123 protein-coding genes, 1 other RNA gene, 1 pseudogene, 5 riboswitches and 1 other annotated feature (1 of these 131 running past the window's edge) are annotated in these 115,343 nt (G+C 41.4%); of the genes and pseudogenes, 26 read left to right on the forward strand and 99 right to left on the reverse strand.

Annotated elements, in window-relative coordinates:
• Positions 1-547 precede the first annotated feature (547 nt).
• From leuS to ABID56_RS08410, 6 genes are all read right to left on the reverse strand, one after another.
• Entirely contained in the window at positions 548-2,962 is a 2,415-nt protein-coding gene (gene leuS, locus ABID56_RS08385) for a leucine--tRNA ligase (protein WP_354220167.1), read from the reverse strand.
• A gap of 104 nt (positions 2,963-3,066) precedes the next feature.
• Positions 3,067-3,279, reverse strand: a binding site (T-box leader).
• A gap of 58 nt (positions 3,280-3,337) precedes the next feature.
• Positions 3,338-3,667: an STAS domain-containing protein gene (locus tag ABID56_RS08390; protein ID WP_354220168.1), complete on the reverse strand. Its 330-nt coding sequence runs from the start codon at positions 3,665-3,667 to the stop codon at positions 3,338-3,340.
• Between the two features lie 15 nt (positions 3,668-3,682).
• A complete protein-coding gene (locus tag ABID56_RS08395; protein WP_354220169.1) occupies positions 3,683-5,785 on the reverse strand; it encodes a flagellar assembly protein A in 2,103 nt (700 codons plus the stop codon).
• Positions 5,782-6,633: a PP2C family protein-serine/threonine phosphatase gene (locus ABID56_RS08400; RefSeq protein WP_354220170.1), complete on the reverse strand. Its 852-nt coding sequence runs from the start codon at positions 6,631-6,633 to the stop codon at positions 5,782-5,784. Before ABID56_RS08400 ends, ABID56_RS08395 begins: the two co-directional genes overlap by 4 nt.
• 112 nt (positions 6,634-6,745) lie before the next feature.
• Positions 6,746-6,967: a hypothetical protein gene (locus tag ABID56_RS08405; RefSeq protein WP_354220171.1), complete on the reverse strand. Its 222-nt coding sequence runs from the start codon at positions 6,965-6,967 to the stop codon at positions 6,746-6,748.
• Positions 6,968-7,331: 364 nt separating this feature from the next.
• Positions 7,332-8,234: an ATP-binding protein gene (locus ABID56_RS08410; RefSeq protein ID WP_354220172.1), complete on the reverse strand. Its 903-nt coding sequence runs from the start codon at positions 8,232-8,234 to the stop codon at positions 7,332-7,334.
• 177 nt (positions 8,235-8,411) lie between these two features.
• On the opposite strand from ABID56_RS08410, the gene mnmM reads away from it, so the two are divergent.
• Positions 8,412-8,975: a tRNA 5-(aminomethyl)-2-thiouridylate-methyltransferase MnmM gene (gene mnmM, locus ABID56_RS08415; RefSeq protein ID WP_354220173.1), complete on the forward strand. Its 564-nt coding sequence runs from the start codon at positions 8,412-8,414 to the stop codon at positions 8,973-8,975.
• 29 nt (positions 8,976-9,004) lie between these two features.
• On the opposite strand, the gene ABID56_RS08420 is transcribed toward mnmM, so the two are convergent.
• Together ABID56_RS08420 and ABID56_RS08425 are read right to left on the reverse strand one after the other, a co-directional pair.
• Positions 9,005-10,072 carry a tetraprenyl-beta-curcumene synthase family protein gene (locus ABID56_RS08420; RefSeq protein WP_354220174.1) on the reverse strand — a complete coding sequence of 356 codons (1,068 nt, stop codon included), beginning with the start codon at positions 10,070-10,072 and terminating at the stop codon, positions 9,005-9,007.
• A 10-nt stretch (positions 10,073-10,082) separates the two neighbouring features.
• Entirely contained in the window at positions 10,083-10,868 is a 786-nt protein-coding gene (locus ABID56_RS08425; protein ID WP_354220175.1) for an alpha/beta hydrolase, read from the reverse strand.
• 74 nt (positions 10,869-10,942) lie between these two features.
• Between ABID56_RS08425 and ABID56_RS08430 the strand changes: the two genes are divergently transcribed.
• On the forward strand, positions 10,943-11,467 hold the full coding sequence (locus tag ABID56_RS08430) for a gamma carbonic anhydrase (RefSeq protein ID WP_354220176.1): 525 nt from the start codon (positions 10,943-10,945) through the stop codon (positions 11,465-11,467).
• A 49-nt stretch (positions 11,468-11,516) separates the two neighbouring features.
• On the opposite strand, the gene metK is transcribed toward ABID56_RS08430, so the two are convergent.
• Positions 11,517-12,713: a methionine adenosyltransferase gene (metK, locus tag ABID56_RS08435; RefSeq protein WP_354220177.1), complete on the reverse strand. Its 1,197-nt coding sequence runs from the start codon at positions 12,711-12,713 to the stop codon at positions 11,517-11,519.
• Between the two features lie 204 nt (positions 12,714-12,917).
• A riboswitch (SAM riboswitch) is annotated at positions 12,918-13,022 on the reverse strand.
• A 197-nt stretch (positions 13,023-13,219) separates the two neighbouring features.
• Here metK and pckA point away from each other — a divergent pair.
• Positions 13,220-14,815, forward strand: a complete 1,596-nt coding sequence (pckA, locus tag ABID56_RS08440) for a phosphoenolpyruvate carboxykinase (ATP) (RefSeq protein WP_354220179.1) — start codon at positions 13,220-13,222, stop codon at positions 14,813-14,815.
• A 50-nt stretch (positions 14,816-14,865) separates the two neighbouring features.
• Here the strand turns inward: pckA and ytkD are convergent, their stop codons facing one another.
• From ytkD to ABID56_RS08485, 9 genes are all read right to left on the reverse strand, one after another.
• Positions 14,866-15,339 (reverse strand): RNA deprotection pyrophosphohydrolase, encoded by a 474-nt coding sequence (gene ytkD, locus ABID56_RS08445; RefSeq protein ID WP_354220180.1) that lies wholly within the window; start codon positions 15,337-15,339, stop codon positions 14,866-14,868.
• Between the two features lie 27 nt (positions 15,340-15,366).
• Positions 15,367-15,930 (reverse strand): hypothetical protein, encoded by a 564-nt coding sequence (locus ABID56_RS08450; RefSeq protein ID WP_354220181.1) that lies wholly within the window; start codon positions 15,928-15,930, stop codon positions 15,367-15,369.
• A 250-nt stretch (positions 15,931-16,180) separates the two neighbouring features.
• Entirely contained in the window at positions 16,181-16,513 is a 333-nt protein-coding gene (locus ABID56_RS08455; RefSeq protein WP_354220182.1) for a hydrolase, read from the reverse strand.
• A 98-nt stretch (positions 16,514-16,611) separates the two neighbouring features.
• The gene (gene menC / locus ABID56_RS08460; protein ID WP_354220183.1) at positions 16,612-17,730 is read right to left on the reverse strand and encodes an o-succinylbenzoate synthase; all 1,119 of its coding nucleotides are present in this window, start codon (positions 17,728-17,730) and stop codon (positions 16,612-16,614) included.
• A 4-nt stretch (positions 17,731-17,734) separates the two neighbouring features.
• On the reverse strand, positions 17,735-19,183 hold the full coding sequence (locus tag ABID56_RS08465; protein WP_354220184.1) for an o-succinylbenzoate--CoA ligase: 1,449 nt from the start codon (positions 19,181-19,183) through the stop codon (positions 17,735-17,737).
• Positions 19,184-19,414: 231 nt separating this feature from the next.
• Positions 19,415-20,233 carry a 1,4-dihydroxy-2-naphthoyl-CoA synthase gene (menB, locus tag ABID56_RS08470; protein ID WP_354220185.1) on the reverse strand — a complete coding sequence of 273 codons (819 nt, stop codon included), beginning with the start codon at positions 20,231-20,233 and terminating at the stop codon, positions 19,415-19,417.
• Positions 20,234-20,245: 12 nt separating this feature from the next.
• Positions 20,246-21,052, reverse strand: coding sequence for a 2-succinyl-6-hydroxy-2,4-cyclohexadiene-1-carboxylate synthase (menH, locus tag ABID56_RS08475; protein ID WP_354220186.1), 807 nt, complete (start codon positions 21,050-21,052; stop codon positions 20,246-20,248).
• A complete protein-coding gene (menD, locus tag ABID56_RS08480) occupies positions 21,030-22,772 on the reverse strand; it encodes a 2-succinyl-5-enolpyruvyl-6-hydroxy-3-cyclohexene-1-carboxylic-acid synthase (protein ID WP_354220187.1) in 1,743 nt (580 codons plus the stop codon). The genes menH and menD overlap by 23 nt, the downstream gene beginning before the upstream one ends.
• Positions 22,756-24,159 (reverse strand): isochorismate synthase, encoded by a 1,404-nt coding sequence (locus ABID56_RS08485; RefSeq protein WP_354220188.1) that lies wholly within the window; start codon positions 24,157-24,159, stop codon positions 22,756-22,758. The genes menD and ABID56_RS08485 overlap by 17 nt, the downstream gene beginning before the upstream one ends.
• A gap of 171 nt (positions 24,160-24,330) precedes the next feature.
• Between ABID56_RS08485 and ABID56_RS08490 the strand changes: the two genes are divergently transcribed.
• Genes ABID56_RS08490 through ABID56_RS08505 form a run of 4 tightly spaced genes read left to right on the forward strand, consistent with a single transcriptional unit; the run spans position 24,331 to position 27,134 of the window.
• Positions 24,331-25,269 carry a 1,4-dihydroxy-2-naphthoate polyprenyltransferase gene (locus ABID56_RS08490; RefSeq protein ID WP_354220189.1) on the forward strand — a complete coding sequence of 313 codons (939 nt, stop codon included), beginning with the start codon at positions 24,331-24,333 and terminating at the stop codon, positions 25,267-25,269.
• A gap of 50 nt (positions 25,270-25,319) precedes the next feature.
• The gene (locus tag ABID56_RS08495) at positions 25,320-25,709 is read left to right on the forward strand and encodes a hotdog fold thioesterase (RefSeq protein WP_354220190.1); all 390 of its coding nucleotides are present in this window, start codon (positions 25,320-25,322) and stop codon (positions 25,707-25,709) included.
• A 9-nt stretch (positions 25,710-25,718) separates the two neighbouring features.
• On the forward strand, positions 25,719-26,078 hold the full coding sequence (locus ABID56_RS08500) for a TraR/DksA C4-type zinc finger protein (RefSeq protein WP_354220191.1): 360 nt from the start codon (positions 25,719-25,721) through the stop codon (positions 26,076-26,078).
• 51 nt (positions 26,079-26,129) lie between these two features.
• Complete coding sequence (locus tag ABID56_RS08505) at positions 26,130-27,134, forward strand: potassium channel family protein (protein ID WP_354220192.1); 1,005 nt, start codon at positions 26,130-26,132, stop codon at positions 27,132-27,134.
• On the opposite strand, the gene ABID56_RS08510 is transcribed toward ABID56_RS08505, so the two are convergent.
• From ABID56_RS08510 to yugI, 3 genes are all read right to left on the reverse strand, one after another.
• Positions 27,123-27,530, reverse strand: a complete 408-nt coding sequence (locus ABID56_RS08510) for a YugN family protein (protein ID WP_354220193.1) — start codon at positions 27,528-27,530, stop codon at positions 27,123-27,125. The two genes, ABID56_RS08505 and ABID56_RS08510, sit on opposite strands and share 12 nt — an antisense overlap.
• A gap of 104 nt (positions 27,531-27,634) precedes the next feature.
• Positions 27,635-28,798, reverse strand: coding sequence for an iron-containing alcohol dehydrogenase (locus ABID56_RS08515; RefSeq protein ID WP_354220194.1), 1,164 nt, complete (start codon positions 28,796-28,798; stop codon positions 27,635-27,637).
• 136 nt (positions 28,799-28,934) lie between these two features.
• A complete protein-coding gene (yugI, locus tag ABID56_RS08520; RefSeq protein ID WP_354220195.1) occupies positions 28,935-29,315 on the reverse strand; it encodes a S1 domain-containing post-transcriptional regulator GSP13 in 381 nt (126 codons plus the stop codon).
• Positions 29,316-29,601: 286 nt separating this feature from the next.
• Between yugI and ABID56_RS08525 the strand changes: the two genes are divergently transcribed.
• Positions 29,602-30,762: a MalY/PatB family protein gene (locus ABID56_RS08525; protein ID WP_354220196.1), complete on the forward strand. Its 1,161-nt coding sequence runs from the start codon at positions 29,602-29,604 to the stop codon at positions 30,760-30,762.
• A 47-nt stretch (positions 30,763-30,809) separates the two neighbouring features.
• Here ABID56_RS08525 and ABID56_RS08530 read toward each other — a convergent pair whose 3' ends face one another.
• The 7 genes from ABID56_RS08530 to ABID56_RS08560 all read right to left on the reverse strand — a co-directional run bounded on the left by ABID56_RS08530 (position 30,810) and on the right by ABID56_RS08560 (position 35,928).
• A complete protein-coding gene (locus ABID56_RS08530) occupies positions 30,810-31,379 on the reverse strand; it encodes a superoxide dismutase family protein (protein WP_354220200.1) in 570 nt (189 codons plus the stop codon).
• A 50-nt stretch (positions 31,380-31,429) separates the two neighbouring features.
• Complete coding sequence (locus ABID56_RS08535) at positions 31,430-31,675, reverse strand: hypothetical protein (protein ID WP_354220202.1); 246 nt, start codon at positions 31,673-31,675, stop codon at positions 31,430-31,432.
• Between the two features lie 45 nt (positions 31,676-31,720).
• The gene (gene ribH / locus ABID56_RS08540) at positions 31,721-32,188 is read right to left on the reverse strand and encodes a 6,7-dimethyl-8-ribityllumazine synthase (protein WP_354220204.1); all 468 of its coding nucleotides are present in this window, start codon (positions 32,186-32,188) and stop codon (positions 31,721-31,723) included.
• Positions 32,189-32,206: 18 nt separating this feature from the next.
• Positions 32,207-33,394, reverse strand: a complete 1,188-nt coding sequence (locus ABID56_RS08545; RefSeq protein WP_354220206.1) for a bifunctional 3,4-dihydroxy-2-butanone-4-phosphate synthase/GTP cyclohydrolase II — start codon at positions 33,392-33,394, stop codon at positions 32,207-32,209.
• 10 nt (positions 33,395-33,404) lie between these two features.
• Positions 33,405-34,058 carry a riboflavin synthase gene (gene ribE, locus ABID56_RS08550; RefSeq protein ID WP_354220208.1) on the reverse strand — a complete coding sequence of 218 codons (654 nt, stop codon included), beginning with the start codon at positions 34,056-34,058 and terminating at the stop codon, positions 33,405-33,407.
• Positions 34,058-35,161 (reverse strand): bifunctional diaminohydroxyphosphoribosylaminopyrimidine deaminase/5-amino-6-(5-phosphoribosylamino)uracil reductase RibD, encoded by a 1,104-nt coding sequence (ribD, locus tag ABID56_RS08555; protein ID WP_354220210.1) that lies wholly within the window; start codon positions 35,159-35,161, stop codon positions 34,058-34,060. Before ribD ends, ribE begins: the two co-directional genes overlap by 1 nt.
• Before the next feature lie 39 nt (positions 35,162-35,200).
• Positions 35,201-35,336: riboswitch (FMN riboswitch) on the reverse strand.
• A 217-nt stretch (positions 35,337-35,553) separates the two neighbouring features.
• Positions 35,554-35,928 carry a hypothetical protein gene (locus tag ABID56_RS08560; protein WP_354220212.1) on the reverse strand — a complete coding sequence of 125 codons (375 nt, stop codon included), beginning with the start codon at positions 35,926-35,928 and terminating at the stop codon, positions 35,554-35,556.
• A 115-nt stretch (positions 35,929-36,043) separates the two neighbouring features.
• Between ABID56_RS08560 and ABID56_RS08565 the strand changes: the two genes are divergently transcribed.
• The 3 genes from ABID56_RS08565 to ABID56_RS08575 all read left to right on the forward strand — a co-directional run bounded on the left by ABID56_RS08565 (position 36,044) and on the right by ABID56_RS08575 (position 38,589).
• Positions 36,044-36,850 (forward strand): VLRF1 family aeRF1-type release factor, encoded by an 807-nt coding sequence (locus ABID56_RS08565; RefSeq protein ID WP_354220214.1) that lies wholly within the window; start codon positions 36,044-36,046, stop codon positions 36,848-36,850.
• Between the two features lie 291 nt (positions 36,851-37,141).
• The gene (gene deoD, locus ABID56_RS08570; protein ID WP_354220216.1) at positions 37,142-37,852 is read left to right on the forward strand and encodes a purine-nucleoside phosphorylase; all 711 of its coding nucleotides are present in this window, start codon (positions 37,142-37,144) and stop codon (positions 37,850-37,852) included.
• 134 nt (positions 37,853-37,986) lie between these two features.
• A complete protein-coding gene (locus ABID56_RS08575) occupies positions 37,987-38,589 on the forward strand; it encodes a biotin transporter BioY (RefSeq protein WP_354220218.1) in 603 nt (200 codons plus the stop codon).
• A gap of 43 nt (positions 38,590-38,632) precedes the next feature.
• Here ABID56_RS08575 and ABID56_RS08580 read toward each other — a convergent pair whose 3' ends face one another.
• Positions 38,633-40,111 (reverse strand): leucyl aminopeptidase, encoded by a 1,479-nt coding sequence (locus tag ABID56_RS08580; RefSeq protein ID WP_354220220.1) that lies wholly within the window; start codon positions 40,109-40,111, stop codon positions 38,633-38,635.
• A 137-nt stretch (positions 40,112-40,248) separates the two neighbouring features.
• Here ABID56_RS08580 and ABID56_RS08585 point away from each other — a divergent pair, with 137 nt between their 5' ends.
• Positions 40,249-40,725, forward strand: coding sequence for a divergent PAP2 family protein (locus tag ABID56_RS08585; protein ID WP_354220401.1), 477 nt, complete (start codon positions 40,249-40,251; stop codon positions 40,723-40,725).
• 28 nt (positions 40,726-40,753) lie between these two features.
• On the opposite strand, the gene ABID56_RS08590 is transcribed toward ABID56_RS08585, so the two are convergent.
• The 3 genes from ABID56_RS08590 to ABID56_RS08600 all read right to left on the reverse strand — a co-directional run bounded on the left by ABID56_RS08590 (position 40,754) and on the right by ABID56_RS08600 (position 43,240).
• A complete protein-coding gene (locus tag ABID56_RS08590) occupies positions 40,754-41,335 on the reverse strand; it encodes a 3D domain-containing protein (RefSeq protein WP_354220222.1) in 582 nt (193 codons plus the stop codon).
• A gap of 119 nt (positions 41,336-41,454) precedes the next feature.
• The gene (locus ABID56_RS08595) at positions 41,455-41,772 is read right to left on the reverse strand and encodes a YuiB family protein (RefSeq protein WP_354220224.1); all 318 of its coding nucleotides are present in this window, start codon (positions 41,770-41,772) and stop codon (positions 41,455-41,457) included.
• 247 nt (positions 41,773-42,019) lie between these two features.
• Complete coding sequence (locus ABID56_RS08600; protein WP_354220226.1) at positions 42,020-43,240, reverse strand: NAD(P)/FAD-dependent oxidoreductase; 1,221 nt, start codon at positions 43,238-43,240, stop codon at positions 42,020-42,022.
• A 295-nt stretch (positions 43,241-43,535) separates the two neighbouring features.
• Between ABID56_RS08600 and ABID56_RS08605 the strand changes: the two genes are divergently transcribed.
• Positions 43,536-44,522 carry an NAD(P)/FAD-dependent oxidoreductase gene (locus ABID56_RS08605; RefSeq protein ID WP_354220228.1) on the forward strand — a complete coding sequence of 329 codons (987 nt, stop codon included), beginning with the start codon at positions 43,536-43,538 and terminating at the stop codon, positions 44,520-44,522.
• Positions 44,523-44,567: 45 nt separating this feature from the next.
• On the opposite strand, the pseudogene ABID56_RS08610 reads toward ABID56_RS08605, so the two are convergent.
• From ABID56_RS08610 to ABID56_RS08670, 13 genes and pseudogenes are all read right to left on the reverse strand, one after another.
• Positions 44,568-44,666: pseudogene (locus ABID56_RS08610) on the reverse strand (HesB/IscA family protein); the annotation flags it as partial.
• Positions 44,667-44,883: 217 nt separating this feature from the next.
• Positions 44,884-45,411 carry a phBC6A51 family helix-turn-helix protein gene (locus ABID56_RS08615; RefSeq protein WP_354220230.1) on the reverse strand — a complete coding sequence of 176 codons (528 nt, stop codon included), beginning with the start codon at positions 45,409-45,411 and terminating at the stop codon, positions 44,884-44,886.
• 29 nt (positions 45,412-45,440) lie between these two features.
• Entirely contained in the window at positions 45,441-47,213 is a 1,773-nt protein-coding gene (locus ABID56_RS08620; protein WP_354220232.1) for a hypothetical protein, read from the reverse strand.
• Positions 47,214-47,413: 200 nt separating this feature from the next.
• On the reverse strand, positions 47,414-48,016 hold the full coding sequence (locus tag ABID56_RS08625; RefSeq protein WP_354220234.1) for a hypothetical protein: 603 nt from the start codon (positions 48,014-48,016) through the stop codon (positions 47,414-47,416).
• Complete coding sequence (locus ABID56_RS08630; protein WP_354220236.1) at positions 48,003-48,224, reverse strand: hypothetical protein; 222 nt, start codon at positions 48,222-48,224, stop codon at positions 48,003-48,005. The genes ABID56_RS08625 and ABID56_RS08630 overlap by 14 nt, the downstream gene beginning before the upstream one ends.
• On the reverse strand, positions 48,224-48,478 hold the full coding sequence (locus ABID56_RS08635; protein WP_354220238.1) for a hypothetical protein: 255 nt from the start codon (positions 48,476-48,478) through the stop codon (positions 48,224-48,226). Before ABID56_RS08635 ends, ABID56_RS08630 begins: the two co-directional genes overlap by 1 nt.
• A 438-nt stretch (positions 48,479-48,916) precedes the next feature.
• Positions 48,917-49,246, reverse strand: coding sequence for a hypothetical protein (locus ABID56_RS08640; RefSeq protein WP_354220240.1), 330 nt, complete (start codon positions 49,244-49,246; stop codon positions 48,917-48,919).
• A gap of 46 nt (positions 49,247-49,292) precedes the next feature.
• Entirely contained in the window at positions 49,293-49,520 is a 228-nt protein-coding gene (locus ABID56_RS08645; RefSeq protein ID WP_354220242.1) for a helix-turn-helix transcriptional regulator, read from the reverse strand.
• Positions 49,521-49,585: 65 nt separating this feature from the next.
• Positions 49,586-50,278, reverse strand: coding sequence for a hypothetical protein (locus ABID56_RS08650; RefSeq protein WP_354220244.1), 693 nt, complete (start codon positions 50,276-50,278; stop codon positions 49,586-49,588).
• Positions 50,278-52,170 (reverse strand): hypothetical protein, encoded by a 1,893-nt coding sequence (locus tag ABID56_RS08655; RefSeq protein WP_354220246.1) that lies wholly within the window; start codon positions 52,168-52,170, stop codon positions 50,278-50,280. The genes ABID56_RS08650 and ABID56_RS08655 overlap by 1 nt, the downstream gene beginning before the upstream one ends.
• A 44-nt stretch (positions 52,171-52,214) precedes the next feature.
• On the reverse strand, positions 52,215-52,421 hold the full coding sequence (locus tag ABID56_RS08660) for a hypothetical protein (RefSeq protein ID WP_354220248.1): 207 nt from the start codon (positions 52,419-52,421) through the stop codon (positions 52,215-52,217).
• 551 nt (positions 52,422-52,972) lie between these two features.
• On the reverse strand, positions 52,973-53,254 hold the full coding sequence (locus ABID56_RS08665; RefSeq protein ID WP_354220250.1) for a hypothetical protein: 282 nt from the start codon (positions 53,252-53,254) through the stop codon (positions 52,973-52,975).
• Positions 53,247-53,780: a tyrosine-type recombinase/integrase gene (locus tag ABID56_RS08670; RefSeq protein WP_354220252.1), complete on the reverse strand. Its 534-nt coding sequence runs from the start codon at positions 53,778-53,780 to the stop codon at positions 53,247-53,249. Before ABID56_RS08670 ends, ABID56_RS08665 begins: the two co-directional genes overlap by 8 nt.
• 148 nt (positions 53,781-53,928) lie before the next feature.
• Here ABID56_RS08670 and ABID56_RS08675 point away from each other — a divergent pair, with 148 nt between their 5' ends.
• The 3 genes from ABID56_RS08675 to ABID56_RS08685 all read left to right on the forward strand — a co-directional run bounded on the left by ABID56_RS08675 (position 53,929) and on the right by ABID56_RS08685 (position 56,251).
• A complete protein-coding gene (locus tag ABID56_RS08675; RefSeq protein WP_354220254.1) occupies positions 53,929-54,168 on the forward strand; it encodes a helix-turn-helix domain-containing protein in 240 nt (79 codons plus the stop codon).
• A 539-nt stretch (positions 54,169-54,707) separates the two neighbouring features.
• Positions 54,708-55,280 carry a recombinase family protein gene (locus ABID56_RS08680; protein WP_354220256.1) on the forward strand — a complete coding sequence of 191 codons (573 nt, stop codon included), beginning with the start codon at positions 54,708-54,710 and terminating at the stop codon, positions 55,278-55,280.
• Positions 55,281-55,933: 653 nt separating this feature from the next.
• Positions 55,934-56,251, forward strand: a complete 318-nt coding sequence (locus tag ABID56_RS08685) for a DUF3102 domain-containing protein (protein ID WP_354220403.1) — start codon at positions 55,934-55,936, stop codon at positions 56,249-56,251.
• Positions 56,252-56,281: 30 nt separating this feature from the next.
• On the opposite strand, the gene ABID56_RS08690 is transcribed toward ABID56_RS08685, so the two are convergent.
• The 7 genes from ABID56_RS08690 to ABID56_RS08720 all read right to left on the reverse strand — a co-directional run bounded on the left by ABID56_RS08690 (position 56,282) and on the right by ABID56_RS08720 (position 60,634).
• Positions 56,282-56,437: a hypothetical protein gene (locus ABID56_RS08690; RefSeq protein WP_354220258.1), complete on the reverse strand. Its 156-nt coding sequence runs from the start codon at positions 56,435-56,437 to the stop codon at positions 56,282-56,284.
• A complete protein-coding gene (locus ABID56_RS08695) occupies positions 56,434-57,318 on the reverse strand; it encodes a MarR family transcriptional regulator (RefSeq protein ID WP_354220260.1) in 885 nt (294 codons plus the stop codon). The genes ABID56_RS08690 and ABID56_RS08695 overlap by 4 nt, the downstream gene beginning before the upstream one ends.
• Positions 57,319-57,459: 141 nt before the next feature.
• Positions 57,460-58,491: a tyrosine-type recombinase/integrase gene (locus ABID56_RS08700; protein WP_354220262.1), complete on the reverse strand. Its 1,032-nt coding sequence runs from the start codon at positions 58,489-58,491 to the stop codon at positions 57,460-57,462.
• A 233-nt stretch (positions 58,492-58,724) separates the two neighbouring features.
• Positions 58,725-59,081, reverse strand: coding sequence for a HesB/IscA family protein (locus tag ABID56_RS08705; RefSeq protein WP_354220264.1), 357 nt, complete (start codon positions 59,079-59,081; stop codon positions 58,725-58,727).
• A 46-nt stretch (positions 59,082-59,127) separates the two neighbouring features.
• Entirely contained in the window at positions 59,128-60,003 is an 876-nt protein-coding gene (gene dapF / locus ABID56_RS08710; protein WP_354220266.1) for a diaminopimelate epimerase, read from the reverse strand.
• Positions 60,004-60,020: 17 nt separating this feature from the next.
• On the reverse strand, positions 60,021-60,257 hold the full coding sequence (locus tag ABID56_RS08715) for a YuzB family protein (RefSeq protein WP_354220268.1): 237 nt from the start codon (positions 60,255-60,257) through the stop codon (positions 60,021-60,023).
• A 50-nt stretch (positions 60,258-60,307) separates the two neighbouring features.
• Positions 60,308-60,634 (reverse strand): YuzD family protein, encoded by a 327-nt coding sequence (locus ABID56_RS08720; RefSeq protein ID WP_354220270.1) that lies wholly within the window; start codon positions 60,632-60,634, stop codon positions 60,308-60,310.
• A 178-nt stretch (positions 60,635-60,812) separates the two neighbouring features.
• On the opposite strand from ABID56_RS08720, the gene ABID56_RS08725 reads away from it, so the two are divergent.
• Positions 60,813-61,034: a NifU family protein gene (locus ABID56_RS08725; protein ID WP_354220272.1), complete on the forward strand. Its 222-nt coding sequence runs from the start codon at positions 60,813-60,815 to the stop codon at positions 61,032-61,034.
• 52 nt (positions 61,035-61,086) lie between these two features.
• Here ABID56_RS08725 and ABID56_RS08730 read toward each other — a convergent pair whose 3' ends face one another.
• From ABID56_RS08730 to ABID56_RS08740, 3 genes are read right to left on the reverse strand one after another with little or no spacing between them, the layout of a single operon-like run.
• Entirely contained in the window at positions 61,087-62,055 is a 969-nt protein-coding gene (locus ABID56_RS08730) for a 2-hydroxyacid dehydrogenase (protein ID WP_354220274.1), read from the reverse strand.
• 27 nt (positions 62,056-62,082) lie between these two features.
• Entirely contained in the window at positions 62,083-62,850 is a 768-nt protein-coding gene (locus tag ABID56_RS08735) for a TIGR01457 family HAD-type hydrolase (RefSeq protein WP_354220276.1), read from the reverse strand.
• A 1-nt stretch (position 62,851) separates the two neighbouring features.
• On the reverse strand, positions 62,852-63,301 hold the full coding sequence (locus ABID56_RS08740; RefSeq protein ID WP_354220278.1) for a DUF86 domain-containing protein: 450 nt from the start codon (positions 63,299-63,301) through the stop codon (positions 62,852-62,854).
• 123 nt (positions 63,302-63,424) lie between these two features.
• Here ABID56_RS08740 and ABID56_RS08745 point away from each other — a divergent pair, with 123 nt between their 5' ends.
• A complete protein-coding gene (locus ABID56_RS08745; RefSeq protein ID WP_354220280.1) occupies positions 63,425-63,697 on the forward strand; it encodes a cytosolic protein in 273 nt (90 codons plus the stop codon).
• 37 nt (positions 63,698-63,734) lie between these two features.
• Here the strand turns inward: ABID56_RS08745 and ABID56_RS08750 are convergent, their stop codons facing one another.
• Positions 63,735-64,010, reverse strand: a complete 276-nt coding sequence (locus ABID56_RS08750) for a YutD family protein (protein WP_377946474.1) — start codon at positions 64,008-64,010, stop codon at positions 63,735-63,737.
• A gap of 112 nt (positions 64,011-64,122) precedes the next feature.
• On the opposite strand from ABID56_RS08750, the gene ABID56_RS08755 reads away from it, so the two are divergent.
• The gene (locus ABID56_RS08755; protein ID WP_354220284.1) at positions 64,123-65,070 is read left to right on the forward strand and encodes a M23 family metallopeptidase; all 948 of its coding nucleotides are present in this window, start codon (positions 64,123-64,125) and stop codon (positions 65,068-65,070) included.
• Positions 65,071-65,128: 58 nt separating this feature from the next.
• Here ABID56_RS08755 and ABID56_RS08760 read toward each other — a convergent pair whose 3' ends face one another.
• From ABID56_RS08760 to ABID56_RS08785, 6 genes are all read right to left on the reverse strand, one after another.
• Positions 65,129-66,511 carry a sodium-dependent transporter gene (locus ABID56_RS08760; protein WP_354220286.1) on the reverse strand — a complete coding sequence of 461 codons (1,383 nt, stop codon included), beginning with the start codon at positions 66,509-66,511 and terminating at the stop codon, positions 65,129-65,131.
• 299 nt (positions 66,512-66,810) lie between these two features.
• Positions 66,811-68,343 carry a Na+/H+ antiporter NhaC family protein gene (locus ABID56_RS08765; protein ID WP_354220288.1) on the reverse strand — a complete coding sequence of 511 codons (1,533 nt, stop codon included), beginning with the start codon at positions 68,341-68,343 and terminating at the stop codon, positions 66,811-66,813.
• Between the two features lie 142 nt (positions 68,344-68,485).
• Positions 68,486-68,654: riboswitch (Lysine riboswitch) on the reverse strand.
• A gap of 52 nt (positions 68,655-68,706) precedes the next feature.
• Positions 68,707-69,495 (reverse strand): sporulation protein YunB, encoded by a 789-nt coding sequence (gene yunB / locus ABID56_RS08770; RefSeq protein ID WP_354220290.1) that lies wholly within the window; start codon positions 69,493-69,495, stop codon positions 68,707-68,709.
• 58 nt (positions 69,496-69,553) lie between these two features.
• Positions 69,554-69,865 carry a YunC family protein gene (locus ABID56_RS08775; RefSeq protein ID WP_354220292.1) on the reverse strand — a complete coding sequence of 104 codons (312 nt, stop codon included), beginning with the start codon at positions 69,863-69,865 and terminating at the stop codon, positions 69,554-69,556.
• Between the two features lie 62 nt (positions 69,866-69,927).
• Positions 69,928-71,304: a bifunctional metallophosphatase/5'-nucleotidase gene (locus ABID56_RS08780; RefSeq protein WP_354220294.1), complete on the reverse strand. Its 1,377-nt coding sequence runs from the start codon at positions 71,302-71,304 to the stop codon at positions 69,928-69,930.
• An 88-nt stretch (positions 71,305-71,392) separates the two neighbouring features.
• Complete coding sequence (locus tag ABID56_RS08785; protein ID WP_354220296.1) at positions 71,393-72,223, reverse strand: sulfite exporter TauE/SafE family protein; 831 nt, start codon at positions 72,221-72,223, stop codon at positions 71,393-71,395.
• A gap of 164 nt (positions 72,224-72,387) precedes the next feature.
• On the opposite strand from ABID56_RS08785, the gene ABID56_RS08790 reads away from it, so the two are divergent.
• Positions 72,388-73,404 carry an aromatic acid exporter family protein gene (locus tag ABID56_RS08790; RefSeq protein ID WP_354220298.1) on the forward strand — a complete coding sequence of 339 codons (1,017 nt, stop codon included), beginning with the start codon at positions 72,388-72,390 and terminating at the stop codon, positions 73,402-73,404.
• A 43-nt stretch (positions 73,405-73,447) separates the two neighbouring features.
• Here the strand turns inward: ABID56_RS08790 and sufB are convergent, their stop codons facing one another.
• The 9 genes from sufB to ABID56_RS08835 all read right to left on the reverse strand — a co-directional run bounded on the left by sufB (position 73,448) and on the right by ABID56_RS08835 (position 82,669).
• A complete protein-coding gene (gene sufB, locus ABID56_RS08795; protein WP_354220300.1) occupies positions 73,448-74,845 on the reverse strand; it encodes a Fe-S cluster assembly protein SufB in 1,398 nt (465 codons plus the stop codon).
• A 44-nt stretch (positions 74,846-74,889) separates the two neighbouring features.
• On the reverse strand, positions 74,890-75,339 hold the full coding sequence (sufU, locus tag ABID56_RS08800; RefSeq protein ID WP_354220302.1) for a Fe-S cluster assembly sulfur transfer protein SufU: 450 nt from the start codon (positions 75,337-75,339) through the stop codon (positions 74,890-74,892).
• Positions 75,329-76,552, reverse strand: a complete 1,224-nt coding sequence (locus tag ABID56_RS08805) for a cysteine desulfurase (protein ID WP_354220304.1) — start codon at positions 76,550-76,552, stop codon at positions 75,329-75,331. Before ABID56_RS08805 ends, sufU begins: the two co-directional genes overlap by 11 nt.
• Entirely contained in the window at positions 76,552-77,859 is a 1,308-nt protein-coding gene (sufD, locus tag ABID56_RS08810; protein WP_354220306.1) for a Fe-S cluster assembly protein SufD, read from the reverse strand. Before sufD ends, ABID56_RS08805 begins: the two co-directional genes overlap by 1 nt.
• A gap of 19 nt (positions 77,860-77,878) precedes the next feature.
• Positions 77,879-78,664 carry a Fe-S cluster assembly ATPase SufC gene (sufC, locus tag ABID56_RS08815; protein WP_354220308.1) on the reverse strand — a complete coding sequence of 262 codons (786 nt, stop codon included), beginning with the start codon at positions 78,662-78,664 and terminating at the stop codon, positions 77,879-77,881.
• 1,021 nt (positions 78,665-79,685) lie between these two features.
• A complete protein-coding gene (locus ABID56_RS08820; protein WP_354220310.1) occupies positions 79,686-79,826 on the reverse strand; it encodes a YuzK family famiily protein in 141 nt (46 codons plus the stop codon).
• A 235-nt stretch (positions 79,827-80,061) separates the two neighbouring features.
• Complete coding sequence (locus ABID56_RS08825; protein ID WP_354220312.1) at positions 80,062-80,922, reverse strand: MetQ/NlpA family ABC transporter substrate-binding protein; 861 nt, start codon at positions 80,920-80,922, stop codon at positions 80,062-80,064.
• 60 nt (positions 80,923-80,982) lie between these two features.
• Entirely contained in the window at positions 80,983-81,651 is a 669-nt protein-coding gene (locus ABID56_RS08830; RefSeq protein WP_354220314.1) for a methionine ABC transporter permease, read from the reverse strand.
• Positions 81,641-82,669: a methionine ABC transporter ATP-binding protein gene (locus ABID56_RS08835; RefSeq protein ID WP_354220317.1), complete on the reverse strand. Its 1,029-nt coding sequence runs from the start codon at positions 82,667-82,669 to the stop codon at positions 81,641-81,643. Before ABID56_RS08835 ends, ABID56_RS08830 begins: the two co-directional genes overlap by 11 nt.
• Positions 82,670-82,772: 103 nt before the next feature.
• A riboswitch (SAM riboswitch) is annotated at positions 82,773-82,878 on the reverse strand.
• Positions 82,879-82,967: 89 nt separating this feature from the next.
• A riboswitch (SAM riboswitch) is annotated at positions 82,968-83,076 on the reverse strand.
• Between the two features lie 96 nt (positions 83,077-83,172).
• On the opposite strand from ABID56_RS08835, the gene ABID56_RS08840 reads away from it, so the two are divergent.
• Complete coding sequence (locus ABID56_RS08840; protein ID WP_354220319.1) at positions 83,173-83,601, forward strand: TlpA family protein disulfide reductase; 429 nt, start codon at positions 83,173-83,175, stop codon at positions 83,599-83,601.
• Positions 83,602-84,178: 577 nt separating this feature from the next.
• Here the strand turns inward: ABID56_RS08840 and ABID56_RS08845 are convergent.
• The 10 genes from ABID56_RS08845 to ABID56_RS08890 all read right to left on the reverse strand — a co-directional run bounded on the left by ABID56_RS08845 (position 84,179) and on the right by ABID56_RS08890 (position 93,314).
• Positions 84,179-84,511 (reverse strand): thioredoxin family protein, encoded by a 333-nt coding sequence (locus tag ABID56_RS08845; protein ID WP_354220321.1) that lies wholly within the window; start codon positions 84,509-84,511, stop codon positions 84,179-84,181.
• A 1-nt stretch (position 84,512) separates the two neighbouring features.
• A complete protein-coding gene (locus ABID56_RS08850; RefSeq protein WP_354220323.1) occupies positions 84,513-84,872 on the reverse strand; it encodes a toprim domain-containing protein in 360 nt (119 codons plus the stop codon).
• A 77-nt stretch (positions 84,873-84,949) separates the two neighbouring features.
• Complete coding sequence (gene gcvH, locus ABID56_RS08855; RefSeq protein WP_354220325.1) at positions 84,950-85,333, reverse strand: glycine cleavage system protein GcvH; 384 nt, start codon at positions 85,331-85,333, stop codon at positions 84,950-84,952.
• A gap of 69 nt (positions 85,334-85,402) precedes the next feature.
• Positions 85,403-85,762 carry an arsenate reductase family protein gene (locus tag ABID56_RS08860; protein WP_354220327.1) on the reverse strand — a complete coding sequence of 120 codons (360 nt, stop codon included), beginning with the start codon at positions 85,760-85,762 and terminating at the stop codon, positions 85,403-85,405.
• 106 nt (positions 85,763-85,868) lie between these two features.
• On the reverse strand, positions 85,869-87,647 hold the full coding sequence (locus ABID56_RS08865; RefSeq protein WP_354220329.1) for an acyl-CoA dehydrogenase FadE: 1,779 nt from the start codon (positions 87,645-87,647) through the stop codon (positions 85,869-85,871).
• A gap of 24 nt (positions 87,648-87,671) precedes the next feature.
• A complete protein-coding gene (locus ABID56_RS08870) occupies positions 87,672-88,847 on the reverse strand; it encodes an acetyl-CoA C-acetyltransferase (RefSeq protein ID WP_354220331.1) in 1,176 nt (391 codons plus the stop codon).
• 34 nt (positions 88,848-88,881) lie between these two features.
• On the reverse strand, positions 88,882-91,266 hold the full coding sequence (locus ABID56_RS08875; protein ID WP_354220333.1) for a 3-hydroxyacyl-CoA dehydrogenase/enoyl-CoA hydratase family protein: 2,385 nt from the start codon (positions 91,264-91,266) through the stop codon (positions 88,882-88,884).
• Positions 91,267-91,450: 184 nt separating this feature from the next.
• Positions 91,451-92,368 (reverse strand): proline dehydrogenase family protein, encoded by a 918-nt coding sequence (locus ABID56_RS08880; RefSeq protein ID WP_354220335.1) that lies wholly within the window; start codon positions 92,366-92,368, stop codon positions 91,451-91,453.
• Positions 92,369-92,636: 268 nt separating this feature from the next.
• Complete coding sequence (gene copZ / locus ABID56_RS08885; protein WP_354220337.1) at positions 92,637-92,843, reverse strand: copper chaperone CopZ; 207 nt, start codon at positions 92,841-92,843, stop codon at positions 92,637-92,639.
• Positions 92,844-92,927: 84 nt separating this feature from the next.
• Positions 92,928-93,314: a DUF302 domain-containing protein gene (locus ABID56_RS08890; protein ID WP_354220339.1), complete on the reverse strand. Its 387-nt coding sequence runs from the start codon at positions 93,312-93,314 to the stop codon at positions 92,928-92,930.
• A gap of 155 nt (positions 93,315-93,469) precedes the next feature.
• Here ABID56_RS08890 and ABID56_RS08895 point away from each other — a divergent pair, with 155 nt between their 5' ends.
• The 4 genes from ABID56_RS08895 to ABID56_RS08910 are packed head-to-tail and all read left to right on the forward strand — an operon-like array spanning position 93,470 to position 96,534.
• The gene (locus ABID56_RS08895) at positions 93,470-94,471 is read left to right on the forward strand and encodes a metal ABC transporter solute-binding protein, Zn/Mn family (RefSeq protein WP_354220341.1); all 1,002 of its coding nucleotides are present in this window, start codon (positions 93,470-93,472) and stop codon (positions 94,469-94,471) included.
• Between the two features lie 27 nt (positions 94,472-94,498).
• On the forward strand, positions 94,499-95,254 hold the full coding sequence (locus tag ABID56_RS08900) for a metal ABC transporter ATP-binding protein (RefSeq protein ID WP_354220343.1): 756 nt from the start codon (positions 94,499-94,501) through the stop codon (positions 95,252-95,254).
• Positions 95,255-95,272: 18 nt separating this feature from the next.
• On the forward strand, positions 95,273-96,118 hold the full coding sequence (locus ABID56_RS08905) for a metal ABC transporter permease (protein WP_354220345.1): 846 nt from the start codon (positions 95,273-95,275) through the stop codon (positions 96,116-96,118).
• Between the two features lie 5 nt (positions 96,119-96,123).
• Entirely contained in the window at positions 96,124-96,534 is a 411-nt protein-coding gene (locus tag ABID56_RS08910; RefSeq protein WP_354220347.1) for a Fur family transcriptional regulator, read from the forward strand.
• 40 nt (positions 96,535-96,574) lie between these two features.
• On the opposite strand, the gene ftsW is transcribed toward ABID56_RS08910, so the two are convergent.
• The 5 genes from ftsW to smpB all read right to left on the reverse strand — a co-directional run bounded on the left by ftsW (position 96,575) and on the right by smpB (position 101,596).
• Positions 96,575-97,702 carry a putative lipid II flippase FtsW gene (gene ftsW, locus ABID56_RS08915; RefSeq protein ID WP_354220405.1) on the reverse strand — a complete coding sequence of 376 codons (1,128 nt, stop codon included), beginning with the start codon at positions 97,700-97,702 and terminating at the stop codon, positions 96,575-96,577.
• A gap of 126 nt (positions 97,703-97,828) precedes the next feature.
• Complete coding sequence (locus ABID56_RS08920) at positions 97,829-99,436, reverse strand: ABC-F family ATP-binding cassette domain-containing protein (RefSeq protein WP_354220349.1); 1,608 nt, start codon at positions 99,434-99,436, stop codon at positions 97,829-97,831.
• A gap of 125 nt (positions 99,437-99,561) precedes the next feature.
• The gene (locus ABID56_RS08925) at positions 99,562-100,386 is read right to left on the reverse strand and encodes an alpha/beta fold hydrolase (RefSeq protein WP_354220351.1); all 825 of its coding nucleotides are present in this window, start codon (positions 100,384-100,386) and stop codon (positions 99,562-99,564) included.
• A gap of 305 nt (positions 100,387-100,691) precedes the next feature.
• Positions 100,692-101,051: a transfer-messenger RNA gene (gene ssrA, locus ABID56_RS08930) on the reverse strand.
• Positions 101,052-101,137: 86 nt separating this feature from the next.
• A complete protein-coding gene (gene smpB, locus ABID56_RS08935) occupies positions 101,138-101,596 on the reverse strand; it encodes an SsrA-binding protein SmpB (protein ID WP_354220353.1) in 459 nt (152 codons plus the stop codon).
• Between the two features lie 204 nt (positions 101,597-101,800).
• Here smpB and ABID56_RS08940 point away from each other — a divergent pair, with 204 nt between their 5' ends.
• On the forward strand, positions 101,801-102,667 hold the full coding sequence (locus ABID56_RS08940; protein WP_354220355.1) for a GNAT family N-acetyltransferase: 867 nt from the start codon (positions 101,801-101,803) through the stop codon (positions 102,665-102,667).
• A gap of 35 nt (positions 102,668-102,702) precedes the next feature.
• Here ABID56_RS08940 and rnr read toward each other — a convergent pair whose 3' ends face one another.
• The 13 genes from rnr to ABID56_RS09005 all read right to left on the reverse strand — a co-directional run.
• The gene (gene rnr, locus ABID56_RS08945; RefSeq protein WP_354220357.1) at positions 102,703-104,862 is read right to left on the reverse strand and encodes a ribonuclease R; all 2,160 of its coding nucleotides are present in this window, start codon (positions 104,860-104,862) and stop codon (positions 102,703-102,705) included.
• A gap of 21 nt (positions 104,863-104,883) precedes the next feature.
• The gene (locus ABID56_RS08950) at positions 104,884-105,630 is read right to left on the reverse strand and encodes an alpha/beta hydrolase (protein WP_354220359.1); all 747 of its coding nucleotides are present in this window, start codon (positions 105,628-105,630) and stop codon (positions 104,884-104,886) included.
• 120 nt (positions 105,631-105,750) lie between these two features.
• Positions 105,751-105,984, reverse strand: coding sequence for a preprotein translocase subunit SecG (gene secG, locus ABID56_RS08955; protein ID WP_354220361.1), 234 nt, complete (start codon positions 105,982-105,984; stop codon positions 105,751-105,753).
• Positions 105,985-106,063: 79 nt separating this feature from the next.
• Positions 106,064-107,323: a dicarboxylate/amino acid:cation symporter gene (locus ABID56_RS08960; protein ID WP_354220363.1), complete on the reverse strand. Its 1,260-nt coding sequence runs from the start codon at positions 107,321-107,323 to the stop codon at positions 106,064-106,066.
• A 336-nt stretch (positions 107,324-107,659) separates the two neighbouring features.
• Positions 107,660-108,943 (reverse strand): phosphopyruvate hydratase, encoded by a 1,284-nt coding sequence (gene eno, locus ABID56_RS08965; RefSeq protein WP_354220365.1) that lies wholly within the window; start codon positions 108,941-108,943, stop codon positions 107,660-107,662.
• Positions 108,944-108,964: 21 nt separating this feature from the next.
• Positions 108,965-110,497 carry a 2,3-bisphosphoglycerate-independent phosphoglycerate mutase gene (gpmI, locus tag ABID56_RS08970; protein WP_354220367.1) on the reverse strand — a complete coding sequence of 511 codons (1,533 nt, stop codon included), beginning with the start codon at positions 110,495-110,497 and terminating at the stop codon, positions 108,965-108,967.
• Positions 110,490-111,251, reverse strand: a complete 762-nt coding sequence (gene tpiA / locus ABID56_RS08975) for a triose-phosphate isomerase (protein ID WP_354220369.1) — start codon at positions 111,249-111,251, stop codon at positions 110,490-110,492. The genes gpmI and tpiA overlap by 8 nt, the downstream gene beginning before the upstream one ends.
• Positions 111,252-112,439 carry a phosphoglycerate kinase gene (locus ABID56_RS08980; protein WP_354220407.1) on the reverse strand — a complete coding sequence of 396 codons (1,188 nt, stop codon included), beginning with the start codon at positions 112,437-112,439 and terminating at the stop codon, positions 111,252-111,254.
• A 118-nt stretch (positions 112,440-112,557) separates the two neighbouring features.
• Positions 112,558-113,565, reverse strand: a complete 1,008-nt coding sequence (gap, locus tag ABID56_RS08985) for a type I glyceraldehyde-3-phosphate dehydrogenase (RefSeq protein WP_354220371.1) — start codon at positions 113,563-113,565, stop codon at positions 112,558-112,560.
• Positions 113,566-113,588: 23 nt separating this feature from the next.
• Positions 113,589-114,611, reverse strand: coding sequence for a sugar-binding transcriptional regulator (locus tag ABID56_RS08990; RefSeq protein WP_354220373.1), 1,023 nt, complete (start codon positions 114,609-114,611; stop codon positions 113,589-113,591).
• A gap of 164 nt (positions 114,612-114,775) precedes the next feature.
• On the reverse strand, positions 114,776-115,033 hold the full coding sequence (locus ABID56_RS08995) for a glutaredoxin family protein (RefSeq protein ID WP_354220375.1): 258 nt from the start codon (positions 115,031-115,033) through the stop codon (positions 114,776-114,778).
• A gap of 7 nt (positions 115,034-115,040) precedes the next feature.
• Positions 115,041-115,289: an ATP-binding protein gene (locus ABID56_RS09000; protein ID WP_354220409.1), complete on the reverse strand. Its 249-nt coding sequence runs from the start codon at positions 115,287-115,289 to the stop codon at positions 115,041-115,043.
• A gap of 15 nt (positions 115,290-115,304) precedes the next feature.
• A protein-coding gene (locus tag ABID56_RS09005) for a SpoIIE family protein phosphatase (protein ID WP_354220377.1) crosses the window boundary here: on the reverse strand, positions 115,305-115,343 show its 3' portion. It continues 1,056 nt past the right edge of the window; 39 of the gene's 1,095 nt are visible here — the last part of the coding sequence; its start codon lies off the right edge, out of view; it ends in the stop codon at positions 115,305-115,307.

A 115,343-nucleotide genomic window follows, 5' to 3' on the forward strand; every position in this document is an offset into this window, starting at 1 on the left:
ACGCCGCCAGCGTTCGTCCTGAGCCAGGATCAAACTCTCCATAAAGTGTTTGATTTGGCTTATTGTTTCTTTTCGTCTCCGCTTTCTCCTCATTTACTAAAAATAAGAAGAAAACCGAATTGACGACAGGCTATTTTGTTTAGTTTTCAAGGTTCGATAGAATGTCGCGTTCGAAAGCGACAATGATTAATATACCAAGTTAAAAACAGAAAGTCAACAACTTTTTATTAATCGTTTGAGTAAAAACTCTTCAAAAGATCATCGCCGAAAAGACGACTTTATTAATATAACAAGTTTCAAATATGAAGTCAATGGCCAATTAATAAAATGGTTTATTATAAAATAATCGATCGACTTCAGCGATTTGTATATTACATTATATATGATGGTCATTCATATTGTCAACTTAAATCGACACGAAATAAGTTTCTCTTATTTGAACGACAAATTGTATTTTATATGTTCATTTACCCCACGTCAATCATAAAATGATAAAAAACACCTTCGAACAGATCAATCTGTCCAAAGGTGTCCTTAAGTCTCTTCATTAATTCGCTACAATATTAACTAACTTGCCAGGAACAGCAATCACTTTTCGGACTGTTTTTCCTTCAATCCATTCTTGAATCGTTTCATCGTTCATCGCAATCTCTCGCAGTTGTTCTTCGTCAGCATCTTTCGGAACTTCTGCTTTCGATCTTACTTTACCCATCACTTGTAGAACAATTTCTACCGTGTCTTCAACTAGTTTCGATTCATCATAAGTTGGCCAATCCTCATATGTGATCGTGTCTTGGTAACCTAAAGTCGACCATAGTTCTTCACCTAAGTGAGGAGCAATTGGCGCAATCAGTTTCACGAATCCTTCCGCATACTCACGTGGTACATGATCTGCTTTGTAACAGTCATTGATAAAGACCATCATTTGCGAAATTGCCGTATTAAATCGTAATTCATCGAAGTATTCCGTCACGTTTTTGACCATTTCGTGATAAGACTTATCAAGGTTTTCATTAGGTTGATCTTTTACATTACTAGAAAGATGACCTTCTTCATCAGCAAACAAACGCCATACACGATCTAAGAAACGACGTGCACCTTCTAAACCATTGGTACTCCATGCTACTGAAGCATCTAATGGTCCCATGAACATTTCGTATAAACGAAGCGTGTCTGCCCCATGAGTGTTAACAATATCATCAGGGTTCACGACATTTCCTTTCGACTTACTCATCTTCTCGTTACCTTCACCAAGAATCATCCCTTGGTTAAAGAGTTTTTGGAACGGCTCTTTCGTTGGGACAACCCCAATATCATAAAGGACTTTATGCCAGAAACGAGCGTAAAGTAAGTGAAGCACCGCGTGTTCTGCACCACCGATATAAATATCAACAGGAAGCCATTTCTTCAGTTTTTCTGGGTCAGCTAGCATCTCATCATTAGTCGGATCAATATAACGGAGGTAATACCAACAGCTACCTGCCCATTGTGGCATCGTGTTCGTCTCGATACGGCCTGTCATACCTGTTTCTGGATCTGTGACGTTGACCCACTCCGTAATGTTTGCAAGTGGTGATTCACCTGTACCGGACGGCTTAATTTCACTCGTTTTCGGTAGTTCTAATGGAAGCTCACTTTCATCAACCGCTGACATTGAACCGTCTTCCCAATGGATAATCGGAATTGGTTCACCCCAATAACGTTGACGGCTGAATAACCAATCGCGTAGTCGATAAGTCGTTTCGCGTTTTCCGTGTCCATTCGCTTCTAACCATTCAATGGCTTTCTCGATCGCGTCTTGAGTTTTCAAACCATCAAGAAAGTCCGAGTTCACATGTTCACCGTCATCGACATAAGCCGCTTCTTGTATATTGCCGCCTGATACGACTTCTACAATAGGTAGATCAAACTTCGTCGCAAACTCATAATCACGTTCATCATGAGCTGGCACCGCCATAATAGCGCCCGTTCCATATGACATTAGGACGTAATCCGCGATCCAAATCGGCATTTTCTCACCACTTGCCGGGTTTATCGCATAAGCTCCTGTGAATACACCGGTTTTATCTTTTGCTAGATCTGTACGCTCAAGTTCGCTCTTCTTCTCAACTTCAGCGATATAAGCATTGACTTTATCGCGTTGTTCAGCCGTTGTGATCGTATCGACTAGCGGATGCTCAGGTGAAAACACAGCATATGTCGCACCGAAAATCGTGTCCGGACGTGTTGTAAACGCTTGAAACTGCTGATCTGTACCATCAATTTCAAACGTAATTTCGGCGCCTTCCGACTTTCCAATCCAGTTGCGTTGCATATCTTTTAAGCTTTCCGGCCAATCCAATTCATCAAGGTCTTCTAATAACCGATCAGCATATGCCGTAATCTTAAGCATCCATTGACGCATTGGTTTGCGGATGACCGGGTGACCGCCCCGCTCACTAACGCCATCGACCACTTCTTCGTTCGCCAATACTGTTCCTAGCGCTGGACACCAATTAACTGGCACCTCATCAATATAGGCTAATCCTTGTTCATAAAGTTTAATGAAAATCCATTGTGTCCACTTGTAATAATCCGGATCCGTCGTATTAATCTCACGGTCCCAATCGTATGAAAATCCAAGTGATTTAATTTGACGTTTAAAAATTTCAATATTTTGCTGGGTGAAAACAGATGGGTCATTCCCAGTATCAATCGCATATTGTTCTGCTGGAAGGCCAAAAGCATCCCATCCCATTGGGTGCAAAACCTCATATCCTTGCATACGTTTCATACGCGATACGATATCCGTTGCTGTATAACCTTCTGGATGTCCGACGTGAAGTCCAGCACCAGAAGGGTACGGGAACATATCAAGCGCATAAAACTTCGGCTTGGATGATTCGGTATTCGTTTTGAACGTTTTGTTTTCTTCCCAAAAACGTTGCCATTTTTGTTCGATTTGACGATGATTAAATGCCATGTCGTTCATTCCTCCTTGATTTTTAATATAGTCACATGATTCAGGGTCTAAACGGGTGATCGTTTTCAACTCATTTAATCAAATAAAAAACTCCCGCCCCAAAAACATGGGACGAGAGATTACCCGTGGTACCACCCAAATTAGTCATAATTCACATGACTCACTCGAGTTCCTTAACGCGGAAAAACGTCGCAGACTACTAGTTATTCATATGCGATACTAAAAGGCGAGTTCAGAACAGACATAAGTAACTTCCACCAACCGTTACCTCTCTACATATGCCTTGATTCTTACTACTCCTTTATCTTCGTTTAACATATTAATTTGAAAATTAGTTCATTAACAGTTTACTCAAGCATATGCCTATTGTCAAGTTTATGTGTCTGCTTGAAGCATTTCAATCCCTAGTATTTCGTTGACTTGCATAAACTGAAAAATTTCATAAACTTGCTCTTGAATATTCACCATTTTTACGTTGACATCTCGTTTCTTCACCCATTCGACAAATTGAATGACGAGGCCAACACCTGTTGAATCAACGAACGCGACATGATTCATATCAACTTTTAACAGATCAATATCGTTGAGCGACGAAGCGACCTTAGGATAAATTTCCTTTTCGAATAATTCGGTCGCTTCTAAATCCAAATCACCAATCAAATTCATTTCCATTTGTTGATCAAACACCTTTAAACGATACTCCATAGCCCTCTCTCCCTTTTAAGTAAACACGATTTCGTCTTCTTCTAGTTTCGCTTTGACAAATTGTCGATTATCTGTGAAACGATATTTCACATGACCAATCTGAATGACAGTATCTTCCCACACATAATCCATCTTAATCGTTTGGTCAGCTGGAACTGTTAGGTACGTTTTCATACCACCTTTAGAACCAATTTCACCTACGTAAATCCCTAATTGAGCGTAAATATCGCCGCCACGAACGATTCCACCAATCTCTAACTTACCACCAGCATGAATATCAGTATGGTAGGAACCATCTCCAATGATAGAAATATCACCAGAACAATAAACCGTACTATTCATGACATTTGCGATAACAATTTCAGAGTTGGGTTCAGGTGGATTACAGCTAATTTGATACAACCTGTCCACATCTTCAATAATGGTTTCTATTTCTTCTGGACTAGTAATGAGACGGTTCGGAACAGGACGGACTAATGTTTTAAGTTGTTCCGCTAAATCCAGCCATTCCTCATCGAGAATCTCTCGATGTTCATGGACTTTACCTCGATACGTTTTAATCTTCATTGGTATATCTTTAAACTTCTTATCTAATAAAATATTTAATAAAGAGTAAATCCCTTGTGAATCTAAGTCTGAACTTTTGAATGCTTTAGCTTTCAAAAGTTGTCTTACCGCCATTAGCATTTGTTTTAACTCGATAGATAATTCTTCTATCGTGTAGGACAATTCAGATATAACAAGATTCCCTTCGCCGGCAGAAAGGTGTGAATTGATCGTGTTTTTCTTAACGTAGATACTGTTTCCTGCTGTAATTTTACCATGGTCTACATGCCCAGAGATTGTTGCATCACCTGCTGCTTTTACCGTCATCTCTTCTTGAACACTTCCCCAAATCTCAACATCACACGTAAAATGTATATTTCCTGTTTCAATTGAGACGTCTGTTCGGTGGACTAGCGTTGGTAACACTTGAATTTGGTATAATAGACCACGTGTCTGAACTTGCGGTTTACCAGAATCTAAGGCGACAACTTGGTTACCGACGATATCGATGCCTTTCCCCGCTTTCACAACGGCTTCATGTGCGTTAGGCGGCGGTGTAACATCGCCATAAACGTTTTTGCCTGAAATCCCCGGAATAGGTGGATGGATCTTGGCAATAATATCCCCTTGACTGACAGATGGAATGGATTTCGTTTCACGGAAATCGACCGTTCCATCTTCATTTAATTTAGGCTTGCCTTCTTGACCGTGAATATCAATTTTGAAGTCTAAATAGCCGCTCTCACCTGGTTCAGGTGCTTTTCCTTTTGCTACGACAAACTCAGCTTCTTCTAAAGACTCACTCGCTTTGACAATCTCAGCATGATCTAAACCGTGTGATATTTTCAACTCATGCAAACGATTAACAATATCTTCCGGCTCAAGAAAATTGGCCCGACTATCAACTTTTTCCGTTTTAATCTCTAAGAAACGATTATCAGCTTGATCAAGTAATTGATATTCTGTAATCACACTCGGTTTCACTTTACAAATCGCCTGGATAGCATCAGGGGTTACATCGATCGACCAGTCCATACTCGTTTCATATTTTTCTAACTCAAACGTAATCTCATCACTCGATGATACAATGGTCGTATCTTTAATCTGTTTTCCATTTTTATAAACTGTTACCCCCTCTGCATTAGCATCGATCATCGGGTAAAATTCTAAATGGTCCTTTATATAAAACGTCCCATTTTTCACCCCTAAAAGATCGTCATCTGATTCAGGTTGCGATTTTGTAGGTGTTGTCTGCTCTCTATTAGACTTCGACATCCAATCTTGTTCATCTAATTGATCAACTAACTCTTCTAATGATGATAAATCATCGTCATTAGAATTATAAGTAAAAGAAGTATCTTCGGAATGATCAGCTGATATTTCATTAGACGATTCCATATGAAGTACTGTCAATTTCACAATGGCATCACGATGCCCGAAGAATAAAACGCCTTTTTTACCATTATCGAGAATCTCGACTTCGACATCATCAACTGTTTTTCTTAAAATCGAAAGTCCTTGGTCAATCGCTTCATCTACAGTTTTCCCACGAGAAATTAATGACCGATTCATTGTTCCTCACCTTCTTCCTGAGACATCATAGGCGAATTATAGCCTCTTATCTCTGCTTCAGAATCATCGTTTTGTAATATGACCATGGTAATGTCGTCTTTCTGATTGATACCATTCGTATACTCAAACAAACTTAAAATGATGTTATCTTCAATTTCTTGAACAGAACGGTTAAACCCTTCTGTTAATACGTTAATAAGTCGATCTTTACCATAAAATTCTCCGTCCACATTTTGCGCTTCCACGATGCCATCCGTGTAAAAGAAAATCGTGTCACCATACTCTAATTGAACAGTGCTTTCATCATACACTTGATCTGGGAGCCCTCCTAGCATAATGCCGTTCACATCACCTAAAGAACTAATGTCATGATTTGATATGTGGAAAGGGTACACATGACCGGCATTCGCATATGTGAGACGATTGTTTTCTAAATCCCAATCACAACAAAACAACGTTACAAACGATTTCAACTGTTTCAAATCGTCATAGATGGCATTATTCATTGCCGTTAATGTTTCAGAAGGGCTTTTCGTACTTTCAGATGCCGAGCGAAAAGCACCGCGCGTTAAAATCATTAACATAGCAGCAGGAATCCCTTTCCCCATCACATCACCGATCACAACTCTGATTTTTTGATCGGATAACTTATAAAAATCAAAATAATCACCACCTACTAATCTTGCGGGCATCGATATTCCGATTAAATTATCCGTACCAACATCAGATGTATGGCCATTGAGTAATTGTGTTTGAATATTGCGCGCTAGCTTTATTTCCCTCTGCAATGCTCTATTGTGGGAAGAATTAGAATAATCAACTGAAAAATGTGTATACTTTTTTTCCATATATACACCTCCTAGATTCACATCGTTATTATGACGGATTATCATATTACTTTACTTTGTAAATCTTCAGAGATTCGCTCTATATCCTTTGTCTGCTTTTCTATGACATCTGTTAATTCACTAACGATAAACAAAATATTAGTGACATTAACCGGTAATCATAAACGTGGTTTTTAAATTGGTCTATTTTGTACTTTAATATTTTAGCATCATTAGATTGATAACTTTGAAGTTCTAAATACACTTTTATTAACTGAATTAATTCTTGTATCATTTCAGCATCTTTGTTACCTGTTTCAGCCATGTCGACCGATAAATCATATAAACGTTTCAATGTTTGTGAAGTATCTTCCCGCATCATATAGGTGATACGTTGAATCGACATCGATAAATTGTAAAAATAATAAAATTCATCATATAATTCATCACTTAACGAAAGACATCCTTTATATTCTCCACGACGAAGGTCTTTGACACGTGTTTAAAGCTTATTTAGATTGTCATTACTTTTAAGATGAAATAAGAATAAAATAGATACGACTAAAATCGACTGTACAAACAACGGTTTAAATAGCCACATACCTTGATTGAAAAATAATAAAATAAATTCTAATGTCATCATGACAAATAATAGAATAAACAAAATAAGTATAAAATTTTTTATTTTTATAACCTTTAAATCGTTTCATGACTATCACCTATTGTGCTAGTAATTTTTTAGATAAAATAATAGATGACCCATAAGGTGTCGTATATAAATAAAACCGATCGACAATTTTCATCACTAACGTAAATCCTTGTCCTAATGATCGGTGGGTGGAGAAACCTGATAACAATATTAAATTAGGTAAGTTCTTTAAATTAAACCCATCACCATCATCTTCAATCACGACTTTGATTTCATCGTCATCTTTAACAACCATCATATGTCCTGATTTTGCGTGCTTTAAAACATTCGTCGCTATTTCAGAGACAACTAGCAACCAACCTTGCTTTTCTTGATCGCTTAATTGAAAGGCTTCTAAGCTTTTAGCCACCTTTTGCCTACACAAAGTAATGTCATGATGTTCATAAATATAATGCGATGTTAAGAATTCACCAGTGCTAATATCTTTTAACTCATTTCTATTAATCAATAAAAATTTATGTTGAGATGAAGCATACATCGCTTCTCGATAAATTTCCCACTCGCGAGGATGATGTATTTGACGACTATCACGAGTTAGTGCATGTTTTAAGTCAATATTCACTCGATCGTAGACCGTAATGATCGCTTGTTTCATTTGGTCACTTGCATCAAGCTTTTGCACTTGTTTTCGGACATTTTTTTGCTCACGACACCAATCAACCAGTTGATTGGCGTAGTTTAGTAATGTTCCATTTTCATATAAATATTGAGTATGTCGAGTCGCAATGGCTGAGTAAAATGTTATTTGGCTCGTGTTATATGATAAATTCAATTCATTTGCGATTTCTTTAGCAAGAAAGCCAACAATTGTTCGATCAACCAACTCTGTTAACGTTATTTGCGGATCAATTTCTACTATGTCTTGTCTAGGTTTGAACGCTGCATTTTTTAGTTTTTTTAACCCAAATGCCATACACAGAATCACCATCCTCTAACACGCTCTAGCATATCTGATAAATATTTGCTAATTATTATACCAAAGAATTAACAAAATTCGACTGTCTTGAACAAATTTTTTGATAATTTAAGTATACATTAAACGAATCCGTGTTAAAATGGATACGCTTTTTTCTACTAGTGAGGTGAACTTATGAAACAAATTATTCCTTTTGCTCACGACTGGTTACGCCAAACCATCGAGTCTGGTGACACCGTCGTCGATGCAACACTCGGTAATGGTCATGACAGTGTGTTTTTAAGTCAAACAGTAGGTTCTAATGGCCATGTATACAGCTTTGATATTCAGGTAGAGGCTATCACTGAAGCGAAACAATTATTTAACCGTGAACAAACCGAAAACGTTACAACTGTTCAATTAGGGCACGAGCATGCATCGTCTTATTTACAAGATCGAGGTGTTCAGTCGATTGGTGGGGCGATTTTTAATTTAGGTTTTTTACCGGGTGGAGATGAAGAAATTACGACACATGCTGACACGACGATACAAGCGATTGACGGTATATTTTCATTGCTAAAATCGAAGCGAATGATTGTCATTGTAGTTTATCCTGGCCATGAAACGGGACAAACTGAAAAGAATCAACTCATGACATATTTAAAGCAACAAAAGCCGTCAACTATGGATGTCGCGATGTATCATTTAGTGAACCGTAGTGACAAAGCACCATTTGTCGTCGGTTTATACAAAAAATAGTGCGCAGAACATTATCATACTCCTGCGCACTACTTAAATTTCATCTTGTATTTGTAGCGACGATAAACGCGACCTCCGACATAAACAATACGTGAACGCCACCCCGCTTCACGCAATAACTCTTTAGCGACTTTCATTTGCTCAGTCGTTTGACGCATTTTATCATCTGACAAATATAAACCGACTAAACCGTCCACAATGAGCTGATGAAAACGAGCATCATCAACACCTTGCAAATCGCGTCTTGCCCGTTTGATCATATGTTTCATTCGACTCACTTTCTCATCTTCATCGTGATAATAGTCTATAAAATTCAAATCTCCCTCTGCTGCATCTTCCTCTTGGTCGATTAAGTAATCTAATAAAATATGTAACCCTTGTAATGAAGGGAAGAAAGCGTCTTCAACCATTCGCCCTTTATTATCCCCATTCAACCCATAAGCGACTAAACAAAAGACACCTAACGTTGAGCCTGTCGCAGCTGAAAATTCGTACCACCTTAAATTAGGATCTTGATTATAATGATCATACCAAGCTGTTAAACGCGGAATTCGCTCTTCCTCTGTTACATGCTTATGAACTTGCAAATCGACATAAAGCGACGCTAAACGTTCGATATGAGGTTGGATGTCGATATAATTCGGTATCGATCGGATGACGTTTTGACATTGGTCGACAAGCTTTTGTAAATAATGATGATCGTCTTGATCATCGCGATAAGCGTAATAATTTTTCTTATAACTATCAGCGCCTAGTCGGATCGCATCTAATTGTGCCTCGTGCAATTGCCTGAAATCGTCTGGGTCAAGCGATTGGCTACGATCACATAAGTTATCCAAATAATCACTAATCGTTTGATAAGCGACAATAAACTTAATCGCTTCACCCCAACGCTCTCTAGCTAATGTCGCGTAAATCGACCCACCTTCACAATGGAATGTCTTCGTATTCATACTAGCTAATGCTTGCGTTCTTAGTTCATCATTAGGAATTTGTCTAGCTTCCTTCCGCCAATGATTTAATTCTTGATTAACAACAGGAAATAATTGTCGAAATGATGTTGTTAACAACTGCCTGATCGATGACGGCGCCTTCATATCTTCACCCCTACTCTGCTTTTATTAACCGTTCAGTAAAATTGAGCGCTTCTTGAAAAACATCCTCGCGCTCTGGTTCATTGAACACTTCATGGTATAAGTTTGGCCAAAGAACAAACTGTTTATCAACGACAGCTAATTTGTCATAAAAATGACGTACAGCGTGTTGATCGACGAGGTGATCGTCACCCGCTTGCAAAAACAAAATCGGTAAATCGGGGTAGTATCGTATTGAATCAAAGGCTTTGTCTATGGCTCTATTAAACTCATGAAACCACCGAACCGATACTTGATGTAAAAAATAAGGGTCGGCTGCATCACTTTCATGAAAATCTTCGTTGCGAGTCGCCAACGTCGGGTTAATATTCGTTTTGACTCGTAGTGAAGGATAGATATAATCTAGGACTGTTGATATGTAATGAACCGCTTTAGGTGGTCCTGTTCTCATTCCTAAACCAGGAGAAGACAATATAACACCCATTACAGAATGCTTTATTTCTTGTAACGTCCGAATGGCAATTAAGCCTCCCATACTATGACCAAGCAAAAAGACCGGCAAATTAAATTGATAGGCTTCCTCTAACCATGATTCAACTGTTCGAATATATTGATTGAATGATTGAATATGGCCACGTTTCCCTTCAACTTCACCCTGTCCTGGTAAATCACCAATAATGACGTGATACCCAGCTTTAGTCCACCTATTTACTTGCCATTCATATCGTCCTGAATGCTCGAAAGCTCCGTGTACGATAACGACGACAGCTTTCCCTGCTTGACTACGATGAACTTTCATCTAATTCCTCCCCACAATATTCCGAAAAATTTGTTATAATTATCTTATCACATTTTCCATTCAGGAGGGCAAACATGATATTACCCTATAATGAACAATATCCAATGATTGATCCAACCGCATACATAGCAGATGATGCCGTTATATCGGGTGACGTAACAATTGGTGCATACAGCAGTGTCTGGTTCAAAACGGTGATAAGAGGTGACGTATCACCGACTCACATTGGCCAAAACGTCAACATTCAAGACCAAAGCATGTTGCATCAAAGCCCGAATCAGCCATTAGTGCTCGAAGACGGCGTCACCGTCGGGCACCAAGTCTTGCTTCATTCGTGCCAAATCCGAAAAAACGCCTTAATAGGTATGGGCTCAACGATTTTAGACGGTGCAGAGATTGGCGAGAATGCCTTTATTGGTGCAGGCAGTTTAGTACCACCAGGCAAAACGATTCCCCCAAACACACTCGCTTTCGGGAGACCAGCCCAAGTCATTCGCGAAATTACTGATGACGATATTCAAGAAATGAACCGCATTCGTCAATCGTACGTCGACAAAGGCCAAGTCTATAAACAAGAACAACAAAATAGAAAGCCCTAAATAAAAAAGGTTGAACACGAAAGCATCTCTTTCATGTTCAACCTTTACTTTAATTTATGTTCGCTTTAAGCGTCTCGACACGATCCGTTTGTTCCCACGTGAACTGCTCATCGGAACGACCGAAATGGCCGTACGCTGCAGTCTTTTTATAAACAGGTCGGCGCAAATCAAGCATTTTAATAATACCTGCAGGACGGAGGTCAAATGTTTGACGTACAGCCTCGACAAGTTTTTCTTCAGATACTTGTCCTGTTCCAAATGTATCTATCGAAATCGACACAGGCTGCGCCACTCCGATCGCATACGCTAATTGTACCTCACACTGATCCGCTAATCCCGCTGCGACTATATTTTTCGCAACGTAACGAGCGGCATAAGCAGCTGATCGGTCCACTTTTGTTGCATCTTTACCACTAAATGCCCCGCCACCGTGGTGCGCATAACCACCATACGTATCGACAATGATTTTTCGACCCGTTAAACCGGCATCACCTTGAGGCCCGCCAATCACGAAACGACCTGTTGGATTGATGAAGTATTTTGTTTCAGCATCAATTAATGTTTCCGGCACAACTGGTTTAATGACGTGTTCTTGTACGTCTTCTTTAATTTGTTCTAAATCAATTTCAGGATGGTGTTGAGTTGAAATCACAATCGTATCCACACGCTCAGGTTGTCCATTTTCATCATATTCTACCGTGACTTGAGTCTTACCATCTGGTCGTAAATACGGTACGAGTTCTGTTTTCCGCACGTCAGCTAAACGCTTCGCTAATTTATGCGACAATGAAATCGGAAGTGGCATCAGTTCTTTCGTTTCATTACTTGCGTAACCAAACATCAAACCTTGATCTCCAGCACCAATCGCTTCAATTTCATCATCTGACATATGTCCTTCTCGTCGCTCATATGCTTCATCGACCCCTTGAGCAATATCAGCCGACTGCTCATCAATTGACGTTAGTACCGCGCACGTTTCAAAATCGAATCCATATTTTGCACGTGTATAGCCGATATCTTTGACCGTATCACGCACAATCGTAGGTATATCAACATACGTTGATGTTGTGATTTCTCCAGACACTAAAACAAGTCCAGTCGTAATAGTTGTTTCACAAGCAACACGCGCGTTTGGATCGCGTGATACGATTTCATCTAATATCGCATCCGAAATTTGATCCGACATTTTATCAGGATGGCCTTCAGTAACTGACTCCGACGTAAATAAACGACGTTGATTCGCCATAATTCCATTTCCTCCTCAATCATTAATTGCTACGATTTTTTATCCCCTATGGAAAATAAGATAACCATTTCATATAGTTTCGCTTTATTTCGCATCATGAGCTTTGTTAGAATTAATTTAATATACACATGATGTGAAACTGGTATATCGTCATAAAAAAACCTTTCCCATTTTAGACAAGGGAAAGGTAATGATCGCCTTTCGCTCTTATCGTCCAAGGGTTACCTTGCATCAGGATGAGCACCTGTCACGTTGTGATGGTTGCCGAGCTTCATCGGGCCTGTTCCCTCCACTTACTCTGGATAAGAGAAATTTCGTTTACTGATATATCATAACGCGATGCCTATGACGTGTCAAATGACGACGCTTTTCACACATGAAAATTTTCAAACGAAATCAATTGTGAAAATTATATGAATAGTGTGGTTTAATTTTTAAAATGTGTTATACTAATAGCGAATGACGTCATACACATAAATACATATTAAATAAAGGGTGATCTGACAATGAAAACAATTGAAGCCGATACACTCGTATCACGGTTATCCAATGCTGATCAAACGGAGAAAAATTTATCAATTGCAGAACTTGTTGAAAACATATTAGCTCGTGAGGAAGGGATTTTAACATCTACTGGCGCTGTGCGTGCCACAACTGGTCATTACACAGGGCGTTCACCGAAAGATAAATTTGTCGTGGAAGATGAGGAAACGAAAGACCGACTGGATTGGGGAGAAGTTAATCAACCTATTTCAGAAGATGTGTTTAATCAACTGCTTCAAAAGGTAACAGACTATTTAGCCGAACGAGATCAATTATTTTCTTTCAAAGGATTTGCGGGTGCTGATGAAAAACATCGTTTACCGATCGAGGTTATTACCGAATTTGCATGGCACAACTTATTCGCCAATCAAATGTTCATTAGACCAAGTGATTCCGAATTAGCTGAACATGAAACGACATTCTCTGTCATTTCAGCCCCTCATTTTAAAGCGAATCCTGAAGTCGACGGGACGAATTCGGAAACGTTCATCATCGTGTCATTCAAACATCGAATCGTCTTAATCGGTGGCACAGAGTATGCGGGTGAAATTAAGAAATCAATTTTTTCCGTTATGAACTACATGTTACCCGAAAAACAAAATGTATTACCGATGCACTGTTCGGCTAACGTCGGTGAAGAAGGAGATGTCGCCCTCTTCTTCGGTTTATCTGGAACAGGTAAAACGACTCTATCGGCTGATGAAAATCGCCGTTTAATTGGGGATGATGAGCACGGTTGGTCACAAAGTGGTGTGTTCAATATTGAAGGCGGTTGTTATGCCAAAACGGTTAATTTATCAGCTGAAAAAGAACCACAAATATACAATGCCATTCGATTTGGTTCTGTTTTAGAAAATGTCGTCGTCGATGAGGATACACGTTTACCTGATTATGATGACACAAGTTTAACCGAAAACACGCGTGCAGCATATGCGATTGATCACATTGACAATATCGTAGAACCAAGTATTGCAGGTCATCCCAATACGATTATTTTCTTAACAGCGGATGCATTCGGCGTATTGCCTCCTATTAGTAAATTAACAAAAGAACAAGCGATGTATCACTTTTTGAGTGGCTATACGAGTAAATTAGCTGGCACTGAACGTGGCATTACAGAACCTCAAGCAACATTTTCTGCTTGTTTCGGTTCGCCATTTTTACCACTACCTGCCGCCAATTATGCCAAGATGTTAGGTGAGAAAATTGACCAGCATGATGTGCAAGTGTTCCTCGTCAATACAGGCTGGACTGGTGGCTCTTACGGTGATGGTCACCGCATGAAACTGAGTCATACACGTGCTATGGTACACGCTGCGCTTGAAGGCGAGTTGAATAGCGTCGATTACACACAAGATGATATTTTCGGGTTATATATGCCAACGACTTGCCCAGGTGTACCAAGTGATGTGCTCAATCCGAAGAAAACATGGGGCAATGATGATGCTTATGAAGCCAAAGCGAAAGAATTAGCTGTAAAATTCCACGATAACTTCAAACAATTCAATTACGTCACGAAAGATATAGCCGAAGCTGGCCCAACATTTACAAATATCTAATACTCATTCAATCTAAAAAAGCTAACCGCTCATAAGAACGGTTAGCTTTTTTATGATAAGTGATGCCTCATCACTTCTTGTAAAGCAATTTCTAATACACGATCTTTCATCATAAAACTGTACTTACGATTACCTTTAACATCTTTAGGCACTTTCTTCAGAAGTACAGGACCTTTTGTTTCATAGTAATGCTTTCGATCATCCAGTTTATTCACCTGCGCAAAATAAACATTTTTAATGATGTGACCACCTTTACCATCAACATAATATTGACCAATAAAGGTTAGACCATCGACGATACCGCCTGTTTCTTCATACACTTCACGAACAGCTGCTTCTTCAGCTGTCTCACCTGGCTCTACTTTACCACCTGGGAATTCAATCCCTCTGTCCCCATGTTGTGTGAGTAACCATTTACCACGGTACCGCGCAATGATCCAAACGTGTTTAGGGTGTTCTGAAAAAGGTTGATCGTATTTGACGAATTTAACTGTGTTATCGTAGTAATCTTTAAAAACTTCCACTCGGACACGTTCCTTTGTTGTAAAATCTTATTTGTACTGTATGTCCATTATATACGGTTGACCGTTATCCTTCAATTGAAGTTCGATAACAATTGTATATTGTCCGTCTAGTTCTGTTGTGTTTGTCTGTTCAATGACAACATGTCCTTCATCTGTCGTTGTTTGTTCAAACGATTCACCTTCTACAAACCACGGCGGTGTTTCAGTAGGGTTAATATACAATTTGCCGTCACGCTCTGCATAATAATGGTCAACAAATTGGTTGACGACTTTCGGTGCTGCAATGTCACTGAAGCTATCTTTTAGCGCTTTTAGTGAATCGTATTGTTTCACTTCGTAATCATCATTTGTGTCTTGAACAAGTTGGTCCATAAATTGATTCATCACGTTCGCGATATCTGTTGCTTCGATCGACTCTGATTCAGCTTGTACTATTGTTAAATTCGTTCGCTGTAATGGTTGATTCGCAATTTCAGATTGTTCTGCGCCTTGATATTGATTAGAGCTAGCATTTAAATGAGAATATGAAAATGGAATAAGAACGAGTAATGCTATGCTTGCAATAAGTGCAATAATTAATGAGCGTTTCATATATGTGACCACCTTTCTTACCGTTTTGTACGTTAATGTTATTTATATGTTCAGTTTTCCTATTTCATGACGGGTTAAAACATCAGTTTGGCATTATTTTTGATTTCACACCTTAATTCATATCATTTTACCAAAAATCGACATTTGATTAGGTGTCCTACATATCGTTTTATATAAAAAATGAGTCCACTTTGATTGTGAACTCACTTTATTAGACGATATTCATATGACATTCGTTTCATCGTTGTCGTTAATCATCATCAATTTTTTCAAACTGATCGAAAAACGGCATGGATTCAATATGGTGTTTCGTTTCTGCGTCACCTAATTCGTAAATTTTCTTATACCCTTTCATGAATAAATAATCATACGCATCATTTTCATCATCTTGATGGTATTCTTTAAACGGTATTGTCGCACGAAAGCCTGTGTCAGCTTCAGCTCGTTTTAAATCATCAAAACATTCACGAAGCGAAATGATGTCTTCGGGTCCTCCATAGATCACGAAGTCATCATTATTGCCTGCTTTCGCTTCTGAAATTTCACCCGTTTCGATGCTGACATAAAATTTTCTCTCATTCATCATACCCACCTCTACGTTTACTATTAACCAGAACCGAGGTTTCTATTCGATTCAAAAATAAAAAAGAAAGCAAGAATGCCTGCAGCACCCTTGCTTGTTTACAACTGTTGTGTTGTTGCCAAATCAAATGTGAATTGTCTAACGGTTAATTTATCCATTAGTTTGTGATCGACTGTCACACCAATACCGGGTTTTGTTGGTACTTGAACGAGACCATTTTTAACTTTAAACGGTTGCTTAATAATGTCTTGTTCCCAATACCGCTCTGACTCAGACAAATCACCTGGTAATGTGAATTGTTCAAGCGACGCCAATATAACATTATGCGCTCGGCCGATGCCTGTTTCTAACATGCCGCCACACCACAACGGCATATTCGCCACTTTCGCATAATGATGGATCATTTGTGCAACATGATAACCACCGACTCGTCCTAGTTTCACATTAAATGTATCAGCCGCCCCGAGTTCCATAGCTTGAAACGCATCGTGTTCAGACTGGATCGATTCGTCTAAACAGATCTTCGTTTTCATTTCTTTTCGCAATTGATGATGATAGAAAAAATCATCCTGACGGAAAGGTTGCTCAATCATATGCAAGTCTAAATCATCAAGTTTCGTTAAATGAAGCATATCTTCAGGTTCATAAATGCCATTTCCATCAAACATTATCGGCGCGTCCCCTAAAACTTGACGCGCTTTGTCAATCGTTTCTCGCTCTTGCCCTTTTTGCACTTTTAGCTTATAACGTTTATAACCTTTTTTCTTATAATGTTTCACTTGTGACGATAAATCATCCGATAATGATAAGACGACACCACTTTCAACGTGATCGTAAACACCACCCAAAATATCTTTTAATGGCATCCCTTGTTGTTTGGCATATAAATCCCATAGCGCTGTTTCAATACTTGCCTTTGCCATTTGATGACCTTGAATACTTGATAACGTATCATGCACTTGATTAGGATGGTCAATACGGCTCTTTTGAATAACTGGTAAAATAAAATGCTTTAACATATCCCAGGCAGTCGTCGTTGTTTCTGGCGTATAAAACGGATCAGCGAATGCGACACATTCTCCGTAACCGACATAACCATCATGATCATACGCTTCAATAATTAACGTATCACGTGTCACCACGAGGCCATTTGCCGTTTGGAAGGGTTGTTTTAATTTCATGGCAACTTGCCTGACGACAACGTCTTTAAGATTCATACGCTCACTCCCCTAATCGAGCTTGTAATTGATGACGTAATAATTTTTTCGCGGCATTCCGCGGTAATTCATCGATATCATACCACGCTTTAGGTACTTTATATTTCGCTAAATGGGCGTGACTATAAGCGTCTAAATCCAGATCTTCCACTGGCTTACCCGATACGATAAACGCAACAGGGACCTGCCCCCACCTAGAATCTGTTTGTCCTACAACGCCAACGTCGATGACATCTGGATGTCCTTTAAGAACACTTTCAATTTCAGCCGGGTAAACATTCTCACCGCCTGATATGATTAAATCTTTTCGACGATCAACAACAAAGAGAAAACCATCATCATCAAGATAACCTAAATCGCCTGTCTTCAGCCAACCATACTCTAATTTTTCCGCCGTTTCCGCTTCACGTTTATAATAACCAGACGTCACACTTGGACCTTTTACCATAATCTCTCCTACTTGATTAGCTGGTAAACTCTCGCCCTCATGTACAATCAATAATTGATTAGGGAATAGAGGTTTACCAGCTGAACCTAGTTTATCTAACGCGTTGTCATCGTCGAGCGTCGAAAATTGTGATGCTGTTTCTGTCATGCCATACGTTTGATAAACAGGCACTTCCTTCGTCTTGGCCTGATTTAACAACGGTTCAGGTGCTGGACCACCGCCTAATAACATACAGCGAAAATGCTCAGGATAACGCTCACCACCTAAACGCTCAAGTAATTGATCGAGCATCACGGACACAGCTGACATGATCGTGACGCCCCGCTCCATAATGTCACGGTGGATCGCATGTACATCGAACGTGTCGTGTAGGTGGATCGGAATCCCATAAATCACACTTCGATAAACGATGGATAAGCCACCTACATGAAACATCGGTAAACTTAATAACCACCTGTCATGCGGATATAATCCTAAATTAAGGGCCGAGCCATTCGCATTCCACCAATGGTTCCCGTATGTTAACTGCACGCCTTTCGGTTGTCCCGTTGTCCCTGATGTATAAAGGACATGAGCAGTTGTCTCTAAGTCAATCGAGATAGGTTGAAAGGCGACGCTTTCTTCTAAGTCGCATGCGTCGATCGCTATCACGTTTTGATGATCGACTTGATCTCGATATTGCTCATCTAATATTACGGCAGACACATCACCGTCATCCAATTGAAAGGCTATTTCTGATCGTGATAGCCGACTGTTCAGCAAAAAGCTAACTGCACCAATCATATTTAATGCATGAATCGTCACGATAAAACGATATTGATTCGGTGACATGACCGCAACATGATCACCATATTTGATGCCTTTCTGTTGTAAAAAATGAGCCATCGTTGTCGAATGGTCATATAATTCCTTAAACGAATAAGTCGTATCATCAGGTAACACAACGGCGTCATGGTCAGGGGATAAATCAGCTCGTTTCGTTAACCAATTTAACATCGTCGTCATAATAATGGTCCTTTCACATTATGTATTATTGAAAGAAAGAAGAGGTTGAGACAAAAGTTAATAATGCAAAGCAAAACCCGAACGATTTAATTGAAAAAATAAATCATTCGGGTTTTCTGCTTGAATAACGCTTCATCAGTGCTTCACTGTAATGATCTTCAAACGGTCGTCTTTTACACAATTGAATATCCTTTTGTCCCATATTCCAATTTCTAAACAAACATTTTCGACTTAAGGGAAACGTGGGAATTGATCGAAGTCTGGTTTACGTTTCTCTTTAAATGCGTCACGACCTTCTTTCGCTTCTTCCGTTGTGTAATAAAGAAGTGTTGCGTCGCCACCCATTTGTTGTAAACCTGCTAAACCATCTGTGTCCGCGTTAAATGACGCTTTCAAGAAACGAAGTGCTGTTGGTGACTTCTCAAGCATTTCATTACACCATTGAACTGTTTCTTCTTCAAGCTTATCCACTGGTACGACTGTATTAACAAGCCCCATTTCACGTGCTTCTTCAGCACCGTATTGGCGGCATAAGTACCAAATTTCACGCGCTTTCTTATGGCCGACGATTCGAGCTAATAAGCCAGCACCATAACCTGCGTCAAAACTACCTACTTTCGGACCTGTTTGACCGAATATCGCATTATCAGCTGCAATCGTTAAGTCACACACAACATGTAAAACGTGGCCGCCACCAATTGCATAACCTGATACCATCGCGACAACAGGCTTAGGAATCGTACGAATTAAACGCTGTAAATCCAACACATTTAGACGTGGAATTTCATCTGTACCAACGTAACCACCATGACCGCGCACAGATTGGTCACCACCTGCACAGAAAGCTTTTTCTCCTTCACCTGCTAATACGATCACACCAATATCTGAGTTATCGCGCGCACGTGCGAAAGCATCGATCAACTCTTGCACCGTTAGTGGTGTAAAAGCATTACGTTTTTCTGGACGATTGATGGTAATCTTCGCAATACCATTGTACGTCTCATACTTGATTTCTTCATAATCGCGTTCTGTTGTCCATTGAATTGCCATTATGTAACCTCCTTAGTTTGAAAACGGTTTAATTAAAACTTCACTTACTATTTTACCAAAAATTTCGGGAGATTCTAGATGTACAGCATGACCTGTTTGAGAAATTTTTTTCAATTCGGCATTCGGAAGGGATTCTAGCATCTGTTCATTCAGTGATATAAACTTATCATCTTCCTCTCCAACTACCAACGTGACAGGAATCGTCATATGCTGCAAAAATGACCAAAGACTCGGTTGCTTACCTGTCCCCATCGTTCTAAGAGACAAGGCTAACCCTTGGGGTGATTGAGCTAATCGCTCGTTCCGGATTTGTTCTTGTTTGCTGAGTGGCATCCGTCGTTGGGTATCAAATAATGGGATCGTTTCCCAGTAAGAGACAAACGCTTCCATTCCTTCCCTCTCAATCATCGTGGCCAGCTGTTCGTCTTGTTTTTGACGTTCAATCCGTTGTTCTTCTGGCAACCCTGGAGATGCGCCAACCAAAATCAAACGTTCTACGAAATCAGGGAAATAATAAGCCATCAAAAAGGACGTCCGTCCCCCCATTGAATAACCGAGTAACGATACTTGTTGATGCCCTAATTGTTCTAAAATCAATTTTAAATCATGACACACATCATACATCGTCGTTACGTCAGTTGCTTGCGTATCACCGTGTCCTGGTAAATCAATTAAAATAAGTTGCCCTTGATATGATAAATGTAACAACATATCATTCCATGTTGCCATCGTTCCAGTGAAGCCATGAAGCATAACGATCGGCTCACCATCACCTACAATATTGACATGGTACTTATTATTTCCTACTGTCACGAACATGACTGTCACCCTTTAATATACTAGCGATCATTGATTTAAGCTGTTGATGCCACGCATAATTCGTTTCACGCTCTGTTTGAACTTCGGCGACTTCAAGGTCTGATATAGGTTGTTGTAAAATAGTTCCTAGTGCTTCATTCGACTCAACGAAGTGGTACGTCATCCCGAGAGTTTTCACCATGTCACCGATCGGCGCATCAAATGGCGTTCCGAATACCGCTTCAAAATGACGATCATATTGATATTGAGGTAAAAAGTTAAATATTCCACCGCCATTATTGTTAATAACCACGATGCGAAGTCGCAAGTTATGTTTCTTCGCCATTAGTAGAGTCGTATAATCATGTAAAAACGATAAATCACCAATTAATAATGTGACATCTTCTCCTGCTGCTGCAGCACCTAAAGCCGATGATACGACACCGTCTATTCCATTAGCACCTCGATTAGCTAATACCGTCACCTGTTTTGCTTCAGGTAAGAAAAAAGTATCCATGTCTCGTATTGGCATACTACTACCGACAAAAATCACCTGCTGGTCGTTTACAGATTGAGATAGAACGTGAGCAACAGAGCCTTCCGTTAATGAATCTGATGCTAATTCCTTTAATTGATGTTTAGCTTGTTGATCGATTGACTGCCATAATTCAACCCAAGCTTGATCTTGATCAATTGAATAAGCAGTTAATGACTCAATTAAAAGTTCAATGCAACTATAAATCATCGTTGATGGCACATTCGAGTGATCGCGGTAGCCCGCTTGTTCATCGACGACGAAATGAACAGACGGCTGGACTTTAGCCATCCACTGAAAATACGGTTTTGATACCGGCATCGATCCAAAACGAATAACAAAATCAGGTGCCATCTTATGTTGAAACGATTCATGCTTTAATAGCGCATCATATGTTGTAATCACTAATGGATCTTCATCGCCAATCTGTCTTAAACGACTGAGCACATCTGCTAATACAGGTATTTGCCACTGCCGAGCTAACGACAATACCGCACGAGCCTCGTCATCGGATGTTAACTCACCACAAACAATTAACCCTCGTGACAACTCTTGTACTTGACCAACCACTTGGCGAACATCCTCTTGGGTGATCCCTTCATAACCTCCGATTGAAGCAATATAAGGCGATTCTGACTCACCCCATAAATTAGGACGCTCGAGATCAGGTGTTAACGGATCACGAAACGGAAAATTATAATGTACAGGGCCTTTCCGTGCTGCGTTTGCGATCGTATAAGCACGGCTCGCTTGGCGTCTACTATATTGCAGTAATTGTTCATCCGCACTCGGTAAAGCCATATCGTGATAATGTTTCACATAATCCCCGTACATCTTAATTTGATCAATCGCCTGTGGTGCGCCGTTATCACGCAATTCGTTCGGGCGGTCTGCCGTCAATACGAGTAACGGTACACGGCTATAATAGGCTTCAACAATTGCTGGATAATAATTGGCCGCTGCCGTCCCTGATGTACAAACGAGCGCCACTGGTCGTTGTGTCGTTTTCGCTATACCAAGGGCAAAAAAGGCCGCCGACCGTTCATCGAAATGAATCCATTCTTCAATCGACGGGTGATCGGTAAACAACATAGATAATGGCGTCGAACGAGATCCAGGCGTAATGACAACATCTGTTAAGCCATTTTGATAAAGTTCATCAATAAAATAGGAAACGTAATACGTCTCGTTAGCCATCGTGTCCATCTTGTTGCCCCCCTAACGCATCGAGCATCGGCGTTAATTTTAAATTCGTTTCATCATATTCCGCTTCAGCATCAGAATCAGCAACAATGCCACACCCAGCAAACAAACGCGCTGTCTGACCTGACACTAAACTAGACCGAATCGCTACAGCGAATTCCCCGTTCAAATGACGGTCGAACCAACCGATTGGCGCAGCATACCAACCGCGTTCAATCGGCTCGTTCGACTCAATAAATGCCATCGCTTCTTGACGCGGTTCACCTCCTAAAGCAGGTGTAGGATGAAGAACACTTAACACATCAAACAATGAAACACCTTTAGTTAACTCACCCTTCACAGGCGTATATAAGTGCTGGATAGTTGTTAACGGATAAATCACCGGATCATCTGGCACATCCAAATTATCACAAAGTGGTTGTACTGCTTGTTCTATCATTTTAACGACGTACCGATGCTCTTCTAGATTTTTCTCATCATGCAATAATTGCCAAGCTTTTAAATCATCCTCATCAAGTGTTTCACCACGACTCGTCGTTCCTGCTAAACAAGCTGAGTAGATTATGTTTTGCTCAACAGATACCAATCGCTCAGGACTTGCGCCGATAAACGCATCCTCACCTTGTTCCATCACAAACACGTAACTATGTTGTTGATTATCTGTTAGCACGTGTAAGACATCTTCTAAAGCAATCCGCTCATCAAATATCGCTTCAACTTCACGAGCTAACACCACTTTATCGAGAGGCGATGATTGAATTTGTGCAACAGCGGATTCAATTAATTGTTCCCATTCAACGTATGTCAACGGGTCACGTATCGCGTCACGATGACTTTGCTGCTTTCGGAACGGTTGAACCGCATCAATTTCACGTAATTGTTGTTCAACAAACGTTTTAATATTAGCGACAGTGCTTTCCTCGTCCAACTTCATATGACACGTCACAAAATACCGACCATCTTTGACGGTTAATAATTGTTTCGGCAATACAAAATAATTTTCTTGAAATGATTGCCACTCTTCTTTGTGCGGCTGATTAAAAAAGGAAAAACCGCCAAAATAAATCGGGCCTGTCCCATCAACTTCATCACCTAATACATGAATGCGCTGACGGCGTTTATCGATTTCAGCTTGCATCGCTTCAAATCGTTGTGGCGTTGCATGAACAGCTAATTCATCACACACGCCGACCCCCACAAATGTCGTATCTCCATTTGCATTCGACCAATAAAACCGTTCACCTTTTTTGTGATTATAATGAGCATAAACGTCAATCGGATCGACGGGATCGATTTCTTGTATAATTGCAATATATGGATCGTTTTCTAAATTTAAAAACGACAATTGATTCAGTTGTGCTTCTAAAGAAACACGGTCTGTTTTTATCATAAACGTTGCCTCCAATAATGGTTCAACCAACATATCAAAAACACATGCCTAGTTACTATTTTATGACTTTTTCGTGAAAACGACAAGAATTACACAATCCAAGCTAATTGACACATATTACCCCATTCTCTAAACTTATTTTAGTATGCAAAAAAGGAAAGAGGGAAAACCATGACTCAACAATCTGTGCAAGACGCATTAGGGGAAAAATCAGGCTTTCAAATTTGGTGGCGCATGTTAAGACCTCATACCTTAACTGCTTCATTCATCCCTGTTTGGATCGGAACCGCAGCAGCAAGTATGGTCACGTCCATTCACATCGGGTTATTTCTTGCGATGCTCATCGCTTCGATTTTAATTCAAGCCGCAACAAACATGTTTAATGAATATTACGATTTCGTCAAAGGATTGGACACCGAAGACTCAGTCGGAATAGGTGGAACGATTGTGCGTGACGGCATCCCACCGAAACAAGTTCGCAATTTAGCCTTTATATTTTACGGCGTTGCAGTCATTTTAGGGTTTTATATTTGTTTTGAAACAACATTTTGGATCGCAGTCATTGGTGTTATTTCCATGGTATTTGGCTATTTATATACAGGCGGCCCTTATCCAATCGCCTATACGCCATTCGGTGAATTGTTTTCAGGCTTTTTTATGGGGACTGTCATTATTGGGATAAGTTATTTCATTCAAACGGACGTCATCACGACAAACATTATTTTATTATCAATTCCAGCTGCCATTTTAATCGGCGCGATTATGCTTTCAAACAATATCCGTGATTTAGAAGGCGATAAGGAAAATGGCCGTAAAACCGTGGCAATCTTAGTCGGACGACGCCATGCAATTCGATTACTCGCCGCATTTTTCCTGACAGCCTTACTGTTACCTGTCGTTTATATCGCTTTAGGTATTATGCCAATTTGGGGATTATTGACATGGCTAGGTGCCATTAAAGCCTATAACGCTTATCAAACCTTTAAACAAAATGATACACCCCTTGAAATGATGCCTGCTATGAAATACACAGCCCAAACGAACACCATTGTAGGCGTCTTATTCGGCTTAAGTTTTATTTTAGATCATATCACAACTTGGTTATTTTAATAGCGTATATCGACTCACGTAATCGGACATTGTAATAAAGGAGGATGACGATGGATCTTCGTCATACATTATTTGAAACATTACAGATCGACATCCAAGAGTCAGCGAAAGAACGTGTTATCCTGTCGATGCCTGTTAATGAAACTGTGCATCAACCAATGGGCTTTTTACACGGCGGGGCCTCGGTTGCCCTCGCTGAATCAGCTGCAAGTTTAGGGGCATATTTAAACGTGGATCCGAATCATTACAATGTATTCGGCCTTGAAATTAACGCCAATCATATAAAAAGCATGCGTGAAGGAACGGTGACCGCCGTAGCTACACCGATCCATATTGGCCGAATGACGATGGTTTGGGATATTCAAATCACTGATGAACAGGATCGATTGATATGTACGTCACGTTGCACGATTGGAGTTGTCGAACGGAAAGATAAGTGAGGTGTTTCGATGTACGATCCGTTATGGGACGAATTACGGAAAGACCTTTTAGAAGAACGAACGCAACTTCAAGAACGTTTGAAAGAAGCAGATGATTTACCAGCCCTAATTGAAGAATCTGTTGGCGAATTAAATTCCTTAGACGACCAGCATCCTGGCGATAATGCGACCGAACTGTATGAACGCCAAAAAGATTTAACGATGTTTCGTCATGCTAAAGAACAATTAGAAGAAATTGACCACGCCTTGGCGAAAATGGATAACGGCACTTACGGCATTTGCGAACGTACAGGTGAACCCATTCCTTTAGAACGTTTGCAAGCGATGCCGACTGCACGTTTTACAATTGAAAACGAAAACGAATTATAAAAATGATGTCTAACGGACAAAATGGATATGACATAGAAAAGGAGTGAGCCTATGTTATATCGTTTTGTCCGTTTTTATTTTCATATTCCGATCTTTTTACGTTTATTATTAACCGTTCTGACGATCATGCTCATTTTTGGCAGCATGATGCATCTAGTCGAACCTAACGAATTCACGTCATGGTTTGAAGGTGTGTGGTTTGCTTTTATAACAGGGGCGACCGTTGGATACGGTGATTATGTTCCGCAAACCATCATCGGTCAGTTGTTAACGATTTTACTTATCTTAGCTGGTGGTGGGCTCTTAACCTTTTATATGGTGACACTGTCGAGTGGGGCAATTCAACGAGAAGACGATTACAAAAAAGGAGAAGTCGCTTATCACGGAGATGATCATTATATTATTGTCGGTTGGAACGAACGAACACGACGATTAATCGACTTAATCCAAACACAACTCGACAAACAAACAGACCTTGTATTAATTGACGAAACACTTGACGAAGACCCTGTAAATCACGCCAATGTGCACTTTATTCATGGTGACCCGACAGTCGATAAAACGTGGCAAGACGCTAACGTCACGAAAGCAAAAAAAGTCATTGTCACGGCTGATCAAACAAAAATCGAAAAAGAAGCTGATGTGCATACGATTTTAGTGATCATAACAGTTCGCGGTGTTTATCACGATATTCCTATCCTGAGCGAAATTTTAACCGATAATCAAAAAGCGAATGCTGAACGTGCGGGTGCAACCGAAGTCATTCGTTCAAATGAAACGACAAGTACGCTGTTTTACCACGAACTAACAGGACATGAATATGTGACAGCATTTGATTATGTCATGGCATTGCTATCGCAACAGCAATTCATCGTTCATACTGTTGAAGATAAATGGGTTAATCAGTCCGTATTAGACGTTTCAATCAACTCGAAAGAACACGGAAAATTATTAATCGGTTACATTCGGAACGATGACATTGTGATCAATCCTGACCCAGACAACCAGTTACAGGAAGAAGATAAATTAATTACGACCAAGCCATTATTGGAGTAACATATTTTCAAGGTCATGAATAACACGAGTAGCATCATCTAAATAGGCTTCTTCTCCGTCTGCATCTGGATTAACCGGCGATTGAAACTGGTTAAAACTCGCTTGAATATTGCCTGACATTCCTTGTTGGTCATTACCCGCTTCAAATTGGTGAACTAACACAAATGGCGTGCCAATTCTAACGTGGGCGTCTTTTTCGCCGATTGTGCCGATCTCTGTCGTGACTGGAATCCGTAAAAAAGCATATTCTTCTTCATTACGTGCGAGTTTTCGGTCAAAATAGGCATGGTCATACTCCCAGCTACCGCCAACTGTAAACTGAAAACGCGTCAAGATCGCTTCTAAATCTTCAAATGGATAAGCTTGATTTTGAATACCTGATTCAATTTCTTTCATAGTTGGTCACCTCATTTAAGAAAGTCTTGTTGTTAGTGTGACCCAAAACAATTTATTTCATGAATGAAAAAACGCCGATCAAGTAGACCGGCGTTTCGTGAAACTTATAAAGAATTTCGTAGAATGGTACGAACATCGTCATCGTGTAATGTCGCGAAGTTGCCAAATGGACCACGCTTCATCGCACGGTCAACCATTAATTCAAGCTGTGAATCGTCAATATCGTATTCAGCAAGACGTGTCGGTGCACCTAATGATGACCAGAATTGACGTAAGCGATCAATACCTTGAAGCGCTATTTCTTCATCAGATTGACCTGTCGGGTCAACACCAAATACACGAACAGCTAGCTGTTTGAAACGTTCAGGGTTAACCGTTAAATTATGCTTCATCCAGTTCGGGAATAGAATGGATAAGCCACCTGCGTGCGGAATATCATAAACCGCAGACACCGCATGCTCGATATTATGCGTTGCCCAATCGCCTTTATAACCTGTTTGTAGCATACCATTAAACGCCATTGTACCTGCATACATAATCGTTTCACGGTACTCGTATGATTCAAGGTTATTTAATAACTTAGGCGCTGTTTCGATAATCGTTTTCAAAATACCTTCTGCCATACGATCTTGTACTGGTGCATTGGTTGGCTGGTGGAAATATTGTTCTAAGACGTGACTCATCATATCAACAATGCCGTATACTGTATGGTTTTTCGGAACAGAATACGTATGAACTGGGTCTAAAATAGAGAATAGCGGATAAGAGAACGGTGAACCCCAACCGTATTTTTCATTAGTTTCCCAATTCGTAATAACGGCCCCAGCATTCATTTCGGAACCTGTTGCAGCTAGTGTCAATACTGTCCCTAACGGAAGAGCATCTTGTGGCGTTGCTTTTTTCGTTACTAAATCCCATGCATCGCCATCGTATTTAGCAGCTGACGCGATTGTTTTTGAACCGTCAATCACACTACCGCCACCGACTGCGAGTACAAAATCAACATCATTTTCTTTACATAAATCAGCACCTTTATTAACCGTCGCTAAACGCGGGTTAGGTTCGATGCCTCCTAATTCAAATGTTTCATATCCATTATCTGATAGTTTCTTCATGACATTTGTATAAATACCATTACGTTTAATACTGCCGCCACCATATGTGACAAGCACCCGTTTAACCCCTTCAGGAATTAAGCTCGGTAATTGTTCTAATTGGCCGCGACCAAAGACTAGCTTCGTTGGATTGTGAAAGATGAAATTCTCCATATCAATACTCCTTTCAATGTCTTTACTTGTTTATTATGTCGCAATATAACCTCAGACGCAAAAGATATACATCTTAATATTCCTTAAATAGAACGTAAAAGATATAAAAAAAGCCCCCTATAAAGAGGCTTTTTCACTATCGGCGAGACGATTCTTCACGGTCCTTCGATTGTTCTATCCAATCGTTTAACTTGTCTTTTAAAATGTTAAACCCATTCTCATCTTGATTATGCTGCATATCACGAATACGTTCAGCTTTCGTTTTGGAATGAAGTGGGCGTGACTGAATCGCCCGTAATGACAATGAATATTTTCCTTCTTTAGGTTGTGCATTCATGACTTTAACTTTAATTTTATCGCCTACAGACACATGGTCGTGAACATCCTTCACATAACCGTGCGTTAATTCTGATATATGCACAAGGCCTTGTCGATCGTCATCAATTTTGACAAAAGCACCATACGGTTGAATCCCTGTCACTTCACCTTCGATGACATCGCCTTCTCGAATAGTCATGCTCGACAACTCCTACTGCTTATCTATTCTACCGATTTGTATTCTAACACATTGCTAACCCCCTATTCAAAAATAGCCGATGACTCTCTACGAGAAATATCTACAATTTTCTACAAAAAAATTATATTTTTTCGTTAAAACAGGTTTAATTTTTATAAAAACGGTTATTACTAGTACTGTAATACTTTCTCGTATTCCCCCTTTTGGCAAAGCGATAATTCGCTTTGTCTTTTTTTTGCTTTAAAATAAGGTCTAGGTGTAAGATAGTATTGAGGAGGGATTCATTTTGACATCTTTTAATCAACAGATTAATCGAGAAAATACCCGCGCAGTTAAATATGAATTAAGAGACAAATTATTCGAACGTGATGATGTTTTACCTATGTGGGTCGCTGATATGGATTTACCAGCTCCACAAGCCATTCAAGATGCGATTATGAAACGTGCTGAGCATAACATCTACGGATACACAACACACGATGACGCATTATTAACGACGATTCAACAATGGGTCAAACGGCGTTATGATTATGATATCGACCAATCCCTTATTTCATTCTCGCCTGGTGTCATTCCAGCTTTACACGCGTTAGTGGAATCGATGACTGAAGAAGGGGATGCCATCGTCATTCAGCCGCCTGTCTACCCACCATTCTTCTCAGTCGTAAAAAATCATAATCGTACGATCGTCGAAAATCCACTTATTTACGATAATCGTACATACAAAATAAATTTCGAACAACTTGAGGAACAGTTCAAACAAGGGGCTAAAGCGTTCATCTTATGTAGTCCACATAATCCTGTTGGACGCGTTTGGACTGAAGATGAACTCAAACAATTAGCTGACCTTTGTGTTAAATACAACGTCTATTTGTTCTCAGATGAGATTCATAGCGATATTATTTTCTCAGGATCAAAACATAACCCCATTGCAAGCTTAAACGACGATATTCAAGCCTTAACATTTACGATGATGGCACCATCTAAAACATTCAATATCGCCGGTTTACAAGCATCATTTACGATTAGCCCTGATGAAGAATCGAAAAAAACGCTTGATACACAACTCATGAAACAAGGAATTGTTATGCTAAATACCATAGCTTATACAGCGATGGAAGCGGCTTATCAGCATGGCGAACCTTGGTTAGAGGAATTAATTGAGCATTTAGAAAGCAATTTCAATTATTTGCAAGAACAATTACAAGATACGCCGATCACACCCGTCCGCGCAGAGGGAACTTACTTAATTTGGCTTGATTTTTCTGAGACTGGATTAAGCCATGAAGACATTAAACAGAAGCTCAATCACGAAGCGAAACTCGGCTTAAACGATGGTCAAAGTTTCAGCGAAGAACACGGTGACCAATTCATGCGAATGAATATTGCATGTCCACGATCGATGGTTGAGGATGGAGTTGAACGACTCATTCAAACGTTTAATTAATGGTTAAATAGAGGCTGCCACATTTTATAATGGCAGCCTCTATTATATTATTCTTTTTCTTCCTCCGACACATCCTCAGCTGGATTGTCTGTTTCTTCATCTTTCTTATCTTTCGTTATTTCCGCACAAGCCACACGTTGACCTGAATCGCCTGCTGGTTGACTAACCCCATCATCTTGACCAGAATGGATGATTAATGCTTTTCCTCCATTTTCATTGAAAAGCGAACCACTACCATCTAATAAAGTCGCTTCTTCGACGACATATTCATACGATGCTTGTCCACTTGCATCGACTTCCATATTCGGCATATCGCCTATGTGATGATCTTCTGTCTGCATCAGCCCGTGTTTAGCTTTGTCTTGATCTGACCAATGGCCGCCTGCTGATTCAAATGTGGGCCCTTCACAAGTCGGTGTTTCGTGTAAATGAATGCCGTGAAAACCTGGTGATAACCCTACAACTTCTACTTTGACATTCACACCTTCAGCATCTTCAGTTAACGTCGCCTCACCAATCGGATCATAATCACCATTTACGACATCCGCTTTATAGACACTAGGGCTTTGTTGACAAGCTGATAAAAATAGGACAAAACATAAAAAAATCCATTTCATTCATAACCACCTCATCAGTTAGTATGGTTAGAATAAAATGGATTTAAACGTTATGAATCTTGGCGCGACGGCTTCGATTCTTGTACATTCATCTCTTCTGGAAAACGTTCTTCGATTGATTGCTGTTCTCGCTTCGATATATTATTCATCCACCTGAAAAACATAAACGCTAACACAGTAAAAATAATCAGTGTTAAAACAGCTGGAATATATGCTGATTTGTCTTCAGGAAAATAAAGAAATTCCATCATAGCGCATGCACCTACTTTTTGTTTCGACTGTATCCAGTATAACAAATCATAAGCTCATGCGTATAATGGAATGTTTCAGCTTTTTGACAATTAGCCTTTAAAAGACTGTAATAAATTCGCCATTTCAATCGCGCTCATGGCTGCACCGTAGCCATTGTTGCCAGCTTTCGTGCCTGCACGTTCAATCGCTTGCTCAATCGTATTGGTTGTTAAGACGCCAAAGATAACTGGTACGCCTGTATCCATGCTGACAGATGACACGCCTTTAGAAACTTCTCCACTCACGTATTCAAAGTGCGGTGTCGCGCCACGAATAACAGTGCCAAGTGTGATGACAGCATCATAATCGCCATGCTCGATCATTTTTCTTGCGGCTAATGGGATTTCATAAGCGCCTGGCACCCAAGCGATTTCAACATCATCTTCATTCACACCATGACGTTTCAGCCCGTCTAACGCACCGTCTAATAGCTTTTCATTAATAAACCCGTTAAAACGACCAACCACAATCCCAATTTTCAAATTGCTAGCCACTAAATTGCCTTCATATGTTTTCATGTTAATAGCCTCCTCGATTTAAAATAAATGTCCTAATTTATCACGTTTTGTTTGTAAATATTTTTCGTTATCTTTATTCGGTGTCATTTCTAAAGGGACGCGGTCGACGACTTCTAAGTCATAACCGTAAAGCCCTTTAATCTTACGTGGATTGTTAGTGAGTAATTTCATTTTACAAACGCCTAAGTCTTCTAAAATTTGTGCGCCAATCCCGTAATCGCGTAAATCAGCTGGGTAACCTAATTTTTCATTAGCCTCAACTGTGTCATAACCTTCTTCTTGTAGTTTATAGGCTTTAAGTTTGTTCAATAAACCAATCCCACGGCCTTCTTGGCGCATGTACAATAAGACACCTTTGCCCGCTTCTTCAATTTGCGTTAACGCCGCTTCTAATTGCGGTCCACAGTCACAACGGTTAGACCCGAACACATCCCCTGTTAAACATTCACTATGTACGCGGACGAGCGTCGGTTCAGTCGGATCAATATCCCCTTTAACGAGTGCGACATGTTCACGACCATCAATATCATTCGTATAAGCGACTGTTCTAAAATCGCCATATGATGTCGGTAATGACACTTCTACTTCGCGTGTAACAAGTTTTTCGTGTTTACGGCGATATTTAATTAAATCTTCAATTGTAATCAGTTTTAAACCGTGTTCATCAGCTAATTCGCGTAACTCTGGGACGCGTGCCATCGTGCCGTCTTCGTTCATAATTTCGCAAATCGCACCAGCTGGTTCCCCGCCTGCTAATGTTGCTAAGTCTACAGCTGCTTCCGTATGTCCGGCACGGCGCAAAACGCCACCATTTTTCGCAATAAGTGGGAAAATATGTCCCGGTCGCTTAAATTCCGTCGGTACAATATCATCGTCTGCCAAACGCATAATTGATTTAGAACGTTCGGCTGCACTTATGCCTGTCGTTGTTTCGACATGATCAACACTTACCGTAAATGCAGTACCATGACTGTCCGTGTTCACGTCTGCCATCATCTCAAGTTGAATTTGATCGGCTTTGTCTTGTGTGATCGGCGTACACAGTAAGCCTCGTCCTTCTTTTACCATAAAATTGACGACATCCGGCGTCGTGTGTTCAGCGAGCGCGACAAAATCCCCTTCGTTTTCCCGATTTTCATCGTCAACGACAATGACGACTTTGCCTTGCTTTAAGTCTTCTATCGCTTCGTGTATTGAGTCAAACATGTTGCCCCTCCTATTCGTTTAAGAAACCCGCTTCTCGTAACGTATCAAGTGATACACCTTGCTGTTTGGTCGCATCAGTCGGAACCATTAGTTGATACACGTATTTCATAAGCATATCACACTCGATATTGACGAGGTCGCCCGTCGATTTTGATGTTAATATCGTGGCATCTTGAGTGTGCGGAATTAACGAAATGGTTAATAGCCCATCTTGGATACCGAAAATCGTAAGCGACGTCCCATCAATACTAACAGACCCTTTTAACATCATATATTTCGCTAAATCATCGCCAACATCAATATAAAAATATTCGGCATTATCATGGGTTTCACGACCTGTGATTTGTCCAACGCCGTCGACGTGACCTGAGACAAAGTGACCACCAAACCGCCCATTCGCTGGCATGGCACGTTCTAAGTTAACGGTTGATCCTTGTTTTAGCCCTTTTAACGCAGTTTGATGAAACGTCTCAGGCATCACATCGGTATTAAACGACGTGTCCGTGAAATCCGTTACGGTTAAACAGACCCCATTTACTGAAATACTATCGCCTAACTGGACATCTTGCGTTATCTCTTTAACTCGAATCGTTAACTGAAGCGACTCAGCACCTTGTTGGATCGATTGAATCGTCCCTACTTCTTCTATGATTCCCGTAAACATTATGCGCCCTCCTCACGTCTTGGATTAGCGACAATTTTAATATCTGGACCAATAAGATCGACGCTAGAAAACGTTATCGCTACAGCATCATCGACATAGTCGAACCCAAGTTGATTGTAAAACACCTTACTCAGCTCGCCGCCGATTAATTTCGGTGCCATATATAAATGAATTTCATCAAATAATTGGTGTTGAATAAATTCGGAATGGATTGTCGCTCCACCTTCAACGTAAACACTCATTAATTTGGCATTAGTCATATGCTCTAACACATCATTTAAGTCAATGCGTTCTGACTCCATACGCCAAACGGTTGCTTGTTCTATGGCATTTATTTGCTTCTCATTGGCTACATCGGCTTGTTGACCACAAACAATAATCGTCTGGGCTTCTTCGTCTGTTAAAACATTCGCGTCTAATGGAATCGATAAATGTGTATCGAGGATGATACGTGTTGGGTTTAATCCACCGTGGGGCAAACGGGTTGTTAAATGAGGATCATCTCGTAAAACGGTTTGACTGCCAACTAATATGGCGTCATGTCGATGTCTTTCCGTGTGGACATCATGTCTTGCTTCGTCACTCGTAATCCATTTGCTGTCACCACTGTTCGCCGATGTTTTCCCGTCCATCGACACAGCCGTTTTAAGGGTCACAAATGGCTTTTGATGTTTCATATAATGAAAAAATGTTTGATTAATATGTTGGGCTTCTGTTTCTAAAACACCCACTTCTACATCTATACCAGCTTCACGTAACCAAGCCACCCCAGTCCCTGCGACTTTCGGGTTAGGGTCTAATGTCGCCACGTAAACCTTATCTACACCTGCATCAATAATCGCTTTGGCACAAGGTGGTGTTTTGCCGTAATACGAACACGGCTCTAACGTCACAAACATCGTCGCACCTTGCGCTTGGTCACCTGCTTGCTGAAGCGCATACACTTCAGCGTGCGGCTTTCCTGGTTGCATATGCGTACCTGTTCCTATGACGACACCGTTTTTCACTACAACGGCGCCAACAGAAGGGTTTGGACGTGTTTGGCCAATGGTTAGCTTAGCTAATTCAATCGCATGTTGCATATAAAATTGTTCGTCTTTCAATCGTTAACCCCCTTTAACTCTCACAACCGGATTAACGATCTGATCCTTCTCCCATCCAGACTATCACTGTCGGTCCTAGATTCTCACTAGCTCCACCGCTTGAAGCGGGTCGCGGACTAAGGCTTCATCAGCCATCACCGCCGGTCGGGAATTACACCCTGCCCCGAAGTTTTCAACCATATACGCATCTAGATTTCAAAAGCTCAGAAACCCTTCAAACCAAGGTTTAAGAGCTATCCATCCATTTTGTTTAAACCTGAAATAAATTCAAAAATGCGCGTTTATGTCAACAGTTTGTCAACAAGTGATCAACTGATGACTTACTGTCCATTATTATACAACATTCATCTTTTGAACGCTATCACTTGGTTTGGCAAAATCGAAAGGCCGCTTTAAGGCAACTTGTCTATTAATGTCTCTCTTACCTCATTCGGCAATTCTTCAATCGTTGTTATTTCCATTCTGTCGTTACTAGGATCAGTCATGATCAAGTACGCTTTGTCATGAAAATCAATCACGGTCATTTGCATCAACCTGACTTCAGCATGATTTTGAATATAGTTAATGTCTTTCTCTTGCAATTCAATATCCGCACTATCAGACATTAACGTTTCCACTTCTTCTATATCGTCTGATGATTTGATCGACATATATAACTCCCATGAACTTTTCGGGTTCATATAAAAAATGTAGTAAGCAATCATAATTCCTAAACAAACAGCCAACGTCAACGTCACAACTTTTAGGTTTCGATACTTTTTCTCCATTGATCTCCAGCCTTTCATTTTTTATAAAACTTTTTTCCCATAATTAATTTTTTTGTTTATAGTTTAACATTATTGGGAAAAGAACTACTAGATACGCTAAAAAAGGAGTGGTTACATGGATATCAAAAAAGTATTAAATCAACTAGAACATTATCAAACAGAATCACCAAATCGAATTTTCACAATGTATTTAAATACAGATCCGTCTGACCAAGATCAACAAGGTGGCGAATGGAAAATACATTTGAAAAATGGTTTAAATAACTTCGAAACGTATCTACAAGATGACAGCTCCGAAGAAAAGCGTAACTTCTGGGCCGTAAAAGAAAAGGTCGAGAATTATATCGAGGAGAATCGTCAAGACTTGAAGAAGAGCGTTGTTATTTTCGCAACAGGTGAAGGCGATGTTTGGTTTGCTGATCGACTACAGATGCCAGTTAAAACCGAATTTTATTGGGAAGATGAACCTAAATTAGATCAGTTAAAGCAGTTACATGAGACATTCCCGAAAACGGGTATTGTTTTAACACAGAAAGAACACATCAAAATCATTGATGCTGCGTTAGGTTCATTAAATGATACTGTATTCTATGAATTAGATTTAGATACAGAAGACTGGAAGCAACATCAAGGACCACACCAAGCTGGTTCTAATTTAGGCTCAGGTGGTGCGAAGTCATCGAAGAAAGATGAGCTTGACGACCGCTTCGATGAGAATCGTTCACGCTGGTATAAATCAATTGCACCGAAGCTAGATAAACTTGCAAAAGAGCGTGAATGGGAACAAATTTATATGATTGGCGAAAGCGATGAAGTTGACGAATTAGAAGCCAATATGAATAAACCTGTCACAGGTAAAATCAACAAGAACTTGCTCGATCACGAAGAAATGAGCATTTTAAACGAAGTGATGGATCAATAACCAATAACATTAAAGGTTTCAATCAAATGTGCTCTCATTTGGTTGAAACCTTTTTTATTACGATTCTAATCGCCGATAAACGATGTTGTTTCGCCGAAAGGATTGCCATTTTCGCTGATTAATGTTGAAATTTCGCTGAAAAACTCTCAAAAATCGCTGATAATCCGACCATTTTCGCCGATAACATGATTATAACTCGTGAAAATTCCGTTAAATGAACAGTTATAAATTGTTTGTCAGTCGCTTTTATGATAGGTTTAAATCGTAAGAAGAAATAAGGAGGATACACATATGCCAACTACTCATATTGGTGCGAACAAAGGCGATATCGCTGACAAAATTTTACTACCAGGTGACCCGCTTCGTGCGAAATACATTGCTGAGAACTTTTTAGAAGATGTCGTTTGTTATAACGAAGTTCGTGGTATGTACGGTTACACAGGTACATACAAAGGGGAGCGTATTTCTGTACAAGGGACAGGAATGGGCGTTCCGAGCATTGCGATCTATGCTAATGAGCTCATCCAAGAGTATGATGTACAAAAATTAATCCGCGTTGGGTCTTGTGGTGCGCTACAAGAAGATGTGCAAGTACGTGATGTCATTTTAGCACAATCAGCGACGACTGATTCGCAATTAAACCGTACCGTATTCGGAACAATCGATTTTGCGCCAACAGCTGATTTCAATTTACTTAAGAAAGCTTACGACGTAGGTGAAGAGCAAGGCTTAAACTTACGCGTTGGTAACGTCTTTACAAGTGACGCTTTCTACCGTGAGAATGCGATGGAACTATTCAATAAACTTGCTGAATACAACGTGCTTGCTGTTGAAATGGAAACATCAGCGCTTTATTCAATCGCAGCGAAATATAACCGCGAAGCTCTAACCGTTCTAACAGTGAGTGACCACATCATTACAGGTGAAGAAACAACGTCAGAAGAACGTCAAACAACATTCAATGACATGATTGAAGTGGCGTTAGACGCAGCCATTAAATAAACGAACTCCCCCACCTTTAATAAAAGGTGGGGTTAATTTTTGCGCCGATTGTTCACAATTATTAAATTTACGTTGACAATTATAGTGCCTTTTTTGTATATTAAATGTGAACTTACTATTAAGGAGGGTAAACAATGAACAAACGATTTTCAGCTTATGAATTGGCGTTAGGCGCTGTCTTCGTCGTTCTTCTCATGATCGGGGCAAATATTGCGATCTGGTTCCCGTTTTTAAAGGTGACATACGGAGCTGGTGCTGTGCCGTTATCATTACAAACATTTTTCACGATTTTAGCAGGACTTATGCTTGGTAAACGTTTAGGGAGTTACGCAGTCATTACATACCTTTTGCTCGGCTTAGCTGGTGTTCCTGTATTTGCTGAAATGTCTTCAGGACCGCAAACGTTCATTATGCCAACAGGTGGCTTTTTATTATCATTTATTGCGATTGCTTGGGTGACCGGGTGGATCGTTGAAAGAAGCGATCAACCGACGATTAAAACGTATTTATTGGCGACACTAGCAGGTTTAATCGCAAATTACGGTATTGGTGTTCCATTTATGGTTGCTTCAACTAATTTCATTGTCGAAGCACCTCTATCTATGAGTCAAGGGATCATCGCTATGGTACCGTTTTTCATCAAAGATTTTATTATATGTATGGGGGCCGCGATCTTATTACCTAAACTATTAAGTCGCCTCGAATCAGCCAACATTCAATTAACAGCACACTCATAAATAAAAGCCAACGTCTCATAAATGAAGAGACGTTGGCTTTTTACTATTGATTCATCAATGTTCTGGCTAGTGTTCGAGCCATAGCGCCAGTTGGGCCTTTTGGTCCGAGGTCATGTTCGCTTTCCGCCATTGCAGTGCCAGCAATGTCTAAATGGACCCACGGTGTGTCTTCAGCAAATGCACCGACAAAGGCACCAGCCAAGACAGCATGCGCTTTACGACCTGGTGAGTTATTTAAATCGGCAATATGACTCGTTGCGACTTGTTTTTTGAACACGTCATAATAAGGCAGTTGCCAGATTAATTCGCCTTCTGTATCAGCAGCATTGACCAATTCTTCGTACCAAGCATCGTTATTTGTCATAGCCCCTGTCACTTGATCACCTAATGCCACGACGACACCACCAGTCAATGTAGCGATATCCACAATCTTACTGGCCCCTTGTTGTTTCGCATACGTCACAGCATCAGCCATAGCTAAACGCCCTTCAGCGTCTGTGTTACGAATTTCGATCGTTTTACCACTCATCGAGACGATCACATCATCTGGTTTAAACGCTTTATGGCTCACCATATTATCTGTTGCAGGAATAAGCGCCATAATATTCGTCTCCGGCTTAATGTGACCAATGGCATCCATCGCTCCAATCACAGATGCAGCACCGCCCATATCCATTTTCATCCCGACAATGCCGTCTTTCCCCTTCAATGAATAGCCACCTGTATCGAACGTAATGCCTTTACCAACTAATGCAACTGGGGCTTCCCACGTCTCTAGCCCTTGATAACGCATAACAATAAAGCGTGGCGGATCCTCAGAACCTTGATTGACAGCTAGCAAAGCCCCCATACCTAGTTCTTCGATTTGTTCCCGATCAAATACATCGATCTCAAATTGATGCTTGTTCGCAATATTTTCAGCAAATACGGCTAAATCAGCTGCTGTTAACAGGTTGCTCGGCAGATTGACTAAATGGCGAGCGACGTTTGCTCCGTTTCCGAGTGCATAACCTGTTTGAGCTGATTCAATAATAGAGTCATCATCTGTTAAAACCGTTAGTGATGTCACATCCACACGGTCTTCTTCCCGGTCAGTGTGATACGTTTCTAATTGATAAGGCGCCATGGCAAGAGCTTCTCCGATCGCTTCGACATATGGCGTTGCGTTATCACATGCCAGACTTGCTAATGCTAAACTCGCATGATGAACATGATCTTCTGCCAATTGTTTAAATAGCTTGCCAAACGCTTGCCGTGCACCATGAACGGTTAAGTCGTTGCGATTCCCAAGACCGACGACATAAAGACGCTGCGCAGGCATTTGACCTAACGTATGTAATTTGGAAATATTACCGTATTGGTGTGAAAGATCGCCTGATTTCACAAGCTCATCGAGTTGCCCATTCCATGTATCATTCAACGTCTCATAAACGGTTTGTGTTTCTTTCGGTGCTTCATAAAGCCCGATAATTAATGCTTCTGTATCGTGATTCGTTATTGCTTGATTCGTTGTATTAAACATGATTATCCCTCCATCTTCTCACTCGTTATCATACCAAAAGATTTCGGATTTCGAAATAAATATTTTAGATAAACCCGTTTTTTAAACGTTGATTTTCGGGTATGATGATAACAAGGAAGAAAGGACGGCTGACCATGATTGAGCTTATTCAGAACACCCCTCTATGGATTGCATTGTTTGCAGTTATTTTTGCCCAAGTGGTTAAAATTCCGATTCAATACATCGCCTCACGTGAAATTAATCTCGGCTTAGCGTTTAGTACTGGTGGAATGCCGAGTAGCCACTCTGCCGCTGTTGCTTCTCTTACAACGGCGATCGGCATTGAACACGGACTTGACTCACCATTGTTTGCAATCTCATGTGTCCTAAGTATTATTGTTATGTACGATGCGACAGGTATTCGACGCCATGCAGGCGAGCACGCAACGATTTTGAACCAACTCGTTAAAGACGTGCAGCGCATTGTGGATGAGGCCATTCAATGGCAACAAAAAGAAGAACACGAAAAACAAAAAGAATTAAAAGAATTGCTCGGACACCAACCAATTGAAGTCTTTTTCGGTGCAGTGACCGGTATTCTACTCGCAATTGCAATCTATAGTTTTGTTCTATAAAAAAAGCCCTCTTACTTAGGTAAGAGGGCTAATTTGTATTCATTACAGGAATACTTTCATCCGTAATGGCTTGTTCCCACGCTTGTATATCAGATGCTGTGACTGATCCTTCGCCTTTTTCAATCACATACACATCAACTTCACGTTTACCCCATTCACGATAAACATCCTCGACTTCTTCATAATAAAGGTCTATTTTGTTCCCTTCGATCGCACCGCCAATATCTGTGACGATACCATAGCCATAATCGGGTATATACAAAACCGTCCCTAATGGAAATTCAGTTAAATCCGCTGCAATGGTCGAAATATCACCGCGTTGTACTGGCAAACCGGAATAGGTCACACCATATTGGGGATGGTCTTCTGTTTTACCAGTCGATTCATAACCTGCTGTATAACCAGTGGCAACAACGGTTCGTTTTGGAAACTGACGAAACGCGACTTCACTACGTTTATCGGTTTGATAACTCGCTAATTCAACCGCTTCATTATTTGGTTTATTCACGTGCCACATATGTTTGTTTGATAACGATGAGATTGTTTGTGTTTTCATGCGTTGACTTGTTTTCATATCTTCATTCATTGGCACGATCGCAAGAACGCTCATAATAATTACCGCCCCTACGAATACAAAAGAAAAGTTTCTTATTTGGTAACACATGTTCAACACCTCTTTGCCACAAAGCGTTACCATAATAAGAAACTTTTATACATTGACGATAATATTTAAAACATTTGATAGCCTTTTGCACGTAAAATTCGAATAACGATCCCCGATACAATCGTTCCAATAAAACCGATAGTTAAAATGACCATATCGACGACTTGAAGATTAACTAAGTCATTTACTAACGCTGGAAATGCCTCACCTGGTTGGGTGAAATAGCTCGTCATTGAGACATCATCTACAATCAACACAACGACAATCGGAAAAATGATCGCCATTACCCACGTTGACCGAAGTAACATATTTAAAATAAATCCTATTCCGAAAAACAACACAAAGAATAATACTGATAATACAAACATTTGCACAATACCCATGACAATCGGTGCCTCCTGTATAATCGACAACGCCTTAATATTAGACGTTTGTTTAAAACCACACCAATTTTATCACAAACGGACGTCATGAGTAATAACCTTGCTCGAGCGACACAAATTTGTTAAATATTGAACCATTCAAGACGATTGTTAGACAATCTAAAGATATTGTCTAACAATCTTAAGAGATTATCTAATAATTAAGGGAACCATAAGAAAAAAGGCAGCTGAGCGCTGCCTTTTTGGTTTAGTGATACATATCGAGTTTACCTTTTTTAAGCAATAAGCCGACGCCACCGAGTTTGAGTAAATAACGGTTGTCGATGACTTTCTTCATAATAGAAGCTGAACGGCCATAAAGTTTTTTATCGTCAAAGATGACACCGATCGCATCTGTATGACCTAATGACGCGACAGTTCCTTTAATATCCGGCTCAAAACCTTCTAGTTCATCTTGTCCATTCACTAACTGCTTCAAGTTATGAGCGGCTGTATCAGCCATTTGCATCGCAATTTGTGCTGTTGGTGGGAACGGTCGTTCAGCACCTTCTTCGAAAAATGCTGCGCAATCGCCAACAACAAATACATCGTCATAATCAGGAGTACGTAAGTCTTGACGTACCGCTACACGGCCACGTCCAACTTCAAAACCAGATTCCTCAACGATCGAATTACCGCGAACACCAGCTGCCCAAATGACGTTTTTAGAAGCAATTTCTTCTTGTTCACCGTCTTTTTCAACAATGATACCATTTTCACTACAAGACTTAATCATTGTGTTAAGGCGGAATTCAACGCCTTTTTCTTCAAGACGATTCATCGCATATTCCACTAATTCCTCGTCGAACCCTGCTAATGCAGTTGGTCCTGCTTCAACGTTTAACAAACGGACTTTGCTTGGGTCCACATCGTATTCTTGGCATAGCTCCGGAATACGATTCGCTAATTCGCCGACTAGTTCAATACCTGTAAAACCAGCACCACCAACGACAATAGTGATCAAGTCTTGGCGATCTTCTTTATAAATATTATATTGAGCAAAGTTATACTCAATTAAGTCACGAATGCGTCGCGCGCTATTAATGTTATTAAGCATGTACGCATTCTCACCCAGTCCTTCAATACCGAACGTCGCTGATTCAAAACCTAGCCCGATGACAAGATAATCATATGTAAGCTCGCCATCTTCTAACTTCACCACTTTGTTGTCAGGATCAATAGAGACAACCGTGTCTTGTACAAAGTTAACCTTGTTAAAGTTAACGACATCTTTGATCGGAAGACGCGTGCGATCGTGGTGTAACGTACCAGCCGCATTTTCGTGTAACCACGTCGTTTGATAATGATAATCGTGTTTGTTAACTAATGTAATGTCCGCTTCCGTGTCACCAATCATTTTCTGTAGTTTTGTTGTCGTCATAATGCCCCCGTAACCAGCACCTAAAACAACAATACTCGGTTTGTTCATTTACATCACATCCATCCCAATAATTTTAAAATTGATTGTGAAATTTAACGATACTTTGTGAAAATATTCACGTATTGACGTAGAAATTGTCATAAAAACGTAAAACTCACCTAAATATAATCTTAGAACGTTTCACAGAGATTTTCAACCCTTAGAACGATTTCTAATCATTCAGATAATTTATCGTATCTTTCCCCAATACTTGCAAAACATTTATCAATTGATGTGTCGAATGTTATAATATTTATCGGTGTGCGAACGATTTATTTTTGAAATAACATGTGGGGGATTATATATGAATGAAGAAGTTAGAGATATAGCTATTATTGGCGCTGGTCCCGTCGGTTTATTCACAGCATTTTATGGTGGATTAAGGCAAGCTGACGTGCAAATCATCGAAAGTTTGCCACACATTGGTGGTCAGTTAACAGCCCTTTACCCTGAAAAATATATTTATGACGTAGCCGGCTTTCCTAAAGTAACGGGACAAGGATTAATTGATAACTTATACGAACAAGTCAAACCATTTAATCCGACAATCACATTAGATCATGCCGTTCAATCCATTGATAAATTAGAGGACAATTTATTCAAATTAACGACGGATAAAGATACATTTTATGCGAAATCCGTTATTATTACAGCGGGTAACGGCGCATTCGAACCACGTAAATTAAAACTAGACGGCATCGACCAATACGAAGAGCACAATTTACATTATTACATTACGAATTTAGAAGCATTCCGCGATCGCAACATTATGATTTGTGGCGGCGGCGACTCAGCTGTTGATTGGGCGTTAATGTTAGAGCCGATTGCCAACCAAGTCAATCTCGTCCATAGACGCGACCAGTTCCGCGCCCATGAACATAGCGTGGAACAACTAAATGAATCGTCCGTTAATATTTTAACGCCTTATTCACCTATTGAATTACACGGTGATGAAGCGATTGAACGAGTCACCTTGCAAAAAACAAAATCTGAAGACACGATGGATATTGATATCGATGATTTAATTGTGAACTATGGGTTTATTTCACAACTTGGCCCAATCAAAAATTGGGGCTTAGAAATCGAGAAAAATGATATCCTTGTTAATACACGTATGGAAACGAATATTGAAGGCATCTACGGTGCTGGAGACATTATTACTTACCCAGGTAAAGTGAAATTAATTGCATCAGGTTTCGGCGAAGGGCCTACTGCCGTCAATAATGCTATGGCACGTATCGACCCTAACGCACGTGTTCAGCCTAAACATTCAACGCATATGTTTAACTAAAAAAATTGCGCTTCTCGTCATCGAGAAGCGCAGATTTTTATTTCGTTAACAATTCTCCGGTTGGCCTTCCACATTCGGTGCTTTGAATGACGAGCCACAACCGCATGATACAATGGCATTCGGGTTATCGATCGTGAACCCGCCGCTGTTTCATTCGCCTACTTTAACGTTGGGTTAACGTTGATTTGCCGGCGATTATCAAAAATTCAACACGGTCGTTTCTGTTCAAAACGATTGTTTATAACGTTACTTCCTAGCTACTAATTGCGTTGAGTACATTTTACCCAACTTATTTACGAATTGCAAGTATATTGTAAATAATCGCCAACTTTTGCGCATAAAAAAAGGCGCAACAAGCCCGTTAGGACTCGTCGCGCGTGTTTCCGTCGTTGCCGTCGCCTTCGTCGGCATATTGCTCGATAATATCGTCTAAATCTTGCACGTCCACTTTTTCGTTTTGCTGTGGCCCGTTGTAATAGTGTTCGTGCTTGTCGCTTAACTTGCCGTTCAATTTGAACACCAACTCGATCGCTTTCATGCTCGGCGTGCCGGTGTGCTTGCCTTCCGCCATCTCGATCAAGCGAGCTGCCGCTTTGGCCTGCGCATCGTCTAGCGCAAGGGTTACGATGTCGTTGCGATAGCGCTGAAATTCGGGGTTACTACGCCAGTTGTAAAGCGTTCTGACGTTAATGTCAACCGCGTCGGCCAGTTCGCCGATCGACAAGCGATTACCCTTCAAATTCATGTCATTTTGCGCCATGAGTGCCGCCGCGTAACGTTCGGTTGAGTTTAGCTGATAATCGCCTTTTGGTGTCGTAACTGTCAGTTCACCGTTAGCTAATTCGGCAGGCTTTGGCGCTTTTTCTAGGTCTTTCGGTTTGTCTGTCATATCGCATTTCCTCCCTTCGTTGATTGCGTCTAAAACCCGGCCGGCTTGGCCATCGGTTTCAGTTTCTTGCGTTTATAAACGTGACTAGCCGCCATGACTAGCGCGTCGAGAATATCGACCAGCTCAGTCGCGCGCTTCTTGCCCGTATAACCGCGTAATTGTTCGATTAATTGCGGGTGCTTTTCCGATAAAATCAGCGACTTATTATAAAACATTGGCGCCAGTTCCTCGATACGTCCCGCCTTATTAGCGCGGCCATGTGTCGTAATGTTCTTAAATTGCGTTGTCAAAAAGCCGTTGCGGCGCGCCGTGTCCGCCAACTGTTCGCCGAACTCACGATATGCGCCAATGCCTTCCGTAAAGATAATTTCGTGGTCATAGTCCGCTATCCGCTGTAAAATTTGCGGTATAAATTCGCGCGGCTGGTCATGCGTTGCGAGCACGTCCAACACGAACATTCGCCCTGTTTCGTCGTCCTTTGCGATCGTTACAAACGCGTTCTGTGCGCTTCGGTGCGTGCCGGCTAGCGCTGTGTCCCACGCGCCAACAATGCGCATTTTATTAACGTCAACGTACTTGCCATCATACTCGAGAATGTTCGGCCGGCTCGGATAAGGCTGGCGGTAGTACGTGTAGTCGTCCGGCTTGAACACCGCCTCGTCGTCGGCCATGCTTTCGTTCATATATTCGCTGGCGAACGCGCGCCGGCCGCGGTTGATCTTAATTTCCATCAACTCGAGATACGTCCAGCGGCGCGGCCACGCCAACAATACGCCTTCTTCCATAGCGTCGCGGTTGGCTTCATAAAACTCGTCGGCAGGGCGCTGGTCGTCCTCGGATATATAAAGGTTCTCCCAGTCGGCCCATAATTGCTTGTTTTTCGGTTCGTTTATGATCGCTTTATGAAATGTTCGCTTAAAATCTTTTCGGCTTAAAATGTGCGATAATAGCCCACTCTGCGTTACCATTGTGCCGATGAAAAATAAGTCGCTCGACTCGTCACCTAACGGCTCAACCACCGTATTAAACCATTCCCGCAACTGATTGCGCAGGTTTTCAGTCGCTTCATTATTTAACGAACTTAAGTCATCGCAAATAATCAAGTCGGGTCGGTGTCCGTTGTGCGTCTTGCCTCGCAACTGCTTACCGCTCGAACTAGCTTCAACTAACACGCCATTTGTCGTGATAAAATGTTCGTCGCTGTCCTTGCGGTTGCGCAACTTTTCAACGTGAAGCAACTCACCGAAGTCGGCACGTAGCTTGGCGTTATACTTGAGTTGGTTCGCAATACTGGCCACGATCTTTTTCGATAAGCTATCCGTTTCCGACAATAGCAACGCGTAACGTTTGCGGCGATAGCACAGCGCGTGAAGCGTATTTATAACGGCCACGATTTGCGTTTTAGCATGGCCGCGTGGGCTGGCAATAACGTACTGGCCGCCGCGTTTGGAGCGCACCGACTTATTAATCATGTCGTACATATCCGCGTGTATCGGCGCAACCTCGTCGATCGCTTCGTGTGGCACGTCCGGCGCTACGTTTCGAATAATGTTCTCCGCCCCGTTTTCGGGGTTTTGTTCGTCGCTAAAATAGCGGTATGCAAACACCGCCACGTCGTCCTCGGCCGCGTTTAAGTCGGCCAGTTTCTCTATTTCAGCGTGAACGTTGCGCAGTGTTTGCTCGTACTGCGTTTCGCCGCGCTTGACAATTTTAGCCAAGTCACGCGCTCGACTGCGTAACATTTTCAGCCGCTCGTCGCGCGCTTGGCGCGGTAATATTAGTTCAGCTTCAGCTTGCGTCATAGTTATTCGTCCCTCCTAAAAAAATAGGCCCGCCGCAACACGTGCGACAGGCCGAATGGCTATAATATCAATCAAAACACTTTAAACAATCGGAAAGCCATCGCCAAGCCAATAAGGCGAAGCCCCCTACGCAATGGACACGACAGCCCCTCCCGCTTGCTTAATCGCGGTGCCAGCGGGGCGGCGGTCACACTGCGTTGTTAAATTTCGTCGTCAGTTACGTCATAACGTTCTTTGCCTTTCATCACGCGCAATAACTGCTTATCGCTCGCAATTTCAACGACTGGCACCGTTTGCGAGTAGATGTATTTGTTACCGATCATCAAGTCGCCGCCTGCCGTTACTTTGAAGTAATCCGAGCCAAGTTTGCGGGCTAGGTCTTCATGTGCTCCTACGCCTGCTTCGTAATTTTCGTGAATAGATCGTGCGGCTTTGAGTTGCTCATGGTTCGCCTGCTTAATTTTCTTGACGGCCTCTTTTGCAAATTGATCGCGCTGGGCCTTGATTTCTTTCGATGCCTTGTCAATAATATCGTTGCGAAGCTCGTCCAACTGTTTAGACGTCGATTTCTTGGCTACGTCGTCAGCAAGCATTTTTTGTTTGCGTTTGGCTTTGTCGAGTTCTTCCTCTAATTGTAACTTTTCGTCAACGTCTTCCGTTTCGTTTAACTGTTGCTCTAGTTGCGCAACCTTGTCAATTTGTTCATTTAACTTTGCTTCTGATTTTTCTTTTTTCTCGTTCACCTTTTCGAGTTCCGTTTCAAACTTTTTAATTTGGTCTTGTAATTGTTTACTGTACTTCATTATCGCTTTCCCCTTTCGCGTTGTCAGTTTCGTTTTCACGACCCTCTAACTCGCGCTTAACTTGTCTGTATAAACTGATGTCTTTTGTTCCAGTTGTTTTGTTCGCGATCACTTGAGCATCTTGTAAATCGCCTTCGGTTAAATGGCCCGGCTTATTAAACGCTTTTTCTTTGATCTCGTTCCGTCTAATGTTAACGTTCATACTCATTAATTAGTTCCCCCTGTATTTGTAAGTATTGATTGCACTTGGTCAAATCCAAGTTCTCGAGCACGTTCATACGCCTTGTTTTTCGCAACGTATGCCGCAAACTCATAACTCGTATTATTTAAGTACGATATGCCTTCTTCTTTTAGCTCCATCGTCATAAAATCAAACACCTTATATTTAATCTTCCAGTCGTCTTCAAGTTCGCTATTTGGAAAAATGAAGTAACTAACTGTTGCATACTTCCCTTTCGTCACTGGCGCCATCACCCCTCTCTTCAATAAGCGCGATCACACTAGCTTGACGCTCGAGCGCGTCATATTTTAGCGTATATACATCGTGCATAGTCGCCTTGTCTATTGACTGCGTTCTGACCTGCGTAAAATTCATATAAGTGTGTGGCGCAAAGTGGCCAAGCTTTTGACGTAGCTTGCTTCGGTTAATCATGAAACGGTTCGGCGCTGAAAAGAAAACCACGTCAACGTCGACAGGCAGTTCGGCCAGTATTTGCACCGCGGCCTGTATGAACGCTTGACGTATGCTGTCGGCTTCTTTCGTGTAAATCGACGCAACTTTATACAGCCAAAACGTGCCGTCATCACACTTAAAACTAATATTCGCGCCAACTGCGTCGGTGCCTCGGTCGATTGCCAGTAAAACGTGCGCGTTGATATGCGTCGCCTCCCCTTTCCTCTTCATACAACGTTGATATTGTGTTCCATGTACGTGCTAAGCGTTGATTGCGCTAGACTGCCCGATCGGTCGCCCTGCTTGGCGTTAAGTAGCTCATGACGCACAAACGGCACGTCTGACGTCACTTTCATTTCCGCGATGCCCAGCGTTTCGATAGTCGGCGCCTGTTCGATTAACGTTCTATACGCCACTTCGGCTAGGCCGCCGCGGTTCGTTGCCGTTTCGCGGTGTATAACGTGGCCTTGCTGATCGCGTATATTGACGTTGACGTCGAATACGCCTTGTTCTTGGCGCTGAACGCTTAAGAATAGTTTCGGTTCAATAGTCGTCACGCCTCGTCCCCCCCTTTAAAATAAAAATAAGCCCGTCGTGGTGATGCTACTGACGCGCTTTTAGCTCTGTTTCTTTATATAGTTGGTATTGTTCTATTAATTCTGAGTCATTATCTATTAACGTTAATATTTTATGTCGCAATTTTGGTGAAATGGGTTGCTTGCCCTGTTCGACTAAACTGACAACCGCTTGTGATACGCCACTTAAACTAGCCATTTCAGCTTGTGTTAAGTCAGCTTTCAACCGAACAAATCGAATAAATTCCGCGTCCATTTGCAACCCTCCTTCGCAATTATTAATTTTATTAAAAAAGGCGTTAAAAAATAAATGGCGCCTACTTATACATGGCATTTTTCTTTGACATTCTTCGATTTTCGGCCGTTTTCTTTCATTTTCTCGTATTCGCAATAATTAAAAGCAGGCTTCAAAGGGTGGCGCATAATGTTGCAGTACCGTAGCCGCAAATCATGCGCGTAAAAAGCACCACCGCATTGCTCGCACTCACGCACACGTGTCAAGTCAAGGTCGGCCACCGCCTTCGTGATAGCTTGCGCAGAGTACCCTCGCCCTTTAAACCGATCAACTGCCTTGGCTGGGTTGCGCTGGTAAAACGCAAGCGTGGCGTGTAGGTCAAGCGGATGGCTTAAGTCGTTTGCTTGCGCAAGGCTCGGCGCGGCAGGCTCGACGTCATGTAACGTGACCTCGTTGGCTTTGCGCGCTTGGCCTGCTCGGGCTTGCTTGGTTGCGTTATAGATCGGGTACTCGGCCGTGCGCTCGGCGACTTGGGGCGTTTCGAGAATAAAGTCCGTCAGCACTTCGATAACGGGCACTCGGCGCAACTTTTCCTTTCGCTCGGTTTTCGGATTAAGCATCGTCCAGCTTTGCAACTCAGCCAGTGTGTAATCTTGCTCGAACAAGTCCTCGAGTTTGGCGTCAACTAGTTCGGCGCGGCGGTCGGCCGGTGGGTCGTGCTTGTCCTGCTCAAACCACCATCGTCGAACGTCATTAACGCAGTCGGTAGCGCGTGACATTATTCACCACCGCCTTTGATGAAGCGCGTTTTGACTTTGCTTATCTTTTGATTTTCGATGAATTTTTGCATACTTTCTTTTTGAATAGCTTTGTGAAATGTCGTTCTATCAATGTCTAACTCTTTATAGATTTCCGATTGTTTAACAGAATCACCCGGTTTCATTTTTTCGAAATAAGCGCGGATATTGTCCTCGGCCGTCTTTTTGCCAGTTAATTTTTGCGATGTGTTAAATGTTTCAATCTCACAACCGGGGTAACTTTCCGTTAGGTGTTTGACGGTGTCCTCGTTTTTAGTAAAAATATAAAAGTGAACGGGTTCCGCCTTCGTGTTAGCTCGTAATCTATTAGTTTCTTGAACTAGGTTCACAGCCATATCAAGTTGCTTGTATTGTTCTACGACCGGGTCATTATAGCGCAAGCCATTTTTGCCGACGTTGTATGTTGGGTCTAGTTTTAAGCCCTCACGATCGCCCACCGTTGCTTGTGCTTGGCTTGGGTACGTTAAGCCGCCTTTGTTTAGCTGGCCTATATAGATCGCGTTGTTAATGTCGCGAAAGGCGTTCGACCCGCGGCCACTATCGAAGTGTTTGAGTTGCAACTCGTCGGCTTCTAAAAGGTCGTTTAACTCGCCTTGAAACGCGTCAATATAATTCTTGTACGTAACCACTAGCGTTTTGCCGTCGTGTTCCTCCGCAATCTTGCGTACCTCAGCCGCGATTTTTGGAACGGCCTCAAAGTCGCCATATAAACTCGCTTTTGATAGTGTGTGATCGTTGTTAATATGAAACGTCACGTTGCTATAATTAGGCGTATGCTCGGGTTCGACAAGGTAAAACTCGGCCGGGTCATATTCCGGGTCAACGCGTCCAGTTCCGTCTAATATGAAGGTATTGTATTGCGTCCAGTCAAAGTGAAGTTTATGCGTTGTTTGAATGATCGTTGTACCATTTACTAGTGACATCAGCCCGCCGCGTGTAATGATATTTTCAAGCGCTCGTAACTGGCTTAATTTGTTGTAATCGAACATAGCCAAGAACTGGCTCAAAAATTCACGCGGTATCTTAAAACTCGTGTTAACCGCCTCTAACTCTTCCACGTTTTCAATGTCGGCCGACTCAAAGTGATCGCGCAACTTGATAATAGCCTCACGAATACGTTTATATTGTCGTTTCACTTTCGCGTTAGCCTTACCGTTCACGGCGCGAATGTCGTCGATCATCGCGTTAATTTCACGGCTCGTTATTCTGTGTGATATGGTCATCGCAGGCTTTTCGTCGATACATAACAAGCGGCGCGGGTGCTTGGCGCCTGTGTCGTCCTTGAAGAAGCTAAATTCGTGCGTCGAGTCCTTAAGCGTTTGCAACTCAAACTGTTTCGTTGTCATTAAAACAACGTTATATTCGCTTTGCACCGTAAACTGTGCGTCGTAAATCTCGCGGCTCAACCGGTCTTCGTCGAAGCCTTCGATGTAGTACGCGTATTTGTTGCGCGGTTGCAATAACCCGTCGCCGCCGTCGTTGTTAATTTGCTCGGCCAGCCGCTTGATTTCGTCGAGGCGTTCCTTGACGACAATGGCGCCGAAGTTCGGGTCGTTGCGTACTTTGTGCCATAAGAAAATTTCAAGTAGCGTTGATTTGCCGTAGCCCGGCGGCGCGCTAACGATCGCTGGGCGGCTCATGACGGTCGGGTCCAACCATGCGTTAGTGGTTTTTTGCGCGAATATGACGTCGTCTAGCGTTAAATCTTCCCCTTTATACGTCTGCATAACGCGCTCAAATTCTGAAGCTAGGCCGTACACTTCGCGTCGTCGGTCGTCGGTAGCGTAAATAACGTTCGGTAATCGTTCGCTTTCTTTCTTGAATAACTGTTCAGCGTTCGTGTTTTGACTCATTCGGCTCATCTCCCCTTTTTAAAATGGCGCCTTTTTTTTTGCGCTTAAATACTCTCGATAAACGCTTTAATTTTCGCTAGTTTCTCGCGATCAAATGACTGCTCGATTTTTTCGACGATGTGTCGCGGCATTTCTTCATATTCCGCCTCGATAAAGGCGATTTTGCCGCGCTTAACGTCCAGCTTTTGCGCAAACTGTGTCTGATTCATATTTTCAACAAAACGTAATAATCGCATTTCCTTTGGTGTCACTGTATTCACCCCCTTTTTTAAAAACTTGTTGTTTATTAAAGTAAAATAAAAAATGTGCCTAGCTGGCGCATTGCTTCTTCCTACTTTTACAGCCGTACTAACCCCTAAAAGTAACCCTTTTATTCCAATACTCACTAAAACGTTTCAAGTAACCTAATAGGACTCCCTCACTTTATAGGACCTAAAATTTTCGGCAAAAGTAAATACGTTTATCCTACTTCTCAACCTTCAGTATTTCTACGAGCAGCAAAATAAGCCATTAAGTTAGAATTTATTAACTTATTACATAAGTTTTGCTCGCAATTTCTAAAAATAGGACGCGTCATATCGCCACCACCGCACGAACTTCTATATCTCGATTAAATTAGAAGCGTTCTATGCCACGTTCTATACCCTTCACTAGGTTATACGGTCGCCAACCGCAATCTGTTCCGTTTTTGGACAAAAAAAAATCCCGCCTTGTCGTTGGCGCGACAACAGCGGGTCAATCGTATTATTTATTCGTCTTTAATGGCGTGCAAGCAAATTTCAGTTGGCGCAGGTTTTGTCGGTTATCTTAATCTATTCGTATGCAATAAGCAAATCATATCAATATCATCAATTAAGCTGTGTTTCCGAATTAAATATTCTGTGTCCTCGTTAAACTGGTAAGTACCAGCCGGCAACCCTCCGATTAAAAATTTAACGAACGTGGTCCTTTCAGTATAGTCTTTTGTTTCAATGCGAAAAATAGTCGAGTAATATATGTCAAATTCGTAAATCGCTTTTCCATCTTCATAACCTACAAAATAAATCATGTTGTCTTCAATAAGATCGTTAAGTAAATCATACATATTGCTTCGCCTCCTCATTAAATATCAAGCGCTTCATACGCTTCTTTATACGCGGACTAGCATGGTTTAACATACGCATAATTCGCGTAACATTAACACCGTTTTGATAGTGCATTAAGCCGAACGTTTTGCGCAACGTATGCCCGCCAATCCGAGCGTCAATGCCTGCGCGTTCGGCTGCGCGTTTGAGTATCGTATAGGCTTGCTGGCGTGTGATTGGCCGTTCGCTACCGTCGGCGTTGCGTTTCCGGCTCGAGAAAATGTACGCGTCGGCTGGCTTGTCCAGTGCCACCACTTGCTCGTCCACCTTGGCGCTAATTGGAATGCGTCGGGCCTTTTTCGTTTTTTCTTCGCGTATGACTAACTCGCGTTGGCCTTGAATATCGCCAACCTTCAAGCGCAACAAGTCACTGATACGCAGGCCCAGCGAACAGCCAAGCGTAAACAATAAGCGATCACGGCCAGCGAGTGCCTCTTTCATCGCTTTGCGTTCAGCTTGCGTGTAAATCGGATCAACCGTGTTCATCATTATTCGCCCCTTTCGTTTCGTCTTAATTTACATATTAACGCATAAGTGTAAATGACGCAAGTAGTTTTTTCGCATTTGTGTAAAAAAATTTAATACGGTATAATAACGACGGTAACATATAAATAGGAAGTGAGGCGTATTATAGATGGATAAAATCGAAAAATTAACGGCTGATCGCGCGGTGAGGGTTCGGCTTAAAACATTACTGGAAGCGCGTGGCATGACTCAGACTGATCTCGTTGAGCTTACCGGCTTACGACACGCAACCATTTCGAACTTGGCACGCGAACGATATGACCGCGTTCAACTTGAGCATTTGGCGATTATTGCAACCGCACTTGACGTGACGGATATCAACGATTTATTAACGATTGAAAAGCGGTGAAGCTGACGGTCGGGTTTTCGCGACATGGCGGTTAGTGAACGGGGCAGACTAGACGGTATAGGAGGGGGCGCCTTGGGGGGTTGCGATACTATGCCAGCCTTGCCGCCTTAACTTTGCGCCAACTTTTAACGCTTTGCTTTCGTTTCTTTTTTTTTTAAAACGCGATCAGCAACGCAAACTTTCAGCGCTTTGCTTTCGCAACTTTCAGCGCCAGCACAGCCCCCGCCCTGTTATATTCGCGACAGCCCACCGAAGTTTTAAACGCTGTGCGCCACTGTGCGCGCGTTTGAGGGGCGAACTAGACATATAGGTCGTGCGAAGGCTCATCGCGCCACAAAGGGCGCTGTGTGCGTTTGTGCTAGTGCGGGGGCTGTATGGCGTTTCAAAAACGAATATGAATGATACGGCGGGCCAGTGTCGCGGTCTAATGCGGGTTCAAGCGCCGGCCAACCGTTTCAAAAAATAGTGTCAATTAATTGTTGCGATAACCCCACGTTTATGATACGCTAGTTATAACAAATTGAAACGGGGGCGTTAAAATGAAGTTTGGCTATGCGCGTGTAAGTACGCAAAATCAAAACTTAGATTTGCAGGTGGACGCGTTACAAAAGGAAGGTTGCGACGAAATCGTTGAGGAAAAAGTGAGTGGCGCTCATAAGAAGCGCGAAAAGCTAGACGATCTATTCGGCAAATTGCGCCAAGGCGACACGCTAGTCGTTTACAAACTCGACCGGCTCGGCCGAAGCACAAAGCAGCTAATTGAGTTAAGCGAATGGCTCGACGAAAACGACATCGAATTGGTATCTATTCGCGATAGTATCGACACGTCAACGCCAATGGGCCGGGCTATGATGCGAATGCTTATGGTGTTGGCCGAAATGGAGCGCGAAATCATCGTCGAGCGAACGCAAGCCGGCTTAAAAGCTGCTCGCAAACGTGGCCGCGTTGGTGGTCGGCCAAGCAAGGATAAGAAAGACGTCGAACGCGCGATCAAGTTATACGAAAGTGGCGAATACAGCGTGCCCGAAATCGAGGAAATGACAGGCGTTAGCAAACCGTCGTTGTATCGCTATTTGAAGAAAAAGCAAGCGCAAGCACAGTCCGTCGAGTAGATCGGCGGGCTTTTTCGTTCCTAGCGCGACCCCCCGTTTTTTGAGGCGGTGTGTTCCGGCGGGCTTGTCGCAACTAAATCGCCAGCCGCCTCGGAATTTAACGGAATTTGACCGCACGATGTGGCGGCCCTCTCTTTCGCTTTGTTAACGAAAAGACATTCGCGATTATATACCTAACATACCGTAAAATTGGCGGGCTGGTAGCGCCTAGTCCTGCGCGTGCAGTTATGTAACTGCGCGGAGGACGTAGCGTTATTAAGACCTAAACCTTCGCTTACGCTCGGTTAAATGGTTAATTAATAATCGCGATAATATACAATTAGCCAAGCCGGTAGGCGCAGGCTTATCTTTTGAGAAGTCGCCGAGCAGTTAGCGCCCTATGTTACATAACTAATCGTTAACTGCCGCCATCGACTTCGCGAAAAAGTGCGCACTTTTCTACGCTCTATGTATTATATAATAAATTGTCCGTTTTTTACTTCCGCCACATCATGCGGCTAAAATTTCGGGTAACGAAGTAATTTAACGTAAAAAGTGTGGAATGTTGATTGCGCCATGTATTTTATAATAAATTTCAACACTTTTGCGTATATATCCGCCACATCATCCGGCTAAAATTTCGGGTTGCGAAATAAATAACCGAATACAAGCGCATTGCCGGCGACGCCATTTTCGAAATCGGCCGGCGGTTGAAACACGTAAAGGAAAATGATCTTGCGCACGGTGAGTTCGGAAAATGGCTCGAAAGTGTTGAGATTGATAGGTCAGTTGCCGCGAAGTTTATAAAAATATACGACGAGCTAAAAGAAGAAGATGTGTCTACGTATACACATTTTGGATTAAACGCGCTTCATCTTATCGCAACCTTACCGGCCGATGAACGCGACAAGCCACACGAAACGGCCAGCGGCGAGCAGAAAACGCCTGACGAAATGACGGTGAAAGAGTTGCGCGGCCACCAAAGCCTATAACGCCCACTGTAAGCCATCTAACCGCCAGCCCTAGCGCCACGTTTCAAACGTCACTTTAACCGCGTTACAGCCTTGCGCCGTCAGCTCGTTGGCTTTGCGATCGGCCCAGCCGCGCTTTTTGTACACGTACTGGTAAGGCACGCCGCGCTCACTTTGCGCTCTTACTACGAAAAAGTTTACGCTCATATCATCGCCCCCTTTCCGTCATAGTAGTCGGCGAGCCAGTCGAAATAGGCCGCGCCGCCATCTTCTGCGCCACTGTCGTCCGTGTTCACCCAGTCGTAATACACTTCGCCAATTTTAGCTATTTCGCGATCAATTTCCGCGGTTAGTTCCCGCCAACTCACGAATAACATACCCGTCAAGTTGCGCACCTTGCCGCGCTTGAATTTGCGTATGATATTCTGAAACACCTGCGCATATCGTTCGCCGTGATCTTCGAGCATGATTTCGCGATTTATTTGCGCTTTAGCACGTAAAAGAACGCCATACACTTCGTACAGTTCATTCGCGTTAAAGAATGGCTTTAGCGCGTTAAAGACTGGCGCAGGTATAGCGTGGGCCAACGCAGTGGCCGGCGCGCTGTCAGCCCCCGTATCTTCTATATTGTGATTTGGTAGTTTAATAGTTTTTTGCGGAGTTTCTTCGGTGTGCAATTCCGGTGTGCAATCGCCTTTTTCGGCCGGCTTTTCGTCGGCTTTATGGCGGTCATTGTCGCGTTGCACAGCCGGCTGAATGACAACCGCGTTGACTGTCTGGCGGCGGTCGCCACGTGGCCTGCGTAATTCGTGCTGTTCGATCACGCCAAGCTCGGCGAGTCTATTACACGCGTAAATCACAGTTCGGCGTGATTTGCCAACTAACTCGGCCAGCTTATTTTTGCGCAGGAATGATACGCCTTTATATGTGCAGGAATGGCGAGCCAATACGTCAAGCACGTCGCGCTGAGTTGGCGTTAAATCGTCGGCCAAGTTGGCGCGGTGTGTGCGCACAGCTTTGTTCAGCCCGTCCAGTGTTGCGAAAGTGGATAAGCGTTGATACGTTGTTTCTTCGGCAAATAGTTTCATTTCGTTACCCCTCCGTTTTTGAAGGCGCACGAAAACCGAACTCTTGACGGCTGTCCATTTTTTAGATATACTCGCATTACGGTGTTAGTCGTGTGCGTATATCGGGTTTTTCTCGGTATTCGTGCGCGACTTTTTTTTGCTTTATTTTTGGTTAAACATCTGATTAATCGGCGAATATTGATCGTGACCGGCTCGCATTTCCGTTTCGCTCATTTGTATATAACGGCGCATGGTTCGTATATCAGCCCAGCCGCCGATTTTTTGAAGCGTGAACGGATCACAGCCGTTGAGTATCATTGATCGTGCCCATGTATGTCGATAAACGTGGGCCGTAACCTTCTTCGCGTTAACACCTGCTTTTTCTGCGTAATATTTTAACCGTTTATTAAAATGGTTTTGCCCCAAAGGTTCGCCGTAGCTTGATAAGAAAAGTCGATCAGTTTTAAAATGTTCTTGGTTTTCGGTGAATAACTGTAATAACATTCTCGCGACGTGCGTTGACATAGGCACTAAGCGCACTTTTCGATTTTTGCTTTTATCGGGCTGTACCGTAATAAATCGCGTTTTAAAATCAATGTCCTCGCCGCGTAACGATAACAACTCACCTACTCTCAAACCCGTGTCAAGCAACGTATTCATCGCCACAAAATCGCGGTAACCAACAAAGTCGCGTTTGTCCGGGATTGATAAAATGTTCTTAACCTCATCGTCAGTAAAACAGTTCGTTAAGTCGTTAACGTTGTCTTGGCGCAACAATTTAACGTTTTCAAGCGGATTAACTTCTAACAATTCTTCACGATACAGCCAGTTAAAAATAGCTTTTAACGTCCTCAAATTAATATTGATTGTCGTGTCAGCTAGGCCTATTCGTTGGTTTTCCGCGTTAATAAACTTGTGCCCCGAATAACGTTGCTTGTCGTATTTTAAATAGTTGATATAATTGCGAAATACTTCAGCCGTTAAATCGTTGACGTAATCAACCTCGTAATTTTCGTTAAGCCAGTCGGTGAAATACTCCCACATTTTGACGTAATCACGTATCGTACGATCGCGTACGCCTTCCGCTCGCTTGCCGCTAATAACGAAGTCGATCGCTTGGGCTTGGCTTAATTTCGGGTATTCTTTGACCGGGTCGGCTAATTTCGTAACCCTTTTCCGCTTTTTTAATGCCATAAAAAAAAAGACCTCCTCAACGCTCACATTAGCGCTAAGAAAGTCTTTAGTACGTTATTAACAACCGTCAAACCTCGTTTTTGGGGTTGTATTTATTCGTTTGAACAGTTATTTTCCGCGGATTTTACGGCGGTATTATCAACCTTCTACGTTTAACTAACCGACTAGCTTTTCGGTTGGGTTACCGTTTGAGTTGACGTTCGATAATCGTTGTCATGCCGCGGTTTCAACCGTTAACAATTCTCCGGCTGTCCTTCTACATTCGGTGCTTTGAATGACGAGCCACAACCGCATGATACAATAGCATTCGGGTTATCGATCGTGAACCCGCCGCCCATCATGTTTTGTTTAAAATCAATCGTCGTTCCTTCAATAATGGGTACATCCATTTCTGCAATAACGATCGGGATACCACCTTGCTCAAATTGACGGTCAGTTTCTTTCTTCTCGTAATCAAAACCTAATTTATACGATAAACCACTGCAGCCGCCACCTTTAACGCCAAAGCGTAAGTAGACTTCTTCAGCTGTTTCGTCTTTCATCATTTCTTGTACTTGTAAAGTCGCCGCTTCACTTAAATTAATCGCCATGTAAATACCTCCCTAAACATTAGTATACTAATCAAAACCAGCTTCATCAAACATCTAACTCAACCCACGTGTGTCCTTTCGCAACGGTAACAGCTGCACCTCGCATCAACACTGAGCCTGACTCAAGCCAAGTAATCCATAAATCGCCACCATCTAGATGCACCGTCACTTCTTGGCCACGTTTGACGTAACTGTTTAATGCAGATGCGACAACAGATGCACACGCCCCTGTACCACAAGCTTGGGTAATACCTGAACCTCGTTCCCAAACACGAAAACGTAGCTCCGCTTCATTCAACACTTCAACGAATTCAACATTCACCCCTTCAGGAAACCGTTCATCTGTCGTCACTTTAGGCCCTAATGTATGAATCGGAGCATCTTGCATGTTATCTTGGTAAAACACAACGTGCGGGTTCCCCATCGAGACAGCGGTTGCATAATAATCATCCCCATCGACACGAAAATGCTCATAAACGACTTCATCGAACAGTCCACCATTTTCAGTTTCCATAGGAATATTCGATCTTTCTAACACTGGCTCTCCCATATCAACTGTGACACTTTCAACATGTTTATCTTTATCCGGATGGACTGTCGCAGTAACGACACCTGATTTGGTTTCGATCTCAAACGACTGTTTATGGACGTATTTTTTGTCATAGACGAACTTCGCCACACAACGCAAACCATTACCACAGTTCATTGCCTCTGATCCATCTTTATTAAAAATTCGCATGCGTACATCAGCCAGGTTAGATGGTAACACTAAGATTAAGCCGTCTGATCCAATACCTGTGTGTACACTCGACACTTGTTTAGCAATAGTTGGTAGTGATTCTTCTGGCAATTCAACATGGAAACCGTCCACATAAATATAACTATTGCCTAAGCCGTGCATTTTCGTGAAAGGAATTTTCATATCATAACCTCACTTTATTAAATTAATGATTCCTCTTCTAAAAATTGATACACTTTATCAACTAACTCACTTGGTGTATCTGCCATAATGAGTTCACCATCGGCAATGGCAAACAAACTCATCGAGCAAATCGCACAGTTGCTCGTGCATCCATATTCGACGACATCAATGTCTGGGTCTTTATCTAGTTTCTCTAAAGCCTCTTGAGATCCACTCATTAAGTTATTCACACAAAACTCAACTAACGGGTTCATGGCGTTCACTCCTCGTTTGTTTAACCTGTCGCGAACCCTGTTTGCTTAGTTTAAGATATCGGCGTTAGTCCGTTGTTTTCTAACGCTTGATAAACGGTTTTTAAACGTGGATTACCTTCACCGACAATTTCGTCTTCGACTAAGACAACAGGGTAAATCATATCGTCTTCAACAACTTGTTCAGCAAATTGTTGGTACTTTTGTTCGTTGGGTGGGTTAAAAATATCAACGTATTTATACGTGACATAATCGTCACCATATTTTCTAGAAATCGCTGCTTGCAACCAATCATATTGTTCTTTTGAACTTGGTAAGTTTACACAACTAGCGCAAATAACTTCTGCGCCGTATACGACTAATTCGACTTGTTTTGACATCGAATCCCCCCTCGCTACTATTTCCCTTCGTCTGTTCGCTTAATTATATTTTACAAAACTTTCGCTTCGAGTTAAAATGAAAATGGTTCTCAACAAGATTTTTTTCATTAAAAGCACTTGAATAGATTTTAATGGCTAAATTTTATATAATGTAAGTGAAGAAAGGGGAATATGAGTAATGTTTGATCAAGTACAAGAAGTAATTGGTAAATTACGCCCGTTTTTATTACGTGACGGCGGGGACGTTGAACTCGTTGACGTTGATGATGGTATTGTGTTATTACGTCTAAAAGGCGCTTGTGGTAATTGCCCAAGTTCGGCTATTACACTTAAGGCTGGTATTGAACGAGCCCTAATCGCGGAAGTTCCTGGTGTTAAAGAAGTTGAACAAATTTTCTAATACCCTTATAGTTAAGCCCTCAATGCTTAAGACATTGAGGGCTTGTTTTATATTATACATTAACAGGTGTTTTCGGCTCTTCACCTGATAACACGCGTTCAATATTCTCTTTCGTTAACCACATCATAGCCGTCCGTGTTTCAAAGCTAGATGACCCAATATGTGGCAAAGCAACGACTTGTTCGCACTGTAATAACGGATGATCTGCTTGGATAGGTTCTTGTTGAAACACATCTAATCCGGCACCACGAATATCGCCAGCTTGTAATGCATCGTATAAATCGTCCTCGTTCACGACAGCTCCGCGAGACGTATTAATGAAAAACGCTGACGATTTCATCTGTTTAAAGACTGACCGATTGAACATGCCCTTCGTTTCTTCGGTTAGTGGCGTCATACAGATGACAAAATCAGATTGTGTCATCACATCATCAAATGATCGATACTCAACACCTAGTTGCTTTTCTGCCTGTTCTTTACGTGAACGGTTGTGATATAAAACGGTCATGTCAAACCCTTTCGCACGTTTGGCAACAGCTTCGCCAATACTACCCATCCCTATAATGCCTAAGGTTTTATGATGAACATCGTGCCCTGCTAGCATATACGGCGACCATGACGTCCATTTGTCCTCTTTAATATGCTTCACCGCTTCAGGAATACGACGAGCTGTAGCTAATAATAAACCGAACGTTAAATCGGCTGTTGTATCCGTTAATACATCCGGGGTGTTCGTTACGATAACGCCATGCCTTGAGGCAGCTTGAACATCAATATTATCGTAACCAACAGCCAAATTAGCAACCACCTTTAAGTTTGGCGCTTGTTGCATTAATTCATCATCAATCGAATCGGTTAACATCGTCAATAAAGCATCCGCCTCGCGCGCCTTACTTAATAACACATCTCGAGGTACTGTTGTTTCTTCCTCTCCCCACATTTCGACATGATATTCGTTCGCTAAAGCACTCACCACGTCATCAGCTATTTTTCGTGTGATATAAACAAATGGCTTAGTCATTCGATCACCTCAAATATTATTTTAAACTTAAACCTCATCCCATTCGGCTAATGTTTTTAACGAATACGTCGGTTGCACCGCAACATGTTGCAAGTCGTCTTGTGACGTAACACCTGTTTCAACGTGTAAAGTATCAATATTCGCTTGAATGCCTGCCATAATATCGGTGTCATAGTTATCGCCAACCATAATGGCTTGATCATGTAAAACATCCATCTGTTCAAGCGCTAAATCGACCATTAGACGGTCAGGTTTTCCAACGACGATGGGTTCAGTTTTCGTTACCTGCCTAATCAAATCAACATAAGCCCCATTGCCTGGGACAAACCCTTCCTCTGTTGGTACTCGAATATCCGGATTCGTCGCCACGAATGTCGCCCCAGACTGTATATGTAGACAAGCGTCTTTAATTTTTTGATACGTTACATAACGATCAATTCCGACCACAACAAAATCTGGATTGTCGTTGGTGATCGTTAACCCCCGTGATTGTAAAGCCTCTTCTACACCCGCTTCACCAATCATGAAAACCGATGCCTGGTCAGACACTTCTTTAATATAATCAGCCGCAATAATAGACGGTGTTAAAATCGTACTTTCATCAACGTTAATATCATGTTTCGCCAGCTTTTCAACCGTTTTAGCACGCGTTCGTGACGAATTATTGGTCACAAACCGAAATGGTACACCTTCCGTTTGCAACTTGTTAATAAACGCCGCAGCCTCTGGAATCGCGGCATTCCCTCGGTACATCGTGCCATCTAAATCAATTAAATATGCTTGATAACGTGCCATACTAGCTTTCCCCTTCACGTTTTTTGAAAGCCGTAATAGGCCCCATCTCTCGTTCCAAATAACGATAAATATGACTCGGAAATTGCTTCAACGTTTGAATGCCATCATCCATCGCAGTCCGTAATGTGTCATGATTTATGTTCGTGTAATCTTTAATGACTGTCGAACGCATACCAATCACTCGTTTATATGTTGATTCTGTCTCAGCTGGTATGACTTGTTCATCGATTAAAATATCAATAATGTCGTCATAACTACCAGGGTCACGCATAATAAAGCCATCTATCATCATATTTCCAACATCAATAATCGACTCAATCGTCATATGAACGATTCGCTCAAGCCCGAATAGTTGGTCATCAGTTGAAAAATCAGTTCGCTCATACGTTTCAAGCAATCGGTTATAATACGTTAATGTCTCATCAATGGATTCTTGATCAACAAAATACATCGTGATCATTCCTTTCTTCAATTAGTTTATCACAATTAAATGAACCTTATATAATATTATTTTTGCGTCATACTAAGGGAAAACAATAACTCATTTCCATTCGTAAACGAAAGGACGATTCGTGTGGCAAAAAAGAAGAAAAACGACGATTTCGCAACTGTCGAAGTACAACAAAATATGCAAGTCCCTGAAGAATTTCCTGAAGGGACATATGGTGAACCAGTTCATGATGAACCACTTCAAGCGCGTGAATACGATCCAAAACGTCGCCATTATTCTGCGTTTAACTATGAGAATAAACAACTTCATCATGATATTCCACGGCAATATCCGTCTGCGCATCAACCGAATAACTTCCCTGATGACGAAGATCCTGAACATCCTGATAAAGGATAATGGCACAAAATTGACCGGACAACAAATATCCGGTCAATTATGAATCCACTCGTTTCATGACAAAATAAGCACAACCAAAATTACAGTATTCATACAAATAATCTTCTAATGTCGAAATCTTCGTGTCAAATGTGGCTTTTTGATTTTGGTCATCATAGAACCCTTTTAAACGTAATTGACCAAACCCCCAATCACCGACAATATAATCATATTTCGTTAAAATATCGCTAAACCGCTGTTCAACCACGTCTTCTTGGAAGCCTTCGCGGTAATCATGGATTAATTCGTATTGTTGTCCTAATAACTCCATCACTTATCACCTCAACTAGTATCAGTTTATCATAAAACCTTTTCAATACGCTTTCATGATTTCAAAAAAGATGACCATACTACAGGTAGATATAACATAAAAGGAGTATCTTAATATGGCTTTTCACCGTTTAATCATTCTTGTTTTCATCTTTTTACTAAGTAGCAGTCATTTACCGTTAGCAGCTGAGGAAACTCCAGATGAAGCACGCATGCAATTATACAAAAAAACAGCAACACTAACATCCATTCCGTGGACGACGTTAGCTGCGATCGATCAATACGAGCGGAATATTAACGATGTTAATGATGATCGTCTTACCAGTATACAAGTAAAACCTGAGTGGTGGTTCGGTTTGTTAGCCACTGATGAAAACCCTTCACACTATGAAGCCACAATACAAGCATTTAATGGCATTGGCAAAGATGGGGATGGGGATGGTTATGCCAATCCACACCATGATGAAGATGTTCTATATACAGTCGCTAAATGGTTAAGCGACGAAATCGCATCAGGCAAGTCAATTAAACAAAGTTTAGAGACGTATTATGATCGTGACAAAGCAGCTAAACTCATCACCCAATACCGTCAATTATTCCAGCACTTTCAAACAACTGATTTAGATGAACACGCCTTTCCAATTCCGTCACATTACAATTACTCATACCGATCAACATGGGGAGCAGGCAGAGGGTATGGCGGACGACGCATTCATGAAGGAACGGACTTGTTCGCATCGTATGGCACACCCGTACGTTCTGTATCTTACGGCGTCGTAGAAGTAAAAGGATGGAACAAATATGGTGGTTGGCGTATAGGTATTCGTGATGCAGACAATGTCTATCACTACTACGCACACTTAAACGGATTTGAAGATTCGATCGAAGAAGGGTCAATTGTTGAGCCAGGAGATGTCATAGGCTACGTCGGCGCTTCTGGATATGGCCCAATCGGCACATCCGGTAAATTCCCGCCTCACCTCCATTATGGTATGTATCGCGATAATGGAAAAAATGAATGGGCGTTTGATCCCTACCCGTCATTAAAACGTTGGGAACATTAAAATGCGAGCAGAGAGGAACCCTCTCTGCCCGCTAAAATTTTCATAATTATTAGCCTTATTACTGACCAATCATATTAATGAAGTTTGTAATTACGATGTACAAAATACCCGCTGGCGCGACAATACGTAGGAACCAAATCCAAACAGCACCAATCGCTGTATCTTGTAAACCTGTTTCGCGTAGGGCTTCGATTCTATTCCAGCCCCAACCAACGAATAGAGCTGTCACTAAACCACCTAGCGCTAATGTGTACTGCGCTGTAAATTTGTCTAAAATATCTAAGAACGTAATTGTGTCGCTAGATGGATCAAGGAATGCGAACAACTTCATTTGCGTTAATGCTGGTACCGCACCTTGCGATATTGCTGACAAAACACCGAATAGTGTAATGATAGAACCAGCAACAAGTGTTGTCGGCTTACGTCCAACATTGAATCGACGCATTGCCCATGATACACCGACTTCTAATAATGAAATAGCAGATGACAATGCGGCAATTCCGACGAATAGGAAGAAGAAGATACCGAATATCGTACCACCTAAGCCCCATTGGCTAAATGCTTCAGGTAATGTCATAAATAATAGTCCTGGACCTGCACCTGGCTCCATTCCGAATGTGAACACGATTGGGAAAATCATGAGACCCGCAAACACAGCGAAGAACGTATCAAATACAACTACTGTTCCTGCCGCTGATGGTAAACGGGATTCTTTCGGTAAATATGATGCGTACGTGATCATAGCACCCATACCAAGTGATAATGTGAAGAATGCCTGACCAACAGCTGCACCCCATACGTTAATGTCACCTAATGCATTGAAATCAGGTGTGAACATGAAGCTTAGTGCTTCACCAGCACCATCCATTGTTAAACCGAAAACAGCTAATACAATAATAAGAACGGCTAGCATCGGCATAAAGGTACGGTTCGCAATTTCGATACCTTTCTTGATACCGAAGAAAACGACACCGATAACAACAGCCATGAATAAGAAATGCCAAACAACTGGACCAACTGGACTAGCAATAAACTCTCCAAAGAATCCTTCAAAGCCACCAGATTCGACATTGCCTGCCGCACCGGTAATATAACTAAATAAATAATAAAAGACCCAACCGGCAATAACACCGTAGAACGACAGGATTAATGTCCCTGACAAGACACCTAGAAAACCACCAATTTTACCAAACGATTTTGATTTGATGTTTTCAAATGAATGAATCGCATCTGATTGACCGCGTCGACCTACTGTAAATTCAGCTAATAAGACGGGTAGACCAATTAGGGCGATACAAATAAAATAAGCAATTAAAAATGCAAACCCCCCGTTTTCCCCTAGCATATAAGGGAAGCGCCAAATGTTACCTAGGCCTACCGCTGAACCAACAGCCGCAAAAATAAAACCAAACCTAGTCGCAAACTGCTCTCTTCCTTGCATAATCATATTCCCCTTTCTGTTTTTTGTTTGCCGTACAAAAACTTGTACGGGTGCTCACTTAAATATATTGATTATTTTGTTTTATTATAATTTTATGACAATTATTTTGCAAGTCTTTTCAGAAAACTTTCTTTAGACTTAGCAAAAAAGTCACAAAATTCAATCAACAGGTGAGCGCCAACGCTTATAATCATACCAAAACTCCAAATGTTTTGACAACAATCTACGCGAAAAACTTTTTTATGACAAAAAAACAGAACACCTCTTCTGCAAGAGATGTTCTGTCATAAGGGTTATGATCATCTTTTTAGTATCAATACAAGCCCTAAGAGTGCCCCGAGTGTGACGATTAAACTAAGTACTGCTGATGTCGTAATGGCAAGGGTTATATAACCTAACAATGCTGTTACAGCGGCGATTAACGCATATGGGATTTGGGTCACAATGTGATCGATGTGGTTCGACCCCGCACCCGTCGACGATAACACCGACGTATCTGAAATAGGTGAACAGTGGTCACCGAATACCGAACCAGCTAATACAGCTGACAGTGCCGGAATGACCATCGTTGGATCGAGTTCTACAGCCATCTCGCCAGCAATCGGTAGCATAAGGGCGAATGTGCCCCAAGATGTTCCGGTCGCAAAAGCTGTTACGCCTGCTACAAGGAAAATCATAAGTGGTAAATAAGCTGGGCTAAGATTTGCCTCTTCAACGAGACCAACTAAATATTGGTCTGTACCAATCGCACCAATAATAGACACAATCATCCAAGCTAAAATCAAGATATAAATGGCTGGTAGCATCGCTTTAATACCTTGCCAAGTCACAACGAATATATTCGATTTGTCACCTGGTTGAACGGCATATAACAAGACCGAAAGTAATACAGCTAATGTTCCGCCAGTCACTAGGGCTAGGTTAACATCTGTATTCGCAAAAATAGATACGAGAGTCACCCCGTCTTCACTTGCTTGTACACCCGTTATAACCATCACTGTCATTGTCGTTATAAGTAGTGCTAATAAGGGCAACAGCAAATGATAAACGCGTCCGTTTTGATTTTCAGCAACTTCCCCTTTTATATCACCTGGAACGTCTGGGTTAGCAGGGTCAATTAAGTCACCAGTCGTTTCTGCTCGTTCTTCATGCTTTTTCATTGCCCCAATATCGAGCTTGAAGTAAATCGCTAAGAAAACAAGTGCAATCGCCGCAATCGCATAAAAGTTATAAGGAATCATTTGGATAAACGCACCTAATGCAGAGTAATCCGATAATTCATGCGTCGCAATCACTGTCGAGATAATCCCAATAATATAAGCACCCCAACTCGATATCGGCGTTAAAACGGTGACTGGTGCCGACGTTGAGTCAATTAAATAAGCTAACTTTGCGCGTGACACGTTTTGACGGTCCGTAATCGGGCGGGAGACTTGACCGATTGTTAAACTGTTAAAATAATCATCAATAAAAATAGCAACACCGAGTAACCCTGTCGTGTACTGAGCACCTTTTCGTGACTTAACGCGGTTAACGGCCCAACCACCGAAAGCTTTAGCGCCTCCTGTAGCGGTTAAAAAGGCGATTAAAATACCTAACAGTAATAAGAAGACGACGAGCTGGATACTCCATATATCCCACGCCCCTTCAGCATAAAATGATCCTTGAAATGACATCCAAATTCGTTCAAGTGTCGCTAGTAAGTCATAATTTTCTACCATTAAAGCGCCAATAATGATTCCTGTCCCTAATGATAATAAGACTCGACGCGTCAATAACACGAGTAAAATCATAACTAGTGGTGGTAATAACGACCAAAAAGTTCCTTCCATGTTTGTTTCCTCCTTCAATTTTTTCGAGAAGTCCGTCCGTCGAATGCTTTATCACCATAATGCCCTCATGTGATAAAGCCATACATAATAAAAAAAGTAATGATAGAGAAATCTACCATTACTTGTATCAGTCGGTTATTTCTCGATCAGTAGCTCCCCGTTTTACGTACGAGAGTGTATTTTTTGTTCAAAAATACACCAACACTTAAAGGCTGACCCCCTAAGTACTTCGGCATTTAACCCTTTCACATATGATCCTCGTTGTCATCCTCCCATATGTTACTGATGCTAAATGCACCTCTACCTCATCGATTGATAAGGTTATATAAAATTGTCATACAAAAAGTAATATACCATGCTCTTTTACTGTTGTAAATCCCTGAACGGTATCGAAATATTCGGTGAATTACCGCCACCATCATTGTAAAATTCCGGTACTTCACCTTGGATAACGCCTATCGAAACAGGAACGTGCGTTTCAACTGTTGTCGTTTTTGTCGCAAATGGAATCACGACTTGCACATTGGCTTGAATAAAAATATCCAATTCGATCATTGCATTGTTTATACCGTATTCCGTCAGACGTCTTTCTACATCCGATTGCACATCCCCAATAATACGAAAATGGACCGGAACTTGTGGCCCTAAATTGGCTAACAGCGCATTGTTCGTTGCTTGGCCGATGGGAATTCGCACAATCGCTCGGTGGTCTTCCACTTGATCTTCTTCCAAGACGACATCATCTTCTACATCAAAATCCAATGATTCTTCAGGTGTTAATTCACCACGTTCGATCCGTTTTAAAAAATTTTGTACCCGAAATGTCGTATTCCGTAACACGCGATTAATGACGACACTATTCCAATTTACGGTGACAATATTGCCTTCATCATCTGTTTCAATATCGATCAAATCCTCAGCTTGTAAGTCGTCTACAATTCGACGGCTTACCGCTTCATTAATTGCTTCTCGTGCGAATTGACTCGTTTTCGTTTCAGCCATTTCAATGAGTGTAGGTTCAATACCACGATTAATTAACCAAATCGATAAGAGGGTTGCTATCGTAAACACGACAACGGTCATCATGAATATTTGTCCAAACGTCTTAGGTTTACGACGTCGTGTCCATCTAAGATGCTTGATTTGGCGCACAGCAAATCCCCCCTCACCACCAGTCTATGCACAGATGATAGGGGGCATGTGTCGCCAATCATGAAGACGATAGTGATAATAGGGCATGACGACCAATCATTCCTTCATACCAACCGTATTGCTCTTTCGCATATGTCGTCACCTTTTGCAGTGGGGCGTGAATGAGCGCGTCTCGATTACGAACCCCGACTGCACGTGCGGCTACAATTTGCCGGTCACTCAACTGGTCGCTTAACAGATCCACATCTAAGGCGCCGCACATAATATAACCAATATCGTTTGAAATGATTAACAAATTCGTTTTCGGTAACTCAACATGTGTATAAGTAAATGGTTGGTCATCAATCCAAATCGTTTCTACATGGATCAATGCCATCGACCTCCTTTGGTATTACGTTATGTAAAGTAAAAAAAGAAGTGTCTGTCCAACACTTAAGTATTAGACAAACACTTCGTTAAAACATCACGCAAAAATTCTGGCATGAAATATTGCTTCTGCTCGACATGAGAAATCGATGGAATAAGCCATGGGAATGAAAACGTATCAGCCGTTGCCAATGTATATGACTCATCACTGTCCACTAACTTATCACCAATGTATACCGATTCAATGACTTGATGATCATGACTATACTTTAATGTTAAGTTGGCATATACCATCTTACCTAAGATTTCACCACGAAAACCGAGACCTTTCAATTCATTATATTGAAAACGTTCTGACTCAAACAAACGCACCGTTTCAATCAATTCTCGACCCGTCATCGTCATTTTGCAAGGATTCATCGGATGCGGGCAACTTTCGTGAATCTGTTTTTTCGTAACAGATCCTTGTTCAAAACCGGTTAACAACAATCCTGAATTTAAAGCAGCCACGTCAGCAGTCGTCCACTGGCGTAATTCTTCCACAAATTCACGCATTAATGTCGTTTCTTCAAACCATTCAATCGGATATGCGTTGTTAAGATAAGTCACTGATTCATTCAAATGCTCGTCAGCGGTATCTTTCCACTCATCCAATGCTTGATATGTCTTATCATCCCTCTCATCTGAAACAGGGATGGCGTTACCTGCCATCGACTCGATTTCACCTTTGTCGTGATCATACTGAATATGGATATAACCGTAATGAAAACCTTGTTTACCGACAGCATTAATAATCGATCCGTGTTCAATTCGACCTTGTTCGATTAAATGGTGGGTATGCCCTCCAATAATGACATCAACAGGGTACTGCTCCGCCATTTGTTCATCTTCATATAACCCCAGGTGAGATAAAACAATAACAATATCACACATTTCCCGTAATAACGGAATGTACTCATCTAAAATAGCTTTCGGATCTTCTACTTGCCACCCTAACAGTTCATAAAACTTTTTAAATGGTGCCGTAACACCTAATACACCAATCGTCGTACCATAATCTGTCGTTAAAATATGATAAGGCTTTAACCAGTTAGGACTTGGTGATTCAATAGGCGCCACATTCGCACATGTTATTTGAAAATCTGCTTCATCATATAAATGATACAGTTCATCACCCGGTAATGTAATGCCTTCATTATTACCTAGCGTAACAACATCATAACCAGCCTTATTGAGTAAATCGACATTCGCCTGGCCTAACGTTGCCTCCGTTATAGGATGAACTCGGTCTAGATGATCCCCGTTATCAAGCAACAGTGTATAATCACCTTTTGCTTGATGGATTGCTTGTTGATGCTTAATGCCAGCTATCACATGAGGCCAATTATCGAAATAACTATGTAAATCACTTGTGAAATATAAATGTAGTTGTTCTTGCATCATACAGATACGTCTCCTTTAAGATCCTTTTTTCCTTTCAAACGTATCGCAATGTTAGCTTAACACGGTCTTATCATGACGAATCTAATCTTTATATCGACTGAATAATTAATCTTATGCCGATTATAAACATAATAATGCGTAAAATCCATTCGATCACTTGGCTATTTAACTTCTGATTCACAACAGCACCTAAATAACCCCCTAGCCACGCACCTGGAATGCTCATAAACGTGTATAACCACATTACATGACCAGCGCTAATATGCGCAACAGACGACGTGAAACTAGAGAAAAAAATCATAAACATCGACGTTGGAGCTGCAATATGTGCTGGAAAGCCAAATAATAATATCATAGCTGGTACCATAAGCGAGCCACCACCAACACCGAATAAACCGGACATCATGCCGACGAAAAAGGCGATAGTAATACCTAGTATCGCATGGTACGAATAAGTCGTTGACAATCCTGCTAAGTCAAACGTACGCGTCACGTGAAAACGACCTGATTTAATGGTGTGATCGATAGGTTCGTTAATCGCTTTCTTTTTAACGAAAAACATCGCTGTCACGAGTAACATTAATAGCCCAAAATACAACTGAAACGTATCAATTGCGACAAACTGATTAAGATACACGCCTGTTAAAGCACCAGGAATACTGCCTGATAAAAATAACGAACCACTGAATACATCAACTCGTTTACGTTTTAAAAAAGTTAATGTCGAGGATAAACCGGTAAAAATCATAACGATTAAGGACATCGCCACGACATTTTGCGGTGTAACCCATGAAAACCCCTTGAAAAAGTCAGCGAAAAACAACAAGACAGGCACAAAAATAACGCCGCCTCCTAAGCCAGCGATACTGCCTACAAATGAGCTCAACAGCCCAATAATAAACATGATAGCTAACACCATTCTGTTTCATCCAATCTACCTAAATTAATGGTCACTCTCCCTATCATAGCATATTTTATACGGTAATGAGGTATGTTACACTAATACATTTGTGACAATCAACCTTGCAATTCCTATAAAAAATTGAAAGAATAAGTTATAGAGACCTTTTAGGAGTGGACGAAATGAAACGAATTGCTGGAAGTCGTGTTATTAAAACTGGACTAGCTATCTTTATTACAGCCTTTATTTGTGACCAACTCGGTTGGCCTCCCGTTTTCGCTGTTATTACGGCGATTGTGACGATTGAGCCAACTGTCTCACAATCGATCAAAAAAGGACTTGTCCGTTTTCCAGCCTCAGCGATTGGATCATTTTATGCAGTATTATTCATTACGTTATTCGGACACGCCCCTATCACTTATGCGTTAGCAGCTGTTTTAACGATTATGACGACTTATCGTTTGAAATTATATTCAGGACTTCTCGTGGCGACGTTAACGTCTGTTGCGATGATTGATGTTATTCACGCGAATGTCATTTTATCGTTCTTCATTCGTCTCGGCACAACGACAATTGGATTAGTCGTCTCAACATTAATTAATTTATTCATCTTGCCACCTGATTACTCGCAAGATATTAAATTAAAACTCAATAATATGGCAGAACGGACAGGAAATGCAGTGGAACAAATCTTCCATCGCTATTTAATTAATCATATGGACAAATATTACTGCCAAACAACGCTAGATGACTTAACAGAAGATGTTTTGAAGATAGAATCACTGATTGAATACCAAAAAGACGAAGCAAAATATCACCCGTTAACAGCCGATGAACGCGATGACTTACATCGTTCCGAACGGCAGCTTACACGGATTAAGCTCATGATTTATCATATGGATAATATTTTAAATACACCGCTCACACAATTACAATTGCCTGAAGCGGAACGAGACATGATTTTAGAATCCGTGGAAGAGTTAGCTCATTCTATGAAAGAAAGTACACGTTTTGACCTGGAAACACATCGACAAAAAGTAAAACAACTGATGGCATTATATTGGAAGGATAGCGATCAATTAAGCGCTCACAAAGAAGATTACACAACAACATTCCCAGCCGAAATCATTGTACTATACGAACTCGTATCGATTTTTTATTTAGCTGAAAATTATTATAGTCAAAAAGGTAAAACATAATTAAAATCCCGCCACAGCAGAGGCTGTAGCGGGATTTCTTATATTAACCGATAGATCCTTCCATCTCGAATTTAATCAAGCGGTTCATCTCAACGGCATATTCCATTGGTAGTTCTTTCGTGAATGGCTCGATGAAGCCCATGACGATCATTTCTGTTGCTTCTTCTTCAGAAATACCGCGGCTCATCAAGTAGAATAACTGCTCTTCAGATACTTTCGATACTTTCGCTTCGTGCTCAAGAGAGATGTTCTCGTTTAGCACTTCGTTGTATGGGATCGTATCTGATGTGGATTCATTGTCCATAATGAGCGTGTCACATTCGATGTTCGAACGCGCACCTTCAGCCTTCTTACCGAAGTGAACAATACCACGATACGTCACCTTACCACCTTGTTTCGAAATCGACTTCGATACGATCGTCGATGACGTATTTGGTGCTAAGTGGTGCATTTTCGCACCTGCATCTTGGTGCTGTCCTTTACCAGCAAGCGCAATCGATAACGTGTTACCACGTGCGCCTTCGCCTTTTAGAAGAACAGATGGGTATTTCATCGTTAACTTAGAACCTAAGTTACCGTCTACCCATTCCATTGTTGCGTTTGCATCAGCAGACGCGCGTTTTGTAACTAAGTTATAAACGTTGTTCGCCCAGTTTTGGATCGTTGTATAACGGCAGTACGCATCTTTCTTAACGAAGATTTCAACGATCGCACTGTGTAGTGAGTTCGTCGTATAAACTGGTGCTGTACAACCTTCGACATAGTGTACAGATGCGCCTTCGTCAACAATAATTAACGTACGCTCAAACTGACCCATGTTTTCTGAGTTAATACGGAAATAAGCTTGTAGTGGCGTTTCAACTTTCGTGTTCTTCGGTACATAGATGAATGAGCCACCTGACCACACAGCTGAGTTAAGGGCTGCGAATTTGTTGTCAGACGGTGGAATTACTTGACCGAAGTATTCACGGAATAACTCTTCGTTTTCTTTAAGCGCTGTATCCGTATCCTTGAAAATAACGCCCATTTCTTCAAGTTCTTTTTCCATGTTGTGATAAACTACTTCAGATTCATACTGAGCAGATACACCAGCTAAATACTTCTGTTCAGCTTCTGGGATACCAAGGCGATCAAACGTCTGTTTAATCTCTTCAGGTACTTCATCCCATGAGCGTTCTGTTTGGTCAGACGGTTTAACGTAATACGTGATCTCGTCAAAGTCTAACTCATTTAAGTCGCCACCCCATTGTGGCATTGGTTTTTTATGAAATTGTTCATACGCTTTCAAGCGGTACTCTAGCATCCATTCCGGTTCTTCTTTTTGGCGTGAAATTTCACGCACAACATTTTCTGTAAGGCCTCGTTCTGTACGGAAAATCGAAACGTCCTTATCATGGAAACCGTACTTGTAATCACCGACTTCAGGTGCTTTCTTAGCCATACTGTCACCCTCCTTCAAAGATTATGCAAAGACTTAATTAGCCTTTACGATTCTTCTTTTTCAACGCCTTGTTCCATTGCTTTCCAAGCCAATGTCGCGCATTTAATACGCGCTGGGAACTTCGCTACACCTTGTAAGGCTTGAATATCGCCTAATTCATCAAGGTTAAACTCATAACCTTCCATCTCTTCACCGAGCATCATGTCTGAAAACATTTCCGACATTTTCAACGCATCTTCGACTGTTTGACCGATAATCACTTGTGTCATCATCGATGCTGATGAAAGGCTGATTGAGCATCCTTCACCTTCAAATTTCGCATCTTGAACGATGCCGTCTTCTATTTTGAGTTGCAAATCGATGCGATCACCGCACGTCGGGTTGTTTAACTCGACTGATAAATGTTCACCTTCAATTTGCCCCTTGTTGCGTGGATTTTTGTAGTGATCCATAATCACTTGTCTATATAAGGTATCGAGATTGTTAAAAGACATCGCCGAAAAACTCCTTCGCTTTCTTAAGGCCTTCGACAAATACATCGACATCGTTTTTCGTGTTATATAGATAAAAACTTGCTCGTGCTGTCGCAACGACGTTCAATTCTTTCATCAGTGGCTGTGCACAATGATGGCCAGCACGAACGGCTACTCCGATTGAGTCGAGAGCTGTTGCTAAGTCATGTGGGTGTACATCATCTAAGTTGAATGTCACAAGACCCGCACGCTCTTCCGGACCATAAATCGTAATGCCGTCGATTGTATTCATCTGTTCTAATGCATATTGTACCAATTCATGCTCATGTTTTTCAATTTGTGTCATTCCAACTGATTCAAGGTAATCAATCGCCGCGCCTAGTCCGATAGCACCTGCAATAATTGGCGTGCCACCTTCAAACTTCCAAGGCAGTTCTTTCCACGTTGAATCGTATAAATTTACGAAATCAATCATTTCGCCGCCAAATTCAACAGGTTCCATATTTTCAAGCAACTCTTTTTTGCCATATAGAACACCAACACCTGTTGGACCACACATCTTATGTGCGCTGAAGGCGTAAAAATCAACGTCTAAATCTTGCACATCAACTTTCATGTGCGGCACACTTTGCGCCCCATCAACAACCATCACAGCGCCGTTTCGATGTGCAATGTCAGTTACTTCTTTAATCGGGTTAATCGTTCCAAGCACATTCGACACATGCCCCATCGCGACGATTTTAGTATTTTCGTTTACCATCGCTTCGACATCTGACAATGCAATCGTGCCATCTTCTTGTAATGGTAGGTACGTTAATGTGGCACCGGTTGCTTTTGCTGCTTGCTGCCACGGGATTAAATTACTATGGTGTTCCATTTTGGTTAACAAAATTTCATCACCTTCAGATAAGTTGGCACGGGCGTAACTGTATGCAACTGTGTTTAACGCTGTTGTCGTGCCACGCGTGAAGATGACTTCTTTTACTGAAGACGCATTAATAAATTTTTTAACTTTTTTACGCGCTCCTTCATAACCATCTGTAGCATGTGAACCTAATGTATGAACACCACGGTGCACATTGGAATTGTATTGCTTATAGTAATTCTCAACCGCTTCAATGACTTGAGCCGGCTTTTGAGACGTGGCAGCACTATCTAAATAGACAAGCGGATGGTCATTGACGTCCTGATCAAGAATCGGAAAATCACGACGAACATGATCTAACATTGTCATTAGTATACTTTCCCTTCGATTACTTCACGAAGCTGTGATTGTACCGTTTCGATAGGAATTTCACGAACGACTGGTGCTAAGAAACCATGAATGACGAGACGCTCAGCTTCTTGTTGACTAATACCACGACTCATCAAGTAGTACAGTTGAATTGGATCAACACGACCTACTGACGCTGCGTGACCTGCTGTTACGTCATCTTCATCAATTAAAAGAATTGGGTTAGCGTCACCACGTGAGCCTTCTGAAAGCATTAATACACGTGATTCTTGTTCAGCATTTGCTTTCGTCGCACCGTTTTCAACTTTTCCAATGCCGTTAAAGATCGATGCTGCGTTATCCTTCATAACACCGTGTTGTAAAATATATCCTTCTGATGCAAGACCCCAGTGGCGAATATTCGCTGTGAAATCTTGCTTTTGATTACCTCGGCCAACACTGACGGCTTTAGCATGGGATAGAGAATTATCGCCAACTAAATTCGTCACGTTTTCTGATAACGTATGACCGTCATTCATTTGCCCTAATGCCCATTCTAATGTAGCATCACGTTCAACATGGCCACGACGGTTTACATATGATGTTGTTCCTTGTGCGAAGTTATCGACCGCACCGTACGATACTTTCGCACCATCTAGTGCAAATACTTCACTTACAATATTTGCGACTGTCTCTGTCTCATCATTGTTAGACACATAGTTTTCCACGTATGTGACTTGGCTGTGTTCATCCGCAACGAGTAGCACGTGATTAAATAGTGCCGCGCGGTCATCTTCTTGCCAGAAAACGACTTGAATCGGTTCTTCAATGACAACATTTTTCGGCACATATAAGAAAATACCGCTATTCATTAAAGCTGCATGACGTGCTGTTAATTTATTTTCATCAATAGAAACGCCATCTTGCATGAAATATTTCTGCACAAGGTCGCTATGCTCGTTCATCGCTGTGAAAATATCTTCGAAAATAACGCCTTTTGCTTTCAAGTCATCTGATAATTGTGCATAAGCAACATCATTGTTACGAACAACAATTAAATTGCGATCTTCTACATTCTCGCCTAATAATACACGAATTTTCTCAGGAAGTTCATCAAAACTTTGAATGTCACTACCTGCAACATCGTGTTCAAAATCTGTGAAATTCCAGTTTTTAATACGTGTTTTTTCTGGATTTGGCATTGGTAAATCATCTGCCAAATCGATTGCTTTTTGTCTTATATCTTTAAACCAAACTGGTTCGTTTCGTTTATCTGAATAATTCGCGACATAATCCTTGTCAAAAGGTAATTGTGTATCGACTGCCATTCGTTACCCTCCTATCGTATTACGCTTCTTGGCCAACTGTTTCGTCATCGATTCCTAGTTCTTCTTTAATCCAGTCATAACCTTCAGCCTCTAGGCGTTGAGCTAGTTCTGGACCACCTGATTTAACCACACGACCTTGCATCATTACGTGTACATAGTCTGGTGTGATGTAATCAAGTAAACGTTGATAGTGTGTAATGATTAAGCAACCAAAGTCGTCACTACGCATTTCGTTGATACCTTTTGATACGACTTTTAATGCGTCGATGTCTAGACCAGAGTCAATTTCGTCTAAAATAGCGATTGCTGGTTGTAGCATCATTAATTGTAAAATTTCGTTACGTTTCTTCTCACCGCCTGAGAAACCTTCGTTCAGGTAACGTTGAGCCATGTTTTTATCGATTTCAAGTGTATCTAATTTGCTGTCCATGTCTTTAATGAACTGCATAAGTGGAATTTCATCGCCTTCTTCGCGCTGAGAATTAATCGATGAACGTAAGAAGTCAGATGTTGTAACACCACTGATTTCACTTGGATATTGCATTGCTAAGAAAAGGCCAGCTTGTGCACGTTCGTCAACTTCCATTTCAAGTACGTCTTCACCGTCAAGGTAAATTTCACCTTGTGTAATTTCGTACTTAGGATGTCCCATCACTGCACTTGCTAGTGTTGATTTACCTGTTCCGTTTGGTCCCATGACCGCGTGGAATTCGCCGCCTTTAATAGTAAGGTTAACACCTTTTAAAATTTCTTCACCTTCAATTTCAACGTGAAGATCTTTGATTTCTAAAGTTGATCCTGCCATTTGAATACCTCCAGTTCAATTTTATCGTGTCTGGTCATTCTCAATTTATTCTCATTGTTAGTTTATAACATTTATAAATAATTATCAACTTATTCTATTTGAATAACCAACAAACACGCCACTACCTATTATAATAAAAATCGTCACCTTTTTAAACGTAAAGCCTTTTTAAATGATGTGAGATTTAAATACTAAATTCAATTATAGGAATGGTGACAATTGACCAACGTCTTGTGATAATGTTTGCAGGTTGGATACGGCGTTCATTCAAGAGGAAGCTCTACATCAATATGAAAGATCTCTTTTTCTCTAACCTCAGTCACGTGAGAACTTTCCAATTTTGGTAAGGTCATGTTATGAAACATATGCATGCAGCTCCTTTTGTTTTGTTTTAGTGGTATAAAACAAGGATAATAAATAAGGAGCTTGCGTGCTTTTTTGTCTTATCAGAGCGCTCAGTTGGTGTCAGGTGAGGAGCGTCGGTGGTGACGTCTGGTCGACTAAAAGCGGTCACGTCCTGCGCCTGCGAGTACTCGGCGCAGAATTAGTCAAGGAAGCTTATGAAATCAGCTTTTGTGACCAACGTCGACATTAGACCGTCCGGGTCGTCACGGGAACAGCACGCGTCTCGAGACCCCGCAGGCCACGTATTTTGGCCGAGGGATGCACCTGCGTTTTCTAGCAATGCTTCGAAGCGGGCTTCCTCGGTGCAAGTTGCAAAGTAGCTTCCTCGATGATGTTGCCTGGCTCGATCCGTGCCCCTGCATAGAAAACACTGCGAAAAACGAACGAAGTGAAGATTGAGCAGATGTTGCACTTGTGCCCTATGGGTGCAAGCATCCACCGTAAGCGGATCACCTGACACCAACGACCACCAACCCAAACCTCATCCTTAACTGTTCCGCTATCCTAACAAATATTTTAGATCCAAAACAAAAACCCTCCTTTGAACATTGTCGCTCAAAGGAGGTGATATACACTAAAGGTCTATTCTCAATTAAATTAGGTCTGAAATCTTATATTAACGATGAATCATTCGATCAACTTCTGACAACATCATTTGTGATTGTTGGTATTCTTGTTCACGACGTCGTTCAACAGCCAAGCGGTTTTCTAATTTCTGACTATACTCCTGATAACCAATTCCATGTGACTGTTGCATCGCTTTCTCCATATCACTCGTGTAGTTCATGTCAATCTGTATAATGACTAAATCATCCTTTCATTTTGTTTACATGTATTATCATAACACGCCTTATCTTCTGTCAAAAATCGCATATAACGCCATTGAAAAACAAAAAGAAGAGTATGAACAGTTCCACTTTGCTCATACTCCTTCTCTTTATAAATCGTCATAAATGCTTTAACATATCGCCAAATGCTTTGAATTTGCTGAATTATTCGTTAACTGGTACAACCGCACCGTCGTATTCTTCTTCCATGAACGTTTGAATTTCATCTGAACGAAGAACTTCCACTAATGTTTGAAGCGTTTCAGAATCTTCATCTTCTGCACGTGCAGCAATCACGTTCGCATATGGTGATTCAGAACCCTCAACGATTAACGCATCTTCTGTCGGTTTCAAGCCGCCTTCAATCGCATAGTTTGTATTGATCGCCACTAGTGCATCTTCTTCACGCTTATAGTTTTCAACTAAAAATCCTGCTTCAATACTTGCATCGAAGTTTAAGTTTTTCGGATTCTCTACAACATCATCTACTTCTGATGCTACAGGATCAACATCTGGGTCTAATTCAACAAGACCATGTTCTTGTAATAAGGAAAGGATACGACCATGGTCAGCAACTGAACGACTCATAATCACGTCTGTACCTTCTTCGACATTCTCAATATCATCAATATTTTTTGAATAAATACCCATCGGCTCGATATGAATACCGCCAAGGTTAACGAAATCATAACCAGCTTGTTCTTTTTGATCCTCTAAGTAAGGAATGTGTTGGAAATAGTTCGCATCTAACGTACCATCTGCTAACGCTTCATTCGGTAAAATGTAATCTTGAAACGTTTCAATCGTTAAGTTAATACCTTCTTCTTCAAGGAGTGGCTTCGCTTCTTCTAACACTTCAGTGTGTGGGACTGGTGTTGCACCAACTGTTAATTCAACTGGCTCATCACTGTTTCCGTTACTACCTTCATTACTACTATTGCTGTTACCATCAGCTTCGCCTGTTCCACAACCAACTAAGACGATAGCTAGTAATACTGTTCCTAAAAAGAATAATGTTTTTTTCATGTTAAAACTCCTCTTAAATTTGTTTCTATAATTTATCTTAACGAGTCCAATACTCATTAATTAACGGTGATCGATTCGTTTTGAAATCCAATCGCCAAGGAATTGGAAAATGAATACAATAACAACGATGAAGATCGTACAAGCTAAGACGACATCGTTATTTCGACGTTGGAACCCTTCCATATAAGCAAGGTCGCCTAACCCGCCAGCTCCAATCACACCGGCCATAGCGGTATAACTAATTAACGCAATCGCTGTAACGGTAATACCAGAGATAAGAGCTGGCATTGATTCTGGCAATAGCACTTTAAAAATAATCGTACGCGTTTTTGCACCCATCGCTTTTGCCGCTTCAATCACGCCTTTGTCAACTTCTTTCAAGCCAATCTCAACGAGTCTTGCATAGAAAGGTGCTGACCCTACAATGAGAGCTGGTAATGCGGCATTCGGCCCACGAATGGTGCCGAGTATAAAGTCTGTAAATGGGAATAAGAGTAAAATTAAGATAATAAACGGAATCGCACGCGATACGTTAACGACAGAAGCGACAATCGAATTAAGCGTTTGGTTTTGCCACAAATTCCCTTTAGCCGTTAAATATAGCAATAGTCCGAGTAATATACCGAGTACAAATGTGCCGAATACTGAAATGAACGTCATATAAAGCGTTTCATATGTGGCAACCCACATTTTATCCATTTCGACGTTTGGGAATAAATTACTCAACATGTTTAATCACCTCAACTTCTACACCTGTCGACATGACGTAATTCATCACGCTTTCAATCGTCTCGGGCTCTCCTTGGAATTCAACATAAAGCGTGCCGTAAGCCCCTTCTTGGGTCGGCGAAATCGAGCCTTGTAAAATGTTCACGTTGATATCAAATTGCTTCGACACATCACTGATCAACGCGCGTTTCGCATTATGTCCAACAAAATGTAATTTCACCACTTCGGAATGATCGTCAGATGTTATAAATTCTTTTAACTCATCGACCGACCCTTCTTGTGGGTTTAATTGTTGGACGAATCGTTTCGTCGTTTTCGATTGCGGATTCATAAAGACATCCAATACGTCCCCTTGCTCGACGACAGTCCCTTGTTCCATGACCGCAACACGATGACAAATCTTCTGTATGACGTGCATTTCGTGCGTAATCAAAATAATCGTTAAATCTAATTTTTCATTAATCGAAACGAGCAAGTCTAAAATGTCATCGGTCGTTTCAGGGTCTAATGCTGATGTCGCCTCGTCGCATAATAACACTTTCGGGTCGTTCGCTAGTGAACGAGCGATGCCAACACGCTGTTTTTGCCCACCACTTAGTTGCGATGGATACGATTGTTCCCGCCCTTTTAAACCGACGAGCTCGATTAATTCAAGTACTTGGCTTTCGCGCTCTGCCTTTGGAACCCCAGCTATTTCAAGTGGGAATGCGACATTTTCATAAACGGTACGTGACCAAAGTAAATTAAAATGTTGAAAAATCATCCCGATCTTTTGGCGTTCTAAACGTAATTGCGACTTGCTTAAGTCTGTCATATCTTGGCCATTTAAAATGATTTCACCGTCAGTCGGATCTTCCAATCGATTAATTAAACGAACAAAGGTACTTTTACCAGCACCGCTATAACCAATGACTCCAAATATATCACCCTTCTCTATATTGAGTGACACATTATCAACAGCTTGGACTGTTTGATCTTTTGTTTTAAACGATTTCGATAATTGTTTAATCGATATCACAAGCGTTCCCTCCTCGTTGTCAGTAACAAATCGTTCAAACATAAAAAAACCTTTCTGCCATATAAGAGAACAGAAAGGTTTGCAAGATGATTAACCAGTCGTTCTCTTATCTTTCAAAGCACATGCTTTGAAGGAATTAGCACCTATCATGACATCATGACGGTTGCCGGGCTTCACAGGGCCTGTCCCTCCACCTCTCTGGATAAGAGATTATGTTTTAATTCATTATCACGTTAGTCTATTAATGTATTGCTGAATAAAAAAACTTCCTTGTAAGAACAAGAAAGAGGTTTACTCCGTCTTATCTTACAATGCCTTCACATTGCAGGAATTAGCACCAATTATGAGCTTGTCATAACGGTTGCCGGGCTTCATAGGGCCGTTCCCTCCGCCTCTCTGGATAAGAAGTTCATTATTCAACTTTCAATGAATTGTATGTTAGCATAGGTATAGAAGAAGGTCAATTGTTTTTAAACAAAAAATTTTAATAAAGGACTGAGAGTATGAAAGCACCCATGTTTGAACTTCCGTATTTAGACAATCCGCATGAAACATTTAATTTAAATGATTATATTGGCAAGAAAGTGATTATTTTAACATTTTGGGTATCTTGGTGCCCTGATTGTTCTCGTGATTTACCGAAAAAAGAACAGTTTTATAAAACGATGCGCCACGACAACATCGAAATGGTTACCATCAACGTGCCTGGACGCGAACGCGATGAATCAGAAGCACACAAGTTCCAAGAGCAATTTTTAACACAACCTGTTTTGAAAGATAACGGTCGTGAGGTGTATGACCAATACGAGTCTGACGGTGTTCCTACAACAATTTTGATTGATTTAGAAGGTAACATAGTTGGGCACTTTGGCGATCAAGACGATTTCGTTGAAGTGATTAAAATCGTCGGCGACTATTTCCCAGCTCAATAATGTGAAACGAGGTTGGCACAAAGCCTAATTAAACAAAGTAAAACCCGAACAATTTTAATAAAATAAATTGTTCGGGTTTCCTGTTTGAATGACGCTTCATCAAAACACTTCGCTTGGTTCTTCGTGACATAAACTCAACATCGGCTCTGCTGGCGCAATCGCCGTGTTTCCTTTACCGGGGCACGGCTCGAGCCAGGCAACCTCATCGAATATGCTTCCTTGCAACTTGCACCGAGGAAGCCTGCTTCGAAGCGATACGAGAAGACGCAGGTGCATCCCTCGGGGGACAAAGGAACTTCGGCTAAGTACCGGACGTCCTGTCCGAACGCCGAAGTGACCCACGTCCTGTGCGCCTTCGTGCTGTTCCCGTGACGACCCGGACGGTCTAATGTCGACGTTGGTCACAAAAGCTGATTTCATAAGCTTCCTTGACTAATTCTGCGCCGAGTACTCGCAGGCGCAGAATTAGTCGACCAGGCGTCTACGTGTTTTGATTCCGCTTCATTAGTGCTTAGCTGAAATGATATCCAATCATTCGTCTTTTGCACAATTTAATGCCCTTCTGTCCCAGCCTTTTTTATGATGTCTCCGTTTTCTCAATCACTAAATACGGACCCATTTCTTTTAATAAATACGGCACGGAATGAAAGGTATATAATCGCTCAACCGCTTCACCTTGCTTCACAACGAGTAAACATGGCACACTCGTGATGTTATATTGTTGCATGAACTCAGGTGCTAGTGTCGCATTCAATTCATAAAATTTTTCATCGCCTAACGTTTCTTCGATATAATGTAGCATGCGTTTTGCCACTTTACACGTTCCACAAAACGGGCTGTTCACGAAAACAATATGATGTTGTTTCTTTCCGACCATGAATTGTGCCTGTTTACCATCTATTTCTTGCATGCTATTCCGACCCCTTCAGAAATTTAACCTTTACTTTAAAATTCGCTGCTTGTAATACTGACGCTATCACATGTTCCGGTGTATCTTCAACTTGTCGGTATTTTGCATCGACGTATAAATTTTGGGCATGGGATAATTCGTGATTTAATTGTTTTCTTAATTTTTTACCTGGTTCATCCGTATCGGTAAAAATATAAACATCTCGATCCAATAGATCGTAATTTTCAATCATTTCATCGATCGCAAACGGACTCACGGTTCCAAACGTACAGAGAATGGCTTCATCATGTTCTAAAACCGCCTGTAATTTGCGACGGTCTTGTTTACCCTCAACAATTAACACGCGTGATAATGTATCCATTATTGGTCACCTAAATCTATTTGAAGTTACAAAAGACTGACCTTTAATAAAGATCAGCCTTCTTGTTCTTTATGGAATTATTCGTCATCAACCATTTGTTTGTAAGCATCAACATCCATTAGTTTGTCCAACTCGGATTTGTCTGATACTTCAACGACAACCATCCACGCTTGATCATGTGGTGATTCGTTGACAAGCTCTGGGCTATCTTCTAATTCGTCGTTCACCTCAACGACTTTACCAGAAACAGGTGCATACAACTCAGATACCGTTTTAACAGATTCAACACTACCGAACGGTTGATCCAATGCTAGCTCGTCCCCTTCTTCAGGTAACTCAACAAATACGATATCACCTAATTCATCTTGGGCGAAGTCAGTAATCCCGATACGAACGCGATCACCTTCTTCTTTGACCCATTCGTGTTCTTCAGAGTATAGATATTCTTTTGGTAAACTCATGTGATCCCCTCCAATAATTCAAATCATATCTTTATCTTACAATAAAGCGTCGTTCTATGCATTAACAAGTTATGAATTCCATGTTTCATTATATGTTTCTTCTTTAAAACCGACCGTTACTTGGTTCCCATCTGTCGCAATAGGACGCTTCAGTAGCATACCATCAGAAGCGAGTAATTTGATCTGTTCGTCTTCTGACATTGATGGCAAGCGGTCTTTTAATTCTAGTTCACGGTATTTCTTGCCAGATGTGTTGAAAAATTTTTTAATCGGTAATCCACTTCGGTCGATAATTGTTTTTAATTCCTCTTCACTCGGTGGATTGTCCACGATATGGACAGATTCATATGTAATGCCATTATCATCGAGCCATTTAAGTGCTTTACGGCACGTTCCGCACTTTGGATACTGGTAAACAGTTAAACTCATATACATTCTCCTTTCAGTAATTGAATTTTAACATGAAACATAGCTTGAGATGGAATGAAATGAATAGAAAAGCCGCACAGCCTAAGCTATGCGGCTCCCCTCATGTTTAAACAACATATTTCTCTTCGTCGACTAGGTATTTCGCAATTTCGCGTTTTTTCGCGATGACATTGACGTGATCGCGACGAGTTAATTTGCGTAAAGCGGACAACATCATACGTAAGTTATCGCCCTCTTCAACAGCAATTAACGTTTCTTTCGCATGCGCTTCAATATCATTTAACGTCTCTTCAACGAAGACTTGCGTATAAAGCAATTTCAAGTGAGCTTTCTCTTCACCGTCACGCGCAATCGCTTTCGCTGTACGTAACACTGCCGACTCCATATTATAAATATCTGCTGCGATATCGGCAATATTAGATAACAACTCTTGCTCATTTTCTAGTTTATCTTGATATTTTTGCGCGGCAATACCAGCTGCGAGTAAACCAATCTTCTTCGCATTACCGACTAAATATTTCTCCTGCGCTAACGCTTCATCACCTGGCGTTTCTGGCATCATCGACATGAGTTCATTTTGTAAATTCGTCGCTTTTTCGAGTAATGGTAACTCGCCTTTCATCGCTTTCTTCATAAACGTTCCTGGCACGATCATGCGGTTAATTTCGTTCGTTCCTTCGAAAATACGATTGATACGAGAATCGCGGTAAATGCGTTCAACCTCGTATTCTTGCATGAAGCCATAACCACCATGAATCTGCACCGCTTCATCGGCCGCGAAATCGAGTAATTCCGTCGCTGTATATTTGTTCATCGAGCACTCGATCGCATACTCTGCAATTCCTTTAGCGACTTCTGACCCGTCATTTAATTCTTCTTTCGATAATTGGCCTAAACGCGATTCGAATAAACCGACCGTACGATATACAGCACTTTCGTTAGCGTACGTTTTCGACGCAACGCTTGCTAGTTTTTCTTGAATTAACGGGAAGCTTGAAATTGGCGTTTGGAACTGTTTACGTTCATTCGCATAACTCGCTGCTAATTCAAGTGCACGCTTCGCACTACCGACACCTCCAATAGCTAACTTGTAACGTCCAACGTTTAAAATATTAAAGGCAATTACGTGGCCGCGACCGATTTCGCCTAAGACGTTTTCAACTGGAACTTCTGCATCTTCTAGTACTAATGTACGTGTTGAAGACGATTTAATCCCCATTTTCTTCTCTTCTGGTCCTGTTGATACACCAGGGAATTCACGCTCAACAATAAATGCTGTAAATTGTTCGCCATCAATTTTCGCATAAACAACGAATACATCAGCAAAAGCCGAGTTCGTAATCCACTGTTTCTCACCATTTAGGATATAGTGCGTGCCCGCTTCGTTTAATTTAGCCGTCGTTTTCGCACCTAGCGCATCTGAACCAGAACCAGGTTCCGTTAACGCATAAGCAGCAATCTTTTCACCTGTCGCAAGTGACGGTAAATATTTTTGTTTTTGATCGTGGTTACCAAAGAACACAATTGGAAGTGACCCAATGCCGACGTGTGCGCCGTGCGTGATCGAGAAACCACCTGCAAGTGACATTTTTTCTGTTACGAGTGAAGACGTGATTTTATCAAGTTCTAAACCACCGTACTCTTCTGGTACATCAATACCTAATAGGCCAAGCTCACCTGCTTTTTCTAATAATTTAACTGACTTATCAAATTCGTGATTTTCTAAGTCATCAAGCACTGGCCATACATCATTTTTAATATAGTCTTCTGTCGTTTTCGCGATCATTTTATGTTCGTCATTAAAATCTTCGGGTGTTAAGACATCATCCGGCTCAACATCCTCAACTAAAAATGAACCACCTTTAAACACTTTTTCCTCTACCATATATATTCCTCCTCAAGGATCAAATTATAGTAATTCAAACACACCAGCAGCACCCATGCCACCGCCAATACACATTGTACAAACGCCGTATTTAACACCGCGACGCTTCATTTCGTGGATGAGTGATAACGTAAGCTTCGTTCCAGTACAACCTAGTGGGTGACCGAGCGCGATTGCGCCACCGTTAACGTTTACGATATCTTCATCTAAGCCTAGTTCACGGCAAACTTGAAGGGCTTGTGATGCAAAGGCCTCATTTAGTTCATAAAGGCCAATATCATCCATTGTTAACCCTGCGAGTTCGACTGCTTTCGGAATCGCTTTAACTGGACCAACACCCATCACTTCTGGTTCGACACCTTCGACGGTAAACGAACGGAATTTCGCCATTGGTGTTAACCCTTCTTGTTCAGCTTTTTCGCGGTCCATCACTAACACAGAGGCTGCACCATCACTCATTTGCGATGCGTTACCTGCTGTAACAGATCCTTGGACGTTAAAGGCTGGCTTCAGTTTCGCTAAGCCTTCAAGACTCGTATCATGACGGACGCCTTCATCTTGCGACACCGTAAATGTCCGTTCTTTGACCGTATTATCAGGTCCAACTGTACGATCAACGACATCGACTGGAACGATTTCGTCGTCAAATTTGCCGTCTTTAAGTGCTTGCGCTGCTCGTTCGTGACTGCGGACTGCGAACGCATCTTGATCTTCACGAGTCACGCCGTAACGATTCGCTACTTCTTCAGCTGTATGCCCCATGTTCATATAATATTCTGGTGCTTCATCGACTAACGTTGGGTTTGGTCGAATGACGTTACCACCCATCGGGATCATGGACATTGATTCTGCACCGCCAGCCACAATCGTATCCGCATAACCGAGCATAATTCGTTCAGCCGCATACGCAATACTTTGTAGACCTGAAGAACAATAACGGTTAATCGTAATACCTGGCACATCATGATCGAGTCCTGCTAAACCAGCAATTTGTCTCGCCATGTTCATCCCTTGTTCCGCTTCAGGCATTGCACAACCGATAATCACGTCGTCAATTTTTCCATCATAGTTATTCGCACGCTTTAACGTCTCTTTCACCGTTAAAGCCGCTAGGTCATCTGGGCGTGTATGCGCAAATGACCCTTTATTGGCTTTTCCAACAGGTGTACGAGCACCTGACACAATAACTGCTTCTTTCACAATAGATCCTCCTCTTCGGTTGGATTTCATTAAGTTAGTTACGTAACGGTTTTCCATTTTGGAGCATATGCATCATACGCTCTTGTGTTTTCTGTTCACCGACTAAACTTAAAAACGCTTCACGCTCTAAATCTAGTAAATATTGTTCGCTAACTTTTGTGCCATATTTAATCTTTCCACCTGCTAAAACGTGAGCGAGGTGGCTTGCGATTTTAATGTCATGATCTGATGCGTAACCGCTAAGTTGTAGCTGTTTTGCACCGAGCATCATCGTCGCATAACCTGGTTCACCAACGACCGGCACTTTGTCTTCTTTCGGTGGTTGATAACCAGCTTTATCTAGTGCGAGCACTTTGTTTTTCGCATCATAGATTTGGTGATCACCGTTTAAACTAATCGAGTCAAACCCGTCTAACAGCCCTGCCTCAACAGCTTCAGCTGCTGACGTTGAGACATTACCTGTGGCAATCTTCTCGAAGACATCATTCGCGACTTTTTGTAAATCAAGATCGACGCCTTCTGGTAAACCTTTAAGACGGTTTAAGTAATATTCTTTATTACCGCCACCACCAGGGATTAGGCCAACACCTGCTTCGACTAAGCCCATATACGTCTCAGGTGACGCTTGTTGTCCCGCTGTTGGTAGAACGATTTCAGTTCCGCCGCCTAACGTCATACCAAATGGCGCAGCGACAACGGGTTTCTCGTTGTATTTAATTCGTTGCATCGCTTGCTGGAATTGCTTAATTACAATTTCAATCTCGAAGAAGTTAAATTCTTGCGCTTCCATTAAGATCATCGCGAGATTGGCCCCGACACAGAAGTTCTTGCCTTGGTTACCAATGACAAGGCCACGATAATTCCGATTTACTTCATCGAGCGAGTCATTAATCATTTGAATGACGTCCATGCCGATTGAGTTGTTTTGCGATGTGAACTCAAGTAAAGCGACATCGTCACCTAAATCGATTAAGTTAGCGCCGCTATTTTGCTTAATGACACCGTTTGATTGTTTATGCAATTTAAGGTCGATTTCTTTTTCGTTAACTGCTTTTTCGACGTATTCACCGTTATGATAGAAATAAAGTTTGCCATTTTCCGTTTTGTAAAATGACTCAAACCCTTTATCAAACATGTCTTTCACCCAAGCAGGAACGGTTGAGCCTTCATCTTCCATACGCTGAACAGCCTTCTCAACACCGATTGCGTCCCACATTTCAAATGGGCCAATCTCCCAACCGAAGCCCCATTTCATCGCGTCATCGATTTGCGTAAGATCGTCTGCGATATCGCCTAACAATTCGGCAGAATAAATGAGTGTCGGCTTCGTAATATTCCAAACGAGATCACCTGCACGGTCACCTTTTGCGGATACAAGCGCTTTCAATTTACGCTTCGGACCTTTTTCTTGTTTAGCAGCGCCAGACGCTTGTGTTTTTAACTTCTGAGATTCTTGCTCATATTCTAATGTTTCAGGATTCAGTTCATAGATCGTGCTACCGCTCTTGTCTTTATGTTTGTAGAAAAAGCCTTTGCCCGTTTTCGCACCGAGCATGCCTTTTTCATTCATTTGCTTCATGAATTCAGGTACTTCAAACACTTTTTTCTCATCGCCATCCACTTGGTCGTATACGTTGTTCGCCACGTGAATAAACGTATCAAGCCCGACGACATCTAATGTACGGAAAGTCGCACTTTTCGGTCGACCGATCATCGGTCCTGTCACGGAATCGACTTCACCGATACTATAACCACCGTTTAACATTTCTTGCACGGTTACCATGAGACCGTATGTTCCAATGCGGTTCGCGATGAAGTTCGGCGTGTCTTTCGCTTCGACGACACCTTTGCCAAGCACGTCTTCACCGAAACGTTTCATAAATGCGAGCACATCAGGATCTGTTTCGTCATTCGGAATGACTTCGAGTAACTTCAAATAACGTGGTGGGTTAAAGAAGTGTGTCCCTAAGAAATGTTTTTTGAAATCGTCTGAACGCCCTTCAGCCATGGCATTAATGGAAATACCTGACGTGTTGGAGCTAACAATCGAACCTTCTTTACGATGTTCGTCCACTTGCGCATATACTTTTTGTTTAATCTCTAAATTTTCGACAACAACTTCAATAATCCAATCGACATCATTTAAGTCTTGCATGTTGTCCTCAAAGTTACCAACTGAGATTAAATCAAGACTCTTTTGTGTCGTAATTGGTGAAGGATTTTGTTTTCGTAATTTCTTTTTGTTTTCAGCCGCAATCTTGTTACGCGCTTTCGGGTTTTGCTTTTCCTCTTCTGATAAATCGTTTGGCACGATATCTAACATTAACGTCGGAATGCCTAAGTTAGCTAAGTGTGCTGCAATGCCTGCGCCCATGACGCCTGATCCTAACACCGCAGCACGTTTAATGCTTCCGTTCATGAATGCTCCCCCTATCTGTTTTATCATTTTGAATGAATACTCATTCATTTTAACTTAAAATTTTTTGGATAGTCGCCTATCCAAATTACCTACTTATACTATAAATTATTTTCAGATATTTCGCAAACATTATTTTAAGAAAGTGGATTGAAAAGCTCGACGCTTTCACGCCGAGCTTTTCATGTTATTTTTTAAACAACCCTTTCAGAACAAACGCCACATTCGCTGGTCGTTCAGCTAAACGACGCATATTATAACCGAACCAATCACGGCCATACGGAACATAAATGCGTACATTGTAACCTTCATTTACTAACTTTTCTTGTAGCTCCAAACGCATACCATATAACATTTGAAATTCAAATTGGTACCGTGGAATATTATGTTCATCAACATATTGTTTCGTAAATTCAATGATCGCATCATCATGAGAGCCAATTGCCGTAAAGTGACCATTGTCTAAATGCATAGCAATCAATTTCTTTAAGTTTTCATCTACATCCGTTTTATGTGGATAAGCGACTTCTTCTGACTCTTTATAAGCCCCTTTAACGAACCTTACATTCGGTTGATATGGCTCTAGTCGCTCTAAATCGCTCACCGTACGATATAAATACGACTGTAACACGATACCAAGCAAGTCATACTCACGCTTCAGAGTCTCAAAGATCGTTAACGTTTTTTCACAACGAGCGTGATCTTCCATATCAATCGTTACAAGAACTTGATGCTGCTTACCTACTTCTAATATTTGACGCATATTTTCCATTACAAGTTTTTCAGAAATGTCCATCCCCATAGATGTCATTTTTACAGAAACTTGTGAATCTAACCCCAACTTATCGATGACCTTTATCGTTTTCATTGTTTCGTACGTACGTGCTCTCGCCTCTTCTTCTTCGGTCACATACTCACCTAAATGATCGAGCGTCACAGCCATTCCTTTATGATTCAATTGACGAATGTTTTCTGCCGCATATGAAAGTTCTGATCCGGCTACAAACCGACTAGCCCCGAATTGAAAGCCATAACGTTTGGCTAGCGTTTTTAACAAGCTATTATTTGATAGAAATAAGAAAAATTGACGTAATACTTTTTCCATGACGTTATCCCCCAGTATGTAAAAACATGATTGTGAAACCGTTTTCTATTTTATCATTTTTCAGTCAAAATTTTAATTATTTCTTTTGAAATTTCAAAATAAAAAGATGAGCTCTCATTTATTTAAAAACTCTCTTGATTTTTTAAATAAATCATTGAACTTATGAGATAAATAACCCGACTTATGAGATAAGTCGGGTTATTTATCTCATAAGTGGGGGTGGGCATGAAAAAACCTCAGGCTAGCCCTGAGGTTTTTGGTAATTTATTTAGTTAACAACATCATAGCCTTGTTCTTCGATTGCTTCTTCCATCTCTTCTTTTGCAACAGTATCTTCATCAAATGTGACGTCAACATGACCTGTATCTAAGTTGACTTCTACTGCAGCAACGCCGTCTAATTCTTTTAGCGCGCCTTGAACTGCTTGTTTACAATGTCCACATGACATGCCTTGTACTTTCAATGTAAGTTCCATTCGGTAGTTCATTCCTTCCTTTAAATCTTTGCCCCTATTATGTCGCACACTGATCGAATTTTCAAATAAAAAATCTAATAAAATTTAGGCTGCTTCATTAATCGCTTGAATCATCGTCTTCTCAATATCAGCAGCAAAATCTTTTACGTCTTTGGAATCAATATGATTCATTAAAACAGTCGGTTTTGGCATGCCGATTTTTGTTTGGCCTTCGCTTTCATAAACAACGACTTTACATGGTAAAAAGTAACTCACCTTTTCTTCCATGCTTAAAACGTCTCTTGCCGCTTTCGGGTTACACACTTCTAAAATACGAAATGTTTGGTTAAAGTCATCAAACCCTTTATTGTGTAATGTTTCCTTCACATCAAAGTCCCATAATACGCCGAATTGAACATTTTTCAGTGATGCCGCTAAATCATTAACCACATCTTCAACTGACTTATTCGTTGTAACCGTATAATCAAACATCAAGAATCCCTCCACTATAATTTATACCAATTATATCATACCCATTACGGTATGAGTTCAAACACTTTTTTCAAATCGTAATCATTACTATTTACAAATCGTAATCATTACGATAAAATCATATTTAGCTGATTAAAAACGAAGGAGATGCAACGATGAAAAAACTATTGATTGTCATAATATCTATCATTTTATTTCTAGCCGCGTGTGGCGACACCAACGATGGAAACTCTTCTAATGGAAATACGACAGAGTCGCCAAGTGAAAGCAAAACAACAGAAAACGAGTCAATCGGCACTATTGTCACGTCCATTTACCCGTTAGAATTTATCGTTTCAGAAATTGCTGGTGATATCATCGATGTCGAAACGGTTGTTCCAGCTGGCGCTGATGCTCATACGTATGAACCGTCGACAAAAGAGATGATCAACATGGCTAGTAGCGACATATTTATGTATGTTGGTGGCGGTCTTGAAGTGTTTGGTGAAACATTAGCCGATACTGTAAAAGATGAAGGGGTAGAACCATTTGCCTTAACCAATCAACAAGACGATTTATTTGCATCTATGGAAGACAATGATCATGACGGACACAACCATGACCATGATGAAGGTGAAGACCATACCCAAGACAATAACGAACTTGATTTACACTTCTGGCTCGATCCGGCTCGCATGGCACAAGCTGGTGAACTAATCCTATCTGAACTAACAACGATGTATCCAGATCAAGCTGAACAATTTCAATCAAACTATGAATCATTTGCTGAAGAGATGAATGAACTCGACCAAACATACGAAGAAGCACTCAGCGACAAATCCGTTGATATTTTAGTTGCACATGAAGCGTTTGGGTACTGGGAGCGAGAATACGGCATTGAACAACACGGTATTCGAGGACTTTCATCTTCACAAAACCCGTCACAACGCGAATTACAACAATTATTTGATTCATTTGAAGAATTGGATTTAAACCACGTCATTTTAGAGAAGAATCGAGATGACAGTTTAGCGACAACGATTGCAAACGAATTCGACTTCACCGTATATGAATTACACAGTCTCGGGTCGATAACAGAAGAAGACATTGAACAAAACAACGATTACATTGATATTATGAACGAGAATCTCGATGTTTTAAAACAAACGATTCAATAAGAACTTTAACGAAGTCAGGAGGGATAAATGATGTCACAATTAATCGACGTCCATAACGTTACCCACCGTTATGATCATCATAAAGTGTTAGACGACGTTAGTTTTTCTATTGAAGAAGGGGCGTTTGTCGGCTTAGTTGGCCCAAACGGCTCAGGTAAAACGACGATTATTAAGCTCATGCTCGGGTTAGAAAAAGTCCAAAAAGGATCGATTACTGCATTTGGCAAACCCATAGAAAAATTTCATAACAAAGGCCATATTAGTTTCGTGTCACAAAAAGCGAACTCATTTAGTCGTGATTTCCCGGCGACAGCAAAAGAAGTCGTCAGCATGGGCTTAACGACAAAAGCGAGTGTTTGGCGACCAACGACGAAAAAGTATGAGTATTTAATCTATGAAGCGCTCGACCGCGTCAATATGTCGGAATACGCGCATCATAATATTGGCGATTTATCAGGCGGTCAACAACAGCGTATCTTTATCGCAAGAGCAATTGTGAATAACCCGAAACTATTAATCTTAGACGAACCGACTGTTGGTGTTGACACTGAGAATGTCGAACAGTTTTACCAACTATTATCACAGTTAAACGAAGACCTTGGCATTACGCTTATTCTCGTTTCGCATGATATTGGTGCTATTACGACACACGTCAATGACTTGCTTTGTCTCAATAAATCGGTTCATTACCATGGCAATCCAAATGATTTTGAGAGTATGACAGATGAACAACGCTCTAAAATTTACGGTCACGCGATGAATACGATCACCCACAATCATTAAACGTTAGGAGGGGCATCCGTGCTCGAAGCATTACTCAATTTTGAAATACTAAGAAACACCTTTTACACCGGACTTATCGTCGGACTCCTTGCCCCTTTATTAGGGACGTTTATCGTCGTTCGACGCTTGTCCCTTATTTCTGACGGATTATCCCACGTGACACTCGCTGGGATTTCGTTTGGTTTACTCATGCAAAAAAAATATACATTACTCATGTTTACCCCGTTTCATACAGGTATCCTATTTTCGGTGATCGGGGCTATCGTAATCGAAAATTTACGACACGTTTATAAATCTTTTCAAGAAATTGCGATTCCGATTACGTTATCAGTCGGTGTTGGATTAAGTGTGGTTTTCATCGCATTAGCTGATGGCATTAACACAGACATTTACGCTTATTTATTCGGTTCTGTGGCTGCTGTCAGTCGCACTGACCTTTATGTTGTCTTATTTACAGCGATTTTCGTTCTTATAGTGATTATCTTTTTATACAAAGAACTGTTCGCCTTATCATTCGATGAAGAATTTGCGACTGTCTCGGGCATTCGAGCGAAAATTATTCATTACTTGTTTATTATTATGACGGCCCTTGTGATCGCTGCATCGATTCGAATTGTCGGTGTGTTACTCGTATCAGCATTGATGACATTACCAGTCGCAACGGCGATGCGCATTGCAAAAAGCTTTAAACAGACACTCATTTTTAGTATTATTTATGGTGAAATTGCCGTTATTTTAGGTCTTGTAACAGGTTATTATTTCGAAATTCCACCTGGTGGTACGATCGTCATTACGGCAGCTCTATTGCTCGGTTTAACATTATTGGTGAAAAAGTGGTATTTAGCTTACATCTATAGAGGGTGAAACGTATGAAATTAAACGAAGCGTTAGACACGTTAAAAACAGAAGGCTATAAGTACACGAAAAAGCGTGAAGATATTTTAACGTTTTTCTCAGGCGTTGACGGATATCGTACGGCGAGTGAATTGTTAACGTTTATGGCGGAAAAGTACGACGGATTAAGTTACGATACCGTGTATCGCAATCTTCACCTATTTCGCGAATTGAACATTTTAGAGTCGACTGATTTAAACGGTGAAAAACACTTTAGACTCGCTTGTGGTCACGATGAACATCACCATCATTTTATTTGCCAATCGTGTGGTAAAACGAAAACGATTCAAGCATGCCCGATGAACTATATCCAACAAGACTTTCCAGGTTACACGATCGAAAATCATAAGTTTGAAATTTATGGTCGCTGCCCAAGCTGCCAGTAAAAAGAAGCGACATGAGCCATTAACTCATGTCGCTTCTTTTTTATGCATAGTCCACTCGTCGATTGATATGACCTTTGATGGCGATATTCATTAAAATACCGAGTAGTAAAAACGTGATGAGTAACGATGACCCACCGTAACTAATTAGGGGTAATGTAATCCCGGTAATCGGCATGAGCCCTGACACAGCTGCTAAATTAATCATTGCTTGTGTAATAATTTGGAATGTAATGCCATAAGCTAACAATCGGCCAAACTGATCTGGCGACCGCTTCGCAATTAAAATCCCACGAAACATGAAAAACACATATAACCCAATCACAAGAATCACACCGAGCATGCCTAGTTCTTCGGCAATGACCGACATAATGAAATCTGTATGCGCCTCTGGTAAAAAGCCTGATTTTTGCACACTATTAGCCAATCCGACGCCTGTTACATTACCACTGGCAATCGCAATTAATGAATGAATCAATTGATAACCTTCACCTGATGGATCTGCAAACGGATTCGTAAACGACGTCAGGCGATCCATACGATATTCTGCTGATACAATTAATGCAAACATACTACCTATGGCAATTGTGCCTAGAAATACTAAATGATGAAAACGAATCCCTGCAAACAGCAAAATCATCCCGCACGCCATAATAATGGATGCGGCCGTTCCTAAGTCAGGTTGTAATAATATAAGGGCAAAGACGCCGCCTAACACAATAAGTGGTGGTAGCACCCCTTGACCGAATTGATCAAGCTTATCCTGTTTATTCGTATAAACTTTAGCAAAATAAATAATGAAGGCTACTTTTGCTAATTCCGAAGGCTGAACGAGAAATGGTCCGACACTTAACCACCGTTGTGCGAAGTTCCGCTCCACGCCAATACCGGGGATTAGAACGAGGATGAGTAAGACAATGGAAGCAATAACCATGAATTTTATGAAATATCCTAATCTACGGTATGAAAACAAACTTGCAATGATAAATACGATAAAACCGAGTAATAGCCAAATCCGTTGTCGTTCAAAATAATGCGACGAGTTATCAATATTTGGGTCCATACCTGCATACACAAAACTCGCACTATAAACCATGACGAGGCCGAGAGTGGCTAAAATGAGAATCGTACTAAACAACGGATAATCTATATGTTTTAAATGTTTTTTCACTTGATTCAATCAGAACACGCTCCTATAACTACTATCATAACGGAAAAATAGTCTCTATGGATAGTAGATTTTAGGACTATTTTGAAACAAATAAATAACCCGCTGATAACTTCAGCGGGCAATTTATTATGATAATGTTGGTGTTTCGATTTTCTTGACGTCATCAAGGTATTCTTCATAACTCATTTCACGGTCGATGACACCTTCATCTGTCAGCTCGATAATACGATTCGCAATCGTCTGAATGAACTGGTGGTCGTGTGATGTGAAAATGACTGATCCAGAGAAATTAATGAGTCCTTCGTTTAACGATTGGATCGATTCTAAATCAAGGTGATTTGTCGGATCGTCTAATAACAAGACGTTTGCTTCACTTAACATCATACGTGACAGCATACAACGAACTTTCTCGCCACCTGAAAGGACACTTGCTTTCTTAAAGACTTCGTCGCCTGAGAATAACATACGACCTAAGAAGCTACGTAAGAACGTTTCACTTTCATCGTCTGAGTAATCGCGTAACCAGTCGATTAAGTTTTTGTCATTACCTTCAAAGTAAGCCGAATTGTCTTTCGGGAAGTAAGACTGTGATGTCGTCACACCCCACTTATAAGACCCTTCATCAGGTTCCATCTCACCCATTAAAATTTGAATTAACGTCGTTTTCGCCACTTCATCGCCGAGTAAAACGACTTTATCGTCTTTATTCATGCGGAACGTGACGTTGTTTAACACTTTCTCACCATCAATTGTTTTCGATAAGTTATTCACTTCTAATAAGTCGTTTCCAATTTCACGGCCTGGCTTAAACGCGATATACGGATAACGACGTGATGACGGTTTAATGTCATCAAGTGTAATTTTATCAAGTAATTTTTTACGCGATGTCGCCTGACGTGATTTCGACGCGTTTGCACTGAAACGAGCGATGAACTCTTTCAGCTCTTTGACTTTTTCTTCTTTTTTCTTATTTTCTTCGTGCGCCATCTTTTGTGCTAATTGACTAGATTCATACCAAAAATCGTAGTTACCGACATAAAGCGTGATCTTCTCAAAGTCTAAGTCTGCAATATGCGTACACACATTGTTCAAGAAGTTACGGTCGTGTGATACGACAACAACTGTATTTTCGAAGTTAATTAAAAACTCTTCTAACCAACGAATCGCTTGAATATCCAAACCGTTTGTCGGCTCATCAAGTAGTAAAATATCTGGATTACCGAATAACGCTTGAGCGAGTAGAACTTTGACTTTCTCGCCTTCTGGTAAATCTTTCATTTGTTTATCGTGTAAGTCTTCTTTAACACCTAAACCAGATAATAATGACGCGGCGTCGCCTTCTGCTTCCCAACCATTAAGCTCAGCGAATTCACCTTCTAATTCAGCGGCGCGCATGCCGTCTTCTTCTGTAAATTCACCTTTCGCATAAATCGCGTCTTTTTCTTGCATGATATGGTAAAGCTTTTCGTGCCCCATAATCACAACTTGTAGCACGCGTTCTTCTTCATAGGCGAAGTGATCCTGTTTTAACACCGCGATACGTTCATCTTTACCCGCTGATACCGTGCCTTCTTGCGGCTCAATTTCTCCGGATAGAATTTTAAGGAATGTTGATTTACCTGCGCCGTTTGCACCGATTAAACCGTAACAATTTCCTTTAGTAAATTTTATTGATACATCTTCAAACAGCTTACGATCTGAAAATCGCAAACCGACATTCGTAGCTTGTAACATGACATTGCCTCCACTTTCATAGTTTCCCACGTTATAGTATAACATGGATATCGCGCATTGCCGAACGATTTCTATAATTAGAATGCCAATTACAAAACCCTCCAGCTTTGCTGAAGGGTTTCGTTTTATGCTATCGTCATTTTTACTGGTTTGGATTGTGATGGCGTCGTTTCATTTTCGTCGGTATGCTTTTCGATGAATGAAATCGTGTAGTCATTGAACTGTTGTGCTTGGTCAATGTTACACACGTGACCTGAATCGTCAATAATTTGGAGTGACGCATCAGGGTCGCGGTCCGCTGTATATTGCGCTCCTTTTAAGAAGACATGATCCTCATCTCCCATGACATACAATTTCGGAATTTGTTTCGGCATCGATAAGAAACGCTTGTACAAGCCATTGGATACGGTTAACAACTCTGTCCAGCGCACGAATTCGCGTTGACCGAGTTTCGATGCCTCATTCACAAACGTGCTTCGCGAATCTTTATGGTTCTTTTTCGGCATTAATATACGCGCGAAAAATTTATACAATAACATATATGGGACGAACGAACGGACTTTGTAAGCAATTTTGAACAACATGTCTGTCCAAAACTTCCACTTAACGACGGCCCCGCCCATCGTCATCGATGCGACACGCTCCGGCATTTTGTGACCGATCTCAGTCATTACCATCGTGCCTAACGAAATACCGATGAAGTGTGATTGTTGTATATTTAAATGATCTAACAATTCGAGTACTTTATCTGCAATATTTCCTGTCGTATATTTCACGTCTAACGGTTTACTTTTTCCGTGTCCTGGAAAGTTAACAAACAAGCAATTAAAATGTTTTTTAAACTGTTTCGCTTGTTTATAAAATATCGTGTGATTCCCACCAGCACCGTGTAAAAAGACAACCCATTCGTTGCTCGTATCATGCTGGTACATTTTATAGTCTAATAACATGAAGTGCCTCCCCAACATCCTAAACATTAAATGTTTCCACTTAAAATGTATCATAAATAGGCATCTATGTCACTTTTCGAGCTGTTGTCGATTGTGTGACACATCGCTACACGAGTTTTGAAATAATTACCTTAATTTTTGAGATAACTGCTGTGACTTATGAAATAAATTCACTTACTTTTGAGATAACTGCTGTGACTTATGAAATAAATTCAGCTAGTTATTTCATAAGTCCATGAAACACGAAAAAACGGTAGCGAAAATTTTCGCTACCGTTTTATATGATGACAATCGTATCCATATGCATATGGAGATGGCGGGACTCGAACCCGCGTCCAGAGATATCGCCACTCAGGCTTCTACGAGCGTATTCGATTTATTGTCATTCGCCAATTCTTCAGCCAACCGACAGGCTTCCGAATGGCTAGTCTGATTAGTCTCTTCTAAAGACCTCAGACGGTGGCCTTTAGCGTAGCCCGCTTCATTTTGAGACCCTTCAATCTACCACACGGGCGATGGCAGGAAGGATCCTGTAGCCTGCTCTAGGCAGCTACAGCGAAATCGTTTTGTTTGCCAGTTATTATTAACTGAATGACGTTTAACGAGACGTCACCTCGACTCGCTACCTGAGCTCGACCTATCCCTGTCGAATCCAAAACATCCCCGATTAAAGAATGTTTGGTGAGTACCAAAACGTTACATCATAATTATAACACGATGATGGCAGAATTGAAAACGGTAAGCTTTACCATTAATAATCTTTCAACGCACGCTCGACATCACGTTTCATATCCTTTTGTTTCAAGTCTTCACGTTTATCATATTTCTTCTTACCACGGCCGACTCCGATTAACAGTTTTGCGACACCATTTTTAATGTACATCTTTAACGGCACTAGTGAATAACCTTTTTGCTGTGTTTGACCGATTAATTGGTTGATCTCTTTTCGGTTCAGCAACAATTTACGCGCTCGCGTCGGTTCATGGTTGAACTGATTACCTTGTGCATATTCAGAGATATGCATATTGTGCACATACACTTCGCCTTTAGACACTCGTGCGAATGAATCTTTCAAATTGACGCGTCCTGCCCGAATCGCTTTAATTTCCGTTCCTTTTAAGACGATTCCTGCTTCAAACGTTTCTTCAATATGAAATTCATGTCTTGCTTTACGATTAGTTGCAATGGCATTTGGATCTTTTTGCGGCATCTTTTGACCTCCTCACTGCAAAAGCTATTTTACCAAAAAGAAGCACCTATTTAAACTGTCATGAGTGGGAAAATGAAAGTAACGTCACGGCATTTCTCAACAGTCAAAAAAATGGGTGTATTTTTAAGTCATTGTAATAGACAACACAATTCGAATTATGGCATTCTATTTAATTAGGGAAACGAAGCAAAAGGAGGTTTCACAATGATTGACACGATGCAAATACGACCTTTAACGATAGATGATGAAAGCCTTATTGCCAACATGCAAACAGGGATTGAGGATGATTATGTTGTTCGCGTATTCGAACGTCTCGTAACTCACGATAATCAACGGTTGTTCGGCTTATTCTCTGGTGGCGAACTCGCTTCCATTGCTGGTTATACCATTTATCAGGAGCAGTACGGTATGCTCGGGCGTCTCCGCAGTGACCAACGATACTTAGGTAATGGCCATGCGACGACGATCGTCCAATATGCGATCGACCAATTAAAACAACGCGATGATATTAAATGGATTGGTGCTAACACGCAACTTCACAATTATCCGGCTAAACGTGTGTTAGAAAAATTAAACTTACCACAATTAGAAATGCTTTACCCAGCTGTTTTAGTCGATTCATCCAAAATGCCAGAAGCAACAGGTGACACATGGCAAAGATTAACAACAATAGACGAAAAACGTCGCTGGATTGATCCGCTTCAAGAAGATGAACAAGTCATTTTCCCATTAGAAGCTTACTATCCATTTCCAGCAAGCCCAGCGTTATTTACCGATGAACAGTTAGACAACTGGACTTTTTTCGAAAATGATACGCAAGATCGTTTCGTTATCATGAAATTCGATCAAAAGAAATATGCATACGCTCACGTTATTTACCTTTGGGATGATTTATTTGATCAACCAGGGTTAATGAAAACGATCTATAACGAATTTGAATCGTTTAAAGAACAATATGGCGATGACATTCGTATACGCTTTGATATACCAGAATCCACGCGTCAACACATTCCGAACGATGATGCCTTTAGCTTTCAGGATCCTTGGATTCTACACGGCTATTGGAAATAAAATATAGGCTGCGATTTCACTCGCAGCCTATATTTTTATGCTTTTTTCTTTTTCTTCGGTTTCTTCATGCCAACAATTTCGAAATCAACGACGCGTTCTTCGATATTGGTACCTGTCACGCGGACTTTGAGTTCATCACCAATTCTAAAGATATTGCCTGTTCGCTCACCGATCATCACTTGATGTTGTTGATCATAATGATAATAATCGTCAGTTAAATAGCTCACATGAACGAGACCTTCAATTGTATTCGGCAATTCGACGAATAAACCAAAGTTCGTCACCGAATTCACAATCGCGTCATATTCCTCGCCGATCTTATCAGACATAAACTCGGCTTTCTTCAAGTCGTCTACTTCACGCTCTGCATCGACTGCGCGACGTTCCATATCCGACGTGTGTCGTGCAATATCAGGCAATTGTTCTTTCCACTTCTCCGCCGTATCACCACTTAGATCACCTTTAATTAAATACGTCCGAATGAGACGGTGGACAATTAAGTCTGGGTAACGTCGGATCGGTGATGTGAAATGCGTGTAAAAGGACGTTGCTAAGCCAAAATGTCCGACACTTTCTGCTGCATATTTTGCTTGTTGCATGGAACGAAGCATTAATTTCGACACGACAAGATCTTCTTTACTACCTGATACTTGATCCATCACTTCTTGTAACGCTTTCGGATGGACATCATCAGCCGTTCCTTTCACGTTATACCCTAAGTTACTCACGAATTCAAAGAAGTGGCGTAGTTTTTCTGAATCCGGATCCTCGTGAATGCGGTGAATAAATGGCACATCCATCCAGTGAAAATGTTCGGCTACGGTTTCATTAGCGACAAGCATAAACTCTTCAATCATGCGCTCTGCCACGCCACGTTCACGTAGGACGACATCAGTCGGTTTACCGTCTTCGTCGACTTCAATTTCTGCTTCTTTGAAATCAAAATCAATCGCACCACGGCCCATCCGCTTGTTACGCAACGTTTGAGCTAATGATGCCATCGTTTCAAACATCGGCACGAGCGATTCGTATTCTTTACGTGTGCTTTCATTGCCCGCTAAAATATCATTCACGTCCGTATAAGTCATACGCGCTGCTGTTTTAATAACTGCTGGGAATATTTCGTGGCTGACCACTTTGCCCGAATCGTCAATTTCCATTTCGCACCCTAATGTTAAACGGTCGACTTGTGGATTTAAGGAACAAATACCATTCGATAAACGGTGTGGAATCATCGGAATCACTCTGTCCGTTAAATAAGCACTCGTACTTCGTTCATACGCTTCTTTATCAAGCGGTGTGCCCTCTTCCACGTAATACGTCACATCGGCAATGTAGACACCTAGCAAGTAATGGCCATTGTCCTGTTTCTCGATTCTAACCGCATCGTCTAAATCTTTCGCATCGGCTCCGTCGATCGTCACAATTTGTTTATCACGCAAGTCGCGACGACCTTTAATATCGTCGTCTGTTATCGTCTCTGGAATCGCATTGGCATGGTCCAGTGTTGCCTGATCAAAGTCAGCTTTAATCCCATGTTTATGAATAATGGATAAAATGTCGATACCTGGGTCATTTTCGTGACCTAATATTTGCGTCACAACACCCTCAGCACTTTTAACCCCTTTCGGATATTCAACGATTTCGACAATGACTTTATGACCATCAACCGCTCCGTTGTTATTACCTTCTTTAATAAAAATATCACCCGGTATGCGCTTATCATCCGCAATGACAAAACCGAACCGTCCATTGTCTTGATACGTGCCCACAATTGTTTGGTCACTACGTTCGACAATACGAACGACAACGCCTTCTGGTCGATTCCCGTTCACTGAATCATTCTCGACGCGAACGAGGACTGTATCACCATTCATTGCCGTGTTTAAATCTGACTGATGAATATAAATATCAGATTGCTCTTCACGTTCTGGTAGTAAGAAGGCAAACCCTTTAGCATGCATTTGAATACGGCCACGTATTAAGTTCATTTTTTCAGGTAAACCGTAGCGATCTTTACGATTTCGAATTAAGGCGCCTTCATCTTCTAATGCATTTAATCCTTTCATAAGCTCTTTCACGTCTTCACTGTTTTCAATATTTAAGTCTTCTTGTACTTCTTCTACGCTTAACGGTCGTGTCGCCTCTTCTTGGAAAAAGGTCATTAAACGTTGTTTCATCTCTTCCGTTTCCATGTTATTCACCTCTCATCGTGATTATTGAGACCAATCTAATTGTTCTAAGTAATGATAGATATCTTCATGAACTTGTTCTTTGTAATCACTTAACGTAATCACATGGGGTGCCCCTTCATACCATTTAATATCTTTTTGGTCGCACTCAACGTTGTCATAAATATGTTGTGCACTATCTTTGTTGATCATCTCATCTGCTCCTGCTTGTAACACATATGTCGGGGCATAAATAGTGTCTAAATCTCGTTCAACGGATTGAATTAATTGACTTAAGGACTCAAACATATCCGTTGAATTGTCCATAAGCTCATCAACTTCTTGTTTTATTGTTTCTTTATCCTTCTGCTCTAATTGTTTATATTCTTTCGCTTTGAAACGATAGCCTGCTGACAATTCATCTTTATTGTCAAAGAAGATCGGGGTACAGATCGGCATGACACCTTTAACTGGTTTATTCATGGCTAGTTTTAACGATAGAACACCACCTAATGATAAGCCGGCAACTGCAATTTCCTCATAGCCTAGATCTCGCAAATGCTCATAAGCTGCGACTACATCTTCCCACCAATCATCAGCTGTTGTTTCAGCGAGCTCTTCAGGTGGTTTACCGTGTCCGCGGTAGATCGGAGCATGCGTTGTATAGCCTTGTTTTTCTAAGTAACGGCCTAACATACGGACGTCCGCTGAATGGCCCGTAAATCCGTGTAGTAGAAGGACAGCTCGTGGTCCTGCTTCGAATGTGAATGGTTTTGGTTCTTTGATTTTCATGTCTGTCTTCCTTTCTAATCTACTAATTAATACAGTTCCCTCTATTTGGTATTTTTAATCATTTTTTTAACGTAAAAAGCAGCAAGTTATATAACTTGCTGCTTCAATCGTAGCGCTTATTTATTGCACGATATAACCGAGTAGGAACGTCACGACCATAAACGATACACCTAAAATAATCGTTAGTCGGTGTAAGATCCCTTCCATCCCGCGTGCTTTTTGCTTACCGAAAAGTTGTTCAGCACCGCCAGAAATTGAGCCAGATAAGCCAGCACTTTTTCCTTGTTGCAAGAGAACAACGGTAATTAACGCAATCGTATTAATAAATAATAATGTAGCTAAAACTCCATACATTGCATTGACCTCCTCATGCATACGCACAAATCCATAAGTTTACTTTAGCACAAATAAGACGACCATTGCAAGATAGATTTTAGGCATTTGAGCTGACGGAAGGTTTTTCATCTTCTCCGTCTAAATCGGGTTCCGTTTCGTTAATATAAAGGGCACATGCCGCATCACCTGTAATGTTTACAGCTGTACGTGTCATATCAAGTAAACGGTCCACACCGAGAATCAGTCCGATCGCTTCAACAGGTAAGCCGACTTGGTCTAACACCATTGCCAGCATGATTAAGCCGACACCTGGCACACCCGCAGTACCAATCGATGCTAGTACGGCAATTAAGACGACTGTTAACATTTCGGTTAAACTCAAGCTTTCGGCATAAACTTGAGCAATAAAGACGGTTGCTACACCTTGCATAATCGCGGTACCGTCCATATTAATCGTTGCACCTACTGGCTGAACGAAACCACTCACTGATTCACGGACACCTAAACGCTTTTGCGCTGTTGTCATCGAGACAGGTAATGTCGCACTACTACTAGCTGTACCGAATGCCACACTAATTGCTTGAGCGAAGTTTTTAATAAACCATATAGGACTCTTCTTTGCCATAAACTTAATCACAGAGCCATACGTCACTACAGCATGAACGACTAACGCGAGTAGTACGACTAAGAAGTAAGCAAACATTGATTTAATGGCATCAAACCCTGTACCACCAACAGCCGATGCGATTAACGCGAACGCACCCAATGGCGCCATGTACATAATGATTTTAATTAAGTACATCACTAGATCAAAGGCTTGTTCAAATAAATGATAAATTTTATCCGTTTTCTTACTCAAGACAGCTAAGGCAAAACCAATGAAAATTGAGAAAAAGATAATCTGTAACATTTCACCATTAACCATCGCGTCAATCGGGTTCGTCGGAATAATATTGACTAATGTATCAACAACAGATGGCGTTTCTTCTGCTTGATACCCTTCTTCAATATCAACTGTATCTAAAATACCCGGTTCACCTGGTTTGAATAGCAAGGCTAATGACATCGCAATCGTTAAGGCAACCGTTGTCGAAAGTAAGAAAAACCCGATTGTTTTACCACCGATACGTCCTAACTTTTTCGGGTCACCAAGTCCTGCTGTACCAAGAACAATTGATACGAACACAATGGGTACGACCATCATTTGAATCAATCGTAAGAAAATATCGCCGAGCGGTGTGAAAACATATGTATCAACCCGATTAAACCATAGATCAGGGAAGAATAAGTTCATCACAATACCGACTGCAATACCTAGAATTAATGCAATAACAATTTGCTTCGTTAAGTTCTGCATGTATAACGCCTCCTCTTGTAGTCAATTAAATATGCAATCGCTTTCTTTCATTTTTAAAACTTTCATGGATTAAAGATTTGTCATGTAATAGATTATAGTAAAAATCATCGAATTTGCAAATTGTTTTTTAACATTTTGGACAAACCATTTTAACCCAATAGAATAATTAAAAACGGATGATTCACTCGTTCTTTATCGTCGATTTTAAAGATATATCATCGAATTCTAAATTTTATCGCCGGTCCACAAATTAAATCGTCGAATTCACAAATTTATCGCCGATTCTCTAAATACAGAAAACCCGAGGCAACGCACGCCCCGGGTCAACCTGCTTCATTATTTTAAGTTATAAAACGCTGATTCGCCTGCGTAAAAGGCTGTCGTCATTAAATCTTCTTCAATACGAAGAAGTTGATTGTATTTCGCAACGCGGTCCGTACGTGACGGTGCGCCTGTTTTAATTTGGCCAGCGTTTGTTGCAACGGCAATGTCTGCAATCGTCGCGTCTTCAGTTTCACCTGAGCGGTGCGAGATGACAGCTGTATAGCCAGCGCGTTTCGCCATTTCGATCGCTTCGAATGTTTCCGTTAGCGTGCCGATTTGGTTCACTTTAACTAAAATCGAGTTACCGATGCCTTTCTCGATACCTTCTTCTAGTTTCTTCGTATTTGTAACGAATAAGTCATCGCCAACTAACTGAACACGGTCGCCGATACGTTCTGTTAGCACTTTGAAGCCGTCCCAGTCGTTTTCGTCTAATCCGTCTTCAATGCTGACGATTGGGAACTTGTTAATCAAGTCTTCATACCAATCGACCATTTCTTCAGCTGAACGTGTCACACCTTCGCCTTTAAGGTTGTATTGACCATCTTGATAAATTTCAGATGCTGCAACGTCCATCGCTAATTTGATGTCAGAACCGATAGTGTAACCCGCTTTTTCAACTGCTTCCACAATTGTTTCAAGCGCTTCTTCGTTCGACTTCAAGTTCGGCGCGAAACCACCTTCGTCACCAACACCTGTCGCATAGCCTTTGCTCTTAAGTACTTTCTTAAGCGCGTGGAAAATTTCCGCCCCTTGGCGTAGCGCTTCTTTAAACGTTGGAGCACTAACAGGCATAATCATGAACTCTTGAATGTCGACATTGTTATCCGCATGTTCCCCACCGTTTAAAATGTTCATCATTGGTGTTGGAAGCGTGTGTGCAGAGAAACCACCTAAGTATTTATAAAGTGGCTTCCCTTCAAAGTCCGCTGCTGCATGAGCTGCTGCCATTGATACGCCTAGAATAGCGTTAGCACCTAAACGGCCTTTGTTTTCTGTTCCGTCTAATTCGATTAAGGTTTGGTCAATAATCAACTGTTCCGTGACGTCAAATCCGATTAATTCTGGTGCGATGATTTCGTTCACGTTTTCAACTGCTGTTTCAACACCTTTGCCTAAATAACGGTTGTCGTCTCCGTCACGTAGTTCAACAGCTTCGTATTCACCTGTTGAAGCACCGCTTGGTACCATGGCTTTACCGAATGCGCCAGAATCTGTCATCACTTCAACTTCAACTGTTGGGTTACCTCTTGAATCTAATACTTCACGTGCACCTACATCTAAAATATAAGGCATCGCAATCACTCCTTCATTTAGTTATTTTATTAATGATTGTCCTGTCATATCGTCTGGTTGGTCGACTTGTAATAAGTCGAGTAATGTTGGGGCGAGGTCGCCTAAAATGCCACCTTCACGTAACTCAACATTTTCCTTTGTGACAATGACTGGAACAGGGTTTGTCGTATGCGCGGTCATCGGACTGCCATCATCGTTTAACACGATATCCGAATTACCGTGGTCAGCCGTTATAATGACAGACCCACCTAATTCATGAATTTTATCAACTACACGGCCTAAACATTCATCGACCGCTTCAACCGCTTTAATCGTTGGCTCTAACATACCTGAGTGGCCAACCATGTCAGGGTTTGCGAAGTTTAAAATTGTTAAATTCGGCGCATCCTCGTCATAAGCTTCGATCAACGCATCCGTCACTTCATACGCACTCATTTCCGGTTTCAAATCGTATGTTGCGACTTTCGGTGAGTCAATTAAAATACGATTCTCACCGTCAAACGTTTGCTCTAATCCACCGTTCATAAAATACGTCACGTGTGGGTATTTTTCTGTTTCCGCAATACGTAATTGCGTCATGCCGTTGTTTGACACAACTTCACCGATAGTATTCTCAGGTGTATTCGGTGGAAACGCAACATCAACCGTGAACGCATCACTGTATTGCGTCATCGTCACCATATGAAGATTGTGTAACGGCTCGTACTCGGTTTCAAAATCATCTAAACGATTATTCGAGAAAACATCCGTCAGTTGTTGCGCACGGTCTGGACGGAAATTCGCAAATAAAATCGCGTCGCCATCCTCAACAGTCGCAACCGGCTTACCATTTTCCGTTAATACGAATGGCTCGACAAATTCATCAACAATGTCTTCGTCATATGAGTCTTTAACTGCTTGAATAGCATCCGTCGTCTGTTTCACATCACCTAAACGAAGAGCACGAAACGCTTTTTCGACACGTTCCCAACGTTTGTCACGGTCCATCGCATAATAACGACCTGACACACTGGCAAGTTTCCCGACACCAATCTCGTCCATTTTCGCTTGCAACCGTTCTAAATACGTCACAGCTGTTTTCGGCCCGACGTCACGTCCATCTAAAAAGGCATGCACATACACACGGTCAATACCTTTCGCTTTCGCGGCATCTAACATCGCATGAATATGATTTTCATGACTGTGGACGCCACCATCCGATAACAAACCGAAAATATGCCACGCACCATCATGGTCTTTCACATGATCAGCTGCTTTCGTAAAACTTTCATTTTGTTGAAAGCTACCGTCTTTAATCGCTAAATTAATGCGCGTTAAATTTTGATACACAACACGGCCTGCACCGATATTTAAATGACCGACCTCAGAGTTCCCCATCTGTCCTTCAGGGAGCCCGACTGCCTCACCACAAGCTGTTAATTGTGAATGAGGGAACTCACCCCAGTAACGATCAAAATTAGGTGTGTTCGCTTGTTTAACCGCATTGCCATAAGCTTCATCACGCATCGCATAGCCGTCTAAAATAATGAGCGCTGCTAATGGTTGCTTAGGCATTGGCACCAGCCTCCACGAGTTTCACGAATGATTCTTCTTCTAAACTAGCGCCACCAACTAGAGCACCATCAATATCAGACTGGCTTAACAGTTCGTCGATATTCGCTGGTTTCACGCTGCCACCGTATTGAATGCGCACTGCGTCAGCTACATCACCGGAAAATGTATCACGTAGCACTTGACGAATATGTGCACAGACATCATTAGCTTCTTCACTCGTCGCTGTTTTACCTGTACCAATCGCCCAGATCGGTTCATACGCAATCACAACTTGTTTTGCCTGCTCTTCTGTTAACCCAGCAAGTCCGGCTTTCACTTGTTGTTCGACAAACGGGAATGTTTCATTGTTTTCGCGTTGCTCTAATGTTTCGCCTACACAAACGATCGGCGTGATCTCATGTTTAAATGCAGCTTTAACTTTTTCATTAACGGAGTCATCTGTTTCACCGAACATCTCACGGCGCTCAGAGTGACCTATCACGACGTAATCGACTAAAATATCTTTAAGCATTTCTGGACTCACTTCACCAGTAAACGCACCACTGTCCTCAAAATGCATGTTTTGAGCACCGATACCGAGTTGAAAATCGCGTGCTGCTTCGGTTAATAACGGTAAATGAATATGCGGGGCGCAGACGACCGCTTCGACTTTGTCCGCTTCTGGTAATTGTTCGCGTACATTTAAAACAAAACGCGCGCCATCTCCTGCTAATTTATTCATTTTCCAATTGCCTGCTATAATTGGTTTACGCATTTATTTCACCTCTTCATCTAATTCATTCAACGCTGCGACACCTGGTAAGACTTTACCTTCCATAAATTCTAATGACGCACCACCGCCCGTTGACATGTGGTCCATCTGATCAGCGTAATTAAATTTCTCAACAGCTGACGCAGAATCGCCACCACCGATAACTGTATAGCCTTCTGTTTCAGCTAAGGCCTTGGCAACACCTTTCGTTCCGTGTGAGAATGGTTCATATTCAAAGACACCCATTGGACCGTTCCAAATGATCAGCTTCGAATCTTTAATGATGTCGGCATACTTCTCAACCGTCTCAGAGCCTATATCTAAACCTTCCCAATCACTCGGAATGTCATCGATTGGAACGACTTTCGTATTTGCATCACGAGAAAAATCATCAGCGACTGTCACATCAACCGGTAAATGAAGTGAAACACCTTTATCTTTCGCTTTTTGAATAAATTGTTTCGCTGAATCAATATTATCTTCATCAAGTAACGATTTTCCGATTTCGTGGCCTAACGCTTTAATAAACGTATACGACAAGCCACCACCAATTAATAAATGGTCGACACGGTCGATTAAATGGTCAATGACACCAATCTTATCCTTCACTTTCGCGCCACCAATAATCGCTGTGAATGGGCGCTCTGGATTGTCTAATGCTTTGCCTAATACTTCGATTTCTTTTTCAAGTAAAAAGCCAGATACAGATGTCACATGATGGGCAATACCTTCAGTCGATGCATGAGCGCGGTGAGCAGCACCAAACGCATCATTAACAAAAAGGTCAGCCAACGATGCGAATTGTTTCGCTAACGCTTCATCGTTTTTCTTCTCGCCTTTTTCAAAACGAACATTTTCAAGAAGCATGACATCGCCGTTTTCCAATTCACTGGCTGCTTTTGCGACATCATCACTATACACATCATCTGTTTTGAATACAGGTTGTTCTAAATAATTACTTAAATGTTGTGCGATCGGATCTAATCGTAATTCCTCAACCACTTCACCATCTGGACGACCTAGGTGACTAGCTAAAATCACTTTCGCACCATTTTGAATTAAGTACATAATCGTTGGAAGCGCTGCTTGAATACGCGTATCATCCGAAATTTCGCCACCGGACATTGGCACGTTAAAATCGACACGACAAAAGACGCGCTTACCTTCTAATTCCACATCACGTAAGTTCATTTTTCGTTTCACTTGAAATACCTCCAAGGCTAAATTTAAGGAGGGACATATCGAGTCCCTCCTTCTATTTTAGAACAAGTTTTATCATAAAGAAACTCTCATTCGACGTGATTCTTTATTATAGACCTTGCTCTGCCATATAAACCGCTAAATCGACACAACGACTAGAATAGCCTGATTCGTTGTCATACCATGATACAACTTTCACCATGTTGTCTTCCATCACTAATGTTGAGTCGCCATCAACGACAGAAGAATGAGTGTTACCATTGTAATCAGATGATACAAGCTGTAAGTCACTGTAACCTAAGATGCCTTTTAGTTCACCTTCAGCAGCTTCTTTTAATGCATTGTTAACATCTTCAACTGAAACATTTTGTCCAAGTTCAGCTGTTAAGTCAACAAGTGATACGTTTGGTGTCGGAACACGCATAGCCATACCTGTTAATTTGCCATCCACTTCTGGAAGTACTTTACCGACGACTTCAGCTGCACCAGTTGTTGTTGGAATGATGTTATTAGCAGCGGCACGCGCACGACGGTAGTCTTTATGCGGTAAGTCTAGAATTTGTTGGTCGTTCGTGTATGAGTGAACAGTTGTCATAATACCACGGTTAAGACCGAATTTATCACTTAATACTTTCGCAACAGGTGCTAAGCAGTTTGTCGTACATGACGCGTTTGATACGATTGTGTGAGCACTTGGATCATAGTCACTTTCGTTAACACCCATTAACAATGTCTTGTCTTCTTGCTTACCAGGTGCTGAAATAATAACTTTCTTCGCGCCTGCGTCGATGTGTTTTTGTGAATCGTCACGTTTTGTGAATAAACCAGTTGATTCAATCACGATTTCAACGCCTAAGTCGCCCCAACCTAAGTTTGCTGGGTCACGTTCTGACATTACTTTGATTTCTTTACCATCTACAACTAAATTGTCACCTTTAGCTTGAACATCCTCAGGTAACGTACCATGAACCGAGTCGTACTTAAGTAAATGTGCGAGCATATTCGCATCTGTTAAGTCGTTAATTGCCACTACTTCTACATCGTCATTGTTAAGCGCTGCGCGAAATACGCGGCGTCCAATTCTTCCAAAACCGTTAATCCCTAATTTTACTGTCATAAAAAATGCCTCCCATTTTTAAATTAGTATTCTTGAAGTAAATGATGGGCAATCGCCTCATCAATTACTAAGACATCACTTTCGCCCCATTTCAAATAAGCTGAAATGGCATCGCGTTTCGAAGCGCCACCAGCCACCGTAATGATTTGGCTACGCTCCTTTAAGTTATCAATTGCTAGGCCAATAGAATTCGCTCTGTGTACAGTCTTCCCGTTTTTGTCGAAGTAATAACCAAAAGATTCTCCGACCGCTTCATCATCGACAATTTTCTTCATTGTGTCATCTGATGCTCGACGTCGCCTAGCCATCGTCTGTGCGTCACCGATACCATGAATCACGATATCCGCCCGGTTCATCAACTGTAATACGTCTAATATCGTCGGTTCTTGTTGCATTTTGGCGTGCAATTCCTCACCAATCGAATCAGGAACATACAACAAACGATAGTCGCCATTAGCACGAGTAGCCATTTGAACACAAATTGAATTGGCTTGATATTCGTGTTGATCGCCCAAACCGCCACGCGCTGGCACAAATGTAGGTTTAACACCGTCAACTGGTTGCATATAATCAGCGACTTTAGCCATCGTTGACCCACCAGTTACAGTAACGACTGGATCCTCCTGATAAAATGATGTCATAATCTTTGCTGCTTCTTTCCCGAGAAGTGTTTTAACATCATCTGGCGATTCATCTCCGTCGCCTGGAACGACTTTCACATGACTAACTGGCAGACGCTCCATTAATTGTTGCTCGATAAAATGCAAGTCAGACCCTTCTTTTAAGACATGATGGTACGCTTTAAGGACATCTGATCCGTCACGCGTCACGTACATCCCTTTAGATGTAACAGAAATTAACTGTTGCTCATCGAGAAATTCAATTTCACTACGCATTTGCCTTTCCGTTTTATTCAATCTCTCAGCCAATGTACGCCTGCCTACAGGTTGTGTTTTCGCAATCATACTTAACACGTGATAGCGCGCATCCATTTTTTCTAATAGATCGGGAACTAACTTTTGTTGTACATCAAAAATTCGGCGCACTTTATCACCTTCTCTAGACATCATCCTTAATTTGCAATATTTCAAATCAAGTGATTATACTTCCCTGGACACCCATCGACCTTGAGTGAGTCATTTTTCGTCCCACTAAGTGCAAAAAAATATCCTACATTTATAGTAGCAGAACCCCTCACCATTTTCAAACATTATGTGAGGTGTTCTTGCAAAAACTGCTCTAATGTAACAAAAGAGATTGCTTCAGCCGACAATTCACGATTTCCGATACGAACAACTGGAATCAACATGAAATAATCCTCAAGTAATCGTTCGTCTTGATAAATGTTTTGTTCAACAATCGAAAACTGATAATCCATCTGCAAAATTTGCAGCAACTGTTTCACGTCTTCGCACAATTTACAGTTTTGTTTCGTATAAAAATAAACAATGCCATCTTGGCGGCCCATCTTATGATCACTCCCTATCCGTCTCATGTGACTGCCACTTGCGCATTAACAATTCATTACCCGTCCTAGAAAATGCAATGTCGTCCATGATTTGATCAATCAATAGCAACCCACGTCCGTGATCAAATTGTTCTTCGATCGGTAATTTAGAAACCTCATACAACTCATTTAGACGTTTGTCTACATCAAAGCCTTGCCCTTCATCCCGAACACGAAACACAATCGACCGTTTTAAAAATGAAATTACAATATGAATGGATTTGGAATAAAATTATAGTTTGATCGATACGACGGATATATCATCTGCTTG

Origin of the sequence: Alkalibacillus flavidus (genome assembly GCF_040545925.1) — a bacterium.
Classification (GTDB): Bacteria; Bacillota; Bacilli; order Bacillales; family Alkalibacillaceae; genus Alkalibacillus; species Alkalibacillus flavidus.

Bases quoted from the DNA above. Each gene is read 5' to 3' on its own strand.
- leuS (WP_354220167.1), bottom strand. From the start codon at position 2,962: ATGGCATTTAATCATCGTCAAATCGAACAAAAATGGCAACGTTTTTGG.
- ABID56_RS08390 (WP_354220168.1), bottom strand. From the start codon at position 3,667: ATGGAGTATCGTTTAAAGGTGTTTGATCAACAAATGGAAATGAATTTG.
- ABID56_RS08395 (WP_354220169.1), bottom strand. From the start codon at position 5,785: ATGAATCGGTCATTAATTTCTCGTGGGAAAACTGTAGATGAAGCGATT.
- ABID56_RS08400 (WP_354220170.1), bottom strand. From the start codon at position 6,633: ATGGAAAAAAAGTATACACATTTTTCAGTTGATTATTCTAATTCTTCC.
- ABID56_RS08410 (WP_354220172.1), bottom strand. From the start codon at position 8,234: ATGGCATTTGGGTTAAAAAAACTAAAAAATGCAGCGTTCAAACCTAGA.
- mnmM (WP_354220173.1), top strand. From the start codon at position 8,412: ATGAAACAAATTATTCCTTTTGCTCACGACTGGTTACGCCAAACCATC.
- ABID56_RS08420 (WP_354220174.1), bottom strand. From the start codon at position 10,072: ATGAAGGCGCCGTCATCGATCAGGCAGTTGTTAACAACATCATTTCGA.
- ABID56_RS08425 (WP_354220175.1), bottom strand. From the start codon at position 10,868: ATGAAAGTTCATCGTAGTCAAGCAGGGAAAGCTGTCGTCGTTATCGTA.
- ABID56_RS08430 (WP_354220176.1), top strand. From the start codon at position 10,943: ATGATATTACCCTATAATGAACAATATCCAATGATTGATCCAACCGCA.
- metK (WP_354220177.1), bottom strand. From the start codon at position 12,713: ATGGCGAATCAACGTCGTTTATTTACGTCGGAGTCAGTTACTGAAGGC.
- pckA (WP_354220179.1), top strand. From the start codon at position 13,220: ATGAAAACAATTGAAGCCGATACACTCGTATCACGGTTATCCAATGCT.
- ABID56_RS08450 (WP_354220181.1), bottom strand. From the start codon at position 15,930: ATGAAACGCTCATTAATTATTGCACTTATTGCAAGCATAGCATTACTC.
- ABID56_RS08455 (WP_354220182.1), bottom strand. From the start codon at position 16,513: ATGAATGAGAGAAAATTTTATGTCAGCATCGAAACGGGTGAAATTTCA.
- menC (WP_354220183.1), bottom strand. From the start codon at position 17,730: ATGAATCTTAAAGACGTTGTCGTCAGGCAAGTTGCCATGAAATTAAAA.
- ABID56_RS08465 (WP_354220184.1), bottom strand. From the start codon at position 19,183: ATGACGACGATGTTAAATTGGTTAACGAAACGAGCTGATTTATCCCCT.
- menB (WP_354220185.1), bottom strand. From the start codon at position 20,233: ATGGCAATTCAATGGACAACAGAACGCGATTATGAAGAAATCAAGTAT.
- menH (WP_354220186.1), bottom strand. From the start codon at position 21,052: ATGTTCGTGACAGTAGGAAATAATAAGTACCATGTCAATATTGTAGGT.
- menD (WP_354220187.1), bottom strand. From the start codon at position 22,772: ATGGACACGATGGCTAACGAGACGTATTACGTTTCCTATTTTATTGAT.
- ABID56_RS08485 (WP_354220188.1), bottom strand. From the start codon at position 24,159: ATGATAAAAACAGACCGTGTTTCTTTAGAAGCACAACTGAATCAATTG.
- ABID56_RS08490 (WP_354220189.1), top strand. From the start codon at position 24,331: ATGACTCAACAATCTGTGCAAGACGCATTAGGGGAAAAATCAGGCTTT.
- ABID56_RS08495 (WP_354220190.1), top strand. From the start codon at position 25,320: ATGGATCTTCGTCATACATTATTTGAAACATTACAGATCGACATCCAA.
- ABID56_RS08500 (WP_354220191.1), top strand. From the start codon at position 25,719: ATGTACGATCCGTTATGGGACGAATTACGGAAAGACCTTTTAGAAGAA.
- ABID56_RS08505 (WP_354220192.1), top strand. From the start codon at position 26,130: ATGTTATATCGTTTTGTCCGTTTTTATTTTCATATTCCGATCTTTTTA.
- ABID56_RS08510 (WP_354220193.1), bottom strand. From the start codon at position 27,530: ATGAAAGAAATTGAATCAGGTATTCAAAATCAAGCTTATCCATTTGAA.
- ABID56_RS08515 (WP_354220194.1), bottom strand. From the start codon at position 28,798: ATGGAGAATTTCATCTTTCACAATCCAACGAAGCTAGTCTTTGGTCGC.
- yugI (WP_354220195.1), bottom strand. From the start codon at position 29,315: ATGACTATTCGAGAAGGCGATGTCATCGAAGGTGAAGTGACAGGGATT.
- ABID56_RS08530 (WP_354220200.1), bottom strand. From the start codon at position 31,379: ATGAAATGGATTTTTTTATGTTTTGTCCTATTTTTATCAGCTTGTCAA.
- ribH (WP_354220204.1), bottom strand. From the start codon at position 32,188: ATGAAAACATATGAAGGCAATTTAGTGGCTAGCAATTTGAAAATTGGG.
- ABID56_RS08545 (WP_354220206.1), bottom strand. From the start codon at position 33,394: ATGTTTGACTCAATACACGAAGCGATAGAAGACTTAAAGCAAGGCAAA.
- ribE (WP_354220208.1), bottom strand. From the start codon at position 34,058: ATGTTTACGGGAATCATAGAAGAAGTAGGGACGATTCAATCGATCCAA.
- ABID56_RS08560 (WP_354220212.1), bottom strand. From the start codon at position 35,928: ATGGAGAAAAAGTATCGAAACCTAAAAGTTGTGACGTTGACGTTGGCT.
- ABID56_RS08565 (WP_354220214.1), top strand. From the start codon at position 36,044: ATGGATATCAAAAAAGTATTAAATCAACTAGAACATTATCAAACAGAA.
- deoD (WP_354220216.1), top strand. From the start codon at position 37,142: ATGCCAACTACTCATATTGGTGCGAACAAAGGCGATATCGCTGACAAA.
- ABID56_RS08575 (WP_354220218.1), top strand. From the start codon at position 37,987: ATGAACAAACGATTTTCAGCTTATGAATTGGCGTTAGGCGCTGTCTTC.
- ABID56_RS08580 (WP_354220220.1), bottom strand. From the start codon at position 40,111: ATGTTTAATACAACGAATCAAGCAATAACGAATCACGATACAGAAGCA.
- ABID56_RS08590 (WP_354220222.1), bottom strand. From the start codon at position 41,335: ATGAGCGTTCTTGCGATCGTGCCAATGAATGAAGATATGAAAACAAGT.
- ABID56_RS08595 (WP_354220224.1), bottom strand. From the start codon at position 41,772: ATGGGTATTGTGCAAATGTTTGTATTATCAGTATTATTCTTTGTGTTG.
- ABID56_RS08600 (WP_354220226.1), bottom strand. From the start codon at position 43,240: ATGAACAAACCGAGTATTGTTGTTTTAGGTGCTGGTTACGGGGGCATT.
- ABID56_RS08605 (WP_354220228.1), top strand. From the start codon at position 43,536: ATGAATGAAGAAGTTAGAGATATAGCTATTATTGGCGCTGGTCCCGTC.
- ABID56_RS08615 (WP_354220230.1), bottom strand. From the start codon at position 45,411: ATGACAGACAAACCGAAAGACCTAGAAAAAGCGCCAAAGCCTGCCGAA.
- ABID56_RS08620 (WP_354220232.1), bottom strand. From the start codon at position 47,213: ATGACGCAAGCTGAAGCTGAACTAATATTACCGCGCCAAGCGCGCGAC.
- ABID56_RS08625 (WP_354220234.1), bottom strand. From the start codon at position 48,016: ATGAAGTACAGTAAACAATTACAAGACCAAATTAAAAAGTTTGAAACG.
- ABID56_RS08630 (WP_354220236.1), bottom strand. From the start codon at position 48,224: ATGAGTATGAACGTTAACATTAGACGGAACGAGATCAAAGAAAAAGCG.
- ABID56_RS08645 (WP_354220242.1), bottom strand. From the start codon at position 49,520: ATGGACGCGGAATTTATTCGATTTGTTCGGTTGAAAGCTGACTTAACA.
- ABID56_RS08650 (WP_354220244.1), bottom strand. From the start codon at position 50,278: ATGTCACGCGCTACCGACTGCGTTAATGACGTTCGACGATGGTGGTTT.
- ABID56_RS08655 (WP_354220246.1), bottom strand. From the start codon at position 52,170: ATGAGTCAAAACACGAACGCTGAACAGTTATTCAAGAAAGAAAGCGAA.
- ABID56_RS08665 (WP_354220250.1), bottom strand. From the start codon at position 53,254: ATGTATGATTTACTTAACGATCTTATTGAAGACAACATGATTTATTTT.
- ABID56_RS08670 (WP_354220252.1), bottom strand. From the start codon at position 53,780: ATGAACACGGTTGATCCGATTTACACGCAAGCTGAACGCAAAGCGATG.
- ABID56_RS08675 (WP_354220254.1), top strand. From the start codon at position 53,929: ATGGATAAAATCGAAAAATTAACGGCTGATCGCGCGGTGAGGGTTCGG.
- ABID56_RS08680 (WP_354220256.1), top strand. From the start codon at position 54,708: ATGAAGTTTGGCTATGCGCGTGTAAGTACGCAAAATCAAAACTTAGAT.
- ABID56_RS08690 (WP_354220258.1), bottom strand. From the start codon at position 56,437: ATGAGCGTAAACTTTTTCGTAGTAAGAGCGCAAAGTGAGCGCGGCGTG.
- ABID56_RS08695 (WP_354220260.1), bottom strand. From the start codon at position 57,318: ATGAAACTATTTGCCGAAGAAACAACGTATCAACGCTTATCCACTTTC.
- ABID56_RS08700 (WP_354220262.1), bottom strand. From the start codon at position 58,491: ATGGCATTAAAAAAGCGGAAAAGGGTTACGAAATTAGCCGACCCGGTC.
- ABID56_RS08705 (WP_354220264.1), bottom strand. From the start codon at position 59,081: ATGGCGATTAATTTAAGTGAAGCGGCGACTTTACAAGTACAAGAAATG.
- dapF (WP_354220266.1), bottom strand. From the start codon at position 60,003: ATGAAAATTCCTTTCACGAAAATGCACGGCTTAGGCAATAGTTATATT.
- ABID56_RS08715 (WP_354220268.1), bottom strand. From the start codon at position 60,257: ATGAACCCGTTAGTTGAGTTTTGTGTGAATAACTTAATGAGTGGATCT.
- ABID56_RS08720 (WP_354220270.1), bottom strand. From the start codon at position 60,634: ATGTCAAAACAAGTCGAATTAGTCGTATACGGCGCAGAAGTTATTTGC.
- ABID56_RS08725 (WP_354220272.1), top strand. From the start codon at position 60,813: ATGTTTGATCAAGTACAAGAAGTAATTGGTAAATTACGCCCGTTTTTA.
- ABID56_RS08730 (WP_354220274.1), bottom strand. From the start codon at position 62,055: ATGACTAAGCCATTTGTTTATATCACACGAAAAATAGCTGATGACGTG.
- ABID56_RS08735 (WP_354220276.1), bottom strand. From the start codon at position 62,850: ATGGCACGTTATCAAGCATATTTAATTGATTTAGATGGCACGATGTAC.
- ABID56_RS08740 (WP_354220278.1), bottom strand. From the start codon at position 63,301: ATGTATTTTGTTGATCAAGAATCCATTGATGAGACATTAACGTATTAT.
- ABID56_RS08755 (WP_354220284.1), top strand. From the start codon at position 64,123: ATGGCTTTTCACCGTTTAATCATTCTTGTTTTCATCTTTTTACTAAGT.
- ABID56_RS08760 (WP_354220286.1), bottom strand. From the start codon at position 66,511: ATGCAAGGAAGAGAGCAGTTTGCGACTAGGTTTGGTTTTATTTTTGCG.
- ABID56_RS08765 (WP_354220288.1), bottom strand. From the start codon at position 68,343: ATGGAAGGAACTTTTTGGTCGTTATTACCACCACTAGTTATGATTTTA.
- ABID56_RS08780 (WP_354220294.1), bottom strand. From the start codon at position 71,304: ATGATGCAAGAACAACTACATTTATATTTCACAAGTGATTTACATAGT.
- ABID56_RS08785 (WP_354220296.1), bottom strand. From the start codon at position 72,223: ATGGTGTTAGCTATCATGTTTATTATTGGGCTGTTGAGCTCATTTGTA.
- ABID56_RS08790 (WP_354220298.1), top strand. From the start codon at position 72,388: ATGAAACGAATTGCTGGAAGTCGTGTTATTAAAACTGGACTAGCTATC.
- sufB (WP_354220300.1), bottom strand. From the start codon at position 74,845: ATGGCTAAGAAAGCACCTGAAGTCGGTGATTACAAGTACGGTTTCCAT.
- sufU (WP_354220302.1), bottom strand. From the start codon at position 75,339: ATGTCTTTTAACAATCTCGATACCTTATATAGACAAGTGATTATGGAT.
- ABID56_RS08805 (WP_354220304.1), bottom strand. From the start codon at position 76,552: ATGACAATGTTAGATCATGTTCGTCGTGATTTTCCGATTCTTGATCAG.
- sufD (WP_354220306.1), bottom strand. From the start codon at position 77,859: ATGGCAGTCGATACACAATTACCTTTTGACAAGGATTATGTCGCGAAT.
- sufC (WP_354220308.1), bottom strand. From the start codon at position 78,664: ATGGCAGGATCAACTTTAGAAATCAAAGATCTTCACGTTGAAATTGAA.
- ABID56_RS08820 (WP_354220310.1), bottom strand. From the start codon at position 79,826: ATGCAACAGTCACATGGAATTGGTTATCAGGAGTATAGTCAGAAATTA.
- ABID56_RS08825 (WP_354220312.1), bottom strand. From the start codon at position 80,922: ATGAAAAAAACATTATTCTTTTTAGGAACAGTATTACTAGCTATCGTC.
- ABID56_RS08830 (WP_354220314.1), bottom strand. From the start codon at position 81,651: ATGTTGAGTAATTTATTCCCAAACGTCGAAATGGATAAAATGTGGGTT.
- ABID56_RS08840 (WP_354220319.1), top strand. From the start codon at position 83,173: ATGAAAGCACCCATGTTTGAACTTCCGTATTTAGACAATCCGCATGAA.
- ABID56_RS08845 (WP_354220321.1), bottom strand. From the start codon at position 84,511: ATGCAAGAAATAGATGGTAAACAGGCACAATTCATGGTCGGAAAGAAA.
- ABID56_RS08850 (WP_354220323.1), bottom strand. From the start codon at position 84,872: ATGGATACATTATCACGCGTGTTAATTGTTGAGGGTAAACAAGACCGT.
- gcvH (WP_354220325.1), bottom strand. From the start codon at position 85,333: ATGAGTTTACCAAAAGAATATCTATACTCTGAAGAACACGAATGGGTC.
- ABID56_RS08860 (WP_354220327.1), bottom strand. From the start codon at position 85,762: ATGAGTTTAACTGTTTACCAGTATCCAAAGTGCGGAACGTGCCGTAAA.
- ABID56_RS08865 (WP_354220329.1), bottom strand. From the start codon at position 87,647: ATGGTAGAGGAAAAAGTGTTTAAAGGTGGTTCATTTTTAGTTGAGGAT.
- ABID56_RS08875 (WP_354220333.1), bottom strand. From the start codon at position 91,266: ATGAACGGAAGCATTAAACGTGCTGCGGTGTTAGGATCAGGCGTCATG.
- ABID56_RS08880 (WP_354220335.1), bottom strand. From the start codon at position 92,368: ATGGAAAAAGTATTACGTCAATTTTTCTTATTTCTATCAAATAATAGC.
- copZ (WP_354220337.1), bottom strand. From the start codon at position 92,843: ATGGAACTTACATTGAAAGTACAAGGCATGTCATGTGGACATTGTAAA.
- ABID56_RS08890 (WP_354220339.1), bottom strand. From the start codon at position 93,314: ATGTTTGATTATACGGTTACAACGAATAAGTCAGTTGAAGATGTGGTT.
- ABID56_RS08895 (WP_354220341.1), top strand. From the start codon at position 93,470: ATGAAAAAACTATTGATTGTCATAATATCTATCATTTTATTTCTAGCC.
- ABID56_RS08900 (WP_354220343.1), top strand. From the start codon at position 94,499: ATGATGTCACAATTAATCGACGTCCATAACGTTACCCACCGTTATGAT.
- ABID56_RS08910 (WP_354220347.1), top strand. From the start codon at position 96,124: ATGAAATTAAACGAAGCGTTAGACACGTTAAAAACAGAAGGCTATAAG.
- ABID56_RS08920 (WP_354220349.1), bottom strand. From the start codon at position 99,436: ATGTTACAAGCTACGAATGTCGGTTTGCGATTTTCAGATCGTAAGCTG.
- ABID56_RS08925 (WP_354220351.1), bottom strand. From the start codon at position 100,386: ATGTTATTAGACTATAAAATGTACCAGCATGATACGAGCAACGAATGG.
- smpB (WP_354220353.1), bottom strand. From the start codon at position 101,596: ATGCCGCAAAAAGATCCAAATGCCATTGCAACTAATCGTAAAGCAAGA.
- ABID56_RS08940 (WP_354220355.1), top strand. From the start codon at position 101,801: ATGATTGACACGATGCAAATACGACCTTTAACGATAGATGATGAAAGC.
- rnr (WP_354220357.1), bottom strand. From the start codon at position 104,862: ATGGAAACGGAAGAGATGAAACAACGTTTAATGACCTTTTTCCAAGAA.
- ABID56_RS08950 (WP_354220359.1), bottom strand. From the start codon at position 105,630: ATGAAAATCAAAGAACCAAAACCATTCACATTCGAAGCAGGACCACGA.
- secG (WP_354220361.1), bottom strand. From the start codon at position 105,984: ATGTATGGAGTTTTAGCTACATTATTATTTATTAATACGATTGCGTTA.
- ABID56_RS08960 (WP_354220363.1), bottom strand. From the start codon at position 107,323: ATGCAGAACTTAACGAAGCAAATTGTTATTGCATTAATTCTAGGTATT.
- eno (WP_354220365.1), bottom strand. From the start codon at position 108,943: ATGCCTTATATTTTAGATGTAGGTGCACGTGAAGTATTAGATTCAAGA.
- gpmI (WP_354220367.1), bottom strand. From the start codon at position 110,497: ATGCCTAAGCAACCATTAGCAGCGCTCATTATTTTAGACGGCTATGCG.
- tpiA (WP_354220369.1), bottom strand. From the start codon at position 111,251: ATGCGTAAACCAATTATAGCAGGCAATTGGAAAATGAATAAATTAGCA.
- ABID56_RS08980 (WP_354220407.1), bottom strand. From the start codon at position 112,439: ATGAACTTACGTGATGTGGAATTAGAAGGTAAGCGCGTCTTTTGTCGT.
- gap (WP_354220371.1), bottom strand. From the start codon at position 113,565: ATGACAGTAAAATTAGGGATTAACGGTTTTGGAAGAATTGGACGCCGC.
- ABID56_RS08995 (WP_354220375.1), bottom strand. From the start codon at position 115,033: ATGGGCCGCCAAGATGGCATTGTTTATTTTTATACGAAACAAAACTGT.